Raw genomic sequence first — 108,558 nt, 5'->3', positions numbered from 1 at the left:
CCGAGTGGAAGCAGCGCTACCAGAAGGAAGCGACTGCCGAACAACAAGCCGCATTCGAGAAGAGCCACAAGCCATGACCCTGAAGGATTTCCGCGCCAGCCTGCGCAACCGCAACCACCCGTTCGCCGACACCCTGGCGTTCATCGAGAACCACTACGACTACACGCCCAGCCGCTTCGTCAACGGCAGCGTGGAGAACGCCGCCGGCGAGAACGAAGGCTCCTGCAAGACCCTCGGGCTCGCCCAGCTCGAGCAGTTCACCACCGAGGAAGCCCTGCTGGCCTTCGGCGAGCATTACCAGGCGGTGCTGGCCAATCCCGCCGGCAACGACCACCGCAACATCCGCGCGCTGATGGAGACCGGCCTGCCGGGCGTACGCTTCGATTCCAGCCCGCTCAAGCGCAAGTGAAGCGATATCGCGATCGCGCGGCGCCCGGCCGGAACCGGAAAAAATAAAAAAGGGGCATCCAGCACTAGGGGAAGGCTTGGATCGGATGCCCCCGGGAAAGCAACGCCACCGAGATTAGCGAGGCCACCCGCGCCGTGGAAATTCAAAAGCTGCATGCCGGGCATAGGGCAAATCAATGCCGGCGGCAGCCCGCTCCGGAGTAACTAGCGATGCCCCCACCGGTCCTGTCCGGCCCGCATTACCTGCAGCAGGGCCTGCGCCTGGTCCTCAGCCCTGGCCTGCGACTGTTCGTGATCCTGCCGGTGACGGTCAACGTGCTGCTGTTCGCTGCGATCGTCTACCTGGCCGCGAGCCGCTTCGGCAGCTGGCTCGACGCGCTGATGCCGAGCCTGCCGGACTGGCTGGCGTTTCTCGAGTACCTGATCTGGCCGCTGTTCGTCGCGCTGCTGGTGCTGATGGTGTTCTTCAGCTTCACCCTGCTGGCCAACCTCATCGCGGCGCCGTTCAACGGCTTTCTCGCCGAGAAGGTCGAGGTGGTCGCCCGCGGCCAGGACGCCTCGCCGCCGTTCAGCTGGGCCGAGCTGCTGGCCATGCTGCCGCGCACCCTGGCGCGCGAGGCTCGCAAGCTCCTCTACTTCGCCCCGCGCGCGCTGGCGCTGCTGGTGCTGTCGTTCATCCCGGTGCTCAACCTTGCCGCCGCGCCGCTGTGGCTGCTGTTCGGCGTGTGGATGATGGCGGTGCAGTACATCGACTACCCGGCGGACAACAACAAGCTGGGCTGGAACGAGATGCTCGCCTGGCTGCGCCAGCGCCGCTGGAAGAGCCTGAGCTTCGGCGCGGTGACCTACGCGGCGCTGCTGGTGCCGGGGCTGAACCTGCTGATCATGCCGGCGGCGGTGGCCGGCGCGACGCTGTTCTGGGTCCGCGAAGGCGGGCCGAGCCGCCCGCCCGCGCCGTAGGGTGGAAGACTGCGCAACATTTTTCACGGCGAATCACACGACTCCGCCCGACCCTCGACAACCGCCCAGCGGTGGGCAAGCTTCGCGTTGCCCACCCTACGCCGGCCGGATGCCGAGGCGCGGCAGCTCCCCACGGCCCTCGTTAGGCCAGCGTCTTCAGCGCCTCGCGGCTGAACGGCAGGATCTCCTCCATCCGCCCCTCGCGTACCTTCACCGCCCACTCCGGATCGCAGATCAGCGCGCGCCCGACCGCCACCAGGTCGAACTCGGCCTTGTCCAGCCGCTCCAGCAGGCCTTCGATGCCGGCCGGCTGGGCCACCTTGTCGGTCTTGACCATGAACTGCAGGAACTCGCCATCCAGGCCGACGCTGCCCACGGTGATGGTCGGCTTGCCGGTCAGCTGGCGCGTCCAGCCCGCCAGGTTGAGGTCCGAGCCATCGAATTCCGGCTCCCAGAAACGCCGTGTCGAGCAGTGGAAGATGTCCACGCCGGCCGCGGCCAGCGGCGCGAGGAAGCTGGCCAGTTCCTCGGGCGACTGCACCAGCCGCGCGCTGTAGTCCTGCTGCTTCCACTGCGAGAAACGGAAGATGATCGGGAAATCCGGCCCCACCGCTTCGCGAACCGCCTGCACCAGCTCGACGGCGAAGCGCGAGCGGTTGGCCAGGCTGCCGCCGTACTCGTCGTCGCGCTGGTTGCTGCCGGCCCAGAAGAACTGGTCGATCAGGTAGCCGTGGGCACCATGGATCTCCACGCCGTCCATGCCGATGGCCTGGGCGTCGCGCGCGGCCTGGGCGAAGGCTTCGATGACGTCCTGAATGTCCTGCCTGGTCATGCCATGCACGACAACCTGCCCGTCCTTGCGCTTCTCCATCGGCCCGTAGCCCGGCACGCCGGCATCCGGCTCGGTGCCCAGCCGCCGCACGTTGCCGACGTGCCAGAGCTGCGGCACGATGCGCCCGCCGGCGGCATGCACCGCCTCGACCACCCGCTGCCAGCCGGCCAGCGCATCCTCGCCGTAGAAGCGCGGCACCTGCGCATAGCCGTTGGCGGCGGCATGCCCGACCGTGGTGCCCTCGGTGATGATCAGCCCGACGCCGGCGGCGGCGCGACGACGGTAGTACTCGACGACCGCCTCGGTGGGTACGCCGTTGGGCGAGAACGAACGTGTCATCGGCGCCATCACCACCCGCGTCGGCAGGCGCAGGCTGCCCAGTTCGAAGGGTTGGAAAAGGGCTTGTACGCTAGCGCTCATGCATCGACTCCTTGGTCCGGTCAGGTCGCCGCGCCGCAACCGCGTGAGGCGGGCGGCGGGGTATCGGGGAGCGAGCATAGGGGGCCGGCGGTGCGCCGGCCTACGACCATCAGCCGGATGTATCGCCGCACAACCATGCCGGCGATGGCCGCAGCCGCCTCAGCGCAGGGCGTTCTCGATAGTCTGGATCAGCGCCGGGTCGTCCGGCGCGGTGCGCGGGGAGAAGCGCGCCAGCACGCGGCCATCGGTGTCGACCAGGAACTTCTCGAAGTTCCAGGTGATGTCGCCGGGAAAGTCCGCGCCCTCGCCGACCAGCAGGCGATACAGTGGATGGCGCTGCGGCCCGTTGACCTCCAGCTTGCCGGTGAGCGGGAAGCTGACGCCGTAGTTGAGCGCGCAGAACGAGCGGATCTCCTCGTCGCTGCCTGGCTCCTGGCCGGCGAACTGGTTGCACGGCACGCCGAGCACCACCAGCCCGCGCTCGCGGTACTGCTGGTGCAGCCGCTCGAGCCCGGCGTACTGCGGGGTCAGCCCGCAATGCGAGGCGACGTTGACGACCAGCAGCAGACGATCACCGAACTGCGACAGCGGCAGCTCGCCGCCGCCCAGCGCCGGCAAGGTCAGTTGGTGAAAAGCGCTCATGGTTCTCTCCTTCACAAAAAAGGCGCTCCGATCGCATCGGAACGCCTCCTACGCCTGGACAGCATAGCTGCCCCGGAGGGCAGCGGGACGCCACTCAGTGGTGGTGACCGCCTTCGCCGTGGATGTGGCCGTGGGCGATCTCTTCCTCGCTGGCGTCACGCACGCTGACCACCTTGACCTCGAAGTTCAGGCGCTGGCCGGCCAGCGGGTGGTTGCCGTCGACGATCACGTCGTCGCCGTCCAGGTCGCGGATGGTGACGATCTGCATGCCGCCATCGGGGCCGGAGGCATGGAACTGCATGCCGACTTCCAGCTCGTCGACGCCTTCAAACATGGCGCGGTTGAGGGTGGCGACCAGCTCCGGGCTGTACTCGCCGTAGGCCTGCTCGGGCTCGATGCTGACCTGCAGCTCGTCGCCGCCCTGCTTGCCCTCGAGGGCCTTTTCCAGGCCGGGGATGATGTTGCCTGCACCGTGCAGGTAGACCAGCGGCGCGCCGCCGGCGGAGCTGTCGATCACTTCACCGGCGTCGTTGGTGAGTGTGTAGTCGATGGAGACAGCCTTGTTAGCGGCAATCAGCATGAGCGAAACCTTTATCTTCATGGGTGGATGAACGTCGAAGTCTAACCGCCACCACGGGCAATTGCGAACCGATCGCTGATGAGCGGGCGGTGCCCCGGCTTGACAAAGCCTGCCGATCCCATCCCATCGACAGCCCTGTCTACAACCTTTGGATGGCATCGTTTTTTGTAGGGCTATGCAAGAATCCCGGGCACATGACTCATCGTCCGCCTATTTCAATAACATCCAAGCACTGAGGACCACCGATGTCGGCTCGTAACATCCTGGTGATTAACTGCGGCAGCTCGTCGATCAAGTTCGCCCTGGTCAACGAAGCGCAAGCGACCTTCCCGCTCCAAGGCCTGGCCGAGTGCATCGGCAGCCCCGAAGCGGTCATTCATTTCGAAAACGCCGCCGGCAAGGAGAGCGTGAAGGTTCCCAATGCCGACCACCAGGCTGCCCTGGCCCAGATCCTGCCGCGCGTCGAGGACGCCGCCGGCGGCCATCTGGACGGCATCGGCCACCGCGTGGTGCACGGCGGCGAGAAGTTCTTCGCCTCCTGCCTGCTCAACGACGAGACCCTGGCCAGCATCGAAGCCAACATCCAGCTGGCGCCGCTGCACAACCCGGCGAACCTGAGCGGCATCCACGCCGCCATCAACCTGTTCCCGCAGATGCCGCAGGTCGGCGTGTTCGACACTGCCTTCCACCAGACCATGCCCGAGCATGCCTACCGCTACGCCATCCCGGGCTTCCTCTACAGCGACCACGGCGTGCGCCGCTACGGCTTCCACGGCACCAGCCATCGCTACGTCAGCAAGCGCGCCGCGGAAATGACCAACCTGCCGGTCGAGGACAGCAGCTGGCTGGTCGCCCACCTGGGCAACGGCTGCTCCACCTGCGCCGTGGTCAATGGCGAGAGCCGCGACACCAGCATGGGCCTGACCCCGCTGGAAGGCCTGGTGATGGGCACCCGCAGCGGTGACGTCGACCCCAGCCTGCACAACTTCCTGAACAAGACCCTGGGCTGGGACCTGGCCAAGATCGACAACATGCTCAACAAGGAAAGCGGCCTGAAGGGCCTCTCCGGGCTGTCGAACGACATGCGTACCCTGGCCGAGGCCCGCCAGGCCGGCCACCCGGGCGCCACCCTGGCCTTCGAGGTGTTCTGCTACCGCCTGGCCAAGTCGCTGGCGGCCATGGGCTGCGCCCTGCCGAAGCTGGACGGCCTGATCTTCACCGGCGGCATCGGCGAGAACTCCGCCGCCGTGCGCGAGCGCACCCTGGACCACCTCAAGCTGCTCAACTTCAAGCTCGATGCCGAGGCCAACGCCCGCTGCACCCGCGGGGTCGCCGGCGAGATCCAGGCGGCCGGCAGCCCACGCGTGCTGGTGGTACCGACCAACGAAGAGCGCCAGATCGCCCTGGACACCCTTGCCCTGCTCGATGCCTGATCCGGCCCGGCAGGCTTCGATGCACCGACTCGGCGCCCCTCGCGGGCGCCGGGTTTCGTCATTTCCGGCTGCCCGCTGCCGCGGCGTGCAGCCCAGTGTTTGCGCAGCCTGAGCCCAGCTCCTGAAGGAGATCCCATGCACACCTTGTTTCTTGCCCCAACCGGTTTCGGCGGTGGTCTGAACTCCATCAGCCTCGGCCTGATCCGTTCGCTGCAGGCCGCCGGCCTGAAGGTCGGCTTCTTCAAGCCGATCGCCCAGCCGTTCCCCGTGGACCAGGGGCGCGAGCGTTCCTGCATCCTGGTCGAGCGCACCCTGTCGCTGAAATCGCCCGAGCCGCTGCCGCTGGAGCAGGTCGAGCGCCAGCTGGCCGACGGCGAGCTGGACCTGCTGCTCGAGGACGTGGTCAGCCGCTTCCAGCAGGTCGCGGTCGACAAGGACGTGGTGATCGTCGAGGGCATGGTGCCGACCACCAGCTCCGACTACACCTCGCGGATCAATACCCACCTGGCCAAGAGCCTGGACGCCGAGATCATCCTCATCGCCGCCCAGGGCCAGGACAGCCTCAAGCGCATGGCCGAGCGCATCGAGATCCAGGCGCAGCAGTTCGGCGGCGCCAAGGACCCGAAGGTGCTCGGCGTGATCCTCAACAAGGTCAAGTGCGACGAAGGCATCGACAGCTTCGTCGCGCAGCTGCGCGAACACCTGCCGCTGCTGGGCAGCGCCGACTTCCAGCTGCTCGGTGCGATTCCCTTCGCCGAGGAACTCAACGCGCTGCGTACCCGTGACATCGTCGAACTGCTCGGCGCACAGGTGCTCAACGCCGGCGAAGCCGACCAGCGTCGCGTCGGCAAGATCGTGCTCTGCGCCCGCGCGGTGCCCAATACCGTGCAGCTGCTGCGCTCCGGCGTGCTGGTGGTCACCCCGGGCGACCGTGACGACATCATCCTTGCCGCCAGCCTGGCCTCGCTCAACGGCGAGAAGCTTGCCGGCCTGCTGCTGACCGGCGACTTCACGCCGGACCCGCGCATCCTCGAGCTGTGCAAGGCGGCGCTGGACGGCGGCCTGCCGGTGATGATGGTCAGCACCAACTCCTATGACACGGCCAACAACCTGTTCGGGCTGAACAAGGAAACCCCGGCCGACGACGTCGAGCGCGCCACCCGCGTGACTGACTACATCGCCGGCCACCTGCACCCCGAATACCTGCACACCCGCTGCAGCGTGCCGCGCGGCGAGCTGCGCCTGTCGCCGGCGGCGTTCCGCTACCAGCTGGTCAAGCGCGCCCAGGAAGCCAACAAGCGCATCGTCCTGCCCGAAGGCAACGAGCCGCGCACGGTGCGCGCCGCGGCCATCTGCCAGGAACGCGGCATCGCCCGTTGCGTGCTGCTGGCCAAGCAGGCCGAGGTCGAGGCGGTGGCCCGCGAGCAGGGCATCAACCTGCCGGCCGGCCTGGAGATCCTCGACCCCGAGGTCATCGCCAACCGCTACGTCGAGCCGATGTGCGAGATGCGCAAGGCCAAGGGCCTGACCCCGGACCAGGCGCGCGAGCAGCTGCAGGACACCGTGGTGCTGGGCACCATGATGCTGGCGCTGAACGAGGTCGACGGACTGGTCTCCGGCGCGGTGCACACCACCGCCAACACCATCCGCCCGGCCCTGCAGCTGATCAAGACCGCGCCGGGCTACAGCCTGGTGTCCTCGGTGTTCTTCATGCTGCTGCCCGACCAGGTGCTGGTCTACGGCGACTGCGCGGTGAATCCCAACCCGAACGCCACCGAGCTGGCCGAGATCGCCCTGCAGAGCGCCGAGTCCGCCGTGGCGCTGGGCGTGCCGCCGCGCGTGGCGATGATCAGCTACTCGACCGGCAGCTCCGGCAGCGGCGCCGAGGTGGAGAAGGTCGCCGAAGCCACCCGCATCGCCCAGGAACGCGCGCCGCAGCTGGCCATCGACGGCCCGCTGCAGTACGACGCCGCCAGCGTGCTCAGCGTCGGCAAGCAGAAAGCGCCGAACAGCAAGGTCGCCGGCCAGGCGACGGTGTTCATCTTCCCCGACCTGAACACCGGCAACACCACCTACAAGGCGGTGCAGCGCAACGCCAACTGCCTGAGCGTCGGCCCGATGCTGCAAGGCCTGGCCAAGCCGGTGAACGACCTGTCGCGCGGTGCACTGGTCGAGGACATCGTCTTCACCATCGCCCTCACTGCCCTGCAGGCAGCCAGCCAGAAGGCCTAACCGCCGCAGCCGGGAAAAAGCCCGCCCACGCCCTGCGTCGGCGGGCTTTTTTGCTGCTGTCCCAGATAGTTACAGATGCCCGCATAATCGCTACGCTTGGCCACTCGAATCAGCCGTATCGACGAGACAGCCATGCTCAGCTTCCTCCCCGCGCCGCTGCGCGGCGTGATTTCCGCCCTGTTCCTCGCGCTCAACACCCTGTTCTGGTGCTGGCCGCTGTTCGCCCTGGCGTTGCTCAAGCTGGTGCTGCCCTTCGCGCCGGTGCAGCGCCGCCTGCGCTTCGGCATGCACTGGATCGCCGAATCCTGGATGGCGGTGAACAGCTTCTGGATGGACCTGGCGCGGCGTATCGACTGGGACGTGCAGGGCCGCGAGCTGGTCGATATGCGCCATTCCTACCTGGTGACCAGCAACCACCAGAGCTGGGCCGACATCCTGGTGCTGCAGTACCAGCTCAGCCGGCGCATGCCGATCTTGAAGTTCTTCCTCAAGCAGGAGCTGATCTGGGTGCCGGTGATCGGCCTGTGCTGGTGGGCGCTGGAGTTTCCCTTCATGAAGCGCTTCAGCAAGGAATACCTGGCCAGGCATCCGGAAAAGCGCGGCGAGGACCTGGCCACCACCCGCCGGGCCTGCCAGCGCTACCGGACCAATCCGGTGTCGGTGTTCAACTTCCTCGAAGGCACGCGCTTCACCCCGGCCAAGCATGCCCAGCAGCAGTCGCCCTTCGCGCACCTGCTCAAGCCGCGCGCCGGCGGCATCGCCTTTGTCATCGATGCGATGGGCGAACAGCTCAGCGCGCTGATCAACGTGACCATCCACTACCCCGACGGCCGCCCGACGTTCTGGGACCTGCTGGCCGGACGCATCCGCCAGGTGGTGCTGCGCATCGAAGCGCAGCCCATCCCGGGCGAGTTCATCGGCCGCAGCTATGACCAGGACGAGGCCTACCGGCTGGCCTTCCAGCAGTGGGTCAACGGACTCTGGGAGGCCAAGGACGCCCAGCTGGCCGAGCTGCACCGGCAGTTCCCGCCGGCCTGAAGCCGGCTATTGCCGTTCCCATTCCAGGCGCCGGGGAAACGCACCGGCGCGCGCCGGATGCAGCCCCGGCGCGATCAGGAAGCCCTGCATCACGTCGCAGCCGTTGGCGATCAGCCAGTCGCGTTGCGCCTCGCTCTCGACGCCCTCGGCGATCACCTCCAGGCCGAGGTTGCGGCCCAGGTCGATGATAGTGCTGACCACCGCTGCATCGCGCGGCGAGTCGAGCATGTTGGCGATGAACAGCTGGTCGATCTTCAGGGTGTCCAGCTCGAAGTTGCGCAGATAGGCCAGTGACGAATAGCCGGTGCCAAAATCGTCGATGGCCACCCGCACGCCCAGCTGGCGCAGCTGCCGCAGCTTTTCGCCGCTCTGCTCGAGGTCCTGCATCAGCGTGCCTTCGGTGACTTCGATCTCCAGCTGACCGGGATTGAGCCCGTAGTCGTCGGCCAGCCGGCGCAGCTGGTCGAGCAGCCCGGCCCGGGCGAACTGCACGGGGCTGACGTTCAGGCTGAGGACCAGCTCGTCGTCGAACACCGGCTGCCACTCGCGGCGCTGGTTGAGCCCCTCGCGCAGCACCCATTCGCCGACCCGCTCGATCAGCCGGGTCTCCTCCAGCAGCGGGATGAACACCCCGGGGCTGATGGTCCCGGACTCGCCGCGCGGCCAGCGCAGCAGCGCCTCGAAGCCGCGCAGGCGACCGTCGGCGAGCATGATCTGCGGCTGGTAGACCAGCTCGAAGTCGTTGCGCTCGATGGCATTGCGCAGGTTCTCCTCCATGGTCAGGCGGGCATGGGCACGGCCGTTCATTTCGCTGGAGAAGAAGCGGTACTGGCGACGCCCGGCGCGCTTGGCCTCGTACATCGCCATGTCTGCCGAGCGCAGCAGCTCGTCGACGCTCTGCCCGCAATCGGGGAAATGGGCGATGCCGATGCTGGCCCCCAGGGTGACCTCGGTGCCTTCGACGGTATGCCGCACCGAGATCAGGTCGATGAGTTTTTCCGCGACCCGGGCGGCGTCCTCGGGATGGTCGAGCGAGTCCAGCAGCGCGGTGAACTCGTCGCCGCCCATGCGCGCGATGATGTCGTAGGGGCGCATGCAGGCTTCCAGCATGCCCGCGACCCGGCAGAGGATCTCGTCGCCGGCGTCGTGGCCGAGTGAGTCGTTGATGCGCTTGAAGCCGTCCAGGTCGATGTACAGCACGGCCATACGCTTGCCGTTGCGGTCGACCCGCGCCAGCGCCGACTCCAGCGCCTGGTGGAAGCCGCGGCGGTTGAGCAGGCCGGTCAGCGAGTCGGTGACCGCCTGGGTCTCGAGCTGCAGGTGCAGGTTGCGCACCACCGACATGTCCAGCGCGATGACCACCATCGAGCGCTGCTGGCGCGGCAGCGGCGAACAGGACAGCGCCACCGGCAGCTGGCCGCCGTCGGCCGTGTACAACTGCGCCTCGTGCAGCCGGTAGGTCGAGCCGGCGCGCCAGTGCTGGTAGAAGTCCGACTCGCGCCAGGGCATCTCCATCCGCGGCGCGGCCAGGTGCACGAGAAGCCGGGTGCCCTGCAGCGCCTCGACCCGCGAGCCGAGCATCTGCGCGATCGCCGGGTTGGCAAAGCTGATGATGCCGTCCTCGCCGACCACCAGGATGCCCTCGGCGGCGTTGTCCAGCACCGAGGCGTTGAACGCCCGCGCGCTGTCGAGCTGCTGCGACAGCAGCTGCAGGTCGCGGCGGTTGTGCTCGTGGGCCAGCAGGGTGTTGATCTTGTGCTTGAGCACCTGCGGATCGAACGGCTTGAGGACGAAGTCCACCGCACCGGTGGCGTAGCCACGCAGCACCGACTCGCGGGTATGGGCGATGGCCGAGACGAAGATGATCGGCGTGTAGCGCGTATGCGGATTGGCGCGCATCAGCCGCGCCACCTCGAAGCCGTCCATGCCCGGCATCTGCACGTCCAGCAGCACCAGCTCGACGTCCAGCTCGAGCAGCGCCTTGAGCGCCGCCTCGCCGGAATTGACCCCATGCACCTGCCAGTCGCCGTCGCCCAGCAGGGCCTCCATGGCGACCAGGTTGGCCTCGCGGTCGTCCACCACCAGCAAAGTGCGGCTGCGCGGTTGCGGCTTGAGCTGGTTCAGCGCCATGCCCGGCTCTCCACGAGGCAAGGCCCGCAGGCGTCGCGCCGGCAGCGGGCGCGCAGGGATTCCACGGGTCGCACCGGGCTACTCCTCCTCGTCTAGGCCCGGGCGCCCCAGCCCCAGGCAGCGTTCCAGCATCTGCGCCAGCGCAGCCGGGGCGACTGGCTTGGCCAGCCAGGCATCGGCGCCCAGGGCGCGCACGCGGGCGCGCTCGGCCTCGTCGTCACGCGCCAGCAGGGCGACAATCGGCACCTGGCAACCCAGCTCGTCCTTCAGCCGCCGCGGCAGCCGCGCCGCCTCGCCATCGGCCTGGCTCATGTCGACCATCACCAGGTCGAAGGCGCCGACCTCGAAGCGCTGCTGCGCCTCACCGGCGTCGGTGGCCGCCTCGACCTGCAAGCCCAGGGCGTCCAGTTCGCCGGTCAGCGCGTAAAGCAGGCGCACATCGTCATCCACCAGCAACACCTGCTGCCCGAGCGCGATGCCCCGCTCGGCGGAGCTGGCCAGCAGCTCCTGGTGGCTGAGCGGGCGCAGCACCTCGCCCAGTTGCGCGAAGACTTCATCGTTGGACAGCAAGGTGACGGAAAAGCGCTGCAGGCGTTGCAGCTGCGCCGGGTCCGGATCCTTTTCGCTGAGCATCACTACTTTCACCTCGTTCAGGGGACGTAGGCGCTCCAGCGCCTCGAGCAGGTCGCAGCCCATGGCATCGGGCAGCCGGAAATCGATGATCAGCACGCCGAACGCGCGCTCGGCGAAAGCCAGTCGTGCCGCCTCGCTGGAGCCGGTCGCGCTGACGCTGTAGCCGAGCCGCTCGAGATGGTCGCGCAGGCGCGCACGCTGCTGCGGCTCGCCCTCGACCAGCAGCAGCCGCAGCGGATTGCTCTCGCGCCGACCGAGTTCGATGAACAGCCGCTCCAGCAGCGATTGCGAGATCGGCTTGAGCAGGTAGCGGCCGTTGTCGTCGTGCCAGTCGCCGGGTTGCGGCACGCAGGACATGATCACCACCGGCGTGCGCAGGTGACGCTCGTCGCTGCGCAGCTGGCGATAGACTTCCCAGCCGCTGATGTCGGGCAGCAGGATATCCAGCATCACCGCGGCGAAACGGCCGTGGCGCAGCGCCTCGACGCCTTGTTCGCCATCGTTGCAGACCAGCGCGGTGAAGCCGTGGGTGTGCGCCACCTCGGCGACCACCGAGGCGAATTCGGAATCGTCCTCGATGATCAGCACCCCGGGGGCGACGCCGTCCTGGCGCGAGATCAGCGGCGCGCGCTCCGGCCGGGCGGCGCCACCGGCCTGGCGTGGCAGCGGGAACTCGACGGTGAAGCAGGAGCCCTTGCCCGGCTCGCTGGCCACGCCGACGCGCCCACCGAGCACCTCGGCCAGCTGGCGGGTGATCGCCAGGCCCAGGCCGGCGCCACCGTACTGCCGGCTGATCGAGCCATCGATCTGCTGGAAGGCCTGGAAGATGCGCTCCTGCTCGTCGGCGGCGATGCCGATGCCGGTGTCGCGCACGAGCAACTGCAGCACGGCGCAGTCCTGCCCGGTGGCGCCGTCCTTGCAGCGGATGCTGACCTCGACCCGGCCCTGCTCGGTGAACTTCAGGGCATTGGTCACCAGGTTGCGCAGGATCTGCTGCAGGCGGATCCGGTCGCTGTCCAGGCTGGCCGGGGTGCCCGGCTCCAGCCGCGTGACCAGTGCCAGGCCCTTCTGCTCGGCCATCGGCCCGAGGGTGGCCTGCACCTCGTCGAGCAGCTCGTGCAGGTCGACCGGCTCGAGGCTGAGCTGCATGTGGCCGGACTCGATACGCGCCAGGTCGAGCACGTCATTGATCATCTGCAGCAGGTCGTGGCCGGCGCGATGCATGATGTCGGCGTGGCGCACCTGCTTTTCGCTGAGGTTGCCCTGGGCGTTCTGCCGCAGCTGGTCGCTGAGGATGAGGATGCTGTTGAGCGGCGTGCGCAGCTCATGGGACATGTTGGCGAGGAACTCGGACTTGTAGCGATTGGCCACCGCCAGCTGGTCGGCCTGGTCGCGCAGGCGGCGCTCGGCCGCCTTGCGATGGCTGATGTCGATGATCACCGCCTGCACCAGCACCTCGTCGCCGCTGCGCAGCGGCGACAGGCCGATCTCCACCGGCAGCAGGCTGCCGTCGCGGTGCCGCCCGAACAGCTCGCGGTTGCTGCCCATGCGGCGCGGCTCGGGATGCTCGGTGAAGGCCTGGCGCAGCCCGCGATGCGCCTCGCGGGTGGCCTCGGGCAGGAGGATTTCCAGCGGCTGGCCGAGCAGCTCCTGGCGGTTGTAGCCGAACAGCAGCTCGGTCTGGCGGTTGACCATGACGATGATGCCGTGGCTGTCGACCAGCACGAAGGCGTTCGGCGAGGCCTCGACGACGTTGCGAAAGCGCTCCTCGTCGCGCTTGCGCGCCTGCAGGTCGACCAGGTTGACCACGTAGTACAAGGCTTCGTCGTGCTTGAAACTGGTCTGGCTGAGGGCAACCGGGATCGGCTGGCCGTCCTCGCGCAGCGCCTGGGTTTCCTGCTGGCTGGCAGTGACGCGCAGCGACAGCGAATCGCTGCTCAGCAGCTCGGGCAGGTAGCGACTGACCCGCTCGCCGGCGAGCAGCGCCGTGCTGCTGCCCAGCAGGCTGGCCGCGCTCGGGTTGGCCAGTTCGATGCGCCCGCTGGCGTTGCACAGCAGGGTGGCCACCGGCAGTTGCTCGATCAGCTGGCGGAAGCGTGCCTCACGCTCGCGCGACAGCAGGCTGGCGGCCTGGCTCTGCTGCAGCGCGCGCTCGCGCAGGTAGAGGTAGCCGCCGACCAGCAGCGAGAAGAGGAACGCCGCCGCCAGGGTCGGCAGCAGGTTGAAGCCGGGCGAGCTGCGCCGGGCCGCCGCCTCGTACTGCCAGGTGCTGGCCAACTTCAGCTGCCAGCTGCGGCCATACATGTGGATGTTGCGGGTGCGCTGGAAGCGCGCCTCGGGATTGATGGTGTCGCGGCCGGCGAGCAGCGGCACGCCGGGATTGCCGGCATCGAACAGCTGCAGCTGCAGTGAGTCGCTGCGCGAGCCGAGGATGCCCTGCATCAGGTCGGTCAGCCGGAATGCCGCGTGCATGGTGCCGAAGAAGGCACGGCGGCGCTCCGCCTCGGTGGTCACCGGCGCGCTGGACGCATACAGCGGAAAATATAGCAGCACGCCGTTCTGCACGTCCTGCTCGATCTCCTGCTTGAGCCGCAGCGGGCCGGTCAGCACCGGATTGCCGCTGTCGCGCGCGGCGACGATGGCCTCGCGCCGGGTCGCCTCGCTGAACATGTCGAAGCCGACCACCCGGCGGTTGCGCCAGTCCATCGGGTGCAGGTATTCGGCGATCAGGTACTCGTCGCGCAGCCCCGGCGGATAGAAGCGGAACTGCTCGCGGCCCGCGTCGCGGATCTCCTCGATCAGGGTGCCGATCGATGCCCGGGTGGCATAGCGCGACAGGGAGATGGCCTGGATGCCGGGATAGTAATCCTGCAGCTGCAACTGGTCGGCCGCGCGCACCCACTCCTCGCCATTGAGCTGCTGGCTGCCGGCATGCAGCCCGGCCATGCCCCGCAGGACCATCTCGTAGGCGCGCATGCGCGCACGCAGCGACTGTTCGATGTCATCCACGGCAAGGGTGAAGCGCTGCTCCTGCTCGATCCGGGTGCGGCTTTCCTGGACGTGCCACTGCCAGCCGATCCATCCGCCCAGCCCCGCCATCAGCGCCAGCGTCACGAGGAATGGCAGCCAAGGCCTGCGGGAATGGAAAGCGGGACGATCTTCCATTCGACCTCCTCTGCGCCACCACTGGCGTGCTTCAACCGATTGAGAGTCGCAGCGGGGGAAGAAGGTTCCGTAGGGAATCGATAAAGGAAATTTTTGACGCCTGGTTCACGGCACAGGCGAGGCCGGGCGGCCTCGCCTGGCTATGGGCGATCAGAGCGGACGCAGGTTGATTTCCACGCGGCGGTTCTGTGCGCGGCCGGCGGTGGTGTCGTTGCTGGCGATCGGCTGGTTCGGGCCGACGCCGAATGCGGAGATGCGCGAGGCCTCCACGCCGTTGGCCACCAGGTAGGAGGCGACGCTCTGTGCGCGACGGTTGGACAGGTCCTGGTTCAGCTGCAGCGAGCCGGTGCTGTCGGTGTGGCCGACGATCTCGACGCCGTTCTTGTTGAACTCCTTGAACACCTGCACCAGCGAATTGAGGGTCGGGTAGAAGTTGCTGGAGATGTCCGCCGAGTTGCTGGCGAAGGTGATGTTGCCCGGCATGATCAGGGTCAGGTTGTCGCCGTTGCGCTGTACCTGCACGCCGGTGCCCTGCAGGGTCTGGCGCAGCTTGGCTTCCTGGGTGTCGACGTAGTAGCCGTAGCCGCCGCCGGCGGCGCCACCGACCGCGGCGCCGATCAGCGCGCCCTTGGTGCGGTCCTTGCTGCTCGAGGTCGCAGCACCGATCACCGCCCCGGTGACCGCGCCGATGCCGCCGTAGACGCCGGCCTTGCCGGCTTCGCGCTCACCGGTGTAGGGGTTGGTGGTACAACCGGCCAGCAGCGCGACGCCCACTGCCATGGCGGAAAGCTTGCTCAGGGTTTTCATAACGCGTTCCTTTGTCCAACGAGGGTCAGACCGCCTGCTCTCAGCGCGACGGCCATGCCAGAGCTTAACATCCGCCGCGGCCGCGAGCCGGGCAGCAGCACACGATACATCGCTGTCCGGTCAGCCGGCCGGCCGGCTGCGGCGCAGCGGCAACAGGGCCACGGCGACGCCACCGAGCACCACCGCCGAGGTCAGCACCAGGCGCAGCGACAAGGGCTCGCCCAGCAACATGACGCCGCCCAGCGAGGCGATGATGGGCACGCCCAGCTGCAGCGTGGCCGCCTGCTGGGCGCTGATCCGCTTGACCACCCCGTACCAGACCACGTAGCCCGCACCCGAGGCCAGCATGCCCGAGGCCAGCGCATAGAGCAGCCCGGCGGTGCTCAGCCGCGCTCCGCTGCCGAGCAGGATGAACAGCCCCAGCGGCACGACGAACACCAGGCTCCGGAGGAAATTGCCGCCGGTATCGGCGACCGGGTTGGCCGAGCCCTTGCCGATCAGCGAATAGACGCCCCAGGCCACCCCGGATACCAGCATGACCAGCGCGCTGGCCAGCGAGGGGCTACCGGCGCCAGGCAGCAGCAGCGCGACCAGGCCGGCAAAGGCCACCAGCATGCCGAGCAGGACCCGGGGCTCGAAGCGCTCGCCCCGCAGCCGGGCCAGGGCGAACATGCTGATCTGCACCGCGCCGAACAGGATCAGCGCGCCGACCCCGGCGCCCAGTTCGACGTAGGCGATGGAGAACAGATAGGCGTAGAGGAACAGCGCCAGCCCGCCCTGCCAGCTGCCGCCTGGCGCCTGGCGCGGCCGGCGCCTGGCGAGCAGGAGCAGCAGGAAACCGGCGCCACTGAGCAGCCGCAGCGCGGTGAACGATCCGGCATCGCTATCGCCGCCGATCAGCGCCAGGCGGCAGAAGATCGAGTTAGCGGCGAACGCCAGCAGGCTGAACAGCGCCGGCCAGACCCAGCCCGCGCGCCCCGGTGCCACCCCATCATGTTCGCGTGTCATGCCTCATCCCTTGCAAGCGCGGCCAGGCTGCGCCGCCCCGGCCTGCCGCGCGGGGCGCCGATGCGCAGAATCGCGCCTATCTTGCCTGCGAGTCGCCCCGCCCCTGCAACGTCCTTTCGTCTACAGCACACCGCCCTGCATGACCGCTGAGCCGACGCCGCGCTGCCGCCAGGGTCACAGCGACGAAACCTGCGCCCCGCCCTGCTCCATCCAGCCGGCGATGTCGGCGCGGATGCGCTTCTTGTCCAGCTTGCCGACGCTGGTCTTGGGAATCTCGGCCACCAGCGCGACCTGCTGCGGCACCGCCCACTTGTTGATCAGCCCCTCGGCCACCGCCGGTTCGAGGAACTGCTGCACGCCGCGGGCATCGAGACGCTCGCCGTCGCGCAGCACCAGCAGGGCGAACGGCCGCTCGCCCCAGCACTCGTCGGGCACGCCGACCACCGCGACCTCGCGCACCGCCGGGTGGCGGCTGATCAGCCCTTCCAGGGCCAGGGAGGAAATCCATTCGCCACCGGTCTTGATCACATCCTTGATGCGGTCGCGGATGTCGATGTTGCTCATCTCGTCGAGGGTGGCGACATCGCCGGTGTGCAGCCAGCCGCCAGCCCAGAGCTCCTCGCTCTTCTGCGCTTCGTTGTAGTAGCCCTGGGTGAGCCAGGGCGCGCGCAGCACCAGCTCGCCCTGGGACTGCCCGTCGGCCGGCAGGAAGCTGCCGTCCGGCGCCTGGATCGCCGCCTCGACCAACACCACCGGCACCCCGGCCTTGAGCTGGTAGGCGATGCGCGCCTCCTCGTCGGCGGCGAGCAGCTCGTCGTTGATATGCGCGCCGGAAATCAGCGGACAGGTCTCGGACATGCCGTAGGCAGCGAGCAGGTTCATGCCGCGCGCGCGGGCCAGGTCATAGAGCCCGCGGGTCAGCGCGCTGCCGCCGATGGTGATCTTCCAGCCCTTGAAGTCGGTGCCCTGCGCGCCCTTGGCATTGAGCAGCATCTGCACGATGGTCGGCACGCAGTGCGAGAAGGTGACGCCCTCGCGGCGCCACAGTTCGATCAGCAGTTCCGGGTCGTAGCGCCCCGGGTAGACCTGCTTGAGCCCCAGCAGCGTGGCCACGTACGGCAGCCCCCAGGCATGCACGTGGAACATCGGCGTGATCGGCATGTAGACATCATCCGAGCCCATCAGCCGCGGATTCTCGCGGCAGCCGACGGTCACCGCCGCGGCCAGGGTGTGCAGCACCAGCTGGCGGTGGGTGAAGTAGACGCCCTTGGGGTTGCCGGTGGTGCCGGTGGTGTAGAAGGTGGTGGCGACCGAGTCCTCGTCGAAGTCGGGGAAGTCGTAGCTCGGCGCGGCGGCGGCCAGCAGGCTCTCGTACTCACCCACGCAGTCCGGCAGCTCGGCCGGGCTGGCCCCGTCGTCGCTGAGCAGTAGGGTCTTCTCGACCGTCGCCAGTTGCCCGGCAATCGCCTGGTAGAGCGGCACGAACTCGCTGTTGACCAGCACGAAGCGGTCCTCGGCGTGGTTCATGGTGTAGAGGATCTGCTCCGGCGACAGGCGCACGTTGATGGTGTGCACCACCGCGCCGATCATCGGGATGGCGAACATGCATTCCAGGTAGCGATGGCTGTCCCAGTCCATCACCGCCACCGTGTCGCCGGCCTTGACCCCGGCGGCGCTCAGCACGTTGGCCAGCCGCGCGACGCGCTGGGTGAGGGTGCGGTAGTCGAAGCGCAGCCGGTCGCGGTAGACGATCTCGCGGCTGCGCTCGTAACGCACCCCCGACAGCAGCAGGCGCTTGATCAGCAGGGGGTACGGGTAGGCATTGGCGGCGGGCTTGATCACGCGGGTCTGCAGCATGGGTGGCTTCCTGTTTCTTGTTGGAGTTGTCAGGCCACTCTAGAACGGACGACACGCGGACAGACCGGCGGATTATTTCCGGATGCGTCGGCCGCGCTAGCCGATCTCGCTCATGGCCAGGCGTGCGCCGAGGCCGATCAGCACGGCGCCGGTCATGCGGTCGAACCAGTGCCCCATGCGGGCAAAGCCGGCGCGCACGCGGTCGCGGCTGAACAGCCAGGCCACCAGGCAGAACCAGAGCGTCGTGGCGCAGGCCAGATATAGCCCGTATCCGGCCTGCACCGCCAGCGGCGTATCGTGGCTGATCACCACCGTGAATAACGACAGGAAGAACAGCGTCGCCTTGGGATTCAGGCCGTTGGTGACGAAGCCGACGGTGAACGCCTGGCGTGCACGCCGCGTCGCCACCGGTGCTGCCGTCGCGCTTGCCGCAGGCGCCAGCTGGGGTCGGGCGCGCAATGCCTTCCAGCCGAGATAGACCAGGTAGCCGGCGGCCAGCCATTTGAAGAGGTTGAACAGCACGATCGACTGCGAGACGATCAGGCCGATGCCCAGCAGCGAGTAGGCGACGTGCACGAAGATGCCGCAGCCGATGCCCAGGGCGGTCCAGAGGCCGGCCCGCTGGCCCTGGCTGACGCTCTCGCGCACCACCACCGCGAAATCCGGACCCGGGCTGGCCACCGCCAGCAGATGCACCAGGGCCACGGTCAGAAACTCCATCCAGTACACGATCACCTCCGCTAAACAGAACGTCCGGGGATTGTCTCGCCACCCCGCCTCAGCCGAACAGGTACAGTTGATGACCAAACGCGCCGTCTTTCTCGATCTCGCCCCGCTTGACCAGGGCGACCTGGACTTCACCGCCCTGCACGACGCCTTCGACACGCTCGAATGCCATGTGCAGACCGCCCCAGAGGACATCGTCGAGCGCCTGCGCGGCGCCCAGGTGGCGCTGGTCAACAAGATCGCGCTGGGCGAGGACACCCTCGCCGCCTGCCCCGAACTGAAGCTGATTCTGGTCGCCGCCACCGGCGTCAACAACATCGACCTGGCCGCCGCCCGTCGCCTGGGCATCACCGTCTGCAACTGCCAGGCCTACGGCACACCGACCGTCGCCCAGCACACCCTCGCCCTGCTGCTGGCGCTGGCGACGCGCCTGCCGGACTACCAGGCGGCGGTGGCCCGTGGCCGCTGGCAGCAGAGCGGCCAGTTCTGCCTGCTCGATTTCCCGATCGTCGAACTGGCCGGCAAGAAGCTCGGCCTGCTCGGCCAGGGCGAACTGGGCAGCGCCGTGGCGCGCCTGGCCGAAGCCTTCGGCATGCAGGTGCTGGTCGGCAACCTGCCGGGCCGCCCGCAGCGCCCCGGCCGGCTGGACCTCGACGACCTGCTGGGCGAAGTCGACGCGCTGACGCTGCATTGCCCGCTCACCGAACAGACCCGCAACCTGATCGGCGCCCGCGAACTCGGCCTGATGAAGCCCGGCGCCTTCCTGATCAACGCGGCGCGCGGCGGGCTGGTCGACGAGCAGGCGCTGGCCGATGCGCTGCGCCGCGGCCACCTGGGCGGCGCGGCGACCGACGTGCTGACCAGCGAGCCGCCGCGCGACGACAACCCGCTGCTGGCCGCCGACGTGCCACGCCTGATCGTCACCCCGCACAGCGCCTGGGGCAGCCGCGAGGCGCGCCAGCGCATCGTCGCCCAGCTGGCCGAGAACGCCCAGGCCTTCTTCGCCGGCACACCGCTGCGCCAGGTCGGCTGACTGTCTGGGCGCGCGCCGGGCTGCTAAGCTGCGCGGCTTTTGCGGGAGGCACCATGGACCCTCGAAGCGAAGTTCTGCTGCGCCAGGCCGAGCTGTTCGCCGGCCGGCTGCTGCTGGCCGGCCTGCCGGGTGACGACCTGCCCGCGCACCTGCCCCAGGCCCACGGCTGGTGCTGGCACGCCGGCGACCAGCAGCGCCTCGAGGCACGCTTTCCCGGTCGCAGCCACTTCGGCATCGAGATGCCGGCCGGCGACTTCGAGGCCGCCGTGCTGTTCCTGCCCAAGTCGCGCGAGCTGGCCGACTACCTGCTGCAGGCCCTCGCCGCCCGCCTCGGCGACCGGCTGCTCTACGTGGTCGGCGAGAAGCGCGGCGGCATCGAGCGTGCCGGCAGGCAACTGGCCGCCTTCGGCCGCGCGCGCAAGCTCGACAACGCCCGGCACTGCCAGCTCTGGCAGGTCGAGGTAACGCAGCCGCCGGCCGCGACACAGCCCGGCGACTTCGCCCGGCATTACCGCCTGGAACTGGCCGACGGGCCGCTGGAGGTGGTCAGCCTGCCGGGGGTGTTCAGCCACGGCCGCCTGGATCGCGGCAGCGCCCTGCTGCTCGAGCACCTGGACGACCTGCCGACGGGCCGCGTGCTGGATTTCGGCTGCGGTGCCGGGGTAATCGGCGCGGCGCTCAAGCGGCGCTACCCGGACAGCCAGCTGGTGCTGCTGGACGTCGATGCCTTCGCCGTGCAGAGCAGCCGCCTGACCCTGGCCGCCAACGACCTGCAGGCCGAGGTGATCGCCGGCGACGGGATCGATGCGGCGCCCTTCGAGCTGGACGCCATCGTCAGCAACCCGCCGTTCCACCAGGGCGTGCACACCAGCTACGCAGCCAGCGAGGCTTTGCTCGAGCGCGCCGGGGCGCATCTGCGTGGCGCCGGCGAGCTACGCCTGGTGGCCAATGCCTTCCTGCGCTACCCGCCGCTGATCGAGGCGCACCTGGGGCCGTGCCGGCAGCTGGCCGAGGCCGACGGCTTTCGCATCTACCAGGCACGCAAGGGCTGAAGCCGGCGCCACGCAACGGCCTGGCGGTTGCACCGCGGCGAGCAAACGGGCAAACTCGCCGCCGTCCTCTGGGGGAGTAGTCTCAGGCGCGCCCCGGCCCGCCTGGCATGCGTCAACACACTTGGTCCGCAGACCATGGCGCATGCGACGAACCGCGCACCAGCGCGCCGTCTGACAAGACCCATGGCATGTACTCCTGACCCGGGCGGGCAGGCTGTGCATGCCATGGTGATCATGTCGGCCCGCCCTCAAGGAAGTCCCTTTGGAAGCACTCGCAGTCCCCACGTTCATCGTTGCCCTGGCCGAGATCGGCGACAAGACCCAGCTGCTCGCGCTGCTGCTGGCCGCCCGCTACCGCCGGCCCTGGCCGATCATCTGGGGTATCGTCGTCGCCACCCTGGCCAACCATGCCGCCGCCGGCCTGCTCGGCAACATCGTTTCCGACCTGCTTTCGCCGGTGATGCTGCGCTGGATCCTCGCCCTGAGCTTTGCCCTGGTCGCGCTCTGGACGCTCATCCCGGACAAGCTCGACGACGACGACACCCGCCTCGGTCGCGCCTACGGCCCCTTCCTCGCCACGCTGATCGCCTTCTTCATCGCCGAGATGGGCGACAAGACCCAGGTCGCCACCGTGATGCTCGCCGCGCAGTACCCGCAGTTGGTGCTGGTGGTGATCGGCACGACCCTCGGCATGCTGATCGCCAACGTGCCGGTGGTGCTGGCCAGCCACTTCGCCGCCGACCGCCTGCCACTGACACTGATCCGCCGGATCGCCGCGGCCGCCTTCGCCGCGCTGGCGGTGTACGCCGCCTACGAGGCGATCAGCCTGGGCGCCATCGCTCCAAGCTGATACGCAGCGCAAGTCCGCCGCCGGAACCAACTGGTAGAGTGCTCCCCGCAGTGCCTACCAGCGTTCCGAGGAGATCAGGCTGCATGTCGGCGGATGGACGCAAGAAACGAGTCTGTACCCATATCGATCTGAGCTGGAACAAGGGCCGCCTGGCACTCTCCGAGCAGTTGCAGAGTCGCTATTTCAGCTACAAGAGTTCGGTGGTCGGCCAGCCGCTCAATGCGGCCGGCTTCGCCGAGCTGGTGCGCCAGGTCCGCACGGCGATGCCGGACCTGGAGGTGGTGGTCGACGAGTGCCTGTGCGAAGGCCACCGGGTGGTCAGCACCTGCACCGTGATGGGTACCCTGACCCGCCCGCTGCTCGGCTGCCCCGCCACCGACAAGATCCTGGCCGTGGCCGCCATTTCCCTGTGGACCTTCAACTCGGCCGGCGAGATCGAAGAGGTGAGCACCCTGCTCGACCTTGAGAACGCGCGCCTGCAGCTGGGCCTGCACAGCGCTCTGGGCGACGGCCTGTCGACGCTCTGAGCGCGGCAGGCCGGCACCTTCAGCGGCGCGTCTGTTCGTAGAGCGGCATCACCTTGGGCACCGTGTTGCGCAGCGATTCGATGCGGCTGCCGGACGAGGGGTGCGTGCTCATGAATTCCGGCGGCGCCGAGCCGCCGGCCGCCGACATCTTCTGCCACAGGCTGATCGCGGCGTTGGGGTTGTAGCCGGCCCGTGCGGCCAGTTCCAGCCCGATCAGGTCTGCCTCGTTCTCGTTGGAGCGGCTGTTGGGCAGCGTCATCAGGTATTCCACGCCCATGTTGGCCAGCTGCAGGCTGCCGGCGCCGACCCCGAAGGCCGAGCCCAGCTGCGTCGCCATCTGCACGCCATAGGCCTTGGACATCGCCTCGCGGCCGTGCTCGCGCAGCGCGTGGGCGATCTCGTGGCCCATCACCGCGGCGATCTCGTCATCGGTCAGCTTCAGTTTTTCCACCAGGCCGGTGTAGAACATGATCTTGCCGCCCGGCCCGCAGTTGGCGTTCAGCTCGTCGTTGTCGATCACCGCGACTTCCCAGTCCCACTGCGCCGCGTCCGGGCGGAACACGCCGACCTGGGCGATCAGCCGGCGGGCGATGCCGTCGATTCGCTTGCTGATCGGGCTGCTCTTCTCCAGCACGCCCTTGCTCGAGGCTTCGCTGAGCTTCTGCTGGTAGGACTGCGCGTACATCTGGTTGACCTGCTCGGTCGACAGCATGCTGAACATGTACTGCTTGCGCTCGACACCGACGGCGCCGCCGCTGGTGGTATCGACCGCCTGGCAGCCGGCCAGCGCGACCGCGAGGGACAGGGAGAGGATTCTGAGCTTGGGCATGACGGGCACTCCGGAAGATCCGCCCGTATCCTAGGTCCGTCGCCGGTTCGTCACAAGCGGCGCGGGCGCCAGGCGCCGCTCAGTTGGCCGGCGTCAGGCACTGCGGCGCATCCAGCGCCGGGTCGTTGACGAAGGTGGCCAGCGGCCGCTCCCTGAGGGCCGGCCGGGGCTCGGCGAGCAGCTCGTGCAGGCGCTCGGCCGGCGTGTCCGCCGCGAGCCAGGCCTTGCACGCCTCGCCGCGCAGGATCAGCGGCCGGCGCTGGTCGGCGGCCGGCACGGTGAGCAGCGCGACACTCAGGTATTCGTGACCCTGCACCGGGTAGGCCTCCCAGATCGCCGCGAAGTAGGCCAGCGAATCCTCGGTGGTCATCCAGTAGGGCCGCTTGCGTACACGCCCGCGCCATTCGTAGAAGCCGTTGGCCGGCAGCAGGCCGCGCCGCTGCCCGAAGGCCTCGCGGAACATCGGCTGCTCGGCGACGGTCTCCACCCGCGCCTGCGCCGGCGTGCGGGTGAAGTCGGTGAGCCAGGCCGGCGTCAGCCCCCAGCGGGCGCGGTCGAGCCGTGCCTGGCCGGCGTCGCTGCGCAGCAGCAGCACCTGCGCACCGGGCGCCAGGCTCCAGTGCGGCAGCTGGTCCGGGGGAAAGCCGGGCAGCGCGGAAAACTCCGCGCTCCAGCGAAACAGGGCAAAGCGGCCACACATACGGGACTCGTCAACAGATCAGCTCACCGGGATAGCTGTCCGGTTCGTCGCCGGACAGCGGTACCGCGCCATTGTACGCAGCGATCAGCTGGCGCGCGCGCTCGGCCTGGGCATCTTCCACCAGCAGGCCGAGCAGCCCCAGCGCGGGCAACTCGCCCATGGCACCGAGCAGGTGCCCGCCGGCGATGAACGCCTCGATGCCCTCGGCCTCCAGCATGCCCAGCAGCATCTGCGCCTCGAGCAGGTCGCTGGGCTCGTAGACTCGCTGCATCAGTCCTCCTCGCGTCGCACCGCCAGTTGCCACTGGCTGCCGTCGGTCTCGAGCCAGAACACCACCGGCCGGCAGCAGACCGGGCAGTCTTCCTCGTACTGCTGGTTGCCGCCGCTCAGATCCAGCAGCGCCTCCACCGTTTCCCAACAGTACGGACATTGGTATTTCTGCACTTCCAGCATCGGCGCCTCCGCGTCACTTGTCGTTATAATCGCCGCCTTCGCGGCCGAGCCATCGGCGCGCGAGGGACCCTGGCGCCGCCGCGGGCGGATGCTGCGCTCGCCTGCCCGGTCCTGTTTCGTTATAGCGCGCGGCGTGGCGATGCGTCATGCCGGCGGCCCGTGCCCTCCATTACGAGAACATGATGGACGAATTCGAAGCCATCCGACCCTATGCCGACGCCGAAGTCCCGGGCGTCATGACCCGGCTGTTCGCCGATCGCGAATTCCTCGACGTGCTCGCGCACTTCCGCTTTCCGCGCCTGGCGGGGCCCATGGGCTGGCTGCTCAAGCCGCTGATCGGCAAGCGCCTGCACCGCGAGTTCGCCGGCATCGACTCGGTCGATGCGCTGCAGCACCGCATCGAGAACTATGTCGACCGTACCATCGAGCGGGCCACCGACGGGGTGACCTACTCGGGGCTCGATCGCCTGCAACCCGGCCGCGCCTGCCTGTACCTGGCCAACCACCGCGACATCGTCATGGACCCGGCCTTCGTCAACTACGCGGTCTACCACGCCGGCCTGCGCACACCGCGCATCGCCATCGGCGACAACCTGTTGCAGCGCCCGTTCGTCAGCGACCTGATGCGCCTGAACAAGAGCTTCATCGTGCGCCGCTCGATTACCGGCCGCCGCGAGAAGCTGGCCGCCTACCAGGTGCTCTCGGCCTACATCAACCACTCGATCCGCGAGGATGGCGAGTCGGTCTGGATCGCCCAGGCCGAAGGCCGGGCCAAGGACGGCGACGACCGCACCGACTCGGCGATCCTCAAGATGCTGCACATGAGCCGCAAGGACGAGCCGTTCGCCGAGGTGCTCGCCGCGCTGCGCCCCACCGCGGTCTCGATCAGCTACGAATACGACCCCTGCGACCAGGCCAAGGCCCGCGAGCTGTACATCCGCGCCACCACCGGCAGCTACACCAAGGCACCGGGCGAGGACGACGCCAGCATCGCCCTGGGCATCACCGGCTACAAGGGCCGCGTGCACCTGGCCTTCGGCACGCCGATGGAGCAGCTCCCGGCCGACGCCAAGGAACTGGCCGCCGAGCTCGACCGGCAGATCCTCGGCAGCTATCGCCTGTTCCCGGTGCACTACCTGGCCTACGCCATGTGGGACGAGCGCGACGAGCGCCTCGAGGTGCCCGCCGTCGAGCAGCTGTTCGAAGCCGCGGAAATCGAGCGGGCCAGGGCCGAGTGGGGGCGCCGGCTGGCCGCCTGCCCGAGCGTACAGCAGCCCTACCTGATCCAGCAGTACGCCAACCCGGTGCGCAACCAGTACCGGCTCAAGGCCGGGCTGCCGCTGTGAGCCCCGGCCGGCGCGTCACAGCAGCCGGCTGATCCAGGAGAACAGCAGCGCCGCGCCGAGCCCGGCGAAGCCGACCCGGTAGAAGGCCTGGTTGAGTTGCGCGGCGGGGTCGGCGACCACCGTCGACGCCAGCTCGCCAGCCTGGCGCGCCTTGGCCTGCATGACGCGCCAGCGGGTCGCCAGCAGCAGCCAGCCGCCGGTGAAGGCGCACAGCAGCGCCAGCAGGTTGAGCAGGGTGGCCAGGTCGGGAACCTGGGGGAAATGGGCCTGCAGCGACATCTTTACCTCCGCTTCAGGATAGGAATCGAAGCGCCCGCCACGCGGGCGAGCGGGAGTCTACTGGAGCGCGCCGCCGCCCGCGCGGCGTTTCCGACGGAGCGAAGGGTGAAAGCGCCATTCGCCACGCTGATGACGGACCCTCGCCGCCACGACCTTGACGCAGCGCACACCCGGGCGGCACCCTCGGCACACCTCGAAGCAGCGAGCTAGAGCGGCGCGACCGGACATCGGTTGGCCCTCATGAGCGCCGCCGAGGGCGCAAGGCGGCGCCGATCCCGGGCAGTCGCTCCAGCAGGCAGCGGAACAGCAGAGCCTGTGAATTTCCGCCACTCCAAGGAAACAACAACAATGACGAGCAAGCTATTCAGCATGGGGGCCATTTCACTCGCACTGTTCGCCGGCAGTGCACTGGCCGCGGTGGGCGAAGAACAGGCGGCCCGCCTGGGCAACGGCCTGACACCGGTCGGCGCCGAGCAGGCCGGCAACGCCGCCGGCACCATCCCGGCATGGACCGGCGGCCTGGCGCCAGACGCCGCCGCGGTGGACGCCAACGGCTTCGTCGGCGACCCCTTCCCCGGCGACCAGCCGAAGTTCACCATCACCGCGCAGAACTACGAGCAGTACAAGGCCAACCTGACCCCGGGTCAGATCGCCATGCTCAAGCGCTATCCGGACAGCTACCGCCTGCCGGTGTTCGAGACCCGCCGCAGCGCGGCGATGCCTGCGCACATCTACGAAGCCGCGGCGCGCAACGCGCGCACCACCAAGCTGGTGCGCGGCGGCAACGGTCTGGAGGGCTTCGACAGGGCCGTCGCCTTTCCCATCCCGCAGGATGGCCTGGAGGTGGTCTGGAACCACATCACCCGCTATCGCGGCGACTCGGCCCGCCGCGTGGTCGCCCAGGCCACGCCGCAGGTCAACGGCAGCTTCAGCCTGGTCAAGTTCGTCGACGAAGTGGTCTACACCAACAGCCTGACCGACTACGCACCGGAGAAGCACGGCAACGTGCTGTTCTACTTCAAGCAGCAGGTCACCGAACCCTCGCGCCTGGCCGGCAACGTGCTGTTGGTCCACGAGACCCTGGACCAGGTCAAGGAACCGCGCATGGCCTGGATCTACAACGCCGGCCAGCGCCGCGTGCGCCGCGCCCCGCAGGTCGCCTACGACGGCCCGGGTACCGCCGCAGACGGCCTGCGCACCTCGGACAACCTGGACATGTTCAACGGCGCGCCGGATCGCTACGACTGGAAGCTGGTCGGCAAGAAGGAGCTGTACATTCCGTACAATTCCTATCGCCTGGATTCGCCGCAGCACAAGTACGCCGACATCATCCAGCCCGGCCACATCAACCAGGACCTGACCCGCTACGAACTGCACCGCGTGTGGGAGGTGGAGGCGACGCTCAAGCAGGGTGAGCGCCACATCTACGCCAAGCGCCACTTCTTCATCGACGAGGACACCTGGCAGGCCGCGGTGATCGACCACTACGACGGCCGCGGCACGCTGTGGCGCGTGGCCGAGGCGCACAGCCAGTACATCTACAACGTGCAGGTCCCGCTGTACTCGATGGAGACGCTGTACGACCTGGTTTCCGGCCGCTACCTGGTGATGGGCATGAAGAACGAGGAGCGCAACCCCTACACCTACAACTACAAGGCCAACTCCAACCAGTACACGCCGACCGCACTGCGCAATTCCGGCGTGCGCTGAGCGTCGCCCGGAAACGATAAAGCCCGCCGGATGGCGGGCTTTTTCATGGGCGGCGAGCCGTCACTGCGCCAGCAGCTGGCCGATGCTCTGGTCGCGGAACACGCGGGTCAGCGCATCGCTCAGCACATCGCTCACCAGCTTGGTGTTGGTCTGCTCGTTGGGCGCCATGCCGAAGCGCTGGTTCAGCGAAGCACCGTAGCGGCCGTTGTAGCGGCGCCCGCCGTTCTGCACCTCGACCCGCAGGGTCGCGCCGATGTTGGCCTCGGTGACATACAGGCCTTCCTTGGGCGACTGGTACTTCAGCTCGGCCAGGGTCAGGGTCAGCTGCGGCGCGTTGTAGGCATTGGGCGAGGGGGTGAAGCCGAGCAGCCGCACCGCCGCCTCGGTCTGCGCCTGCAGCTTGGGCAGCACCTTGTTGGCGGGCACGATGATCGAGCTGGTTTCCGGGTACAGCCCACCGCGCGTGCCCAGCGCAGGCGAGGAGCGGCCGTCGACCACCCGCACCACCACCGGCTGGCCCTGGCCGACGGGGTTGATGGTGCCGGTGAGCTTGGGATCCGGATCGAGTTGCTGGGGGCTGAGCGCGCAGCCGGCCAGCGTCAGGGCACACAGGGTGAACAGGCCGAACACCAGGCGTTGCAGCATGCTGTCTTCTCCAGTTGGACGAGGAATGGGCGGCAGTATAACCATCGCCGCTGGCGCCCGACAGAGCGTGCCAGCGTCATACGATCGTCACCGGCGACTGGCATAACGCGCCCATCGAACCTGCGAGGCTGCGCCATGCCCCTGTCCCCTTTCCTGCCCCGCCGCCGGCCGCGTCGGCACTTCGCCCTGCTGGATGCGGCCGGTCGTTGCCGGATGCTGCTCAGCGCGCGCGAACATCCCGGCGAGGGCCAGTGGCACGAAGTGACCCACGCCCACCTCGGCTGGATCGGCCAGCCCTTGCCTGACGCCGCACGGATTCGCTGAAAGGCCGGACGAAAAAAAACCGCCTGGCACGCTGGTGCCAGGCGGTTCGTTCGTGGCGTCGGCGCCGGCTCGGTCAGCTGGCCAGGCCCAGGCGCTTGTCCGACAGGGCGCTGACCTCGCGGTAGGCCACCGCATCCTTCTTCAGGACGTCTTCGCGCGCCGGGAAGATCTCTTCCAGCTTGCGGCTCCAGCCTGCGGAACGGTACTGCTCGGGGAAGCAGCGCTCGAGCAGTTCGAGCATGATCGACACGGTCACCGAGGCACCCGGGGAGGCGCCGAGCAGCGCGGCGATGGAGCCATCCTTCGCTGCCACCAGCTCGGTACCGAACTGCAGGATGCCACCCTTGTTTGGGTCCTTCTTGATGATCTGCACGCGCTGCCCGGCGATCTCCAGGCGCCAGTCCTGGGCCTTGGCCTGGGGATAGAAGCCGCGCAGGGTGTTCAGGCGATCTTCCATGGACTGCATCACTTCCTTGATCAGGTAGCGGGTCAGGTCCATGTTGTCGCGCGCCACGGCGAGCATCGGGCCGATGTTGCCCGGACGCACCGACAGCGGCAGGTCGAGGAAGGAGCCGCGCTTGAGGAACTTGGTGGTGAAGCCGGCGTAGGGGCCGAACAGCAGCGAGGTCTTGCCGTCGACCACGCGGGTGTCGAGGTGCGGCACCGACATCGGCGGCGCGCCGACCGCAGCCAGGCTGTAGACCTTGGCCTGGTGCTGCTTGACGATTTCCGGGTTGTCGCAGCGCAGCCACTGGCCGCTGACCGGGAAGCCACCGAAACCCTTGCCCTCTTCGATGCCGGACATCTGCAGCAGCGGCAGGGCCGCGCCGCCGGCGCCGAGGAACACGAAGCCGGTCTGGACCTCGCGCGAGCTGCCGCTGCGGGTGTTCTTGATGTCGACCTTCCAGCCGCCGGCATTGCGCTCCAGGCCGGTGACCTTCTGGTTGTAGGAGACCGTTACGCCACCGAGCTTGCTCAGGTAGCCGAGCATCTGGTTGGTGACGGCGCCGAAGTTCACGTCGGTACCGTTGGCTGCGTAGGTGGCCGCCACCGGCTCCTGCGGATCGCGGCCGGGCATCATCAGCGGCATCCACTCGGCGAGGGTGGCACGGTCCTCGCTGTAGACCATGTCGGCGAAGGCGTGATGCTGGACGATCGCATCGAAGCGCTTCTTGAGGTAGGCGATGTCCTTGCTGCCGCGCACGAAGCTCAGGTGCGGCACGGCATTGATGAAGTCGCGGGGAGAACCGAAGCCTTCGCGGTCGGCGAGGTAGGCCCAGAACTGCTTGGACACCTCGAACTGGGTGTTGATGTGGACGGCCTTGGCGATGTCGATCGAGCCGTCCTTGCCAGCCGGGGTGTAGTTCAACTCGCAGAGTCCGGCATGACCGGTGCCGGCATTGTTCCACGGGTTGGAGCTTTCCACCGCTCCGGATTCCTGCAGCTCGACGATCTCCAGCCGCATGTTGGGGTCCAGTTCCTTGAGCAGTACCGCGAGGGTCACGCTCATGATGCCGGCCCCCACCAGCACCATGTCCACTGCTTCGCTATCGTGTTGCGTCATTAACGCGCTCTCCAGAATCACAGCATTAAACTGTCGCGACCACGGTGTGCAGCCACGTGAAACCCACCAGCCAGACGGTTGAAAACGGAGGTGCTTTCCATACCGCTGTTCGGGAACCCGTGCCCGAAAACAGGCGCATGCGTGCCTGCCAGCTGTCGGAAGGCCGGCTTTTGGCCACCTTCCATCGCGCGTCGTGCCGGAGCGGGGCCAAGCCCTGCGCTCGACGGCGCGCCTTCGCGCGAAAAACGATTGCGAACCTTTGCTACGCCACTGCCGCCCGGTTCACGGCCCGGCAGGCAACGGTCGCTGTGGTGCGGTGCTGCAGGAAGCGGATCAGCCGCGCGCGGCTTCGATCACCTCGACATAAGGCCGGGCATGACGCTGGTCGGCGATCAGATCGATGAAATCGTTGCCCTTGGCGTCACGCGCCGCGAGGTCATAGCCCGCCGCCACGAAGAACTCGACGAAGCGCTCGAAATCGTCGATTCGCAGGCCGCGGTAGGCCTTGATCAGCTTGTACAGCGAAGGGGGCGTATCGTCGGCCGGTTCCGGCGTCAGAAACAGCTTGATCGACTCGTCGGAAATCTCTTCGCCAATCACCTGCTTCTTGTCTTTACGCATCTCTTCTGCGCTCCACGGGATCTCACGGGGGCGGCAGTTTACTCCTCACGGCCGGTGCGCTCAACGCAAGTGGGCTGCTTGCGACCAAGGTCGTACACGGACGCCCCCAGACGAAGTAGGGTTAAGATCCATGAAAAAGCACTCCCGCACCGGCTGCCCCGCTGCGCACACGACAAGGAGCGTCCGGCATGAGACTTCCCCCCCTGTTCGCGGCTTTTCGCCAGTCGCTGCGCCTGGGTTACGGTGCCGAGGCCTTGCGCGGCGACCTCGCTGCCGGGCTGACGGTCGGCATCATCGCCATCCCGCTGGCCATGGCGCTGGCCATCGCGGTGGGCGTCGCGCCCCAGCACGGGCTCTACACGGTGCTGGTCGCCGCGCCGCTGATCGCCCTCACCGGCGGTTCGCGCTTCAACGTGTCCGGACCGACCGCCGCCTTCGTCGTCATCCTGCTGCCGATCACCCAGCAGTTCGGCCTCGGCGGGCTGTTGCTGTGCACCATGCTCGCCGGCGCGATCCTCATCGCCCTGGGGCTGCTGCGGGCCGGGCGGCTGATCGCCTTCATCCCCTACCCGGTCACCCTGGGCTTCACCGCCGGCATCGGCATCGTCATCGCCACCCTGCAGATCAAGGACCTGTTCGGCCTGGAGCTGGGTGCCCAGCCGCAGCACTACGTCGAACAGCTCTGGCTGCTGCTTCGCTCGCTGCCGCAGGCACGCGCGGGCGATGCGCTGGTTGCCGCGATCTGCCTGGCCGTGCTGATCCTCTGGCCACGCTGGGTGGCGAAGATCCCCGGTCACCTGGTGGCGCTGACCGTCGGTGCACTGGCGGGCCTCGCGCTGGAGGCCTTCGGCCTGCCGGTGGCCACGCTCGGCGAGCGCTTCAGCTACGAGCTCGACGGCCAGGTGCTGGCCGGCATCCCGCCGGTGCTGCCCGAGGCCGTGCTGCCCTGGCACCTGCCCGGTCCCGACGGCGCACCGCTGGCACTGTCCTACGACCTGTTTCGCCAGCTGCTCGGCCCGGCGTTCGCCATCGCCATGCTCGGCGCCATCGAGTCGCTGCTCTGCGCGGTGGTGGCCGACGGCATGACCGGCAGCAGCCACGAGCCCAACGGCGAGCTGATCGGCCAGGGCATCGGCAACCTGGTCGCGCCGCTGTTCGGTGGCATCACCGCCACCGCCGCCATCGCCCGCAGCGCGGCCAACGTGCGCGCCGGCGCCTTCTCGCCGCTGGCCGCGATCATCCATGCCGGGGTGGTGCTGCTGGCCATGCTCTGGCTGGCGCCACTGTTCAGCTACCTGCCGATGGCGGCGCTGGCGGCGCTGCTGGTGATGGTGGCCTGGAACATGAGCGAGGCGCCGCATGTGCTGCACGTGCTGCGCATCGCACCGCGCAGCGACGTGCTGGTGCTGTTGACCTGCCTGGTGCTGACCGTGCTGTTCGACATGGTGCTGGCGGTCGGCGTCGGGCTGCTGCTGGCGGCCGGCCTGTTCATCCGCCGCATGAGCGAGCTGACCGACACCACCGAACTGCCGCGCGCCCAGCGCGCCATCCTGCAGGACATGCCCGCCCACGTGGCGGCCTACGCGATCCGCGGCCCGCTGTTCTTCGGCGCCGCGGAGAAAGCGCTGAACGCGCTGCGCCGTTTCAACCCGGAGGTGCGGGTGGTGATCGTCGACATCAGCGGCGTGCCGATGCTCGACATGACCGCCCTCGCCGCGCTGGAGAACGTGCTGGTCGACTACCGCCGGCTCGGCGTGGTGCTGATCCTGAGCGGCAGCAGTGCGCCGGTGCGCCTGAAGCTGCGCCGCGCCGGCATCCATCAGCTGCCCGGCCACCTGCACCACGTGCGCGACCTGCGCCAGGCACGGGCCCTGGCCCTGCGCCTGCTGGCACCGGCGCAGGCCTGACCTGCCCCGGCGCAGCGCGGCTCAGGCGTAGTTCTGCAGGTTGGCCATCATTTCTCGCAGCGCCTCGAGGTTGTCGGCCGGATGCGCGGCGTTCTCGAAGTCACAGATGCGCTGCCAGTTGGCCGCCACGTCGTCGGCATCGAAGCCTGCGCGCGGATCGAAACCCACGCCCAGGCTGCGCTCCCAGCGCACCTTGCCCATCCAGCCGCCGCCGACCTCGAACAGACCGGCGCTGTCCTGGCACTGCTCGCTGGCCAGGTAGACCACCAGCGGGCTGACCAGCTCGGGCTTGAGCTGTTCGAAGACCTGCGGCGGGATCAGCCCCTCGGTCATCCGCGTGCCGCCGGTGGGGGCGATGGCGTTGACCAGGATGTTGCTCTTGCGTCCCTCCAGCGCCAGGGTCCGCGTCAGCCCGTACAGGCCGAGCTTGGCCATGGCGTAGTTCGACTGGCCGAAATTGCCGTAGATGCCCGAGGTCGAGGCGGTGAAGATGACCCGCCCGTAGCCCTGCTCGCGCATCAGCGGCCAGGCGGCGCGGGTGACCCGGTAGGCGCCCTCGACGTGGACGCGGTAGACCAGGTCCCAGTCGGCATCCTCCATCTTGTGGAAGGTCTTGTCGCGCAGGATGCCGGCGTTGTTCACCACCACGTCGACCCGGCCGAAGCTGTCGAGCGCCTGCTCGACGATCCGCGCGCCCTCGGTCACCGAGTCGTGGCTGGCCACCGCCGTGCCGCCGGCCTGGCGGATCTCCTCGACCACGCGGTCGGCGGCGCTGCTGCTGGCGCCTTCGCCCTGGGCAGTGCCGCCCAGGTCGTTGACCACCACCCGGGCACCGTGTCGGGCGAAGGCCAGGGCATGCGCCCGACCCAAGCCGCCGCCGGCCCCGGTCACGATGACCACCCTGTCCTCGAAGCGAATGGCTTGCGACATTGATGACTCCTCAACCTGCGATGAAAGTGCCAGGGAGTGTCGGCCCACCCCGCGCCGCCGGACAACAAGGCTGCCGGTGCTGAATGCCCCGGCATAACGGCGCGGGATGCCGCTCAGAAAATGAGCACCACACCGCAGGCCGCGCCGGCTGTGGCCGGGCGCGATTGTTCACGAGCTTATCCACAGATTCATCGACAGCTTCTGAGGATAACCGAATCCGGCAGGAGCGTCCGGCGTCGCCGACAGCCCCTAACGTCCCTCTCTAGCACGGGCCTCGGCGCATCGATCAGAAAACGCTCAGCGCGCTGCAAGCCACGGCCTGCCGGCGCTCGCAGCAACTGCCCAAACGTTATCCACAGAGCGATCCACGGTTTCACTGGATAAATGCGTCGACCCTATCGGCACCATGCAAGAAAGCAACGGGCACGTCTCGCTGCCCTGCTCTAGGCTTGCTTTCGTAGCCAACCGGAAAGGAGCAGCACCATGTTCAGCTACGCAATGTTCGAGCAGCTGCTGGCCGACTACGCGCTCGCCTTCGGCAGCTGACCGCCACGCCCTGGCCCCGGCACGCCAGGCAGGCTACCCTGCCCGGCCCCTTCACTTGCCGGAGCCTGCCATGGCCTTGAAGTCGATCTGCGTGTTCTGCGGCGCCAGCACGGGCGCCAATCCCCTCTACCGCGAGGCTGCCGCCGCCATGGGCCGGAGCCTCGCCGAACGCGGCATGACGCTGGTCTACGGCGGCGGAGCGGTCGGCCTGATGGGCGTGGTCGCCGACGCCGCCCTGGCCGCCGGCGGCCAGGTCATCGGCATCATCCCGCAGTCGCTCAAGGATGCCGAGATCGGCCATCCGGGCCTCACCCGGCTGGAGGTAGTCGACGGCATGCACGCACGCAAGGCCCGCATGGCCGAGCTGGCCGACGCCTTCGTCGCCCTGCCGGGCGGCCTGGGCACCCTGGAAGAGCTGTTCGAGGTCTGGACCTGGGGCCAGCTGGGCTACCACGCCAAACCGCTCGGGCTGCTGGATGTCGGCGGTTTCTATGCCGGGCTCGGGCAGTTCCTCGACCACCTGGTCGAGGAAGGTTTCGTCCGCGCGCAGTACCGCGAGATGCTCCAGCGCGAGGCCACGCCTGAGGCCCTGCTCGAGCGCCTCGAGGCGTGGCAGCCGAGCGTCGCGGCGAAGTGGAGCGCGCGCGCGCCGCGCTGACGCCGTTGTACGAAAAACGAGCGACGCGCTGCAGGCCGGGGCCGGCGCGGGCCCGGCCAGTCGATCCCGCGGTTATCCACAGCTCGGCCCACAAGAATGCTGGATAACTGCGCCGCGGCTGGACAAAAAACGTACGAAGCTCGAGAAGCCGCGCGGCGCGGGGCCCACAGCGGGTCTTCCCCGGGTTATGCACAGACTGAATAACAGCCACTGGGGATAACGAACTCCTCGCTCGCCATGCGCTCCATTGAGGTGAGCCCTGCCTATTGGAGACCTGCCATGAGCTGGCTGGCCCTGACCCTGGTGACCTTCGCCTGCTTCGCCCTGGTGTTCTGGGTCAAGCAGCGGCAGTCGCGCCATCCGGCCCTGCAGTTTCCCTATCGCCTGCGCACGCCGCTGCTGGATGCGCCCGATCGCGAGCTGTTCGCGACCCTGCAGGCGCTGCTGGCCGAGCGCTACCTTGTGCTGCCGGGCGTGCCGCTGTCGGAACTGGTCGAGATCACCGCCCTGCCCGGCCGGACGCCCTGGTACCAGGCGCGCAACCGCCTGCTCGGGCAGCATGTCGACTTCCTGCTGGTGCGCCGGCCGGAGTTCACACCGGTCGCCGCGATCCTGCTCGACGCCGAGCAGGACGCCTTTGTCGAAGCGCTGTTCGTAGCGCTCGGCCTCCCCCTGATCCGCCTCGAGCGCGAGCGGGCGCAGGCCTTCGGCCAGGTGCAGCAGGCGCTTGCCGACGCCGGCCTCCATTGATCGCAGCGACAGGACGATGCTGCCCCCGCGCGGTCGAACGGACGCTCGCCTGGCGAGCGCCCCCATCAACCTGCCGGAGAAAAACAATGTTCAAGCATTCATTGCTCGCCTGCGCCCTCGGCCTGGCGCTACCGGGCCTCGCCCAGGCACAAGCACAACCGCAGGCCTGCCAGCAGGTCACCGAGAAGGACATCGAGGCGCTCTTCGTGCGCTGGAACGATGACCTGCAGAGCGGTGACCCGCAGAAGGTCGTGGAGAACTATGCCGAGCAGTCGCTGCTGCTGCCGACCCTGTCCAACACCCCCAGGGAAACGGCGCAGGCCAAGGCCGACTACTTCCAGCATTTCCTCGCCGGCAAGCCGGACGGGGCGGTGGATTCGCGGATGATCCAGATCGACTGCAACACCGCCGTGGATGCCGGCCTCTACACCTTCAGCTTCGCCGATGGGCGCCGGGTGCAGGCACGCTACACCTTCACCTACAAGTGGTTTCCCAAGCAGGAGCAATGGCTGATCACCAGCCACCATTCCTCGGCCATGCCCGAGCCGCAGCAGGCGCAGCGCTAAAGGCCGCGCGGCCGATAGCACTGTCGCCGCCGGGCGTGGTAGGGGATACTGCGCCCGTTCCGTGCCGCTGCCGCCCTCTGCCGATGTCGTTCAAGTCCCGCCTGCTGCCCCTGATCGAGCTGGGTACCCGCCTGGTCAAGCGCTACCCCGGGCTGGTCGCGCTGTTCGGCTTCGGCTCGGGCGTCGCCAGCTTCCTGCTGGTCGAGCGCCAGGCCGGGCTGGCCAAATTCATCGCCCTGGTGATGCTGGTCAGCTGGACCTGGCTGGTGCTGGAGAACACCCTGCGGCGCCGGCTGCGCCGCTGGTTCGGCTGGTCGATCCCGCGCCCGCTGCTGCGCTATGCGACGCAGATGGTCCACCAGGAAAGCCTGTTCTTCATCATCCCCTTCTTCGTCGTGACCACCACCTGGAACAGCGGCCAGGCGCTGTTCACCGGCCTGCTCGGCCTGGCGGCGCTGGTCTCGCTGATCGACCCGCTGTACTACCGCTGGCTGGCGCCCCGGCGCTGGCTGTACCTGGGCTTTCACGCGCTGACGCTGTTCGCCGTGCTGCTCACCGCGCTGCCGATCATCCTGCACCTGAGCACCCCGCAGAGCTACCGCCTGGCACTCGCCGTGGCCGTGCTGCTGGCGCTGCCGAGCCTGCTCGAACTCTTCGCGCGCCGCGGCTGGCGCAATCTGCTGATGCTCGTCGTACTGGCGGTGGCGATCGCCGCACTCGGCTGGTTCGGCCGGACCTGGGTACCGCCGGCGACCCTCTGGCTCACCGAGGTCGCGGTGACCACCAGCCTGGACAACAGTCGCCGCGAGCCCGGCCAGCGCGTGCGTCGCCTGAGCGGCGCCGAACTGCGCAACAGCGGCCTGTATGCCTACACCGCGATCAATGCGCCGCGCGGCCTGAAGGAGCGCATCTACCACGAGTGGCTGCACGAGGGGCGCCAGGTGGACCGCATCGCCCTGGAGATCAGTGGCGGCCGCCAGGCCGGTTATCGCGCCTGGAGCCACAAGCGCAATTTCCCCGCCGAGGTCGGCGGCAAATGGCGGGTGCGGGTGGTCACCGAAGCCGGGCAGATGATCGGCATGCTGCGCTTCGAGGTCGACGACTAAGCCGCGCAGCGAACCCCCGGGCCCGGGTGCCACTCCATAGCAGAAACCACCCGAGGGTTACCGGATGGATGCCTGGCAGATCATCCTCGCCACCGTTGCCGCCGAGTTCTCCGACCTGCCCGACCTGCGCGAGGCCACCCGCGTCAGCACGCGCCTGCTGGTCGCCGCCCTGCTCGGCGGCCTGCTCGGCTACGAGCGCGAACTCAAGCGCAAGGCCGCCGGCCTGCGCACGCACATGCTGGTGGCCCTGGGCGCCGCGCTGTTCGTGCTGGTGCCGCTGCAGGCCGGGGTGGCGAAGGCGGACATCACCCGGGTCATGCAGGGCATCATCACCGGGATCGGCTTCCTCGGCGCCGGCACCATCCTCAAGGGCAGCTCGTTCGACGACGTCAAGGGCCTGACCACCGCGGCCGGCATCTGGCTGACCTCCGCCATCGGTGTCGCCGCAGGCCTCGGCCACGAGGCGACGGCAGCGCTCAGCACCCTGCTGGCGCTGGCGGTGTTGCGCAGCATGCCGCTGCTCGAGCGGCGTATCGCTGCGCGTGCGGCACGCCGCCGGCGGGCCATGCACGGCCCGGCCGGCGAACCATGCCGATCGAGCGACAGTCGTAACAAGGACGAGCCTCCGGACGCCGGTGTCTGACGGAGGCGCAGACCAGGCGAGGAGGTGGACGATGCCACGCGGCGACAAATCCAAGTACACCGACAAGCAGAAGCGCAAGGCCGAGCATATCGAGCAGAGCTACGAGGCCCGCGGTGTCCCCGAGCAGGAGGCCGAGGCGCGCGCCTGGGCCACGGTCAACAAGCAGTCCGGCGGCGGCGAGCGGCCGGGCGGCTCCGGGCGCGGCAAGAGCGCCACGGCCAAGCGCGCCGACCGCAAGGATTCGGCCGACCGGGCCGCGCAGGCGCGCCAGGGGCATTCGCCCAACCGCGGCTCGGCACGCGGCCGCGCGGGCGCCAGGAGCACTTCGCTGAGCGACATGACCCGCGACGAGCTGATCGCCAAGGCCCGCGAGAAGGACATTCGTGGCCGCTCGAAGATGCGCAAGGCCGAATTGATCGAGGCGCTGGGCCGATGAACGATCCCGAGCAGCCGGCCCCCGCGCCCGAGCGCAAGGAGCCCGGCCAGCCGATTCCGGTCGACGAGCCGGAAACCGGCGAAGAGCCGGAGCAGAAGGTCGGCAAAACTTTCCGCCGGCCGTCCGATCACAACTAGCGGGCAACCGCACGAGCCCGGAATACCAAGGAGAGCCTGATGAGCTATGTACAACTGAGCGACAAGCAAACCCTGCGCGAACGTGCGCGCCAGCATGTGGAAAACGGTGCGGTCACCGAGAGCTACTCGGCCGACCGCGAGGTGGTGATCGGCCTGCTCAACGAAGCGCTGGCCACCGAACTGGTCTGCTACCTGCGCTACAAGCGCCACTACTACATGGCCACCGGCCTCCGGGCCAGCGTGGCGGCCGACGAGTTCCTCGAGCATGCCAATCAGGAGCAGGAGCACGCCGACCGCCTGGCCGAGCGCATCGTGCAGCTGGGCGGTGAACCGGACTTCAACCCGGACAGCCTGACCGAACGCGCCCACGCGCAATATGCCGAGGGCAACGGCCTGCGCGACATGGTCTTCGAGAACCTGGTCGCCGAGCGCATCGCCATCGACAGCTACCGCGAGATCGTGCAGTACCTGGGCGACAAGGACCCGACCACCCGGCGCATCTTCGAAGACATCCTCGCCCAGGAGGAAGAGCACGCCGACGACCTGGCCGGCCTGCTCGATGGCATGAACTGATCCAGGTCCCCGCCCGGCCCGGCCTGCTTGCGCCTGTCCGGGCTACTGGCCGCGGCGATAAAAAAAGCCACCCGAGGGTGGCTTGAAAAAACTAGGAAGAGAGGTATTGCTCAGCCGGCTGCCGCCGGGCGCATGTAGGAGATCGGTGCGGTCTGTGCATCCTCGAACGTGACCAGCTCCCACGCATCCTTCTGGGCCATCAGGGTGCGTAGCAGGCGGTTGTTCAGCGCATGGCCGGATTTGTAGCCGCGGAATTCGCCGATCAGGCTGGTGCCCAGCAAGTAGAGGTCACCGATGGCATCGAGAATCTTGTGCTTGACGAACTCGTCCTCGTAACGCAGGCCGTCTTCGTTCAGTACACGGTTCTCATCGACCACGATGGCGTTCTCGACACTGCCGCCCAAGGCCAGGTTGTGCGAACGCAGGAACTCGATGTCGCGCATGAACCCGAAGGTCCGCGCACGGCTCACTTCCTTGACGAAGGACGTGCTGGAGAAATCCACGCTGGCAGTCTGGGTGCGGCCCTTGAACACCGGATGGTCGAAGTCGATCTCGAAGCTCACCTTGAAGCCGTCGAACGGCAGGAAGGTCGCACGCTTGTCGCCCTCCTCGACGGTGACTTCGCGCTTGATGCGAATGAACTTCTTGGGGGCGTCCTGCTCCTGCAGGCCGGCGGATTGAATCAGGAAAACGAAGGGACCCGCGCTCCCGTCCATGATCGGCACTTCCGAGGCGGAAAGCTCGACGCAGGCGTTGTCGATGCCCAGCCCGGCCATGGCCGACAGCAGATGCTCCACGGTGTCGACCTTGACGTCGCCATTGACCAGCGTCGTGGACATGGTGGTTTCACCGACATTCTCGGCCCGCGCGGGAATCTCGACGGGCGGGTTGAGGTCGGTACGGCAGAACACGATGCCGGTATCCACGGGAGCCGGCTTCAGGGTGAGATAGACCTTCTCGCCCGAATGCAGGCCGACGCCCGTGGCGCGGATGATGTTCTTGAGGGTGCGTTGTCTGATCATGGCCTTCGCTTCGCTAGCACTAGTTGCGAATAGTTTTCAACAAGTGGCGCCGATAATAGCAGATGCCACCTTTGATGAATACTAATCACACTCATAGCGCCAATAACCTAAATCAATCAGCCTGGCGACGCAGGAAAGCCGGGATGTCGAGATAGTCCAGATCCTCCTGGGGGTTGAGCTTGGCTGCGGTGGCGGCCGCATGCGCCTGATTGCGCATCACGGTCGGACGCTCCAGATCGCGATAGTTGACGGTGGCCTGCTCCTGTCGCGGCGCCGGCGTGGATACCGGGGCGGAGACGCTCTGCATGGTGTTGTCGACGACCTTGACCGGCTTGTCGTTGCGCGAGCCGAGGCCGGTGGCGACCACAGTGACGTGCAGTTCGTCGCGCATGTCGGGATCGATCACCGCGCCAACCTTGACGGTGGCTTCGTCGGAGGCGAAGGCCTCGATGATCTCGCCGACTGCGGCGTACTCGCCCAGCGAGAGGTCCAGACCAGCGGTGATATTGACCAGAATGCCACGCGCGCCCTGCAGGTTGACGTCCTCGAGCAGCGGGTTGCGGATCGCCGCCTCGGTCGCCTCGCGTGCGCGGTTCGGGCCGGTGGCGCTGCCGGTGCCCATCATCGCCATGCCCATCTCGCCCATGACGGTCTTCACGTCGGCGAAGTCGACGTTCATCAGGCCCGGACGCTGCATGATGTCGGAGATGCCGCGTACCGCGCCGGACAGCACGTCGTCAGCCTTGGCGAAGGCGGACAGCAGGCTGGCGTCCTTGCCGAGGATGGTCAGCAGCTTCTCGTTGGGGATGGTGATCAGCGAGTCGACGCACTCGGACAGCGCGCGAATGCCCTCGTCGGCCACCTGCATGCGGCGACGGCCCTCGAAGGGGAACGGACGGGTGACCACGGCGACGGTCAGGATGCCCATTTCCTTGGCGACCGAAGCGATGATCGGGGCCGCACCGGTACCGGTACCACCGCCCATGCCGGTGGTGATGAACACCATGTCGGCGCCCTGCAGCACTTCGGCGATGCGCTCGCGATCCTCCATCGCGGCCTGGCGGCCGATTTCCGGGTTGGTGCCGGCGCCCAGGCCTTTGGTGATGGCCGAGCCGAGCTGCAGAACGGTGCGCGCTTCGATCTTCTTGAGTGCCTGAGCATCGGTGTTGGCACAGATGAATTCGACGCCTTCGACGTTGTTGCGCACCATGTGGTTGACGGCATTGCCGCCGCCACCACCAACGCCGATGACCTTGATGACTGCACTTTGTGGGGTATGGTCTACCAGTTCGAACATTTCCCTCTCTCCTTCCAGCTTTCTAGTTTTGGTTTACTGCGCGTTGCTCAGAAATTGCCCTGGACCCAGCTCTTGAAGCGGTCCAGGACAGACGTCTTGTTTTCCTCGGCATAGCTGCTGCCACTGCCGGGAACGACCACGCCGTCGGCCTGTTTCTGCAGCCCGTAGAGCAGCAGCCCGACGCCGGTCGAATAGATAGGGTTGCGCACCACGTCGCTCAGGCCCTTGACCGTATGCGGCACGCCCAGGCGCACCGGCATGTGGAAGATTTCTTCGGCCAGGTCGACGGCGCCTTCCATCTTCGCGGTGCCACCGGTCAGCACGATGCCGGCCGGTATCAGGTCCTCGTAGCCGCTGCGGCGCAGCTCGGCCTGGATCAGGGTGAACAGCTCGTCGTAGCGCGGCTCGACCACCTCGGCCAGGGCCTGGCGGGACAGTTCGCGCGGCGGGCGGTCGCCGACGCTCGGCACCTTGATGGTCTCGCCGGCACCGGCCAGCTTGGCCAGTGCGCAGGCGTAGCGGATCTTGATTTCCTCGGCGTACTGGGTCGGCGTGCGCAGTGCCATGGCGATGTCGTTGGTGACCTGGTCGCCGGCGATCGGGATCACCGCGGTATGCCGGATCGAGCCTTCGGTGAAGATGCAGATGTCGGTGGTGCCGCCACCGATGTCCACCAGGCAGACGCCCAGTTCCTTCTCGTCCTCGGTCAGCACCGCATGGGCCGAGGCCAGTTGCTCGAGGATGATGTCGTCCACCTCCAGGCCGCAGCGGCGCACGCATTTCTCGACGTTCTGCGCGGCGTTCACTGCGCAGGTCACCACGTGCACCTTGGCCTCCAGGCGCACGCCGGACATGCCCAGCGGCTCGCGCACGCCTTCCTGGTTGTCGATGACGTAGTCCTGCGGCAGGGTGTGCAGCACGCGCTGGTCCGCCGGGATCGCCACCGCCTGCGCGGCATCGAGCACGCGCTCGAGGTCCGCGGTGCTGACCTCGCGGTCGCGGATGGCGACGATGCCGTGGGAGTTCAGGCTGCGGATGTGGTTGCCCGCCAGGCCGACGAACGCCGAATGGATGCGGCAGCCAGCCATCAGCTGGGCCTCCTCGATTGCGCGCTGGATCGACTGCACGGTGGACTCGATGTTCACCACCACGCCCTTCTTCAGGCCGCGCGAGGGGTGCGTACCGATGCCGACGATTTCCAGTTCCCCGTCGGCGGTCACCTCGCCCACCAGCGCCACCACCTTGGAAGTGCCGATGTCCAGGCCGACGATCATCTTGCCGCTTTGCACGCTAGACATGTGTCTCGTTCCTCAATTCTTCACGGCGACGGCAGTGTCCGTCGCGGTCGGGATCGGCTCGCGCCAGGCCACGGCCAGGCCGTTGGCGTAGCGCAGGTCGATCCTTGCAATGTTGTCGCTCTGCACCTGCAGTGCCTTCTGGTAGATCGCACTGAAGCGGCGCATCTTTTCCACCACGTGATCGCGCCCCAGCAGCAGCTCGATGCCCTGACTGGTGGTCAGGAACCAGCTGCCGCGCTCGCGCAGTTCCAGGCTGGCAATCGAGAAGCCGAGCGGCCGCAGCATCTGGCTGAGCATCTGGTACTGCTGCATCACCCGCTGCTGAGCCCGCTTCGGACCATGCAACTGCGGCAAGTGTTCATAATTGCTGAGATTGTTCGGCGCGAACGCCTGGCCGTTGTTGTTCAGCAGCGCCTCCCCGCCCCAGCGGGCGACAGGCAGCTGCTCCTCCAGGCGGATCTGCACCTGGTCGGGCCAGACACGCCGGACTTCCACGTGGGCGATCCAGGGCATCTGCTCGAGATCGTGGCGCATGCCGTTCAGATCAACCTTGAAGAAGCTCGACTCGACGAACGGAGCGATGCGCTGCTGCACCGCCGCCCGGCTGACGTAGCTCAGCTCGCCCTGCACGCTGACCTTGGCGATCGGCCGGTCCGCATAGGGCAGCAGGCGCTGCCCCAGCTCGTAGAGCCCGACCGCCAGGCCGACCAGCAGCAGCGGCCAGAGCACGCGCTTGACGCCGCCCAGGCTCGGCCGCGGCAACCGTGCCGACAGCGGCTTGGGCTCGACCAGCCGGCTCGCACCACGCGGCAGCGGCTTGCGCGAGCTGCGGCCGGTCCCCGGTTGCGTGTGGCGGAGCGTGGTAATCATGCTCAGCTCCCTGCCTCTTGGCTGGCTTCGAGAATCGCCAGGACCAGCTGCTGGAAGTCCAGGCCGGCGGCGCGCGCGGCCATGGGCACCAGGCTGTGGTCGGTCATTCCCGGCACGGTGTTCACCTCCAGCAACCAGAAGTTGCCGTCGGCATCCTGCATCACGTCGACCCGCGCCCAGCCGCTGACCCCCACCGCCTCGCAGGCGCGTGCGGTGAGTTCCTTGAGCTCGGCTTCCTTGGCCGCGTCCAGGCCGCAGGGAATGCGGTACTGGGTATCGGAGGCCAGGTACTTGGCGTCGTAGTCGTAGAAGCTGTGCGGCGTGCCCAGGCCGATCGGCGGCAGCACTTCCCCGCGCAGCATGGCGATGGTGTATTCCGGGCCCTGGATCCACTGCTCGACCAGCACCTGCGCGTCGTAGACGCTGGCGCTGCGCCAGGCCGCGATCAGCTCGGCAACACCGTCAACCTTGGCCATGCCGATGCTCGAGCCTTCGTGCGCCGGCTTGACGATCAGCGGAAAGCCCAGCGTCTCGGCGGCCTGGCGGCAGTCCGCCTCGCTGGCCAGCACGGCGTGACGCGGGGTGGGCAGGCCGAGGCTCTGCCAGACCTGCTTGGTGCGCAGCTTGTCCATGGCCAGCGCCGAGGCGAGGATGCCGCTGCCGGTGTAGGGAATGCCCGCGCACTCGAGCAGCCCTTGCATGCTGCCGTCCTCGCCGCCGCGACCGTGCAGCACGATGAAGGCACGGTCGATGCGCTCGCTGGCCAGGCGTGCCAGGAAGTCCTCGCCGACATCGATGCCGAACGCATCGACACCGGCGTCCTGCAGGGCCGCGAGCACCGCGGCGCCGGACTTCAGCGACACCTCGCGCTCGGCACTGCGGCCGCCGAAGAGTACGGCCACGCGCCCGAAGGCCTGCGGGTTGCGGGTCGATTGCAGGGCACTCATGGATGCTTCCTCGCGGCCGGCGTGGCACCGGCGAACAGGGGGCTTTTCAGCAGTTGCGGTGCGACGCCGCCGATGTCGCCGGCACCCTGGCAGAGCAGGATGTCGCCAGGACGCAGCAGCGGCTTGATGATCGGCGCCAGGTCGACGCCACGCTCGACGTAGATCGGGTCGAGCTGGCCGCGCTGGCGCAGGCTGTGGCACAGCTGACGGCTGTCGGCCCCGGGGATCGGTTCCTCGCCGGCCGGGTAGACCTCCATCAGCAGCAGCACGTTGGCATCGCCCAGCACCTGCACGAAGTCGTCGTACAGGTCGCGGGTGCGGCTGTAGCGATGCGGCTGGTAGACCATCACCAGGCGCCGTTCCGGCCAGCCGCCGCGCACAGCCTTGATCACCGCCGCGACCTCGCGCGGGTGGTGGCCGTAGTCATCCACCAGCATCACCTCGCCGCCTTCGACCGGCAGTTGGCCGTAGACCTGGAAGCGCCGGCCGACCCCCTCGAACTGCGACAGGCCCTGGACGATCGCCGCATCCTCGATGCCCTCGTCGGTGGCGATGGCGATGGTCGCCAGGGCGTTTAGCACGTTGTGCGTGCCCGGCATGTTGACCGAGACCTGCAGCGGTTCATGGCCGGCGCGCAGGGCAGTGAAAAAGGTGCGCATGCCTTCCTGGCGCACATCGATGGCCCGTACGTCGGCGTCTTCGCTGAGGCCATAGGTGGTGGTCGGCCGACCGATCTGCGGGATGATCTCGCGCACCACCGGATCGTCGACGCAGAGCACCGCCAGCCCGTAGAACGGCAGGTTGTGCAGGAACTCGACGAAGGTCTTCTTCAGCCTGCCGAAGTCACCGCCGTAGGTGCTCATGTGATCGGCATCGATATTGGTGACCACTGCCACCATCGGCTGCAGGTGCAGGAAGCTGGCGTCGCTCTCGTCGGCCTCGGCGATCAGGTAGCGGCTGCTGCCCAGCTGCGCGTTGGTACCGGCGGCGGTCAGGCGGCCGCCGATGACGAAGGTCGGGTCGAGCCCGCCGGCGGCGAATACCGAGGCCAGCAGGCTGGTGGTGGTGGTCTTGCCGTGGGTGCCCGCCACCGCGATGCCGTGGCGATAGCGCATCAGCTCGGCGAGCATCTCGGCACGCGGCACCACCGGGATGCGCTGCTCCAGGGCCAGCGCCACTTCGGGGTTGGACGCGTTGATCGCGCTGGACACCACCAGCACGTCGGCACCGGCGACGTTGCCGGCCTGGTGGCCGATGAAGATCTGCGCGCCGAAGCTCTGCAGACGCTCGGTGCTGGCCGATTCCTTCAGATCCGAGCCGGACACCTCGTAGCCGAGGTTGAGCAGCACCTCGGCGATGCCGCACATGCCGACCCCGCCGATGCCGACGAAATGGATGCGACGGATGCGACGCATGCGCCGGACCTCGGCCTTCACTGCAGCGGGCGACTTAGCCATGCGCCACCTCCAGGCAGATATCGACGACGCGGCGCGTCGCATCGGGCCGCGCCAGCTTGCGTGCGGTGGCGCCCATGGCCTTGAGTTTTTCCGGGTGCATCAGTACCTCTTCAAGCTGCGCGGCAAGGGCGGCAGCATCGGTCTTGGCTTGCGGCAGGAGCACGGCGGCGCCGTCCCTGGCCAGGTATTGGGCATTGCGCGTCTGGTGGTCGTCGATCGCATGCGGCAGCGGCACCAGGAACGACGGCAGGCCGGCGGCCGCCAGCTCGCACACCGTCAGCGCGCCGGCGCGGCAGATCACCAGGTCGGCCCAGGCATAGGCCTGCGCCATGTCCTTGATGAACGGCGCGACCCGTGCCTCGACACCGGCTTCGGCGTAGCGCTGACTGGTGAGGTCCGCGTGCTGCTTGCCGGCCTGGTGGAAGAGTTCCGGTCGCAGGTTGGCCGGAAGCAGCGCCAGGGCTTGCGGCACCAGCTTGTTCAGCGGCTCGGCGCCGAGGCTGCCGCCGAGCACCAGCAGGCGTGGCCGGCGGTTGGCCAGCGAGTCGCGCGGGGTCTCGAGGAACAGTTCCTCGCGCACCGGGTTGCCGGTGGTGCGCCGCTTGGCGCTGGCCCTGAAGGTATCCGGGAAGGCCTCGCAGACCCGGCTGGCCAGCGGCACCAGGCTGCGGTTGGCGGTGCCGGCCACGGCGTTCTGCTCGTGGATGATCAGCGGCACGCCGGCCAACCGCGCGGCCAGCCCGCCGGGACCGGTGACGTAGCCACCCAGGCCGAGCACGCAGACCGGCTTGAGCTCGCGCACGATGCGCCGCGCCTGCAGCAGCGAACGGACCAGCTGCAACGGCGCCTTGAGCAGCGCCGTCAGGCTCTTGCCGCGCAGGCCGCTGACCTGGATCAGGTGCAGCGGCAGCCCGGCCGCCGGCACCAGCTCGTTCTCGATGCCGCGCGGCGTGCCCAGCCAGTGCACGCTGTAGCCGCGCGCCTGGAACTCGCGGGCACAGGCCAGCGCAGGGAACACGTGGCCGCCGGTGCCGCCGGCCATGATCAGCACGTTAGCGGCCATGGACCACCTCCTTGCCGTCGCCCGGCTCGTGGAAGTCCGCCTCGCTGAACTCGACCTCCTCGCTGCCCAGCACCGTGCGGCTTTCCCACTCGATGCGCAGCAGCAGCGCCATGCTGGCGCAGGTGACGATCAGCGAGCTGCCGCCATAGCTGAGGAACGGCAGCGTGAGGCCCTTGGTCGGCAGCAGGCCGACGTTCACGCCGATGTTGATGAGGAACTGCCCCAGCCAGAGGAAGGCGATGCCCCAGGCCACGTAGGCGGCGAAGAACTGCTTGGCCTTCTCGGCCCACAGGCCGATGTAGAGCGCGCGCACGCCGACGAAGGCGAACAGCGCGATGGTCGCCAGCGCGCCGATCATGCCCAGTTCCTCGGCCAGCACCGAGAAGACGAAGTCGGTGTGCGCCTCGGGCAGGTAGAACTGCTTCTGCACACTGTTGCCCAGGCCGACGCCGAACCACTCGCCACGGCCGAAGGCGATCAGCGCCTGGGTCAGCTGGTAGCCGGCGCCGTACTGGTCGGCCCAGGGGTCGGTAAAGGTGATCAGGCGCTGCAGGCGGTACTCCTGGGTCTGCACCAGGATGAACACCGCGCCCACGGCGAACACCACCAGCAGGCTGAAGCGGATCAGGCCGACGCCACCGAGGAACAGCATGGCCACCGCCGCGCCCATCATCACCACCGTGGCGCCGAAGTCCGGCTCGAGCAGCAGCAGCATGGCCATCGGCAGCAGCACGAGGAACGGCTTGGCGAAGCCCCACATGCTCTCGCGCACCTCGGCCTGGCGCCGTACCAGGTAGCCGGCGAGATAGATCACCACGAACACCTTGGCCAGTTCGGAAGGCTGCACGTTGAACGCACCGAAGCCGATCCAGCGCATCGAACCGTTCACCTCGCGGCCGATGCCCGGGATCAGCACCAGGATCAACAGGCCGAACGCGGCCAGCAGCAGCATCCAGTCCAGGCGCTGCCAGGTGGTCACCGGCACCAGCAACACCAGCAGCGCGGCGCCCAGGCCGAGCGCCACGTACACCAGGTGGCGAATCATGTGATAGAGCGCATTGCCCGAATTGACCGCCGCGACTTCCGAGGATGCCGAGGTGATCATCACCAGCCCGAGGCCGAGCAGTGCCAGGCAGCCGGCCAGCATGGGGAAGTCCAGATCGACCAGGCGGCGACCGAACAGCGGCGACGAGGCATTGCGCAGGAAGGCGAGCATCAGGCGAGCGCCTCCACCGCAGCGGCGAACAGACGGCCGCGCTCTTCGAAGTTGCGGAACATGTCGAGGCTGGCGCAGGCCGGCGACAGCAGCACGGCGTCACCCGGCTGCGCCACGCTCGCGGCAGCCTGGACCGCTTCATCCAGCGATGCCACCGGCAGCAGCGCCACGGCACCTTGCAGGGCCTCGGCCAGGCGTGGCGCATCGCGCCCCAGCAATACCACCGCCCGGCAGTGCTGGCTGATCGGTGCACGCAAGGGTGCGAAGTCGGCGCCCTTGCCGTCGCCGCCGGCGATCAGCACCAGCTGGCCCGGGATATCCGCACCCAGCCCTTCGATGGCGGCCAGCGCAGCACCGACGTTGGTGGCCTTGGAATCGTCGTAGTAGGCGACGCCGCCGTGCTCGCCGACCCATTGACAGCGATGCGGCAGGCCGGCGAAGCGACGCAGGGTCTCGAGCATCGTCGCGAACGGCAGTCCGACCGCGTGGCCAAGGGCCAGCGCGGCGAGCGCGTTCGATTGATTGTGCGCACCGCGGATCTTCAGTTCGCGCACCGGCATCAGCGCTTCGAACTGGAACGCCAGGCAGCGTTCGCCGGCTTCCTCACGCAGGCCGAAGCCGCGGAAGTCCGGCTGCCCCAGGCCAAAGGTCCAGACGGCGACACCTTCGACCGGCAACGGCCGGCTCAGCAGGTCGTCACGGTTGACCACCACCTGGCGCGCACCGCGGAAGATGCGGTGCTTGGCCTGGTGGTAGGCCGGCAGGCCGCTGTAGCGGTCCATGTGGTCTTCGCTGATGTTCAGGCAGGTCGCCACTTCGGCGTTCAGGCACTCGGTGGTTTCCAGCTGGAAGCTCGACAGCTCCAGTACGTAGAGTTCGACATCGGCGGCGAGCAGGTCCAGCGCCGGCGTGCCCAGGTTGCCACCGACCGCGACCCTGCGCCCGGCCGCCGCGGCCATCTCGCCGACCAGCGTGGTGACGGTGCTCTTGGCGTTGGAGCCGGTGATGGCGACGATCGGCGCCGTGGCTTCGCGGGCGAACAGGTCGATGTCACCGGACAGCTTCACCCCGCGCGCGGCGGCTGCCTGCAGCGCGGGCGTGCTGACCGGCAATCCGGGGCTGACGATCAGCTCGCTGGCGCGGCAGAGAAAGTCCACGTCCAGCTCGCCGCAGCGCACTTCCACCTGCGGGTACTGCGCCGCCAGGGTGGCCAGCTCCGGCGGGTTGGCGCGCGTGTCGACCACGGCGAACGGCAGCCCGCGGCTCGCCAGGTGGCGAACCACGGAGAGGCCGCTCTTGCCGAGGCCGACGACGATGCGGAACTGGTCGGAAGCGATGAGCACGTCTGTCACCTCAGCTTCAGGGTGGCCAGGCCAACGAGCACCAGGATCACCGTGATGATCCAGAAGCGCACGATGACCCGCGGTTCGGGCCAGCCCTTGAGTTCGAAATGGTGGTGGATCGGCGCCATGCGGAACACGCGCTTGCCGGTCAGCTTGAAGCTGGCGACCTGGATCATCACCGAGAGGGTTTCCATGACGAACACCCCGCCCATGATGAACAGCACCACTTCCTGGCGGACGATCACCGCGATGGTGCCCAGCGCGGCGCCCAGCGCCAGGGCGCCGACATCGCCCATGAAGACCTGTGCCGGGTAGGTGTTGAACCAGAGGAAGCCCAGCCCCGCGCCGGTCAGCGCGCCGCAGAAGACGATCAGCTCGCCCGCGCCGGGAACGTAGGGAATCAGCAGGTAGTCGGCGAAGTTCATGTTGCCCGACAGGTAGCAGAAGATGCCCAGGCCGCCGCCGACCATCACCGTCGGCATGATCGCCAGGCCGTCCAGCCCGTCGGTCAGGTTGACCGCGTTGCTGGCGCCGACGATGACGAAGTAGCTGAGGACGACGAAACCGATGCCCAGGGGAATCTCGATGTTCTTCAGCAGCGGCAGGATCAGCGTCGTCTCCACCGGCGTCTGCGCGGTCATATAAAGGAACACCGCGGCGCCCAGGCCGAACACCGACTGCCAGAAGTACTTCCAGCGGCTCGGCAGGCCGCGCGAATTCTTCTCGATCACCTTGCGGTAGTCGTCGACCCAGCCGATGGCACCGAACAGCAGGGTCACGCCCAGCACCACCCAGACATAGCGGTTGCCCAGATCGGCCCACAGCAGGGTGCTGATGGCGATGGCGCTGAGGATCAGCGCGCCGCCCATGGTCGGCGTACCCGACTTGGACAAGTGCGACTGCGGGCCGTCGGTCCGCACCGCCTGGCCGATCTGGCGGATCTGCAGGGTGCGGATCAGCCAGGGGCCCATCCACAGGGACAGGACCAGGGCAGTGAGCACGCCAAGGATTCCGCGCAGGGTCAGGTATTGGAACACCCCGAACCCGGTGTGGAACCTTTGCAGGTACTCGGCGAGTAGCAGCAGCATCAATGAGTCTCCGTTTCCGGTCCGCCCAGCGCGACGACGACCTTGTCCATCGCCGCGCTGCGCGAACCCTTGATCAATAGGGTGGTGCCGCTTCCCTGCTCGCTGCGCAGTGCCTCGATCAGGCTGGCCTGGTCGGCGAAGTGCCGGCCGCCACTGCCGAATGCCGCAACGGCATGGGCCATCAGCGGGCCGACCGCATAGAGCGCATCGACCTTGCCGGCGGCATAGGCGCCCACCTCGCGGTGCCCCTGCTCGGCCCACTCGCCGAGCTCGCCCATGTCGCCGAGGGCCAGCACGCGGCGACCGGCGAAACCGGCCAGCACGTCGACCGCCGCGCACATCGAGGCCGGGTTGGCGTTGTAGCTGTCGTCGATCAGGCGTACGCCGTTGGCCAGCAGCCGCGCCACGGCGCGGCCCTTGACCGGCTGCAGGGCCTGCAGGCCGGCGACGATGGCGTCCGCCGGCACGCCCAGCGCGTGGGCGGCGGCGGCGGCGGCCAGGGCGTTGGCGACGTTGTGCCGGCCGAGCAGGTTGAGCTGCACACGCCAGGCGCCAGCGGGGCCGGCCAGGGTGAAGTTCGGGCAGCCGCGCTCGTCATGGGCGATCGACGCGGCGGTGAAGTCGGCCAGCGGGCTCTGCAGGCCGAAGCCGATGATGCGTCGCCCAGCCGCACGCGCGGCCCAGACCGGGAAGGCCGGGTCATCGCGATTGAGCACGGCGACGCCATCGGCGGCCAGCCCGTCGAGGATCTCGCCCTTGGCCTCGACGATCTTGTCGACGCCGCCGAACTCGCCGACATGGGCGTTGCCGGCGTTGGTGATGATGCTGACCTGCGGGCGCACCAGCTCGACGGTGTAGGCGATCTCGCCGAGCCGCGAGGCGCCCAGTTCGATCACTGCACTGCGGTGCTGCGGACCGATCTCCAGCAGGGTCAGCGGCGCGCCCAGGTCATTGTTGAGATTGCCGCGGGTGGCCAGGACCGCGTCGTCGCCATGGGCCACGCGCAGGATGCTGGCGAGCATTTCCTTGACGCTGGTCTTGCCGCTCGAGCCGGTCACCGCGGCGACCGGGCCGCCGAAGCGGCTGCGGTTCAGCGCGCCCAGGCGCCCCAGCGCCAGGCGGGTGTCGGCCACCACCAGCTGTGGCAGGCCGGCGCCCTCGATTTCCCGTTGCACCAGCGCGGCCACGGCGCCCTTGGCGGCGACGTCGGCGAGATAGGCGTGCCCGTCGAAGCGCTCGCCGGTCAGCGCGACGAACAGCTGGCCCGGCTGGATGTGGCGGCTGTCGGTGCTGACCGAGTCGAATGCGACATCGGCGCCGACCAGGCGGCCCGCCAGGGGCGCGAGCAGTTCTGCAAGGCGCATCGCTTCAAGCATGGGAAGCCCTCCAGGCGGCAAGCGCCTTCTGCGCCTCGTCGAGATCGGAGAACGGCAGTCGTTCGCCGCGGATTTCCTGATAATCCTCGTGCCCCTTGCCGGCGAGCAGCAGGACATCGTCGGCCTGGCTGGCGGCGACCGCGGCAGCGATGGCAGCGGCCCGGCCGTGCATGAAGGTCACCGCCCCGGCATCGGCGAAGCCCTGGCGGATATCGGCGAAGATCTGCTCTGGCGCCTCGTTGCGCGGGTTGTCATCGGTGACCAGGACGACGTCGGCCAGGCGCTCGGCCGCCGCGGCCATCAGCGGGCGCTTGCCGCGGTCGCGATCGCCGCCGCAGCCGAACAGGCAGAGCAGGCGGCCGCGCACATGCGGCCGCAGCGCCTCGAGAACTTTTTCCAGCGCGTCCGGGGTGTGGGCGTAGTCGACCACCACCAGCGGCTGCCCGGCATCGCCCAGGCGCTGCATGCGGCCGGCCGGGCCCTGCAGCTGCGGCAGCACCGCGAGAATCTCGTCCAGCGGGTAGTCCATGCCCAGCAGGGCACCGACCGCCGCCAGCACGTTGCTCAGGTTGAAGCGGCCAAGCAGCGGGCTGCGCAGGCTGCGCTCGCCCTGCGCCGTGACCAGGCGGGCCTGCATGCCCTGCTCGTCGAACCGCGCTTCAGGGCAGTAGAGCGTCGCTGCCGGATCCTCGAGGCTGTAGCTGATCAGGCGCGCCTCGCTTGGCTGTGCGGCCAGCTGGCGGCCGAAGGCATCGTCCAGGTTGATCACGCAGCAACCCAACCCGGGCATCTCGAACAGTCGCGCCTTGGCCGCCGCGTAGGCGTCCATGCTGCCGTGGTAGTCGAGGTGATCGCGCGACAGGTTGGTGAACACGGCGATGTCGAACTCGAGCGCGGCGACGCGCCCCTGGTCCAGGCCATGGGACGAGACCTCCATGGCCACCGCGCGAGCCTCGCGCTGCTTGAGCCCGGCGAGCGCCGCCTGTACGCCGATGGCGTCGGGCGTGGTGTGGCGGCCCAGTTCGAGCTCGCCATGAAAGCCAGTGCCCAGGGTGCCGATGATGCCGCAGCGCTCACCCAGGCGATCGAGGGCCTGGGCGATCAGCTGGCTCACGCTGGTCTTGCCGTTGGTGCCGGTCACGCCGACCAGCCGCAGGTTGCGGCTCGGCTCGCCATAGAAGCGCCCGGCGATGGCCGACAGCTGCCCGGCGAGGTCGCGCACCGGCACCAGGGCGGCCGCTTCGCTGGCCTGCACCTGGGCACCCTCGGCCTCGTAGACGATCGCTGCCGCACCACGGGCGATGGCGTCGTCGATGTGCGCGCGGCCGTCGCTGTGCAGCCCCGGCAGGGCGAAGAACAGATCGCCCGGGCGAACCTTGCGGCTGTCGAGGGTCAGCTCGCGGACCATGATGTGCGCCGCAGCCTGCGGCAGCAGATGATTCAGAGGCATGGACATCAGCCGCGCCCTCCCTTGCTCTGTGCTGCGTCAGCGGTCTGTACCGGCGCCGGCGGCGGCAGGTTGTCCGGCGCGATGTTCATCAGCCGCAACGCCCGCGCCATGACCTTGCCGAACACCGGCGCCGCCACCAGGCCGCCGTAATAGCCACCGGTGCTCGGCTCGTCGACCACCACCACGGCGGCGATCCGCGGCGCGCCGACCGGGGCGACGCCGGCGAAGAACGAGCGATAGGCGTCCTTGGTGTAGCCACCGGTACCGGAAATCTTCTTCGCCGTGCCGCTCTTGCCGCCGACGTGGTAGCCCGGCACCTGGGCGCGGGCACCGCCGCCGCCCTGCTCCTCGACCACCGACTGCAGCATGCCCAGCACCGTCGTGGCGATGGCCGGGTCGATCACCTGGGCGCCTTCGGCGGGCCGGTCCAGGCGCAGCAGCGACAGCGGCACGTTGACGCCCTTGTTGCCCAGCACGGCGTAGGCATGGGCCAGTTGCACGGCGGTCACCGACAGCCCGTAGCCATAGGCCAGCGAGGCGATCTCGGCATCGCGCCACTTGCGATGGTTGGGCAGGTTGCCGACTCGCTCGCCGGGGAAGCCCAGCCCGGTATCCTGGCCGAAGCCGGCCTGCTGCATGACCGCGTAGACCGGCTCATGGCCGATATCCAGGGCGATCTTGCTGATGCCGACGTTGCTCGACTTCATCAGGATGCCGGTGAGGTTCAGCAGGCCGCCGCGGGACACGTCGCGAATGGTGTAGCGACCGATGCGCATCCAGCCGGGCATGGTGTCGACCACCGACTCGGGGCGGTACTTGCCGGTGCCGAGCGCCGCGGCGATGGAGAACGGCTTGACCGTCGAGCCGGGCTCGAACACGTCGATCATCGCGCGGTTGCGCATCGCCGCCGGCTGCATGTTGCGCCGGTTGTTGGGGTTGTAGGTGGGCTGGTTGGCCATGGCGAGGATCTCGCCGGTCTTCACGTCGATCATCACCAGGCTGGCGGCCTTGGCACCGTGCTCGAGCATCACGTTGCGCAGCTCGCTGTGGGCGAGGTACTGCAGGCGCAGGTCGATCGACAGCGCCATCGGCTTGCCCGGCTTGGCGTTCTTCACCACCTGCACGTCCTTGATCAGGCGGCCGCGGCGATCCTTGAGCACCTGACGCTTGCCCGGCACGCCGGCCAGCCACTCGTCGTAGGCCAGTTCCATGCCTTCGCGGCCGCGGTCGTCGATATCGGTGAAGCCGACCACATGCGCCGCCACGTCGCCGGCCGGGTAGAAGCGCCGGAACTCTTCCTGGGCATAGACGCCGGGGATTTTCAGGTCGAGCACGGCCTGGCCCTGCTCCGGGGTCAGCCCGCGGACCAGGTAGGTGAACTCGCGCGCGGCCTGCTCCTGCAAGCGGGCCGACAGCACGCCGGCGTCCTGGCCGATGGCCTTGGCCAGCTCGGGCCAGCGCACGCGTGCAGCCTGCAGCTCCTTGGGGTTGCCCCACAGGGTGGTCACCGGCGTACTGACCGCCAGCGGTTCACCGTTGCGGTCGGTGATCAGCCCGCGGTGCGCCGGGATCGGGATGTGGCGCACGCTGCGCGCGTCGCCCTGGCCCTGCAGGAAGGCCTGGTCCATGACCTGCAGGTCGACGATCCGCCAGGCGAGCGCACCGACCAGCAATGCCAGCAGGGCAAGCACCAGACGGAAGCGCCAGGGATAGCGCGCGCCTTCGAGTTTCATGGCGACACCAGCCTGACGTCCGCCGCCGCCGGAATGTGCATCTTCAGTTGCCCGGTCGCCAGGGCCTCGATGCGGCTGTGCGCCGTCCAGGTGCTCTGCTCCAGAATCAGCCGGCCCCACTCGGCCTGCGCCTTGTCGCGCACGCTGAGCTCGGCGTAGAGGTCATTGAGCAACTGGCGATTCCAGTGCGCGGTGTAGGCCACGGCGATGGCCGACAGCAGCACGCTGACGAACAGCATCAGCATCAGCAGGCCGCCGCGCGGCATGGAGGCCAGGGCGCGGCTCATCGGACTTTCTCCGCGACCCGCATGATCGCGCTGCGCGCGCGTGGATTGGCCTTCACTTCCTCGTCCGAGGCGTACTGCGGCTTGCCCAGCAGCTTGAGACGCGGCTCGAAGGCCTTCGGGATGATCGGCAGGTCGCGCGGCAGCTTGTCCGCCTCGCCCTTGGCATGACGCCGCATGAACTGCTTGACGATCCGGTCCTCCAGCGAGTGGAAGCTGATCACCACCAGATGACCGCCGACGTCCAACGCCTCGAGCGCGGCATCGAGCCCGCGCTCCAGATCGCCCAGTTCGTTGTTGATGAAGATGCGCAGCCCCTGGAACGCGCGGGTCGCCGGGTTCTTGCCCTTCTCCCAGGCCGGATTGGCTTCGGCGAGTACCTTGGCCAGGTCGGCCGTGCGGGTAAAGGGCGCCTCGGCCCGGCGCTGCACCACGGCACGCGCCATGCGCTTGGCAAAGCGCTCCTCGCCGTAGTCCTTGAACACGCGGGCGATGTCGTCCTCGGCCGCCTCGGCCAGCCACTGTGCGGCACTGACGCCTCGCGCCGGATCCATGCGCATGTCCAGCGGCCCGTCATGCAGGAAACTGAAGCCGCGATCCGGATCGTCGAGTTGCGGCGAAGACACGCCGAGATCGAGCAGGACGCCCGAGACCTTGCCAAGCCAGTCGCGTTCGCGCAGCTCGTCGGAAAGCTCGGCAAAGCTTCTCTGCACAATGACAAAGCGGCCGTCTTCGGCCGCTAGCGTTTGTCCCGTGGCGATTGCCATCGGATCCTTGTCGAACCCGAGCAAGCGGCCATCAGGCCCGAGCAGCCTCAATAACAGCCGGCTATGCCCGCCACGCCCGAAGGTTCCGTCCACGTAGCGCCCGTCCGGGCGCACGGCCAGCGCCGCGACGGCTTCGTCGAGCAACACGGTGACATGCTGCAGGTCGCTGATCTGGCTCACAATATTAGGTCACGTAGTTCGTCCGGCAGCGCGCCGGGTTGTTTGATGGCCGCCAGGTCCGCGTCGGAAATCGCGTTCCAGTCGTCTTCGTTCCACAGCTGAAACTTGTTGAGCTGGCCGACCAGCATGGCGCGCTTGTCGAGGCGGGCGTACTCGCGCAGGCGCGGCGGCACCAGCACACGCCCGCTGCCGTCCATCTCCACATCGACGGCATTGCCGATCAGCAGGCGCTGCAGGCGACGGGCCTCTTCGCGCAGCGACGGCAGCTCGCGCAGCTTGGCTTCGATCAGCTCCCATTCGGGCAAGGGATAGATGCAGAGGCAGCGATCGACGGCATCGATGGTCACGATCAATTGCCCCTCGCCTCGCGAAAGCAGCTCGTCACGGTACCGGCTGGGCATCACTAGCCGCCCTTTGGCATCGAGACTGATGGCGTTTGCTCCGCGAAACACGGCTGCTTCCCCTGAAATTAGCTATCCATGCCCATATTTACCCACTTCATCCCACTTTCTACCACTTGTGCGCACTATAGAAATGCGGCCGCCCCACCGTCAAGGCGCGTCCGGCGGGAAAAAGCCTTGTGGGGCGGCAATTTAGCGACGATCACGAGGAAACAACGGAAAACTGACGAAGAAGGGATGGGGGAAACCGAAAGCGACAAGAAACTTGCACCGCAAACTTAAAGTGCTTTGTTAAGAGCAAGATCTTTTGGGCATTAGCGCGGGCTGCGCTGAAAGAAAAGAAGCGGAGAGTCGATCTGTAAGCCGGGTTCTGTCGAGGACAGCCATTCCTCTACGACAGCCATCGCTGACTGCCTCTAGCAACCTACCCGGACCCAGCGCGGGCCACGCCAATGGGTCCCTATTTGGTCTTGCTCCAAGTGGGGTTTACCTAGCCACGGACTGTTGCCAGCCGTGCGGTGCGCTCTTACCGCACCTTTTCACCCTTACCGGCGCCGAAGCGCTTAGGCGGTTGTTTTCTGTGGCACTTTCCGTAGGCTCGCGCCTCCCAGGCGTTACCTGGCACTTCGCCCTATGGAGCCCGGACTTTCCTCCCTCCCGCCTGCCGAAACAAACGGAACAGCGACTGTCTGATCGACTCTCCGCCGCGCAGAGTACCCGTCGCGCCAGGGTGTCGCAAGCACGCCGTTGCGCTTGCTCACTTGCGCTCCAGCGCGAGCTGGTAGAGCAGGTTCTTGCGCATCCCGGTGATCTGCGCCGCGAGGGCGGCGGCGCGCTTGACCGGCAATTCGCCGAGCAGCAGGTCGAGGATGCGCAGCACCTCGCCATCCACTGCGTCGTCGCCTGCCGGAGCCTCCCATCCACCCACCACCAGCACGCATTCGCCGCGCTGCTGGTTGGTGTCGGCCGCCACCCAGGCATGCAGCTCACCAAGGGGCAAGCCCTTCAGCGTCTCGAACGTCTTGGTCAGCTCACGCGCCAGCAGCGCCGGGCGCTGCGCGCCGAAAATATCGCCCAGGTCAGCCAGGCACTCGAGCACGCGATGCGGGGCCTCATAGAAGATCAGCGTGCGCGATTCCTCGCGCAGCGCCTCCAGCCGCGCCCGGCGGGCGGCATTCTTGGCCGGCAGGAAGCCTTCGAAGATGAAGCGATCCGACGGCAGCCCGGCCGCCGACAGCGCCGCCACCAGCGCGCAGGCGCCAGGCACCGGCACCACGCGAATGCCGGCCGCCCGCGCGGCGCGCACCAGATGGAAGCCAGGATCGGAGATCAGCGGCGTACCGGCATCGGAGATCAGCGCGACATCCTTGCCGTCACGCAACAGGTCGAGGAAGCGCCCACCCTGGTCGCGCTCATTGTGCTCATGGCAGGCAGCCAGCGGCGTACCGATGCCGAAGTGCGCCATCAGCCGCGCCGAATGCCGGGTATCCTCGGCCGCGATCAGGGCGACCTCGCGAAGGACGCGCAGCGCACGGGCACTGATGTCCTCCAGGTTGCCGATCGGCGTGGCCACCACGTAGAGCGTTCCGGCGGAGGAATTTGCCACCTCGCTGACAGTCACAGCCTTACCTCGATCACAAAAAACGGCATTGTAGCCCGATCGCCTCCTGCTTCGTCGCCGCTGCCGCGGAGCTTGGGTACAATCGGTCGCTGCCCGCGTCATGGACGCCGTTTATGCCAGGTTCGGCGCGCTCGCCGCCCAGCCTGCCCACCTCGGCTGAAACCGCCACCGTCTCAGGAACGACCACATGCTGGCCCGCTTTCGCTCGATTCTTCCCATAAGCCTGGCAATCCTTCTCGCCGCTTGCGCCGGCTCGCAGTCGCCATCGCTCGGCGAACTGCCGCGCACGCCCCAGACCTCCACCCAGCAACTGCTGGAGCAAGCTCGCCGGAGCGAAGCCGAAGAAGCCGCTGCGCTGCGCCTGGCGGCCGCCGACCAGAGCCTGCAACAAGGCAATCCGGCGCAAGCCAGGAGCATTCTCGAGCAGGTCCCGCTGCAATCGCTGACGCCGGCCCAGCAGGTCTTCGCCAGCACGCTGCTTGCCGAATTGGCACTGGCGGCGGGCGACTCGGGCAAGGCGCTGCAGGCACTCAACCACCCTTCGTTTGCCCGCCTCGGCGAGCTGCCGGTCGAACAGCAGATCCGTAGCCAGAGCGCCCGGGCCCAGGCTCTGGAAGGCGAAGGCCAGTCGTTGGCCGCCGCTCGCGAGCGCGTATTTATCGCCCCGCTGCTCAGCGGGGCCGCCCAGGAAGAGAACCATGAGAAAATCTGGGCGCTGGTCTCCAACATGCCCCAGGAGCAGCTGCAGAACGCCCGCGAGACCGATCAGGACCTGGCCGGCTGGCTGTCGCTGGCTGCGGCAGTGAAAGCAGCCGGCACCGTCAGCGGCCAACAGCAGGCGATCGACGACTGGACCGCCAGACACGCCCAGCATCCGGCCGCGCGCAGCCTGCCCAGCCCGCTCGCCAGGCTGCGCGAACTGGCCGACCAGCCGCTCAGCCGCATCGCTCTGCTGCTGCCGATGCAGGGCTCGCTGGCGAATGTCGCCCAGGCCCTGCGCGACGGCTTCCTTGCCGCGCACCTGCAGGCTCGCCAAGCCGGGCAGCCCGAGCTGAACATCGACCTCTACGACAGCACTTCACTGCAGTCGCTCGACAACTTCTACCAGCAGGCCGAGGCCAAGGGCACGCAGCTGGTCGTCGGGCCGCTGGAAAAGGAACTGGTCCGCCAGTTGTCCGGCCGCAGCAGCCTGCCGATCACCACCCTGGCGCTCAACTATGGCGACGCCGGCCAGCAGCCGCCGGCACAGCTGTTCCAGTTCGGCCTGGCTGCCGAAGACGAGGCGCGGGACGCAGCACAGCGCGCCTGGGCCGACGGCCATCGGCGCGCCATCGCCCTGGCGCCGCGCGGCGAATGGGGCAACCGCGTGCTCGACGCGTTCAACAAGCAGTGGCAGCAGCTCGGCGGCACGGTGGTCGCCGCCGAAGCCCTTGCCGAGCCGGTGCAGCTGGCCAACCAGATCGCCGACCTGCTGCAGCTGCGGGCAAGCGAATCGCGCGCGCAGCGCCTGCAGGGCACGACGAACGAGGCGGTCGCAGCCGAGCCGTCGCGGCGCCAGGATGTCGACTTCATCTTCCTTGCCGCCACCCCGCAGCAGGCACAACAGGTGCGTCCGACCTTGATCTTCCAGTACGCCGGCGACCTGCCCGTCTACGCCACCTCCCACGTCCATTCGGCCACGCAGAATCGCACCCAGTACCTGGACCTCGATGGCGTACAGTTCGCCGAGACCCCCTGGCTGCTCGACCCCGAGCTGCCGCTACGCCGCCAGCTCGAACAGCAATGGCCGCAGGCCGCAGGCAGCCTGGGTCGCCTGTATGCCATGGGCGCCGATGCCTACCTGCTGGCGCCGCGCCTGGGGCAGCTGGTGGCGATCCCGGACACGCGTCTGGAAGGCGTATCCGGCTACCTGTCGCTCGGCGCCGAACAGCGCATCCAGCGCGCCCTGCCCTGGGCGCGCTTCCGCGACGGCCAGATCGAACGCCTGCCTGACCAGCCCCACCCATGACCGACACCCGGAGCAGCGGACGCTCCGCCGAGCTACAGGCCCTCGAACACCTGCAGCAGGCCGGCCTGCGCCTGCTCGCCCGGAACTGGCTGTGCCGCAGCGGCGAGCTCGATCTGGTCATGCTCGACGGCGATACAGTAGTATTCGTCGAGGTCCGCTACAGGCGACATGCCGCCTGGGGTGGCGCGGTGGAGAGTGTCGACGCGAGAAAGCAGCAGAAACTGGTTCGCGCAGCCGAGCACTTCCTGCAGAAGGAAAGCCGCTGGGCCCGCCACCCTTGCCGCTTCGACGTGATCGCCATCGGCTCCACGGCCCAGCGTGCACCCCTGACCTGGATCCGCAACGCTTTCGACAGCTGAGGCGGACGAATCCCTCTCGCGGCGCCCACTTCTCAGTGGGCGCGCCTCGATTGCCAGCACCCAAGGTACCCCGATGGATATGCAAACCCGAATCCTCCAGCTCTTCCAAGCCAGCATCGAGACCAAGCAACAGGCCATGGCGGTCCTGGCGCCGACCATCGAGCAGGCCGGCCAGGTGATGGTCAATGCCCTGCTCAGCGAGGGCAAGATTCTCACCTGCGGCAATGGCGGTTCCGCCGGCGATGCGCAGCACTTCTCCTCCGAGCTGCTGAATCGCTTCGAGCGCGAGCGCCCCAGCCTGCCGGCGATCGCACTGACCACCGACAGCTCGACCCTGACCTCGATTGCCAACGACTACAGCTACAACGAAGTCTTCTCCAAGCAGATCCGCGCCCTGGGCCAACCGGGCGACGTGCTGCTGGCGATCTCCACCAGCGGTAACTCGGCCAACGTGATCCAGGCGATCCAGGCCGCGCATGACCGCGAGATGACCGTGGTGGCGCTGACCGGCCGCGACGGCGGTGGCATGGCTTCGCTGCTGCTGCCCGAGGATGTCGAGATCCGCGTGCCGGCAAAGGTCACCGCACGCATCCAGGAAGTACACCTGCTGGCGATCCACTGCCTTTGCGACCTGATCGACAACCAACTGTTCGGGAGTGAGGAATGACCCCTCTTGCGCTTCGCACCCTGGCCTCGGCCCTGTGCCTGGCTCTCGCTGGCTGCAGCTCGGTACTGACCGCCACGCGCGATGACCCAATTGCCGACAATCGCGGCACCCGCACCATCGGCAGCACCATCGACGACTCGCTGATCGAGACCAAGGCGGCGGTCAATATCGCCAAGGCCCACCCGGATCTCGACCAGAACTCGCATGTCGTGGTGGCGAGCTACAACGGCGTGGTACTGCTGGCCGGCCAGACGCCGCGCAACGAGCTCAAGCAGAAGGCCGAGCAAGCCGCCAGCTCCGTGCAGCGCGTCAAGCGCGTGCACAACGAGCTCCAGGTCCTGCAGCCCTCCTCGGCACTGGCACGCAGCCACGACACCTGGCTGACCACCAAGATCAAGACCCAGATGCTGGCCGACAACAGCGTGCCGGGCTCGCGAATCAAGGTCATCACCGAGAACGGTATCGTCTACCTGCTGGGCCTGGTGACGCGCCAGGAAGGCAACCGCGCCACGGCCCTGGTCCAGAGCGTCGCCGGGGTACAGCGGATCGTGAAGCTGTTCGAATACATCGACTGACAGCTCGATGCGGCTGGCGACGCCGTCGGGCATCGCCAGCGACCCGCTACTTGACCACCTTGAGGCTCGGCCGCCCGGCCGGCTTGGCACCGTCCGGCGCCTCGGGCCGACTTGGCGTACCGCCTTCGTCATCATCCGGCGACGTCGGCTCGATCTCGAAGACCATGCCCTGCCCGTTCTCCCGGGCATAGATGGCCATGACAGCCGCGAAAGGCACGACCAGCGCGTGCGGAACACCACCGAAGCGCCCTTCGAAACGCAAGGCGTCGTTATCCATCTGCAACTGGCGGACCGCGCTTGGCGACACGTTCAATACGATCTGGCCATCCTTGGCGAAGCCGGCGGGTACCTGTACGCCCGGCATGTCGGCATCGACCAGCAGGTGGGGGGTGCAATCGTTGTCGACGATCCACTGATGTAGCGCTCGCACCAAGTAGGGGCGACTTGAATTCATCTGGCTGCCTCGCTTAGCGCATCTCGCGCTCGACATCGGAAAGACTCGTCCGGAACGCCGGACGGGCGAAGCCCTGCTCCATGTAGTCCTGCAGCGGCCTGGCCTGCCTCGGCAATTCGATCTGCAGTTTGGGCAAACGCCAGAGCAAGGGCAACAGACAGCAGTCGAGCAGGGTCAGCTCATCACTCATGAAGAACGCCTTCTCGGCGAACACCGGCGACACCCCGGTCAGGCTCTCGCGCAGCTCCTTGCGTGCATCACCGCGCGCGCCCTGCGACACACGTGCATCCAGGATACGGTCGGCGAGCGCCACCCAGTCGCGCTGGATGCGATGCATCAGCAGGCGTGCGTTGGCTCGCGCCACTGGATAGGCCGGAAGCAACGGAGGATGCGGATAGCGTTCTTCCAAGTACTCGAGGATGACCGTCGGCTCGTAGAGCACCAGGTCGCGATCGACGAAGGTCGGAACGCTCGAGTAGGGATTGATTTCCGCCAGCTGAACCGGGCAGCTGGCCGGCTGCACGTCGACGACATCGACCGCAATGCCTTTTTCCGCCAGCACGTAGCGAACGCGATGGGAATAGTGATCGGCCGGGTCGGAATAGCAGATCAACCGATTGGCAGCAGCCATCACCTGTCTCTCCCGTTATGGATGGACAAAAAAACACGCGCGCCCGAGAGGGCGCGCGCTGGGTACCGCTGGAATCAAGCCGGCGATCAGTGAACGTCTTTCCAGTACTCTCGCTTGAGCAGGTAGGCGAACACGAAGAACACCGCCAGGAACAGCAGGACGTAGGTCCCGATACGCTGGCTTTCGAGTTTCACCGGATTGGCGGAATACGCGAGGAAGGTCACCAGGTTCTTGATCTTCTCGTCATACTCGGCCTGGCTCAGCGTGCCGGTACCCGCAACGACCGTCAGCTGGCTGCAGTCCTCGTGAGTGATCGGCGTCCCGGTGAGCGGATCGAACTGCTTGCGGCCGCCTTCGGCGACCTGAACCTGCTTGCACGCGACGCTCTCGCCTTCCGGCAGATTGGCCGGCAGCACCTGGCGCCCTTGCAGCGGAGCCAGGACGTGCGGCATGCCCACGTTGGGGAACACCACGTTGTTCACGCCGTAGGGACGTGCCGGATCCTCGTAGAAGCTGCGCATGTAGGTATACAGCCAGTCGTTGCCACGTACGCGCGCCACTAGGGTCAGGTCGGGCGGTGCAGCACCGAACCAGCCCTTGGCGTCCTCGGGCTTCATGCCGATCTTCATGTGGTCGCCGATCTTGGCATCGGAGAAGACGACGTTTTCCATCATCACTTCTTCGGGAATGCCAAGATCCTTGGCAACGCGCTCGTAACGCTGGTACTGCGCGCTATGGCAACCCATGCAGTAGTTGCTGAACGTACGCAGACCATCCTGCATGGCGGCCTTGTCGGTCAGGTCGATATCGACCTTGTCCAGGTGAGCCTCGGTGCCTGCAGCAAAGGCGAAGGCCGGCACCAGCGCAAGAATCAATGCAGCAAATTGCTTTTTCATCAGCCAGCCACCCTTTGCGGAACTACTTTGGTCTTCTCGAGCTTGGTATAGAACGGCATCAGGATGAAGTACGCGAAGTAGATGAACGTACAGATCCGAGCCAGCAGAGTGCGCTCAGGGGTCGGAGACAATACGCCAAGCACGCCGAGAATGATGAAGGAGATGCAGAACGCCAGCAGCGCGATCTTGCTCATCCAGCCCTTGTATTTCATCGACTTGACCGGACTGCGGTCGAGCCAGGGCAGCACGAACAGCACCGCGATCGCCGCACCCATGGCGATGACGCCCAGGAGCTTGTCCGGAACGGCACGCAAGATCGCGTAGAACGGCGTGAAGTACCAGACCGGCGCGATGTGGGCAGGTGTCTTGAATGCATTCGCCACTTCGAAGTTCGGCTTCTCGAGGAAGTAACCACCCATCTCAGGGAAGAAGAACACGATGGCGCAGAAGACGAAGAGGAACACCACCACACCGACAATGTCCTTTACGGTGTAGTACGGATGGAATGGAATGCCGTCGAGCGGAATGCCGTTCTCGTCCTTGGTCTTCTTGATGTCCACGCCGAGCGGGTTGTTGGAACCCACCTCGTGCAGCGCTAGGATGTGCAGCACCACCAGGCCCAGAATGACGATCGGCAGGGCGATCACGTGCAGGGCGAAGAAGCGGTTCAGGGTGATCCCGGAAATCAGGTAGTCACCGCGGATCCACTGGGTCAGGTCGTCGCCGATGACCGGAATGGCACCGAACAGCGAGATGATCACCTGTGCGCCCCAGTAGGACATCTGGCCCCACGGCAGCAGGTAGCCCATGAAGGCCTCGGCCATCAGCGCGAGGTAGATCATCATGCCGAAGATCCAGACCAGCTCGCGCGGCTTCTGGTAGGAGCCGTACAGCAGGCCGCGGAACATGTGCAGGTAGACGACAACGAAGAACGCCGATGCACCGGTGGAGTGGAGATAGCGGATAATCCAGCCATATTCCACGTCACGCATGATGTATTCGACGGAGGCGAACGCACCCTCGGCGCTCGGCTCGAAGCTCATGGTCAGCCAGATACCGGTCAGGATCTGGTTGACCAGCACCAGCAGGGCCAGGGAGCCGAAGAAATACAGGACGTTGAAATTTTTCGGCGCGTAGTACTTGGCCAGATGGTCTTCCCACATCTTCGTCGCGGGGAAGCGGGCATCGACCCATTCCATGAACTTGCTCATCAGGCTTTCTCCTGGTCCACGCCGATGATGATCACATTATCGGTCTCGTACGAGTGCGGGGGCACGGGCAGGTTCAGGGGAGCAGGCTGCGCCTTGTAGACGCGGCCCGCCATGTCGTATTTCGAGCCATGGCACGGGCAGAAATAGCCGCCCAGCCAGTCCGCGCCCAGGTCAGGAGCCGCAACCTCGGGACGGAAGGAAGGCGCACAGCCCAGGTGGGTGCAAAGGCCGATCACCACCAGCAGCTCCGGCTTGATGGAGCGCACCTTGGGGTCGACGTACTCCGGCTGCACCGACGCGGCGGACTCGGGGTCTGCAACCTGGGAAGCCACCTTTTCAAGGTTCTGGAGGACCTCGTCCGTGCGGCGCACGATAAACACCGGCTGACCACGCCACTCGGCCACCATCTGCTGGCCAGGCTCGATCTTGCCGACATTCACCTTCACCGGTGCACCGGCTGCCTTGGCCTTAGCACTCGGGAACCACGATCCCACGAACGGGACCGCGGCACCCACCGCTCCTGCAGCACCAACCACCGAAGTGGCGGCCACAAGGAAGCGACGCCGGCCAGCATTCACGCCGTCATTGCTCATTCAGTCGTCTCCCATCAGCTTCTTATCACCTGCTGGACGCAGGCATGTACTACGTAAATTTGAGCCGCGAAAAATTCGCCAAATGGTAAAGAAAACCCCTCGGGATGACAAGGTAATGGCCTGTGACAAAACAGACCAGAAGCCAGCAATCTCGGGGCTTCCAGCACGCGACACGCTGTCGCAGGAACTTCCTTGGCGACCAAAAAAAAACGCCCAGTTCCTTTCGGAGCTGGGCGTTCTTCTGCAAGCAGCCGTTAGCGCTTGGAGTACTGCGGACGCTTGCGCGCCTTGCGCAGACCGACCTTCTTACGCTCGACTTCGCGCGCATCGCGAGTCACGTAGCCAGCCTTGCGCAGCGGACTACGCAGTGCCTCGTCATATTCGATCAGGGCACGGGTGATGCCATGGCGAATGGCGCCGGCCTGGCCGCTGACGCCACCACCCAGAACGGTGACGTAGACGTCGAACTTGGCTGCGGTATCGGTCAGCTCGAGCGGCTGACGAACCACCATGCGAGCGGTTTCGCGACCGAAGAAATTATCCAGGTCGCGATTGTTGATGGAAATCTTGCCAGTACCCGGACGCAGGAAGACGCGCGCGGTTGCAGTCTTGCGACGGCCAGTGCCGTAGTTTTGAGTCGCCGACATAATGAACTATTCCGTTAAATCTTCAGTTCTTGGGGCTGCTGAGCGGTGTGCGGATGGGCTGCACCCTTGTACACCTTCAGCTTACGGTACATGTCGCGACCCAGCGGGTTCTTCGGCAGCATACCCTTGACTGCGGTCTCGATCACGCGCTCGGGCGCCTTGGCGATCAGCTTCTCGAAGTTGATCGACTTGATGCCACCCGGGAAACCGGAATGGGAGTAGTACATCTTGTCGGAGGTCTTGGCGCCGGTGACACGCACCTGCTCGGCGTTGATGACGATGATGTAGTCACCAGTATCGACGTGCGGGGTGTACTCGGGCTTGTGCTTGCCACGCAGGCGGCTGGCGATTTCGGTTGCCAGACGACCCAGGGTCTGGCCGGCAGCGTCGACGACAAACCAGTCGCGCTTGACGGTTTCCGGTTTAGCAGTGAAAGTCTTCATTCGTTATAGCCTCAGGGGCCGCCCTGAAAATAAGACGGCGGATATTACTGAATGGTGCTCGCCCTGGCAAGTCCAGGGGCAGCCGGAACCAGACGCTATCGGGGGCTCGGGTCAGCGCGTCCGCCACGGCAGTGGTATCGGTAGGCTAGGCATCCCCTACCTTGTCGCCGGCAGGCTAGGCATCCCCCACCGACAGGCCGGCGAATTATCCGGATTGCAGGCAAAATAGCAACCTGCTTTTGCACCTTGAGCACAGCCCGTCGACCATGCCGACACGGCTTGCGACCCGGAACAATCCTCGCCTCGCAAGGGACGAATGGGCACCGCCATCGCCCGCCCGCCTCGGAGACTCGCCAGTTGATCGCCGCCCACCTGCTCGCCCCCGCCACCCTCATGCTCGGCTGGATGCTTTATCTGGCCGCCCTGCTCTGGGCTGCCCTGCGCGCACCCTGGATCGAACTGTTCAGCGATACCCGCCGGCAGCATCTGGTCTTCGGCACCATGCTCGCGATCTTCCTGCTTTGGCTGGTACGCCGCGATTTCGACTCGGGCTTGTCGTTCCACTTCATCGGCTTGACGGCAGCGACGCTGCTGCTCGACTGGCCGCTGGCAATCCTGGCTGCATTCACTGCCCAGCTTGGACTGGTGCTTACCGGCCACCAACAGTTCCTGGCGCTGGGCACCAACGGCGTATTGCTCGTGCTCATCCCGGTGCTGGTTACCGAGTCTTGCGCGATGCTGGTCGAGCGCACGCAGCCGCGCAATCTCTTCGTCTACATCTTCTGCTCGGGCTTCTTCCCCGCCGCCCTGGCTGCACTGGCCTGTATCCTGGCCTCGCTCGGGGTATTGCTCTTCGATGGTCGCTACCCGATGCCGCCATGGCTCGACGATTTTGCCGGCTACATATGGCTGGTCATGTTTCCCGAAGCATTCATCAACGGCACGGCCATCACCGCGCTGGTGGTGTTTTGTCCCGAGTGGCTGGAAACATTCAACCGCACCCGCTACCTGCAGGCACCTTGGCGCAACGACGAGCACGATGCCGGCCCCAGGCCACCTGACGACTGACAGCTGGCCAGCCTAGTGCAACCTCGGCGGCAGATCATCCGAGAACAGCTCATCGTCGACCGGATCGCCGGGAATCACATGGTCCTCGGCCGCCCAGGCGCCTAGATCGATGAGCTTGCAGCGCTCGGAACAGAAGGGGCGATGGCGACTTTGCGCCTCCCACTTCACCGGACGACCACAGGTGGGACAGGCGACGGTCTTTGCACTCATGCCTTGCCCCCTCGCAGACCCAGATAGAATTCATGCAGCCGCTCCACCTGCCCATTCAGCCAGGCGAGATCGCGATCGTTGGCCAGCACGTCATCGGCATGACGCAGGCGCTCGTCGCGCTGCATCTGGGCGGCCAGGATTGCTTGCACCTGCGCCGCGGGCACACCGTCGCGAGCGATAGCCCGCTGCAACTGCAGCGCCTGGGGCACATCGACCACCAGCACCCGATCAACCTGCCGGTACTGACCCGACTCGACCAGCAGCGGCGAGACCAGAATCGCATAGGGCGAATTGGCGCTCTCGAGAAAGCCCCAGATTTCCCGGCGGATCAGCGGATGCAGCAGGGCTTCGAGCCATTTGCGCTCCTCGGGGGACTCGAAGATCCGCGCGCGCAGCGCAGCCCGATCGAGTTCGCCTCCAGGCTGCAGGATGTCGGCCCCGTAGCGCTCGACGATGCGCAAAAGCGCCGGCCGGCCCGGCTCGACAACCCAACGTGCTGCCTGGTCGGCATCGACAAGTTGTATGCCCAACTCGGCGAATCGCTGCGCAGCGGCACTCTTGCCGCTGCCGATCCCACCGGTCAGACCGAGAATCCAGGGTTTCACCGCACGCATGCTCCAGCAGTCAGTCGGCGCGCAGTAGTACCCCTTATGCAGCACACAAGCAAGCACAGCTGCCGCCGGAGGAGCGCGCCGGACTTCAGAAGCGAACCAGTTGCAGGTACCCCGCGGTGATCTGCTCGCCCCAGATCAGCGCAATCCAGCCGGCAATCGCCAGGTAGGGGCCGAACGGAATCGGCGTACCGGAGTCCGCATCACGCAGACGCAACAGAATACTGCCCAGGATCGCGCCAACCAGCGACGACAGCAGGATGGTCAGCGGCAGCACCTGCCAGCCCCCCCAGGCACCGATCATGGCGAGCAGCTTGAAATCGCCGTACCCCATGCCTTCCTTGCCGGTGACGATCTTGAACAGCCAATACACTGCCCAAAGGCTGAGATAGCCGAAAATCGCGCCCCACAGCGCGCTTTCAAGCGGAACGAAGAGCGTGAACGAGTTGCAGATCAGCCCAAGCCACAACAGCGGCAGCACCAGCGAGTCCGGCAGGAGCTGATGATCGGCATCGATCAAGCTCATGGCCAGCAACCCCCACACCAGCAGCAGCATCGCACCGGCCTGCAAGCCAAAGCCGAACTGCCAGGCCGTGAAGGCGGACAGCAGCGCGCAGCCGAGCTCGACGAGCGGGTAGCGAACGCTGATGGCACTGCCACAGCCCGAGCACCTGCCGCGCAGCAGCAACCAGCTGAGCAACGGGATATTTTCCCAGGCCCGAATGCGATGCCCGCAATGCGGGCACGCCGAGGCCGGCAGCAGCAGATTGAAGCGCGCGCCCTCCGCCTCCGGGGTGAGCGCCAGGTATTCGCGAGCCTGCTGCCGCCATTCGCGCTGCATCATCAACGGCAGGCGGTAGATGAGCACGTTCAGGAAACTGCCCACCAGCAAACCCAGCAGGGCCGCGGACAAAACAAAGGCCAGCGCATGGCTGGCCAGGTAATCGGAAATCGGCATCAGACTACGGAACCCAGCTGGAAGATCGGCAGGTACATGGCAATGATCAGGCCACCCACCAGCACCCCGAGCACAGCCATGATCATCGGCTCCATGAGGCTGGTCAGGCCGTCGACCATGTTGTCGACCTCGTCCTCATAGAAGGTTGCGACCTTCGCCAGCATCTCGTCGAGCGAGCCGGACTCCTCGCCAATGGCGGTCATCTGCACCGCCATGGTCGGAAAGGCACCGGTGGTACGCATGGAGAAGTTGAGCTGCATGCCGCTCGAAACGTCGCTCTTGACTTTTATCGTCGCAGTGCGAAACACCACGTTGCCCGTGGCACCAGCGACTGAATCGAGCGCATCGACCAGCGGGACGCCTGCCGCGAAGGTTGTCGAGAGCGTGCGCGCAAAGCGCGCCACGGAGGACTTGTAAATGATGTCGCCAACGATCGGTAGCTTCAGCACGGAGCGGTCGACCCAGTTACGGAATTTCTCCGAACGCTTGTGCATCGCGCCCAGAACATAGGCAGCCGCAGCAAAAGCTAACAGCACGAGCAGCCACCACTCCTGCAAAAGCTCCGAAAGACCGATCACCATGAGCGTGAACCCCGGCAACTCGGCGCCGAAGTTAGCGAATACTTCCTGAAATTGCGGCACAACCTTGATCAGTAGAATGGCCGAGACGATCACTGCGACCAATATGACCGCAATGGGATAGTTCATCGCCTTCTTGATCTTAGCCTTCAACGCCTCGGTCTTTTCCTTGTAGGTCGCGACGCGATCCAGCAGGGTCTCCAGAGCACCCGACTGCTCGCCGGAGTCGACAAGGTTGCAATAAAGATCATCGAAGTATTGCGGCTTCTTGCGCAACGCCGCCGCAAAGCTGTTACCGGCAGCCACCTCCTGCTTCAGGTCATCCACCAGCTTGCGCATGTTCGGATTGTCGAAGCCCTCGCCGATGATGTCGAACGCCTGCAGCAAGGGCACGCCGGCCTTCATCATGGTCGCCATCTGCCGAGTGAACAGCGCGATGTCCATGGGTTTGATCTTCTTGCCGCTACCGAACAGCGATACCGACTTCTTGCGCACCTTCAGCGGATTGATGCCCTGCTTGCGCAGTTGGGCCTTGACCAGCGCAGGGCTCGCACCACTGAGCTCACCCTTGACCTTGGAGCCCTTTCTATCGGTTCCTTCCCAGGTAAAGACACTGGTACGGATCGCTTTCTGCTGCGCCATCGTTAATCCTTGGTGACCCGGTTGACTTCTTCGAGGCTGGTCACGCCTTGCATGGCCTTGAACAGGGCCGAGGTGCGCAGGTCGTTGAAGCCGTCCTTGCGCATCTGCTTGGAGATATCCAGGGAGTTGCCGTCTTCCATGATAATGCGCTGCAATGCCGGCGTGTTTTTAACCACTTCATAAATACCGACGCGGCCCTTGTAGCCGCCCTTGCAGTTATCGCAACCCACCGGCCCGTAGATCTTGAACGTCCCGATCGCCTGCTCCGGGAAGCCTTCGCGCAGCAGGGCCTCGCGCGGGATATCGACGGCCTTCTTGCAGCTCGGGCAAAGCTTCCGCGCCAGTCGCTGGGCGATGATCAGGTTGACCGACGTCGCGATATTGAACGCCGGGACGCCCATGTTGCGCAGGCGTGTCAGGGTTTCCGCAGCGCTGTTGGTGTGCAGGGTCGACATCACCATATGGCCGGTCTGTGCGGCCTTGATGGCGATCTCAGCCGTTTCAAGATCGCGGATCTCGCCGACCATGATCACGTCCGGATCCTGGCGCAGGAAGGCGCGCAGGGCCTGCGCGAAGTCCATGCCCTGGCGCGGGTTGACGTTGACCTGGTTGATACCCTCGAGATTGATCTCGACCGGATCCTCGGCCGTGGAGATGTTCACATCCACGGTATTGAGGATGTTGAGGCCGGTGTAGAGCGATACGGTCTTGCCCGAGCCGGTCGGCCCGGTTACCAGGATCATGCCCTGCGGCTGGCTCAACGCAGCAAGATACAGCTCCTTCTGCTCGGGCTCGTAACCCAGCGCATCAATGCCCATCTGCGCACTGGTCGGATCGAGGATCCGCATCACGATCTTCTCGCCCCAGAGCGTCGGCAGTGTATTGACGCGAAAATCGATGGCCTTGGTCTTGGACAGCTTCATCTTGATGCGGCCGTCCTGCGGCTTGCGCCGCTCGGAAATATCCAGTCCAGCCATGACCTTGAGGCGCGCCGACAGGCGTGGCGCCAACTGGATCGGCGGCCGCGCCACCTCATGCAAAATGCCATCGGTACGAAAGCGAACCCGGTAGGCCTTTTCATAGGGTTCGAAGTGCAGGTCCGAAGAGCCCCCCTTGATGGCATCGAGCAGCATCTTGTTGACGAAACGCACCACCGGCGCATCGTCGGCGGCCTCGCCCGATTCCCCGGCAGCGCCCTGGTCGTCGCCGCCAGCCTCCACATCGACCCCGTCAAGATCGATATCGCCAAGATCACCCAACCCCGAGGCGGTGGATTCGTAGACCTGCTCGATCCACTTGCCGAGCTTGTCATCCTCGACCAGTACCGACTCGACACTGAGCCCCGTGCTGAACTGGATGTCGGTGATCGCCTGATGGTTGCCCGGATCGGAAAGCGCGACGAACAGCTTGTTGCCACGCTTGGCCAAGGCCAGGGCGCGGTGTTGCCGCGCCAGTTTTTCGGCCAGCAGGTCGGCGGGCAGCGAGGCCCTGTCCAGCGCCGAGAGATCGAGCAATGCGACGCCGAACTGATCGGATGCCAGCTCGGCCACGACCCGCCCGCCTGCCAGGCGGTTCTCCACCACATAAGTGACCAGGGGTGTCTTGTTGCGCAGCGCCTGCGTCTGCGCTTGCTGCGCTGTCTTCTCATCCAGCAGGCCGGCCATCACCATCTGCCTGGCCAGTCCGGAAAGGGGAACATGCTCGCTCATGGCGACCTCGCATCAATCGATGGGCGCCTTATAGCGCAGTTGCCCTGCGGAGCAAACATGGACGACACCAAGTGACGAAACAGGTCACTTATTGCCGCATGCACGTGTGTGGAAGTTACCCTCCTCTCGATCAGCCACCCCTCGTCTACACCGCAGCCACCTTCGAACTTCAGCACTGAGCACTTTATGCAGAGCGGACCGCACCGGAACTTTGCACCACATCACACCCCACACGCGCGATCTCACCCAAACACAAACCTGGCATGGCCTCTGCTATGTCATCCGCAGGCAAACGCCTAACCACTCAAGGAGATATAAATGAAAGCTCAGATGCAGAAGGGTTTTACTCTGATCGAACTGATGATCGTCGTGGCGATCATTGGCATTCTGGCCGCAGTAGCGCTGCCGGCTTACCAGGATTACACCGTTCGCGCCCGCGTTACCGAAGGTCTGAGCCTGGCTTCCGGCCTGAAAACGCTGGTAGCGGAAAACTACGCCAACGACACGACTTCCACTACGCTGTGCTCGGGCGCCAACCTCACTGCCCAGGGCCATGTCGCCACCATCACCTGCGATGACGCTTCCGGCGAAATTGAAGTAACCATGGACCCCACCGCTCGCAGCGTAGTCCTGACCCTGACTCCGACTCTCGTTGCTGACGCCCCGGTAGGCTGGGCCTGCGTAGGCTCCGACGCCACCCTGGTTCCGGCTGAGTGCCGCTAATCATAAGCGGCAAGGAATAACGTAGCTAAAGCTACGCCTTAGCAGTCAAACAAAACCCCGCCCTCGCTGCGGGGTTTTGTCTTTTGATTCCAAAGCAGGCGAAAGTCACCAGATCACTCACGGCGCCTGTTAGCGCGAGCTTGCGCTGCCGAGCATCCCCTTCCTCGCTGTAAACCAAACGCCCTTCAGTGACAGGGCGTTCTGGCCACCAACTCAACAGGACTCAGATCACTCCGCGCCCCCGCAGCAATTCCATGATCTGCTTGGCGCCCTCCTCGACCGAGCCCAGCTCCGTATCGACCACCAGATCCGCATCCAGCGGCACATCGTAGGGGAAGGACTCGCCCGGAATATTGTCGCCGCCCGCCGCGTACAACCCCTGCGGGTCACGCTGCCGGCAGGCCTGCGGGGAGGCCTGGACGTAGACGGTGATGAAGCGCTCGCTGCCGATCAGCGCCCTGGCCTGCTCGCGACCTTCGGCATCCGGGGCAACAAAAGCCGCCAGGGTGAGCAGGCCAGCCTCGTTGAACTGCTTGGCCACGTGCGCGGCGCGGCGCCAGTTCTCGGTGCGCCCGGCGCGGTCCTGCGGCAGGCCCTTGTTCAGGTCGTGGCGCAGGTTCTGGCCGTCGAGCACATAGACCGCGCGGCCCATGTCGAACAGCTTGCGCTCCACCGCGTAGGCCAGGGTGCTCTTGCCGGCGCCGGACAGGCCGGTGAACAGCACGGTCGCCGGCTGCTGGCCGAAGCGCGCCGCGCGCTCCTCGGTCGACACGTGCGCCAGCGCACCATGATGGCCGCCGGTGCCGTGGGCCACCGGCTCGGCGATGATCATGCCCGCGCCGACGGTGCCGTTGGTGAGCCGGTCGATGACGATGAACGCGCCGGTGGTGCGGTTCTGCGCGTAGCCGTCCAAGGCGATCGGCGCGTCCAGGCTCAGCTTGACCTTGCCGATCTCGTTGAGCTGCAGGCTGCTCGCCGCCCCCTTCTCCAGGGTGTTCACATCCACCTTGTGGGTGATGCTGGCGATCGAGCCCGGCACGTAGCTGGTGGCGCGCTTGATGTCGTACTTCTTGCCCGGCAGCATCGGCTCCTCGCCCATCCACACCAGCATCGCCTCGAAGCTGTCGGCGACCCGCGGACGGCTGTCGGCATGTACCAGCATGTCGCCGCGCGAGACGTCGATCTCGTCTTCCAGGGTCAGGGTGATGGCCTCGCCCGGGGTCGCCTGCTCCAGCTCGCCGTCGAAGGTGACGATGGATTTCACCCGGCTGGTCTTGCCCGAGGGCAGCACGGCGACTTCGTCGCCCTTGCGCACGATGCCGCTGGCCAGGGTGCCGGCGAAGCCGCGGAAATTCAGATTGGGGCGGTTGACGTACTGCACCGGGAAGCGCAGGTCGTCGAAATTGCGGTCGCCGGCGATTTCCACGCTCTCGAGGATTTCCATCAGCGACTGCCCCTCGTACCAGGGCGCGCGCTCGCTGCGATTGACCACGTTGTCGCCCTTGAGCGCCGACATCGGCACGAAGTGCAGCGACGACGGCTTGAGCTCGATGCGCTCGGCGAACGCCAGGTAGTCGGCCTTGATGCGCTCGAACACGGCCTGGTCGAACTCCATCAGGTCCATCTTGTTGACGGCCACGACGATGTGCTTGATGCCCAGCAGCGCGGCGATGTAGCTGTGCCGGCGGGTCTGGGTCTGCACGCCGTAGCGGGCATCGACCAGGATGATCGCCAGGTCGCAGGTGGACGCACCGGTCGCCATGTTGCGGGTGTACTGCTCGTGGCCCGGGGTGTCGGCGATGATGAACTTGCGCTTGGCGGTGGAGAAGTAGCGATAGGCCACATCGATGGTGATGCCCTGCTCGCGTTCGGCCTGCAGGCCGTCGACCAGCAGTGCCAGGTCGACCTCGTCGCCGGTGGTGCCGACCTTCTTCGAGTCGCGGGTGATGGCTTCCAGGTGATCCTCGTAGATCATCTTGGAGTCGTGCAGCAGGCGCCCGATCAGGGTGCTCTTGCCGTCGTCGACGTTGCCGCAGGTGAGGAAGCGCAACAGTTCCTTGCGTTCATGCTGGGCCAGGTAGGCGAGGATGTCCTGGCTGATCAGATCGGATTGATGACTCATGATGCGCAGTCCTTAGAAGTAGCCCTGACGTTTCTTTTCTTCCATCGAACCGGCCTGATCGTGGTCGATCACGCGGCCCTGGCGTTCGGAAGTGCGGGTCAGGAGCATCTCCTGGATGATTTCCGGCAGGGTGGTGGCGGTGGACTCCACGGCGCCGGTCAGCGGGTAGCAGCCGAGGGTGCGAAAGCGCACCATCTTCTTCTGGATGCCCGCCTTCTGCTCGGGCGTCAGGTGCTCGAGGATGCGCTCGTCGTCGATCATCACCAGGGCACCGTTGAGCTCGACCACCTCGCGCTCGGCGGCGAAGTACAGCGGCACGATCGGGATCTGCTCCAGGTAGATGTATTGCCAGATATCCAGCTCGGTCCAGTTGGACAGCGGGAACACGCGGATCGACTCGCCCTTCTTGACCTTGCCGTTGTAGACGTTCCACAGCTCGGGGCGCTGGTTCTTCGGGTCCCAGCGGTGCTTGCTGTCACGGAACGAGTAGACGCGCTCCTTGGCACGGGATTTTTCCTCGTCACGGCGCGCGCCACCGAAGGCGGCGTCGAAGCCGTACTTGTCCAGCGCCTGCTTGAGGCCCTCGGTCTTCATCACGTCGGTGTGCTTGGCACTGCCGTAGGTGAAGGGGTTCATGTCCTGGGCCACACCCTCGGGGTTGATGTGGGTGAGCAGATCCAGGCCGTATTCGCTGACCATCTTCTCGCGGAAGCGGTACATCTCCTGGAACTTCCAGCGCGTGTCGACGTGCAGCACCGGGAACGGCAGCTTGCCGGGGAAAAAGGCCTTGCGCGCCAGGTGCAGCATCACGGCCGAGTCCTTGCCGATCGAATAGAGCATGACCGGATTGTCGAACTCGGCGGCGACCTCGCGAATGATGTGGATGCTCTCGGCCTCGAGCTGTTTCAGATGCGTCAGTTTGTCGACCATGGCTACTCACGAAGGGCAATTGGACGGCCGGGCGGCCGTTTGGACGCGGCCACTCTATCACGAGGTAAAGCTCTATCAGAGCCCGCACTTAGACCTTAACGTTATAGTTTTATGCCTGTCCCGGCAGCGCTCAGACGGGGTTGTCGCAATCGACGAACAGGTGTTCGACGCCGAAGCGACGGGCCAGGTAATCGCCCAGCGCCTGCACGCCATAACGCTCGGTGGCGTGGTGCCCGGCGGCGAAGAAACTCAGGCCGTTCTCGCGGGCGACATGCACCGTCTGCTCCGAGACCTCGCCGGTGAGGTAGGCGTCGACCCCGGCGGCGACCGCCTGCTCGATATAGCCCTGGGCACCGCCGGTGCACCAGGCGACGCGCCGGATCGGCCGCTCGGCGTCGACCATCAACGGCTCGCGGCCAAGCGCCTTGTGGATGCGCTGCTTGAACACGGCGGGCGACAGCGGCTCGGCCAACCGCCCGTGGAGCACGATCGAGCGCGGGTCGTCCGGGTCCAGCGGCCCCTCGATCGGTAGGCCGAGCACCTGGCCGAGGCGCACGTTGTTGCCGACCTCGGGGTGCAGGTCCAGCGGCAGGTGATAGGCCAACAGGCTGATGTCGTTGGCCAGCAGGGTACGCAGGCGCCGCTGCTTCATGCCGACCACCCGCGCATCCTCGTTCTTCCAGAAATAACCATGGTGCACCAGCACCGCGTCGGCCTGCGCCTGCACGGCCGCATCCAGCAGGGCCTGGCTGGCCGTGACCCCGCTGACGATGCGCCGGACCTGCGCCCGTCCCTCGACCTGCAAGCCGTTGGGGCAGTAATCGGCGATACGCGCCGCATTCAGGTAGCGGTCGCATTCGGCGACCAGCGCTTGCAGGGAAACGGTCATGGGTACCTCGACAGGAGCGGCGCTATGCGCACGGCGCGTGCTGGCGGCGTGCGCATAGCTGCATTTCACGGAGAGCTTCGTATAATGCGGCCACCTTAAGGGGCGCCCTCTGCGCCCGCAACCTGTCCGGACCCTCCTGATGCTCAATGCCCTGCGTTTCTACGGCTGGCCACTGCTGGCCGGCGTACTGGTCGCCCTGTTGATCATCGAACGCTACCCGGCCCTGGTCGGGCGCAGCACGGAGAGCTTCACCCTGCAACGCCCGGTCCTCCCCGCTCCCGCCCCGGGGCCCAACTCCTACGCGGCAGCGGTGAGCGGTGCCGCGCCGGCGGTGGCCAACCTCTATACCACCAAGCTGGTCGACAAGGCCAAGCAGCAGCCGCTGGCCAAGGATCCGGTCTACCAGCGCTTCTTCGGCGACAGCCTGCCACGCCAGCGGCGCATGGAGTCGAGCCTGGGCTCGGCGGTAATCATGAGCCCGGAGGGCTACCTGCTGACCAACAACCATGTCACCGCCAACGCCGACCAGATCGTCGTGGCCCTGCGCGACGGCCGCGAGACGCTGGCCCGGCTGATCGGCAGCGACCCGGAAACCGACCTCGCGGTCCTCAAGATCGACCTGCCTGAACTGCCGGTGATCAGCGTCGGCCATTCGGACAGCATCCGCATCGGCGACGTCACCCTCGCCATCGGCAACCCCTTCGGCGTCGGCCAGACCGTGACCATGGGCATCATCAGCGCCACCGGCCGCAACCAGCTGGGCCTGAACACCTACGAGGACTTCATCCAGACCGATGCGGCGATCAACCGCGGCAACTCCGGCGGCGCGCTGATCGACGCCCAGGGCAACCTGATCGGCATCAACACGGCGATCATTTCCGAGTCCGGCGGTTCGCAGGGCATCGGTTTCGCCATCCCGGTGAAGCTGGCGCTGGAGGTGATGAAGTCGATCATCGACCACGGCCAGGTGATCCGCGGCTGGCTGGGCGTCGAGGTGCAGTCGCTGACCCAGGAGCTGGCCGAATCCTTTGGCCAGAGCGGGCGCCCGGGCATCGTCGTCGCCGGTGTCTATCGCGACGGCCCGGCCGAACGCGCCGGGTTGCAGCCGGGCGACCTGATCCTCAGCATCGCCGGCGAGCAGGCCAGCGACGGGCGCTCGTCGATGAACCAGGTGGCACGCACGCGCCCCGGTGACAAGATCGATATCGACATCCTGCGCAACGGCAAGCCGCTGACGCTGACCGCCGAGGTCGGCATGCGCCCGCCGCCCGCACCGACCGCCGAGTGACGCCACAGGCCCGCCGCGATGGCGGGCCGCTGGCACCTCAGGCCAGCGCCGCACCCAAAGCGTCAAGCAACGCCTGGTTCTGCTCGGGCGCGCCGATGGTGATGCGCAGGAACTGCTCGATGCGCGGCTGGCGGAAGTGCCGCACGATCACGCCCTGTTCGCGCAGGCGCGCGGCCAGCTGCGCGGCGTCGTGCGCGGCATGCCGGGCGAAGACGAAGTTGGCGGCCGACGGCAGCACCTCGAAGCCCAGCGCAGCCAGGCTGGCGACCAGCGCCTCGCGGCTGTCGATGACGCGCCGGCAGGTCTGCTCGAAATAGGCGCGATCCTCGAATGCCGCCGCCGCGCCGGCCAGGGCGATGCGGTCCAGCGGGTAGGAGTTGAAGCTGTTCTTGATCCGCTCCAGCGCCTCGATCAGCTCCGGATGCCCCACTGCCAGGCCGACCCGCAGCCCCGCCAGCGAGCGCGACTTGGACAGCGTCTGGGTGACCAGCAGATTCGGATAGCGATCGACCAGCGCAATGGCGCTCTGGCCGCCGAAGTCGACGTAGGCCTCATCCACCAGCACCACCGAGTCCGGATTGGCGGCAAGCAGGCGCTCGATGGCCTCGAGCGGCAGCAGACGGCCGGTCGGCGCGTTCGGATTGGGGAAGATGATCCCGCCGTTCGGCCGGCGGTAGTCGTCCACCTCGATCTGGAACTGCTCGTCCAGCGCAACGGTTTGGTAGTCAATGCCGTACAGGCCGCAGTAAACGGGGTAGAAGCTGTAGGTCACGTCGGGGAACAGCAGCGGGCGGCCGTGCTGGAACAGCCCGTGGAAGGCATGCGCCAGCACCTCGTCAGAGCCGTTGCCGACGAATACCTGGGCCGCACTGACGCCGTAATAGTCGGCCACCGCCTGCTTCAAGCGCTCGCCGTTGGGATCGGGATACAGGCGCAGCTCGTCGCCGATGGCCGCCTGCATCGCCTCGATGGCCCGCGGCGACGGACCATAGGGGTTCTCGTTGGTATTGAGCTTGACCAGCCGGCTCAGCTTCGGCTGCTCGCCCGGCACGTAGGGCACCAGGTCCTTGACGAAGGGGCTCCAGAACTTGCTCATGCCCTTCTCTCCTCGAATTTGGTTTGCGCAGGGGTGGAAACCGCGCAGCGTTCTCCACCAGGTGACGCCCGGGTGGAAAAGGCCTGCGGCCGTTTTCCACCCTACGGCTTACTTGATCCGGTACTCGGCGCTGCGTGCGTGGGCGGTCAGCGATTCGCCCCGCGCCAGCACCGAGGCGATCCGGCCCAGCTGCGACGCGCCGTTGGCCGAGCAGTGGATGATCGACGAGCGCTTCTGGAAGTCGTACACGCCCAGCGGCGAGGAAAAGCGCGCGGTCCCGGAGGTCGGCAGCACGTGGTTGGGGCCTGCGCAGTAGTCGCCCAGCGCCTCGGCGGTATAGCGGCCCATGAAGATGGCCCCGGCGTGACGGATCTGCGGCAGGTACTGCTGTGGATCTTCCACCGACAGCTCGAGGTGCTCGGGCGCGATGCGGTTGGCGACCTCGATGGCCTGGTCCATGTCGGCCACCTGGATCAGCGCCCCGCGCCCGGCCAGCGAGGTGCGCGCGATTTCCGCGCGCTCCAGGGTCGGCAGCAGGCGCGCGATGCTCTCGGCGACACGCTCGAGGAAGTCCGCATCCGGGCTGACCAGGATCGACTGCGCATCCTCGTCGTGCTCGGCCTGGGAAAACAGGTCCATGGCGATCCAGTCCGGATCGGTCTTGCCATCGCAGACCACGAGGATCTCCGACGGGCCGGCGATCATGTCGATGCCGACCTTGCCGAACACATGGCGCTTGGCGGTGGCCACGTAGATGTTGCCGGGACCGACGATCTTGTCCACCGGCGGCACGCTCTCGGTGCCGTAGGCCAGCGCCGCCACCGCCTGGGCGCCGCCGATGCAGAACACCCGGTCGACACCGGCGATGGCCGCGGCCGCGAGCACCAGCTCGTTGACCTCGCCGCGCGGCGTCGGCACGACCATGACCACCTCGGGCACGCCGGCGACCTTGGCCGGAATCGCGTTCATCAGCACCGACGAAGGATAGGCGGCCTTGCCGCCCGGCACGTAGAGGCCGGCGCGATCCAGCGGGGTGACCTTCTGCCCGAGCACGGTGCCATCAGCCTCGGTATAGGTCCAGGAGTCCTGTTTCTGCCGCTCGTGGTAGCTGCGCACGCGCTCGGCCGCGGCCTCCAGCGCGCTGCGCTGCTCGGCGGAAATGCGCTCGAGGGCCAGCTCGAGGCGCTCGCGCGGCAGGATGAGGTCGGCCATGGCGGCCACCTCGAGGTTGTCGAAGCGACGGGTGAACTCGACCAGCGCCGCATCGCCGCGCTCGCGCACGGCCTGGATGATCTCCAGTACACGCCCGTTCACCGCGTCGTCGGATACGCTTTCCCAGCTCAGCAGATGGTCCATCTGCCGGGCAAAGTCGGGATCGGCAGCGTTGAGTCGACGCACAGCGGGGGAAGCGGTCATGACGGGCCTCGCGGTTGGCTAGCAATGAAACGGCTTGGAGTCTTCGGTCGGAATGAGCCGCCAGGGACAGCGACCTGGCGGCCGGACGCCGCAGCTTGCGGGCCGACCCTGCAGGACGCCTAGAGTACCAAGGAGGCCCGGACGGCGCCCGCGCTTTTCGGCTATGGGTCGGATAGCCGAATGCGGCGTAAGACGTTAGGCGTGGTGTCGCCCGACGGCGGCCTGCAGGGCCTCGATCAGTGCCTGGATGCGCGCATGCTGCATCTTCATCGAGGCCTTGTTGACCACCAGGCGCGAACTGATGGTGGCGATGAGCTCCTGCGGTTCCAGGCCGTTGGCGCGCAGCGTGTTGCCGGTGTCCACCACATCGATGATCTTGTCGGCCAGGCCGACCAGCGGCGCCAGCTCCATCGAGCCGTAGAGCTTGATGATCTCGACCTGGCGCCCCTGCTGGGCGTAGTAGCGCTTGGCGACGTTGACGAACTTGGTGGCGACGCGCAGCCGCCCCTTGGGCTCGGGCGCGCCGATCCGCCCGGCGGTCATCAGCTTGCAGTTGGCGATCTTCAGGTCCAGCGGCTCGTACAAGCCCTGGCCGCCGTACTCCATGAGCACGTCCTTGCCGGCCACGCCGAGGTCCGCGGCGCCGTGCTCGACGTAGGTCGGTACGTCGGTGGCACGCACGATCAGCAGGCGCACGTCATCCTGGGTGGTCGGGATGATCAGCTTGCGGCTCTTGTCCGGATTCTCGGTCGGTACGATGCCTGCCTCGGCCAGCAGCGGCAGGGTATCGTCGAGGATGCGGCCTTTGGACAGGGCGATGGTGAGCATGGAGCGTTTTCCTTGAATGGCAACGGCCAGCCTCGAAGGGCGACCACATGACCAAGTGCGATCTCGCGAGCTAGCGTCATGCAAGGCGCAACGACCAACGAGAGTAACAGCCAAAGGCTGGCCCGAAGAGCGAGCGTCAGCGAGTCAAACAGGCGAGGACGCGGAGTTTACTAGCTGTAAATGAGCATTCCGAGCCTGTTTTTAACGCAGCAGATCGCTATCAACCGGGAACGCGGCGAATCTTCGCCCCCAGCAGCTGCAGCTTCTCTTCGATGCACTCGTAGCCACGGTCGATGTGGTAGATGCGGTCGATCAGCGTGTCGCCTTCGGCCACCAGGCCGGCGATCACCAGGCTGGCCGAGGCACGCAGGTCGGTCGCCATGACCGGAGCGCCCTTGAGCCGCTCGACCCCGGTAACGATGGCGGTGTTGCCTTCGACCAGGATCTGCGCGCCCATGCGGTTCATCTCGTAGACGTGCATGAAGCGGTTCTCGAACACCGTCTCGATCACCGTGCCGGTACCCTCGGCAATGGCATTGAGGGCGATGAACTGCGCCTGCATGTCGGTGGGGAAGGCCGGGTACGGCGCGGTGCGCACGTTGACCGCCTTCGGCCGCTTGCCCTTCATGTCCAGCTCGATCCAGTTGCTACCGGTGTCGATGTGGGCACCGGCCTCGACCAGCTTGTGCAGCACGGCCTCGAGCAGCGTCGCGTCGGTATCCTTCAGGCGCACGCGCCCGCCGGTGGCGGCGGCGGCGACCAGGTAGGTGCCGGTCTCGATGCGGTCGGGCATCACGCTGTAGCGCCCGCCGCCCAGGCGCTTGACGCCATCGATGACGATGGTGTCGGTGCCAGCGCCGGACACCTTGGCGCCCATGGCGTTGAGGAAGTTGGCCAGGTCGACCACCTCCGGCTCGCGTGCGGCGTTTTCCAGCACGCTGCGGCCGTTGGCCAGCGCGGCGGCCATCATGATGTTCTCGGTGCCGGTCACGCTGACCGTATCGAACAGGAAGCGCGCGCCCTGCAGCCCGCCGGCCGGCGCCTTGGCCTTGATATAGCCGCCCTCGACCTCGATCTTCGCGCCCATCGCCTCGAGGCCGCGGATGTGCAGATCCACCGGGCGGGAGCCGATGGCGCAGCCGCCGGGCAGCGCCACCTCAGCCTCGCCGAAGCGCGCGACCATCGGACCGAGCACGAGGATCGAGGCGCGCATGGTCTTGACCAGCTCGTAGGGCGCGACCAGGGTCTTGATGCTGCTGGCATCGACCTCGACGGAGAGCTTCTCGTCGATGACCGGCTGCACGCCCATGCGGCCGAACAGCTCGATCATGGTAGTGATGTCGTGCAGGTGCGGCAGGTTGCACACGGTCACCGGCGTATCGGCCAGCAGGGTCGCGGCAAGGATCGGCAAGGCGGAGTTCTTCGCCCCGGAAATGCGGATTTCGCCGTCGAGACGCACGCCGCCGGTAATGATCAGTTTATCCATCGATATTCCGTAGCCCGCAGGCTTGAGACCCCGTCGAAAGGCGCCACCGCTGCTCGCGGAGCGCCGAAGCTAGCTGTTCGGTTGCCGCCGCACTCAGGCGCGGGCAGCCCAGTCGGTGCGACTGAAGAACTTCATGGTGACGGCATGGATGCTGCCGTCGGCGATCCAGGGATTGAGATGCGCGTAGATCTGTTGCTGACGCTTGACCGGACCGAGCGCGGCCAGCTCATCGCTGATGACGTTCAGCTGGAAGTTGCAGCCTTCGCCTTCGACTTCCACCTGGGCTCCCGGAAGCTTCGCTTCCAGGAAATTCTTCACTTCTAGGGCCTGCATGTTCAACCTCGATCGGCGCGAAGGCGCACGGGCCGGCCATCATACAAAAAACCCCCGGAGCTGCGAACCCCGCCCGGCGGCCGGGCAGCCGATCAGTCGACCGCGTCGCCCTGCCCCGCCTGCAGCGACGGTCGCTGCGCCTGCCGGGCGCCATCGGGCTGCGGCGCCGGGAAGCGCGACGAGGCGTAGCGCACCACCAGCACCGCCAGGGCGAGCAGCAGGATCGCGCCGGACACATAGACCACGCCCATATCCGGCCGGTGATGATGGGAGACATCGGAGATCAGCAGGCGGGTCAGCGCCGTGATCGCCACGTAGATGAGGAAGCGAACCGGCATGTGGTTGGTCTTGAAGTAGATCCCCACCATCGCGCCGAGCTCGAGATAGATGAACAGCAGCAGGATGTCGTCGACCGACGCGCTGCCCTTGGCGACCATCTCGAGGAAGGCCATCAGCGCCGCCCAGGCGGTGGCCGCGCCGATGGCGAACAGCGCCAGGTAGTGGAACGCCTCGACCAGCAGGTTGCCCAGCGCCTCGGCAAGCAGGTGCAGACGTTCGCGCATCCGTTCGGCCCAGTTCAGCTTCATCGCCCGTCCCTTCGCTCAGTCCCGCTCGGCGAGCGGCAGAATGTCTTCCAGCCCGGAGACCCTGGCGATCTTCGCCATGTCTTCCGGCAACCCGGCCACGCGCAGCGTGCGACCGCGCGCCCGGGCATCGCGCATGAACGACAGCAGCAGCGACAAGCCCACGCTGGTGGATTTCTCCACGCCCGAGCAGTCGACCAGCAGCTCGCCGGCACCTGCACCGATCAGCGCCCGGCCGCTCTCGCGCAAGCCAGGGCCGCTGCGATGGTCGAGCACGCCGACCAGACGCAGCTCGCCGGCCGCGCCCTGCTCGATCCGCGCTTCACTCATCACCGGCCGCCTGCTGCCCGGCGGGCGTGTCCTTGGCGCGCGCGACCACCTCGGCCCAGCCGTCGATGGTCCTGTCCAGGTCGCCGCCGTTCTTCTGCATCGAGTCGGCGAACTGGTCACGGAACAGCTTGCCGATGTTGATGCCGTTGATGATCACGTTGCGCACCCGCCACTCGCCCTGGTTCACCATGGTGTAGGACACCGGGTAGATCTCGCCCTGGCGACCGACGACCTCCATGCCGACGCTGGCACGCTTGTCGTCCTGCTTGCCGGAGGGCGGCAGTACGCGGATTTGCTGGTTGTTGTACTCCAGCAGGGCGTTGCCATAGAACTGCATGAGGCTGCGCTTGAAGTTCTCCTGGAAGCGGCTCATCTGCTCCGGAGTGGCGCTGCGGGCATACTTGACGGTCATGATGCTGCGCGAGATGCCCTCGGCATCGACCACCGGGCCGAGGATGTCGTTCAGCGCATCGTAGAAGGCCGAGGGATCGCTGCGATAGCGCTCCTTGTTGGCCTGCAGGTCGGCCAGCAGCTTGTCGGTGGTCTGCTGGATGACCTGGTGGGGGCTGGCGGCCGCCTGACCGACCAGCGGCAGGACGGCCAGCAGCACCAGCAACCCGCGACACAGAAGTCTCAACATGGCGCGCACTCCTTTATTCCTTGTTTACCGAATTGAGCAGGAACTTGCCGATCAGGTCCTCGAGCACCAGCGACGACTGGGTATCGCGGATGGTATCGCCGTTGCCGAGCACCTCCTCCTCGCCCCCCACGCTGATCCCGATGTACTTCTCGCCAAGCAGGCCTGCCGTGAGGATCGATGCAGTGGAGTCGACCGGCAGGATGTTCACATCGTTCTGGATCTCCAGCGTCACCCGACCAGTGTAGGTGTCGCGGTCCAGGTCGATCGCCGTGACCTTGCCGATCGTCACGCCGGCCATGGTCACCTTAGAACGCACCGTCAGCCCGGCGATATTGTCGAAGTAGGCGTACAGCTTGTAGGTATCGGCGTTGCTCACGCTCAGCCCGCTGACCCGCAGCGACAGCAGCAACAGCGCCAGCAGACCGCCGAGCAGGAACAGCCCGACACCCATTTCCAGTGTGCGGATACGCATCAGAAATCTCCAAACATCAATGCGGTCAGAATGAAATCCAGCCCGAGGACGGCCAGCGAGGCGTAGACGACGGTGCGCGTGGTAGCGCGGCTGATGCCCTCGGAGGTCGGCTCGCAGTCGTAGCCCTGGAACACCGCGATCCAGGTCACCACCAGGGCGAACACCAGGCTCTTGACGATCCCGTTGAACACATCGGAATGGAAATCGACGCTGTTCTGCATGTTCGCCCAGAACGAGCCTTCATAGACGCCCAGCCAGTCGACGGCGACCATCGCACCGCCCCAGATCCCGACGACGTTGAAGATCAGCGTCAGCAGCGGCAACGAAATGAAGCCGGCCCACAGTCGCGGCGCGATGATGTACTTGAGCGGGTCGACGCCGATCATCTCCAGGCTGGAGAGCTGCTCGGTGGACTTCATGTTGCCGATCTCGGCGGTCAGCGCCGAGCCGGCGCGACCGGCGAACAGCAGCGCGGTGACCACCGGCCCGAGCTCACGCAGCAGAGTCAGGGCGATCATCTGCCCCACCGCCTGCTCCGAACCGTAGTTGGTGAGGATGTTGTAGCCCTGCAGCGCCAGCACCATGCCGATGAAGATGCCGGACACCACGACGATCGCCAGCGACAGCACGCCGACGAAGTACAGCTGGCGGACCAGCAGGTTGAAGCCGTTGCGCAACTCACTGCGCCCGAACAGGGCATGCACGAGGAACAGGGTCGAGCGACCCAGCGCGGCCACCACATCGAGGCCGGCGCGGCCGAGCAGGCGGATCCGCTCGGTGATCGAACGCTTACGCATCGGCACCTCCCAGCAGATCGTCGACATAGGCCGGGGCGGGGAAATGGAACGGCACCGGACCGTCAGCCGCGCCCTGCATGAACTGGCGGATGCGCGGGTTGTCCGATTCCATCAGCTCGCCCGGCACGCCGTGGCCGAGCACCTGCCCGTCGCCGATGACATAGATGTAGTCGGCGATGCTCGCGGTCTCGGCCAGGTCGTGGGAGACGACGATGCTGGTGATGCCCAGCGCATCGTTGAGCAGGCGGATCAGGCGCACCAGCACGCCCATGGCGATCGGGTCCTGGCCGGCGAACGGCTCGTCGTACATGAGGATCTGCGGGTCCAGGGCGATGGCGCGGGCCAGCGCGACCCGGCGCTTCATGCCGCCGGACAGCTCGTCGGGCATCAGCTCGACGGCGCCGCGCAGGCCGACGGCCTGCAGCTTCATCAGCACGATGTCGCGAATCATCTCCTCCGGCAGGCGGGTGTGCACGCGCAGCGGGAAGGCGACGTTCTCGAACACGTCCAGATCGGTGAACAGGGCGCCGCTCTGGAACAGCACGCCCATCTGCTTGCGCATGTCGAACAGCTCGGAGCGCGACAGCGAAGGCAGGTTCTGCCCGGCGACCCAGACCTCGCCGGCCGTGGGCATCAGTTGCGCGGCCACCAGCCGCAGCAGGGTGGTCTTGCCGCAGCCGGACGGCCCCATGATGGCCGTGACCTTGCCGCGCGGGATGGCGATGTCGACGTTATCGAAAATGGCCCTTTCGCCGCGCGTGAAGGTCACCCCCTTCAATTCCACGGCGTAGGCGTTGCTGGCGCTCATCTGGTCTCCTTGCGAACCATCCGACATGCATCAGACGGCCCCCGATCGATCGGGGTTACGTTGGGCGCTGACCCTTTTGGCGGCGCGCACTATAGCACCGCCCCCAGCCCACCCCAACACGCCAGCCAGAGCCGAGCGCTGCAAGGGCCAGCTTGGCGCCGGCCAGGCATGGCTTCTGCACCCATGACTTTTCCGATGAGCCCAGGCGCAATTCCCGGTATAATCCGCGGCTTTTCATTCGCCCTCGCCTACGACCATGCCCAAGCCAGCCCGCCTGATCGAAACCGCCCTGCGGACCATCTCCATGGAAATCGAAGCGGTCGAGCAGCTCAAAGAGCGCATCGACGAGCGCTTCGAGCGCGCCTGCCAGCTGATCCTCGCCTGCAAGGGGCGCGTGGTGGTGGTCGGCATGGGCAAGTCGGGCCACATCGGCAACAAGATCGCCGCCACGCTGGCAAGCACCGGCACCGCGGCCTTCTTCGTCCACCCCGCCGAAGCCAGCCATGGCGACATGGGCATGATCACCCGCGACGACCTGGTGCTGGCGCTGTCCAACTCCGGCACCACCAGCGAGATCGTCACCCTGCTGCCGCTGATCAAGCGCCTGGGCATCACCCTCATCAGCATGACCGGCAACCCGGACTCGGTGCTGGCCAAGGCCGCGGCGGTGAACCTCGACGCCAGCGTCGCGGTGGAAGCCTGCCCGCTGAACCTGGCGCCGACCTCCTCCACCACCGCCAGCCTGGTGCTCGGCGATGCCCTGGCCATCGCCCTGCTCGAGGCGCGCGGCTTCACCGCCGAGGACTTCGCCTTCTCCCACCCCGGTGGCGCCCTGGGCCGGCGCCTGCTGCTCAAGGTCGAGCATGTCATGCACAGCGGCGAGCGCCTGCCAGGCGTATCGCGCGGCACGCCGCTGCGCGATGCCCTGCTGGAGATGACGCAGAAGGGCCTGGGCATGACCGTGGTGCTGGAGCCCGACGGCCGCCTGGCCGGCATCTTCACCGACGGCGACCTGCGCCGCACCCTGGACAAGGGCATCGACTTCCAGCAGGCGCGGATCGAGCAGGTGATGACCGTGCACGGCAAGACCGCGACACCCGACATGCTCGCCGCCGAGGCGCTGAAGATCATGGAGGATCACAAGATCAACGCCCTGGTGGTGGTCGACGAGCAGGACCGCCCGGTCGGCGCACTGAACATGCACGACCTGCTGCGCGCGGGGGTGCTGTGATGCACACCGAACTGCTCGAACGCGCGCGCAACGTGCGCCTGGCCATCTTCGACGTCGACGGCGTGCTGACCGACGGCCGCCTGTACTTCCTCACCGATGGCAGCGAATTCAAGACCTTCAACACCCTGGATGGCCACGGCATCAAGATGCTGATCAACTCCGGCGTGCGCACCGCAATCATCAGCGGGCGCAAGACCCCGGTGGTCGAGCGCCGCGCGCAGAACCTTGGCATCCAGCACCTCTACCAGGGCCGCGAGGACAAGCTGGTAGTGCTCGACGAACTGCTCGCCGAACTCGAGCTGAACTATGCTCAGGTCGCCTATCTGGGCGACGATCTGCCGGATCTGCCGGTGATTCGCCGCGTCGGCCTCGGCATGGCGGTAGCCAGCGCCGATGCCTTCGTCCGCCAGCATGCCCACGGAGTTACCCGCGCTCGCGGCGGCGAGGGCGCCGCTCGCGAGTTCTGCGAGCTGATCCTCGAAGCCCAGGGCAACCTCGAAGCGGCCCAGGCCGCCTACCTCTGAGGACACCACGATGCTGCGCAAGCTTCGCTTCCCCTTGCTGCTGGGGTTGATCGCCGCCCTGCTGGTGGCGGTGGGCTACTGGAACATCCGCCCCGAGAGCTTCATGCAGGAGCCGCCGCAGGCGGCCACCGCCGAGCCCGACGTGGACTTCTACGTGGTCAATGCCCGCACCGTGCAGTTCCAGCCCGACGGCAAGCGCCACTACGAGTTGCGCAGCGAGCGGATGGAGCATCTCAAGGCCAGCGACACCAGCCTGCTCACCCGCCCGGACTTGCTGGCCTACCGCGGCAGCGAACTGCCCTGGCATGTCAGCAGCGAGCGCGGCGAGGTCTCGCCCGGCGGCGAGCAGGTCGAGCTGATCGACAAGGTGGTGGTCGAGCGCACCGATGCCAAGGGCCGCCCCACCGTGGTGACCAGCAGCCGCATGACGGTCTGGCCGGAGAAGGATTACGCCGAGACCCGCCAAGCCGTTAGAATCGTCGCCGCCAACGGCGTCACCACCGCGACCGGAATGAAAGCGTACCTGGATGACGGCAGGATGCTCCTGCTGTCCAACGTAAGAGGCCAGCATGAGCTGCGTTAAGACTCTCCCCCTCCTGCTCGGTTTGAGCGCCTTCCTGCTCGGCAGCAGCGCCTGGGCACTTCCCGAGGATCGCGACCAGCCGATTCGCGTGCAGGCCGACTCCGCCGAGCTGGACGACCGCCAGGGCGTCGCGGTCTATCGCGGCGACGTGGTCATCACCCAGGGCAGCATGAAGATCACCGGCGACACCGTGACCATCACCCAGAACGACAGCGGCGATGTCGAGGTCTTCACCTCCATCGGCAAGCCGGCCTACTACGAGCAGAAGCCGGCGGTGGACAAGGAAATCGTCAAGGCCTACGGCCTGACCATCCAGTACTTCGCGGCCAACGAGCGCATCGTGCTCATCGACCAGGCGAAGGTCGTCCAGGAAGGCAACACCTTCGAAGGCGAGAAGATCGTCTACGACACCCGCCGCCAGATCGTCAACGCCGGCCGCGCCACCAATGCCGACGTGACCACGCCGCGCCCGCGCGTGGACATGGTCATCCAGCCGCGCAAGAAGGACCAGCCCGCGGAGCAGGCCCAATAATGGCGGCTCTCAAGGCACAGCACCTGGCCAAGAGCTACAAGAGCCGCCAGGTGGTCCGCGATGTCAGCCTGTCCATCGAGAGCGGGCAGATCGTCGGCCTGCTCGGCCCCAACGGCGCCGGCAAGACCACCTGCTTCTACATGATCGTCGGCCTGGTCGGTGCCGACCAGGGCCGCGTGCTGATCGACCAGCAGGACGTCACCCACCTGCCGATGCATGGCCGTGCGCGTGCCGGCATCGGCTACCTGCCGCAGGAGGCCTCGATCTTCCGCAAGCTGACGGTGGCCGACAACATCATGGCCATCCTCGAGACCCGCAAGGACCTCGACCGCGCCGGCCGCCAGCAGGCACTCGAGGCGCTGCTGCAGGAATTCCACATCAGCCACATTCGCGACAGCCTGGGCATGAGCCTGTCCGGCGGTGAACGCCGCCGGGTGGAAATCGCCCGTGCGCTGGCCACCGCGCCGAAGTTCATCCTGCTGGACGAGCCCTTCGCCGGCGTCGACCCGATCTCGGTCGGCGATATCAAGCAGATCATCCATCACCTGAAGAACAAGGGCATCGGCGTACTGATCACCGATCACAACGTGCGCGAGACCCTCGACATCTGCGAAACCGCCTACATCGTGAACGATGGCCAGCTGATCGCCGAAGGTGACGCGCAAACCATCCTCGCCAACCAGCTGGTCAAGGAAGTCTACCTGGGCCACGAATTCAGGCTTTGAGCGTTTCTTTCAGCCAAATCGACAATCAGGCCTAGGCAAGGGCTTCGAAGGCAGGCATATAATTTGCTTTCCCCGAGGCGCCCGCGGCGCCCGCGATCAGGAACGGGCGCGCAGGCGCCGGCATCAAAGGTTAGAAGTCCTCTGCCATGAAACCATCGCTAGTCCTGAAGATGGGCCAGCAGCTGACCATGACCCCTCAGCTGCAACAGGCCATTCGATTGCTCCAGCTCTCCACGCTGGATCTGCAGCAGGAAATTCAGGAAGCCCTGGATTCCAATCCGATGCTCGAACGCGAGGAGGACGGCGACGACTACGACGGCGCCGACCCCATGGCCGAGGCCAGCGAATCCACCAGCGCCAGCGCCGAAGGCGAACAGCGCCAGCTCGACAACCACTACGAGGAAAGCAGCCACTCGAGCGACAGCCTCGACGAGAACGAGTGGAGCGAGCGCATCCCCAGCGAGCTGCCGGTGGACACCGCCTGGGAAGACGTCTACCAGACCAGCGCCAGCAGCCTGCCGGCCAGCGACGATGACGAGTGGGACTTCACCACCCGCACGCCCACCGGCCTCAGTCTGCAGGCGCACCTGCTCTGGCAGCTGAACCTGACGCCCATGAGCGACACCGATCGCCTGATCGCCACCTCGATCATCGACGGCATCAACGACCAGGGCTATCTCGAGGAGAGCCTGGACGACATCCTCGCCTCGATCGACCCGGAACTGGGCATCGAACTGGACGAGGTGCAGGTCGTGCTGCACCGCATCCAGCAGTTCGAGCCGGCCGGCATCGGCGCGCGCGATTTGCGCGAATGCCTGCTGCTGCAGCTGCGCCAGCTACCGGCTAATACTCCCTGGCTCACCGAGGCCCAGCGCCTGGTGGGCGACTATCTCGACGTGCTCGGCAATCGCGACTACAGCGCGCTGATGCGCCGCATGAAGCTCAAGGAAGACGAACTGCGCCAGGTCATCGAGCTGGTGCAGTCGCTCAATCCGCGCCCCGGCTCGCAGATCGAGGCCAGCGAGCCGGAATATGTCGTCCCGGACGTGATCGTGCGCAAGCACAACGGACGCTGGCTGGTCGAACTCAACCAGGAAGCGATGCCGCGCCTGCGGGTCAATCCGCAGTACGCCGGCTTCGTCAAGCGTGCCGACACCAGCGCCGACAACACCTTCATGCGCAACCAGCTGCAGGAAGCGCGCTGGTTCATCAAGAGCCTGCAGAGCCGCAACGAGACGCTGATGAAGGTGGCGACCCAGATCGTCGAGCACCAGCGCGGCTTCCTCGAGCACGGCGAGGAGGCGATGAAGCCCCTGGTGCTGCACGACATCGCCGAAGCGGTAGGCATGCACGAATCGACCATCTCGCGGGTCACCACGCAGAAATACATGCACACCCCGCGCGGGATTTACGAACTGAAATATTTCTTCTCCAGCCACGTGAGCACCGCCGAAGGAGGCGAATGCTCGTCCACGGCAATCCGCGCGATCATCAAGAAACTGGTGGCCGCGGAAAACCCGAAAAAGCCGTTGAGCGACAGCAAGATCGCTGGTTTACTGGAAGCACAAGGCATCCAGGTAGCACGCCGTACCGTGGCGAAGTATCGGGAATCGCTGGGCATCGCGCCGTCGAGCGAACGCAAGGGTCTGTAGGCGAACACGGCGAGCTCGGAAGGTTTCGATGGCAGACCGGTGTGTCTGCCTCTTCTGCAGAAGGCAACAAGGAGAAGCAGTATGCAAATCAATATCAGCGGTCTTCATCTGGAAGTGACCGATGCCCTGCGCAACTATGTCGAGGAGAAGTTCGAGCGGCTGTCCCGCCATTTCGACCGCATCATCAGCGTCCAGGTGTTCCTGCAGGTAGAGAAGCTCAAGCAGAAAGCCGAAGGCACGCTGCACATCGCCGGCCGCGAAGTGGTAGCCAACTCCGAACACGAAGACATGTACGCCGCCATCGACCTCTTGGTCGACAAGCTTGATCGCCAGCTGATCAAGCACAAGGAAAAACAGCTCGACCATTCCCAAGGTGTCGTTGCCCGCTGACCGACATGATCCGACTCGAAAACATCCTGACCCCCGGACGTTCCCTGGTGAACGTCCCGGGCGGCAGCAAGAAGCGCGTACTGGAGCAGATCGCCCGGGTCATCGCCCAGGACCTGCCCGACCTCGAATCCCAAGCCATCTTCGAAAGCCTGGTCGCCCGCGAGAAGCTCGGCTCCACGGGCTTCGGCAACGGCATCGCCATCCCCCACTGCCGCATGGTCGGCTGCAGCGCGCCGGTCAGTGCGGTGCTGCGCCTGGAGTCGCCGGTGGACTTCGATGCCATCGACGGCGAGCCGGTCGACCTGCTGTTCGTGCTGCTGGTACCCCAGGCCGCCACCGACGAGCACCTCGAACTGCTCCGCCAGATCGCCAGCATGCTCGACCGCGAGGACGTGCGGGCACGGCTGCGCCAGGCCTCTACCAGCGAGAACCTCTACCAGGTAGTGGTCGACGTTCAGAACGGGCACTGAATGCGCCTGATCATCGTCAGCGGTCGATCCGGTTCGGGCAAGAGCACGGCGCTGGACGTGCTCGAGGACAACGGTTTCTACTGCATCGACAACCTGCCGGCGGGCCTGCTGCCCGAGCTCGCCGAGCGCGCCCTGTTGCACACCGAGCTGCTGCAGCCGCAGGCTGCCGTATCGATCGATGCACGCAACCTGCCGAGCCAGCTCAAGCGCTTCCCCGAGCTGCTGCAGGAAGTCCGCGCGCGGCATATCCAGTGCGACGTGCTCTACCTCGACGCCGACGACGACACCCTGCTCAAGCGCTTCTCCGAGACCCGTCGCCGGCATCCGCTGACCAACGAGACCCGCTCGCTGGCCGAGGCGATCCGTGACGAGGAACAGCTGCTCGCAGCCATCGCCGACCACGCCGACCTGAAGATCGACACCACGCACCTGAATCTCTACCAGCTGCGCGACACCCTGAAGCTGCGCCTGCTGAACAAGCCGGAGCCGGGCACGGCGTTCCTCATCGAGTCGTTCGGCTTCAAGCGCGGCATGCCGGTGGACGCCGACCTGGTGTTCGACGTGCGCTGCCTGCCCAACCCCTACTGGAAAGCCGAGTTGCGCGACTTCTCCGGCCTCGACCAGCCGGTTATCGACTACCTGGCGGCGCAGCCCGACGTCGAGGAGCTGTTCCAGGACATCCACGCCTACCTGAGCAAATGGCTGCCGCGCTTCGCTGCCAGCAACCGCGCCTACGTCACGGTGGCGATCGGCTGCACCGGCGGTCATCATCGCTCGGTCTACCTGGCCGAGCGCCTCGGGCAGGCCCTGCGCGAACCGCTCAAGAATCTGCAGGTTCGCCACCGCGACCTCTAGGAACCTCCAGACCGATGCCCTCGCGCGAAATCACCATCATCAACAAGCTCGGCCTGCACGCCCGCGCGGCCGCCAAGTTCGTCGGCGTGGCGACCCGCTATCCGTGCGCCATTCGCATCGGCCGCGACGCTGCGAGCCTGGTCGACGGCAAGAACATCATGGCGGTGATGATGCTCGCCGCCGGCAAGGGCACCAGCATCTGGCTGAGCACCGAAGGTGAGCAGGAAGACCAGGCGCTGGACGCGCTGGTCGCGCTCATCGAGGACTACTTCGAAGAAGGCGAGTAGCTGCCGCTGCCCCGCCGAACCTTGCCGGCCGGGACAGCGCCAGGCGGCCGTCAGCTGCCGGCCACGGTCATCCGCTCGAGCAGTACCGAGCCACTGCGGATGTTGCTGCGCGTCTCCACATCGCTGCCGACCGCGACGATCTGTCGGAACATGTCGCGCAGGTTGCCGGCGATGGTCACCTCCTGCACCGGGAACTGGATCTCGCCGTTCTCCACCCAGTAGCCGCCGGCACCGCGCGAGTAGTCGCCGGTCACCAGGTTGAGGCCCTGCCCCATCAGTTCGGTGACCAGCAGGCCACGGCCCATGCGGCGGATCAGCGCGGCCTGGTCCTCGTCGCCGTGGCTGACGAACAGGTTGTGCACGCCGCCGGCATTGGCAGTGCTGGCCATGCCCAGCTTGCGACCCGAATAGGTGCCCAGCACATAGGACAGCAACCGCCCGTTCTCCACGAACGGCTTGGCGTAGGTCGCCAGGCCGTCGCCGTCGTAGGCGGCACTGCCCAGCGCCCGTTGAATATGCGGCCGCTCGTCGAGGGTCAGCCACTCGGGGAACAGGACCTGCCCCAGCGAATCCTCCAGGTAGGATGCCTTGCGGTACAGGTTCGCCCCGGAGATCGCCGCGAGGAAGTGGCCGAACAGCCCGGTGGCCAGCTCCGCGGAGAACAGCACCGGCACTTCGCAGGTTGGCACCGGCCGCGCGCCCAGGCGCCGCACGGCACGCTCGGCAGCGCGCCGGCCGATGCTCGTCGGATCGAGCAGCGCCTGGCCGATGCGGTTGACGTCGTAGAAATAGTCACGCTGCATCTGCCCGTCCGCCTCGGCGATCATCACGCAGCTCAGGCTGTGGCGGGTGCTGCAATAGCTGCCGATGAAGCCGTTGCTGTTGCCATAGGCCCGGCAGCCCTGGTGGGTGTTGAGGCTGGTGCCATCGGCATTGCGGATGCGCGGGTCGCTGGCGAATGCCGCCGCCTCGCAGGTCAGCGCCTGCTCGATGGCCTGCTCGGGGCTGATCTGCCACGGGTGGTAGAGATCGAGCTCCGGCAGCTCGCGCGCCATCAGCGCGGCATCCGCCAGGCCGGCATAGGTGTCCTCCGAGGCATGGCGAGCGATGGCCAGTGCGGCCGCGACTGTCTCGCGGATGGCCTGCGGGCCGCTGCCGGTGGTGCTGGCCGAGCCCTTGCACTGGCCCACGTAGAGCGTGATGCCGAAGCCCTGGTCGCGGTTGAATTCGACCGTCTCGACCTCGCCACGGCGCACCGTGGTCGACAGCCCCTGCTCCAGCGAGACGGACACCTCGCAGGCGCTGGCGCCCTGCCGCCGCGCCTCGTCGATGATCTGCGCGACCCGCTCCTGCAACCCGGGCAGCGCCTGCGGCCCGATTCCCTCAACTTCGCTCATAAGCACTCCCAAACCATTCAACGCCCAGGCCCGGCAACCGGCGGTCGCATACCCGAGCTGCTGCTATCATGGCCCGCACTTCCCGATTGGACCCTAGTTTTCATGTCTGACTACCCCGATACCGACCCGCTCGGCGAAAAAAGCAAGTCGCAGGTCAAGCGCGAACTGCAGGCGCTGCAGGATCTCGGCGAGCGGCTGACCACGCTCAAGCCCGAGCTGCTTGCGCGCCTGCCGCTGTCCGATACCCTGCAGAAGGCGCTGGCCGATGCGCCGAAACACAAGGCGCACATCGCCCGCAAGCGCCACATCCAGTACATCGGCCGGTTGATGCGCGACCAGGATGTCGAGGCGATCCTGGCGCTGGTCGACCAGGTCGACGCCTCCACCCGCCAGTACAACGAGCGCTTCCACGCCCTGGAGCGCTGGCGCGATCGCCTGATTGCCGGCAACGACGAGGCGCTGGAGGCGTTCGTCGCCGAGTTTCCCGATGCCGACCGCCAGCACCTGCGCAGCCTGGTGCGCCATGCCCAGCACGAGGCGGCCCACAACAAGCCGCCGGCGGCCGCGCGCAAGGTGTTCAAGTACATCCGCGAGCTCGACGAGATCAAGCGCGGCCTGAAATAGACCGCGCCGAGCGGCCGGCGCGGCTCACGCGCCGGTCCCGCCGACCGTGATGCCATCGATCTTCAGGGTCGGCTGGCCGACGCCGACCGGCACCGACTGGCCATCCTTGCCGCAGGTGCCGACACCGCTGTCCAGCGCCAGGTCGTTGCCGACCATGGACACGCGGCTCATGGCTTCCGGGCCATTGCCGATCAGGGTCGCGCCCTTGACCGGCGCGGTGATGCGGCCGTCCTCGATCAGATAGGCCTCGCTGGTGGAGAAGACGAACTTGCCGCTGGTGATGTCCACCTGGCCGCCGCCGAGGTTGGCGCAGTAGATGCCCTTCTTCACCGAGCGGATGATTTCCTCCGGCTCGCTCTCGCCGGCCAGCATGTAGGTATTGGTCATGCGCGGCATCGGCAGGTGCGCGTAGGACTCGCGACGGCCGTTGCCAGTCGCCGCCACGCCCATCAGCCGGGCGTTGAGCTTGTCCTGCATGTAGCCCTTGAGCACGCCGTTCTCGATCAGCGTGGTGCACTGGGTGGGCGTGCCTTCGTCGTCCACGCTCAGCGAGCCACGGCGGTTGGCCAGGGTGCCGTCGTCGACGATCGTGCACAGGGGCGAGGCGACCCGCTCGCCGATGCGCCCGCTGTAGGCCGAGCTGCCCTTGCGGTTGAAATCGCCTTCCAGGCCGTGGCCCACCGCCTCGTGCAGCAGCACGCCGGACCAGCCCGGGCCGAGCACCACCGGCAGCGTGCCGGCCGGCGCTGGCAGCGCCTCGAGGTTGACCAGCGCCTGGCGCAGCGCCTCGCGGGCATAGCCCATGGCGCGGTCCTGGTCGAGGAAGTAGTCGTAGCCGGTGCGCCCGCCGCCGCCGTGGCCGCCGCGCTCGCGCCGGCCGTTCTGCTCGACGATCACGCTGACGTTGAAGCGCACCAGCGGGCGGATGTCGCTGGCCAGCGAGCCGTCCAGCGCCGCCACCAGGATATGCTCCCAGACCCCGGCGAGGCTCACCGTGACCTGCTTGATGCGCGGGTCCAGCGCGCGGGTGGCGACGTCGACACGCTTGAGCAGCTCGACCTTGTCGGCACGGCTCATGGCGTCGAGCGGGTTGCCCTCGGCATAGAGCGGCGCGAAGGACGCCCGGGCCAGCACTTCGACAGGCGTGCGCCCGCCGCTGCGGGCGATCGAGCGTGCCGCCTGGGCGGCCTGGCGCAGCGCCTCGGCGGTGATCGCGTTGCTATAGGCGAAACCGGTCTTCTCGCCAGCCAGTGCGCGCACCCCGACGCCCTGCTCGAGATGGAAACCGCCCTCCTTGACGATGCCGTCCTCCAGCACCCAGGACTCGCTGACCTGGTCCTGGAAATAGAGGTCGGCGGCGTCGATGCCGGGGCCGGCCAGCTCGCCGAGCAGCCCGGGAAGATCGTCGATGCCGAGCCCGCCGGGTGTCAGCAGGCGTTCGCTAACGGGTAACAGCCAGTCGCTCATAGTCACTCCACATTCGCCGTGCCCAGGCACGGTACAGAAAACCTCCGGTGCTGCGCCAGCGGCATGCGCCGGCGCAAGGCCGCCTGCTCGGCGGCGTCACGGGCGCAGACGATGCTGGCAGGCCCGCTCGCCTGCCCGCCCAGCAGCCGCCCCCAGGGATCGACGATCGCCGAATGCCCGTGGGTGCGCCGGCCTGCGGCATGCTCGCCGCCCTGGGCGGCGGCCAGCAGGTAGCACTGGGTGTCGATGGCACGGGCGCGGATCAGCACGTCCCAGTGGGCCTCGCCGGTGACCTGGGTGAACGCGGACGGCGCGGCGATCAGCTCGGCGCCGGCCGCGCGCAGCGCGCCGTAGAGCTCCGCAAAACGCAGGTCGTAGCAGACCGTCAGGCCCAGCCGGCCGACCGGGGTGTCGGCCAGCACCAGGCGCTGGCCGGCGACGTAGTCGTCCGATTCACGGTACTGGCCGCGGCTGTCGGCCACCTCGGCGTCGAACAGGTGCAGCTTGTCGTAGCGCGCCACGCGGCGCCCCTGGTCGTCATACAGCAGCGAACAGGCGGCCGGGCGGGCATCGGCCGGCGCCCCGTCGGGCGGCAGCGGGATGGTGCCAGCCACCAGCCAGAGGCCGAGCTCGCGGGTCACCGTCGCCAGCCAGGGCAGGATCGGCCCGCAACCCTCGGCTTCGGCGCGCGCCACCGCCGGCACTCGCGGGTGGCCCATCGCCGCGAAGTTCTCCGGCAGCACGGCCAGGCGCGCGCCGGCCTCGGCCGCACGCGCGAGCAGTTCGCGGGCGTCGCGCAGGTTGCGCTGGATATCGGCCTGGCTGGCCATCTGTATCACGGCGATCGACATGGACGTGGCGCACGCTGCTGGGAAAGGTTTGGAATGTCCCTGGCGGCCGGCGTTCACTCCGGCTTCTCGAAGGGCTTGTCGAAGGTGATCCGCGGCGATTGCCAGGGGCCCTGGACATCGTACTGGACGCTGGCGAAGCGGGCGACCTTGTCGCCGAGCAGCTTGTCGAAGACGAACAGCGCCCCGCCGACCGCCGGCGCGCCGACGATCAGCGCCGCCAGCGGCAGGTTGTTGCTCACCGGCAGCGTCACCAGCAGCTTGGCATCGATGCGATCGGCGACCATGTCCAGCGTGCCCTCGAGCTCCAGGTTGCTCGACGGCCCGGTCACGCTGATCGCCTTCTGCGTACGGTAGAGGCCCTGCTCGGCGAGCAGCGAACCACTCAGCCGGTCGTAGCTGAAGCCCTTGCCGAACAGGTCGGAGAAGTCCAGGCGCAGGCGCCGGCCGATCGAATTGAAGTTGAGCAGGCCGAACACCCGCAGTGCCTGGGCGCTGCCCTCCACCTCGACGAACTGCCCACGGAGCAGCCGTGGCTCCAGGCTGCCGGAAAAGCGCGACAGGGCGAACCAGGCCGGCGAGCCGCGCCAGTTGCCGTCGACATCCAGGCGGAAGCTCTCGCTGGTGGTCGAGGGGGCGAAGCCCCAGGCCAGCAGCACGTCGGCAAGGTTGCCGCCCGACAGGCGCCCGCGATAGCGGGTCACCCCGTCCTGCCAGCCCCCGCTGCCCTCGACGCGCAGGCCCTTGAGTTGGAGATCGACCTGGGAGAAGGCCACGCCACCGTCCTGCGGGCGCATCTTCAGCGCCCAACGGCCCAGCGGCGCCTCGCCCAGCCAGACCTGGCCGATGGCGAGATCCATCGGCGGCAGCCCGGCCGGGTCGACGGCCGCCAGCGGATCGGGACGCTCGCCGGCCGCGACGCCGGACGTGCCGGCCGGCAGCCGCAGGTGCTCGAGGTTTGCCGTGATCGCCTGGCCTGCGGCATCCGGCAGGCGCAGCCGCCCGGCGATGGTCTCGCTGCGCAGGCCGAGCGACCAGGCGTCGGCCTGGCGCTGGAGGTCGATGTCGAGAGCCTCGATGCGACTGCCCAGCCCGTCGAAACGACCAATGTGCAGCTGCGCCTCGCGCAACGGCTCGGCTCCGGCAGCACCGGCAACGCTGTCGCCGGACAGGTAACGCTGGCGCACCGCCTGCCAGGCAGCCAGGTCGAGCTGGGCCAGGGTCCCGCGCACCCGCAGGCCATCCCGCGCCGGCAGCACCGCGGCGCCCGGCCCGACCCGAAGTTCGCCGCGGCCGTGGCGCCAGTCGCCTTCCGGGGCGATGTAGTCGAGTGCCGCCAATTGGTCGTGCAGCAGCGTGTAGCGACGCTGCGGCCCGCGCAGGGTCATGCGCAGCGAGGTGTCGCGGCGCACCTCGGCGGGCTTGCCGAAGGGTTCCGGCAGCTCGATGGCCAGGCCGAGCAGCGAGGAGTCGACCTGCAGCAGGCTGTCGTCACCGTCCAGGCTCAGCCGCAGCTGGTAAGGCAGCTCGCCGGCGGCCGGCAGCGGCTGGGCGACGCCGAGCCAGCCGGCCAGTTCGGGCAGTGCGATGCTGCCCTGCGCCTCGATGCGCGTCGAAGGCGCGCCGGCGCGCCCGGTCGCCACTGCACGCCCGCGCACGCTGCGGCCGAAGGTGCGCGCACTGATGTCCTCGGCGCTGAAGCCTTTCTCGCTGTCGTAGCGAAAGTGTCCCTTGAGGCGCTCGAAGGCCAGCGTCGGCTGGGCGATGCGCAGTTGCGCATCGGCACTGGCGAAGTCCACCACCACCTTCGGCGCCGGCCCCTGGCCCAGCGGGAGATCCAGTTCGACGCTCCCGTCCAGCGCGCCCTGCCCGCGCCAGTCGCCGAACAACGCCGCGGTACCCATCGGTGCCTCGCGCAGCAGCTGCAGGGCATCCTCCACGCTGCTGGAGACCTCGCCACGCAGCGCCAGCCGCGGCGTACCCGGCTGGCCGCGCAGGATCTGCGCGCTGGCATCGCGCACCTGGCTGTCGAGCAGGCGGCCCTCGGCCAGGCGCACGCGCACCGCGTCGTCGTCGATCAGCACCTCGCCGCGGCCGTCGCGCAGTGCCGGCCAGCCCGGCCGATAGGCCAGCTCGGCATCGTGCACCTTGAAATACAGGCTCATGCTGCGCGCCTCGGCCGCGGCACCGCGGTTGAGCGCGCCCTGGTAGAGGAAATAGCCTTGGTCGATGGCACCGCCGCGGATGGCCGTGCTCAGCCACTCGGCCAGCGCGCCGCTGAGGGCCGGCGAGCGGGTGGGCAGGTAGCGGCTGGCGAAGCGCGCATCGCCCTCGCTGAGCCCGACGCGCAGGTCCATGTAGTCCTCGGCGGCCGGGTCGCGCCGCAGGCGGATCAGGAAGTCCCCAGCCAGGCGGCCCTCCTCGCCGTCGAGGCTCAGATAGGGCGCGGCGAGGGTGAAGGCCTCCTCGTCGAGACGCCAGCTCAGGCGTCCCTGGGCCCGCCGATAGGTCCAGGGCTCGGCGAACAGCGGCGCCAGGTGCAGGCCGAAATCGCGACTGTCGATATCCAGCACGCCCGCGGCGAGGTCGCCGCGGATGCTGCCGGAGCCATGTTCCACCGCGGGAATCCAGTGATGGGCGGCAAGGCGGATATCGTCGAGCTGCGCGGCGTAGCGAAGCCGATCTGGCGAATCCAGCCGCGGACGGTAGGCGAGGCGGATATCGCGCAGCGTGCCCTGGGGCGCCAGCGCGGTCAGCGTCTCCACGCCGGCTTCGGGCAAGGGGGCCAGCGCCAGCGCCAGCGTGGCGAGCGGCGCGATACGCAGGCGATCGGCCTGCAGCTGCCAGTCGCCGGAGGCCGCGTCACGCTGCAGCGCCAGGCGGACATCGTCCAGCCGCTGCGCGCCGAAGTCGAAGGCCAGGCGCTCGGCGAGGACGCGGTAGGCGCCATCACCCAGGCGGTCGAGATAGAGATCGACCGCCAGGTCCTCCAGGCGCACTGGCTCACGAGCCTGGTAGGCACCCGCCAGGCTCGGCGCGTTCAGCCGGGCAACCGCGCGGCCCAGCGCCCGTTTCTCCCAGCGCAGCCAGATTTCCCCGCCGGCCTTCAGCTCATCCAGCCGCCAGTCGCCGGTCAGCCGCCGCGGCAGCCAGGCGGCCCAGTCGCTCTGCGGCAGACTCAGGTAGAGGTCGGCCCGGGCATCACGCCACTCGCCGACGCGGCCCTGGGCCGCCAGCGAAAGGCTCAGGTTCTGGCCATCGGGGAGCACCGTGCGGCCATCCAGGCGCCAGTCACTGCCGGCGTTGTGCAGGGCCAGCGAGGTGTAGGTCAGCGTCACCGGCGCCGCGCCGGCCGGCTCGAAGGTGATCTGGCTGTCTTGCAGGGCCAGGCTGCGCACCGCCTGCAGGCCACGCAGGATGGCCTCGACATCCGGCGGCGAAGCGTCCCCGCCCCTGGGCAGCCCCTCGATCCGCCAGCGGCCGTCACCGTCCTGGGCCACGGTCAGGTGTACACCGGCGAAGCTCAGCGAGCGCAGGCGCAACGTCCGCGCGAGCAGCGAGTCGGCCAGGTCCGGCACCAGCACCAGGCGATCCAGGCGCAGCGCGGAGGCGCCGTCGCCGAGCACCACGTCATGCGCCAGCAACCGCGGGGTGAAGCCCTCCCAGGCGCCCTCCAGCCGGCCGATCGCCAGCGGCAGCGCCAGGGCCTGCTCCAGGCGCGCCTCGACATCGGCGCGGTACTCGGCCACCAGTGGCACCAGTTGGCGACCGAGACTGACATACAGCGCCGCCAGCACCAGCAACCCGGCGAGCACGCCGAACAGGCGCTGCAGCAAACGCGCCAGCAAGGCAGCGCCGCCCGTCACCGCGCGGCACTCCGCAGCCCCGGCCACCGCTCGCTCCCGCGCGGACTCAGAGCAGCACCACGTCGTACTGTTCCTGCGAGTACATGCTCTCGACCTGGAACTTGATCGACCGTCCGATGAACGCCTCGAGGTCGGCGACGTTGCCGGACTCTTCATCGAGCAACCGGTCGATCACCTTCTGGTTGGCCAGCACGCGGTAGCCCTCGGCCTGGTAGGCCCGCGCCTCGCGCAGGATCTCGCGGAAGATTTCGTAGCAGATGGTCTCGGGAGTCTTCAGCTTGCCGCGGCCCTGGCACGCCAGGCAGGGTTCGCAGAGCACCTGCTCGAGACTCTCGCGGGTGCGCTTGCGGGTCATCTGCACCAGTCCCAGCTCGGTGATGCCGATGATGTTGGTCTTCGCGTGGTCGCGCTCGAGCTGCTTCTCCAGGGTGCGCAGCACCTGGCGGCGGTGTTCCTCGTCCTCCATGTCGATGAAGTCGATGATGATGATTCCGCCGATGTTGCGCAGGCGCAGTTGGCGGGCAATCGCCGTGGCCGCCTCGAGGTTGGTCTTGAAGATGGTTTCCTCGAGCGTGCGATGGCCGACGAAGGCGCCGGTGTTGACGTCGATGGTGGTCATCGCCTCGGCCGGGTCGACGATCAGGTAGCCGCCGGACTTGAGCATCACCTTGCGCTCGAGGGCCTTCTGGATCTCGTCCTCGACGCCGTAGAGGTCGAAGATCGGCCGCTCGCCCGGGTAGTGCTCCAGGCGGTCGCCGAGCTCGGGCATCAGCTCGCTGACGAACTGGCGGACCTTCTGGAAGTTCTCCCGCGAGTCGATGCGGATCTTCTCGATGCGCGGGTTGACCAGGTCGCGCAGGGTACGCATCGCCAGGGCCAGGTCCTCGTAGATCAGCGACGGCGCCGAGGCGGTCTTCATCTGGCCGGCAATCTGCTCCCACAACCGGCGCAGGTAGCGGATGTCCATGAGGATCTCGTCCTTGCCGGCGCCCTCGGCGGCCGTACGCAGGATGAAGCCACCGGCCTCCTGGATGCCCTCGGCCTCGACGCATTCGGCGACGACCTGCTTGAGCCGCTCGCGCTCGGCCTCTTCCTCGATGCGCAGTGAGATGCCGACGTGGCTGGTGCGCGGCATGTAGACCAGGTAGCGCGACGGGATCGACAGCTGGGTGGTCAGCCGCGCGCCCTTGGTGCCGATCGGGTCCTTGGTCACCTGCACCACCAGGCTCTGGCCCTCGTGGACCAGCGCGTTGATCGGCTCGACGGCATTGCCCTCGCGGCTGGAGATTTCCGAGGCATGGATGAAGGCCGCGCGGTCCAGGCCGATGTCGACGAAAGCCGCCTGCATGCCCGGCAGCACGCGCACTACCTTGCCCTTGTAGATGTTGCCGACGATGCCGCGGCGCTGGGTGCGCTCGACATGCACCTCCTGCAGCACGCCGTTCTCCACCACCGCCACGCGCGATTCCATCGGCGTGATGTTCATCAGAATTTCTTCGCTCATTGTTCTTCCCGGCGGTACTGAGGGGGAGTTGCCCGATGGTTGGATTCTAGCCTCCGGCAGAATTGCCGGCCGGCTCTATGTCGCGGCTTTGCACCAACGGGGCAGGCCGAAGAGATCGAGCAGCTGGGCGGTCTCGCAGAGCGGCAGGCCGACCACCGCCGAGTAGCTGCCCGCGATCCGGCTGACGAACGCCGCGCCCCAGCCCTGGATACCGTAGCCCCCGGCCTTGTCGCAAGGCTCGCCGCTGTCCCAGTAGGCCTCGGCCTCGGCCGCGGCGATCGGGCGGAACTCGACTTCGCTGGCCACCAGGCGGGTCTCGCAGGCGCTGGGCGAGACCAGCGCCACGGCCGTCAGCACGCGATGGCTGCGCCCGGCCAGCGCCTGCAGCATCGCCAGGCCGTCGGCGCGGTCGACCGGCTTGCCGAGGATGCGCCCGTCGAGCACCACGCTGGTGTCGGCGCCCAGCACGCAGGCATCCACCGTGTCCAGCGCAGCCAGCCCGGCGCGTGCCTTGTCCAGCGCGACCCGTTGCACATAGGCCTCGGCCGGCTCGCCCGGCATCGGGTCTTCATCGACAGCCACCGCGAGAAGCGAAAACGGAACTCCGATCTGCTGGAGCAATTCGCGGCGTCGGGGAGACGCCGAGGCGAGGTACAACGCGCCCATGCCTGATCCTTGCGCAAAATAAGGCGCAGAGTCGCATATCGACGGGACGACGAAAAGCGCGACGAAGCCGCGCGCGGGCGGGCAGCGGGCGGTGCCGGCACGCCGGCCTCAGGACACCTCGAAGCGCCGGCGCAGCCACTGCAGCGCGACGAACAGCCACGGCCAGAGCAGCGCGCTGATCGGCACCGGGACCAGGAACAGCAGCGTCGGCGGCCGGTTGCCGGTGAGGGTGTTGAGCCACAGCTGCACCAGCTGGGCGATGCCGAGCACCACCAACAGGACCATGCTCTGCTGCCAGAGCGGGAACATGCGCAGGCGCTGCTGCAGGCTGAGCACGAGGAAGGCCACCAGGATCAGCGGCAGGCCGTTCTGCCCGAGCAGCGTGCCGGCCAGCACGTCGAGCGCCAGGCCGGCGCAGAAGGCCGCGCCCATCCCACCGCGATGCGGCAGCACCAGCGCCCAGAAGGCGATCACCATGCCCAGCCACAGCGGCCGGCCGAGCTCGGCACTGGCCGGCATCGGCACGATGCTGAGCACCAGGCCGATGATCAGCGTCAGCCAGATCACCCATCCGTTGCGCGGGCGCACGATCATTGCGGCTCTCCGGCAGGTGCTTCTGTCGCGGCAGGCGATGCGGGCGCCGGCGCCGCCGCCTCGGACGTGCCCGTCGGCGCCTCGCCCTGCGGCCGCCGGGCGTCGGCCTCGGCCTGTGCCTGGGCGGCTGCGGCGGCGCGCTCCTCGGGGCTGCGCGAATCGCTGAAGACCAACAGCAGGTAGCGGCTGCGGTTGAGCATCGCGGTCGGCGTGGCGCGGACGATGGCGAACGGCTGGCCGGAATCGCGCACCACTTCGCGCACCTGGGCCACCGGATAGCCACTCGGGAAGCGCTGCCCCAGGCCGGAGCTGACCAGCAGGTCGCCCTCCTTGATATCCGCCGTCTCGGCCACGTGGCGCAGCTCCAGGTACTCGGGGTCGCCGGTGCCGACCGCGATCGCCCGCAGCCCGTTGCGATTGACCTGCACCGGAATGCTGTGGGTGACGTCGGTGATCAGCAGCACCCGCGCGGCATAGGGCATCACCTCCACCACCTGGCCCATCAGGCCGCTGGCGTCGAGCACCGGCTGGCCGAGAAACACGCCGTCCTTCTCGCCCTTGTCGACCAGCACGCGGTGGGTGAAGGGGTTCGGGTCCAGGCCGATCAGCTCGGCCACCAGCACGCGGTCGTCGACCAGCGCCGCGGAATTGAGCAGCTCGCGCAGGCGCACGTTCTGTTCGGTGAGCATGGCCAGCTTCTGCAGGCGGCGCTGCATCAGCAGGGCCTCGGCCTTGAGCCGCTCGTTCTCGGCCATCAGCGTACTGCTGCTGGTCAGCTGCTGGGTCGCGGTGTTCCAGGCGCGCACCGGCAGGTCGGCCAGCCAGTAGAACGGCGTCAGGGCCAGGCCGAGCTGGCTGCGCACCGGCTTGAGCGTATCGAAACGCGCATCCACCACCATCAGCGCGACGCAGACGACAGCCAGCACCAGCAGGCGCACGCCGAGCGAGGGTCCTTTGGCGAATAGCGGTTTGATCGTCGATACCTCGCGACTGGGCTAGAAACCAGACGCGGCAAGCCGAAGGGAAGCATCGTGCCACCCTCCGCGCTTGCCGCCTGGTGCGCGTTGCGCCGGACTCACTCGGTGGAGAGCAGGTCCATGGCGTGGCGGTCCATCATTTCCAGGGCACGGCCGCCGCCGCGGGCGACGCAGGTCAGCGGCTCCTCGGCGACGATCACCGGCAGGCCGGTTTCCTGGGCCAGCAGCTTGTCCAGGTCGCGCAGCAGCGCGCCACCACCGGTCAGCACCAGGCCGCGCTCGGCGATGTCCGAGGCGAGCTCCGGCGGGGACTGCTCCAGCGCGCTCTTGACCGCCTGGACGATGGTCGCCAGCGATTCCTGCAGCGCCTCGAGCACTTCGTTGGAGTTGAGCGTGAAGCTGCGCGGCACGCCCTCGGCCAGGTTGCGCCCGCGCACGTCGACCTCGCGCAGCTCGCCACCGGGAAAGGCGGTACCGATTTCCTGCTTGATGCGCTCGGCGGTGGATTCGCCGATCAGGCTGCCATAGTTGCGCCGCACATAGGTGACGATGGCTTCGTCGAAGCGATCACCGCCGACGCGCACCGATTCGGCATAGACCACGCCGTTGAGCGAGATCAGCGCGATCTCGGTGGTGCCGCCACCGATGTCGACGACCATCGAGCCACGCGCCTCGTCCACCGGCAGGCCGGCGCCGATCGCCGCGGCCATCGGCTCCTCGATGAGGAACACTTCGCGGGCGCCGGCGCCCAGGGCCGACTCGCGGATCGCCCGGCGCTCGACCTGGGTCGACTTGCAGGGCACGCAGATCAGCACGCGCGGCGACGGCTGCAGGAAGCTGTTCTCGTGAACCTTGTTGATGAAGTACTGCAGCATCTTCTCGCAGACGCTGAAATCGGCGATCACGCCGTCCTTCATCGGGCGGATGGCATTGATGTTGCCCGGCGTGCGGCCCAGCATGCGCTTGGCTTCGGTACCCACGGCCACGACGCTCTTCTGGTTGCCATGGCTACGGATGGCGACGACCGAGGGCTCGTCGAGAACGATGCCGCGCTCGCGCACATAAATGAGGGTATTGGCAGTGCCCAGGTCGATCGACAGATCGCTGGAAAACATGCCACGCAGTTTCTTGAACATTGGAGAGGGGCCCTTGGGGCAAACGCGTGGGGAAAAAATTGCCGCAAACTCTAACAATGGCATCAGGTCAGGGCAAGGCGCGATTCGGCGCGGCGCCGAGCGGGTGTGCACCAATCGGCGAAAAGTGCCGGCGCCCGGCGCGCTACCGGGAACCGGCACGGGCATGTACCATTGCCGCCTTTGCCGGACGCCGAGACGCCGGTTGCAGCGGAGCCGCCTGCGACCGGGGCGGCACCGATTCGCTTTGCGCTGGAGAAACCCGATGGCGATTGAACGCTCCGAGGTGGAAAAGATCGCTCACCTGGCCCGCCTGGGCCTGGCCGAGGGCGACCTGCCCCGCACCACCGAAACGCTGAACAACATCCTGGGCCTGATCGACCGCATGCAGGCGGTCGACACCACCGGCATCGAGCCGCTGGCCCACCCGCTGGAGACGACCCAGCGCCTGCGCGCCGACGAGGTCACCGAAGCGAACCAGCGCGACGCCTACCAGGCCATCGCCCCGGCGGTGGAAAACGGCCTGTACCTGGTCCCGCGGGTCATCGAGTGATTGAGGAAGCCGACATGCATCAACTGACCCTAGCCCAGATCGCCCGCGGCCTGAGCGACCGCCAGTTCTCCGCCGAGGAGCTGGCGGGCAGCCTGCTGGCGCGCATCGCCAGCCTCGACCCGCAGCTCAACAGCTTCATCACCGTTACCGAGGAACTGGCCCTGGCCCAGGCGCGCGCCGCCGATGCGCGCCGCGCCGCCGGCGAGAGC

112 protein-coding genes, 1 other RNA gene and 1 riboswitch (2 of these 114 only partly in view) are annotated in these 108,558 nt (G+C 67.3%); of the genes, 42 read left to right on the top strand and 71 right to left on the bottom strand.

Annotated elements, in window-relative coordinates:
- From L3N39_RS17315 to cysZ, 3 genes are all read left to right on the top strand, one after another.
- Window positions 1-77, top strand: partial view of a DUF1244 domain-containing protein gene (locus tag L3N39_RS17315; RefSeq protein WP_237258666.1) — the end only. 256 nt of this gene lie to the left of the window's left edge; 77 of the gene's 333 nt are visible here — the last part of the coding sequence; the start codon falls outside the window, past its left edge; its stop codon occupies window positions 75-77.
- Window positions 74-409: a HopJ type III effector protein gene (locus L3N39_RS17310; protein ID WP_237258665.1), complete on the top strand. Its 336-nt coding sequence runs from the start codon at window positions 74-76 to the stop codon at window positions 407-409. The genes L3N39_RS17315 and L3N39_RS17310 overlap by 4 nt, the downstream gene beginning before the upstream one ends.
- A gap of 209 nt (window positions 410-618) precedes the next feature.
- A complete protein-coding gene (gene cysZ / locus L3N39_RS17305) occupies window positions 619-1,368 on the top strand; it encodes a sulfate transporter CysZ (protein ID WP_237258664.1) in 750 nt (249 codons plus the stop codon).
- 142 nt (window positions 1,369-1,510) lie between these two features.
- Here cysZ and L3N39_RS17300 read toward each other — a convergent pair whose 3' ends face one another.
- The 3 genes from L3N39_RS17300 to L3N39_RS17290 form a co-directional block, all read right to left on the bottom strand.
- Window positions 1,511-2,620: an NADH:flavin oxidoreductase gene (locus L3N39_RS17300; RefSeq protein ID WP_237258663.1), complete on the bottom strand. Its 1,110-nt coding sequence runs from the start codon at window positions 2,618-2,620 to the stop codon at window positions 1,511-1,513.
- A gap of 159 nt (window positions 2,621-2,779) precedes the next feature.
- Window positions 2,780-3,262 carry a glutathione peroxidase gene (locus tag L3N39_RS17295; protein WP_237258662.1) on the bottom strand — a complete coding sequence of 161 codons (483 nt, stop codon included), beginning with the start codon at window positions 3,260-3,262 and terminating at the stop codon, window positions 2,780-2,782.
- Window positions 3,263-3,356: 94 nt separating this feature from the next.
- A complete protein-coding gene (locus tag L3N39_RS17290) occupies window positions 3,357-3,842 on the bottom strand; it encodes an FKBP-type peptidyl-prolyl cis-trans isomerase (RefSeq protein WP_237258661.1) in 486 nt (161 codons plus the stop codon).
- A gap of 245 nt (window positions 3,843-4,087) precedes the next feature.
- On the opposite strand from L3N39_RS17290, the gene L3N39_RS17285 reads away from it, so the two are divergent.
- The 3 genes from L3N39_RS17285 to L3N39_RS17275 all read left to right on the top strand — a co-directional run bounded on the left by L3N39_RS17285 (window position 4,088) and on the right by L3N39_RS17275 (window position 8,545).
- Window positions 4,088-5,275 carry an acetate kinase gene (locus L3N39_RS17285; protein WP_237258660.1) on the top strand — a complete coding sequence of 396 codons (1,188 nt, stop codon included), beginning with the start codon at window positions 4,088-4,090 and terminating at the stop codon, window positions 5,273-5,275.
- A gap of 135 nt (window positions 5,276-5,410) precedes the next feature.
- Window positions 5,411-7,507 (top strand): phosphate acetyltransferase, encoded by a 2,097-nt coding sequence (gene pta / locus L3N39_RS17280; RefSeq protein WP_237258659.1) that lies wholly within the window; start codon window positions 5,411-5,413, stop codon window positions 7,505-7,507.
- A gap of 132 nt (window positions 7,508-7,639) precedes the next feature.
- Window positions 7,640-8,545 (top strand): 1-acylglycerol-3-phosphate O-acyltransferase, YihG family, encoded by a 906-nt coding sequence (locus L3N39_RS17275; protein ID WP_237258658.1) that lies wholly within the window; start codon window positions 7,640-7,642, stop codon window positions 8,543-8,545.
- A gap of 6 nt (window positions 8,546-8,551) precedes the next feature.
- On the opposite strand, the gene L3N39_RS17270 is transcribed toward L3N39_RS17275, so the two are convergent.
- The 6 genes from L3N39_RS17270 to L3N39_RS17245 form a co-directional block, all read right to left on the bottom strand.
- Window positions 8,552-10,675, bottom strand: a complete 2,124-nt coding sequence (locus L3N39_RS17270; protein ID WP_237258657.1) for a two-component system response regulator — start codon at window positions 10,673-10,675, stop codon at window positions 8,552-8,554.
- Between the two features lie 78 nt (window positions 10,676-10,753).
- Complete coding sequence (locus L3N39_RS17265) at window positions 10,754-14,473, bottom strand: CHASE domain-containing protein (protein ID WP_237258656.1); 3,720 nt, start codon at window positions 14,471-14,473, stop codon at window positions 10,754-10,756.
- 150 nt (window positions 14,474-14,623) lie between these two features.
- Window positions 14,624-15,280 carry a YiaD family glycine zipper/OmpA-like lipoprotein gene (locus L3N39_RS17260; protein ID WP_237258655.1) on the bottom strand — a complete coding sequence of 219 codons (657 nt, stop codon included), beginning with the start codon at window positions 15,278-15,280 and terminating at the stop codon, window positions 14,624-14,626.
- A 120-nt stretch (window positions 15,281-15,400) separates the two neighbouring features.
- Complete coding sequence (locus L3N39_RS17255) at window positions 15,401-16,288, bottom strand: DMT family transporter (protein ID WP_237258654.1); 888 nt, start codon at window positions 16,286-16,288, stop codon at window positions 15,401-15,403.
- A gap of 174 nt (window positions 16,289-16,462) precedes the next feature.
- A complete protein-coding gene (locus L3N39_RS17250; RefSeq protein WP_237258653.1) occupies window positions 16,463-18,145 on the bottom strand; it encodes a fatty acid--CoA ligase in 1,683 nt (560 codons plus the stop codon).
- A 96-nt stretch (window positions 18,146-18,241) separates the two neighbouring features.
- On the bottom strand, window positions 18,242-18,874 hold the full coding sequence (locus tag L3N39_RS17245; RefSeq protein ID WP_237258652.1) for a LysE family translocator: 633 nt from the start codon (window positions 18,872-18,874) through the stop codon (window positions 18,242-18,244).
- Window positions 18,875-18,944: 70 nt separating this feature from the next.
- Between L3N39_RS17245 and L3N39_RS17240 the strand changes: the two genes are divergently transcribed.
- The 4 genes from L3N39_RS17240 to L3N39_RS17225 all read left to right on the top strand — a co-directional run bounded on the left by L3N39_RS17240 (window position 18,945) and on the right by L3N39_RS17225 (window position 22,333).
- On the top strand, window positions 18,945-19,904 hold the full coding sequence (locus L3N39_RS17240; protein WP_237258651.1) for a 2-hydroxyacid dehydrogenase: 960 nt from the start codon (window positions 18,945-18,947) through the stop codon (window positions 19,902-19,904).
- Between the two features lie 53 nt (window positions 19,905-19,957).
- Window positions 19,958-20,956 carry a methyltransferase gene (locus L3N39_RS17235; RefSeq protein WP_237258650.1) on the top strand — a complete coding sequence of 333 codons (999 nt, stop codon included), beginning with the start codon at window positions 19,958-19,960 and terminating at the stop codon, window positions 20,954-20,956.
- Window positions 20,957-21,021: 65 nt separating this feature from the next.
- Window positions 21,022-21,195, top strand: a riboswitch (yybP-ykoY riboswitch).
- Between the two features lie 23 nt (window positions 21,196-21,218).
- Window positions 21,219-21,806: a TMEM165/GDT1 family protein gene (locus L3N39_RS17230; RefSeq protein ID WP_237258649.1), complete on the top strand. Its 588-nt coding sequence runs from the start codon at window positions 21,219-21,221 to the stop codon at window positions 21,804-21,806.
- Between the two features lie 83 nt (window positions 21,807-21,889).
- Window positions 21,890-22,333 carry an ester cyclase gene (locus L3N39_RS17225; protein WP_237258648.1) on the top strand — a complete coding sequence of 148 codons (444 nt, stop codon included), beginning with the start codon at window positions 21,890-21,892 and terminating at the stop codon, window positions 22,331-22,333.
- Window positions 22,334-22,352: 19 nt separating this feature from the next.
- Here the strand turns inward: L3N39_RS17225 and L3N39_RS17220 are convergent, their stop codons facing one another.
- From L3N39_RS17220 to L3N39_RS17205, 4 genes are all read right to left on the bottom strand, one after another.
- Complete coding sequence (locus L3N39_RS17220) at window positions 22,353-23,162, bottom strand: M48 family metallopeptidase (protein WP_237258647.1); 810 nt, start codon at window positions 23,160-23,162, stop codon at window positions 22,353-22,355.
- 79 nt (window positions 23,163-23,241) lie between these two features.
- Window positions 23,242-23,862 carry an SOS response-associated peptidase gene (locus L3N39_RS17215; RefSeq protein ID WP_237258646.1) on the bottom strand — a complete coding sequence of 207 codons (621 nt, stop codon included), beginning with the start codon at window positions 23,860-23,862 and terminating at the stop codon, window positions 23,242-23,244.
- Between the two features lie 10 nt (window positions 23,863-23,872).
- Window positions 23,873-24,133 carry a putative signal transducing protein gene (locus tag L3N39_RS17210; RefSeq protein WP_237258645.1) on the bottom strand — a complete coding sequence of 87 codons (261 nt, stop codon included), beginning with the start codon at window positions 24,131-24,133 and terminating at the stop codon, window positions 23,873-23,875.
- Window positions 24,133-24,315, bottom strand: a complete 183-nt coding sequence (locus L3N39_RS17205) for a CPXCG motif-containing cysteine-rich protein (protein WP_237258644.1) — start codon at window positions 24,313-24,315, stop codon at window positions 24,133-24,135. The genes L3N39_RS17210 and L3N39_RS17205 overlap by 1 nt, the downstream gene beginning before the upstream one ends.
- A 179-nt stretch (window positions 24,316-24,494) precedes the next feature.
- Between L3N39_RS17205 and L3N39_RS17200 the strand changes: the two genes are divergently transcribed.
- Window positions 24,495-25,661: a 1-acyl-sn-glycerol-3-phosphate acyltransferase gene (locus L3N39_RS17200; protein ID WP_237258688.1), complete on the top strand. Its 1,167-nt coding sequence runs from the start codon at window positions 24,495-24,497 to the stop codon at window positions 25,659-25,661.
- Between the two features lie 15 nt (window positions 25,662-25,676).
- Here L3N39_RS17200 and L3N39_RS17195 read toward each other — a convergent pair whose 3' ends face one another.
- Complete coding sequence (locus L3N39_RS17195; RefSeq protein WP_237258643.1) at window positions 25,677-25,940, bottom strand: hypothetical protein; 264 nt, start codon at window positions 25,938-25,940, stop codon at window positions 25,677-25,679.
- A 348-nt stretch (window positions 25,941-26,288) separates the two neighbouring features.
- On the opposite strand from L3N39_RS17195, the gene L3N39_RS17190 reads away from it, so the two are divergent.
- Complete coding sequence (locus tag L3N39_RS17190) at window positions 26,289-27,650, top strand: DUF1329 domain-containing protein (protein ID WP_237258642.1); 1,362 nt, start codon at window positions 26,289-26,291, stop codon at window positions 27,648-27,650.
- A gap of 60 nt (window positions 27,651-27,710) precedes the next feature.
- Here the strand turns inward: L3N39_RS17190 and L3N39_RS17185 are convergent, their stop codons facing one another.
- Window positions 27,711-28,295 (bottom strand): YajG family lipoprotein, encoded by a 585-nt coding sequence (locus tag L3N39_RS17185; RefSeq protein WP_237258641.1) that lies wholly within the window; start codon window positions 28,293-28,295, stop codon window positions 27,711-27,713.
- Window positions 28,296-28,430: 135 nt separating this feature from the next.
- Between L3N39_RS17185 and L3N39_RS17180 the strand changes: the two genes are divergently transcribed.
- Window positions 28,431-28,619 carry a hypothetical protein gene (locus L3N39_RS17180; RefSeq protein WP_237258640.1) on the top strand — a complete coding sequence of 63 codons (189 nt, stop codon included), beginning with the start codon at window positions 28,431-28,433 and terminating at the stop codon, window positions 28,617-28,619.
- 73 nt (window positions 28,620-28,692) lie between these two features.
- Here the strand turns inward: L3N39_RS17180 and mqo are convergent, their stop codons facing one another.
- Together mqo and L3N39_RS17170 are read right to left on the bottom strand one after the other, a co-directional pair.
- Complete coding sequence (gene mqo, locus L3N39_RS17175; RefSeq protein WP_284691954.1) at window positions 28,693-30,198, bottom strand: malate dehydrogenase (quinone); 1,506 nt, start codon at window positions 30,196-30,198, stop codon at window positions 28,693-28,695.
- Window positions 30,199-30,516: 318 nt separating this feature from the next.
- The gene (locus tag L3N39_RS17170; protein WP_237258638.1) at window positions 30,517-30,804 is read right to left on the bottom strand and encodes a PA4642 family protein; all 288 of its coding nucleotides are present in this window, start codon (window positions 30,802-30,804) and stop codon (window positions 30,517-30,519) included.
- Window positions 30,805-30,992: 188 nt separating this feature from the next.
- On the opposite strand from L3N39_RS17170, the gene dauA reads away from it, so the two are divergent.
- Complete coding sequence (gene dauA / locus L3N39_RS17165; RefSeq protein WP_237258637.1) at window positions 30,993-32,711, top strand: C4-dicarboxylic acid transporter DauA; 1,719 nt, start codon at window positions 30,993-30,995, stop codon at window positions 32,709-32,711.
- Window positions 32,712-32,732: 21 nt separating this feature from the next.
- Here the strand turns inward: dauA and L3N39_RS17160 are convergent, their stop codons facing one another.
- Window positions 32,733-33,641, bottom strand: coding sequence for an SDR family oxidoreductase (locus L3N39_RS17160; RefSeq protein ID WP_237258636.1), 909 nt, complete (start codon window positions 33,639-33,641; stop codon window positions 32,733-32,735).
- Window positions 33,642-34,257: 616 nt separating this feature from the next.
- Here L3N39_RS17160 and L3N39_RS17155 point away from each other — a divergent pair.
- The 8 genes from L3N39_RS17155 to L3N39_RS17120 all read left to right on the top strand — a co-directional run bounded on the left by L3N39_RS17155 (window position 34,258) and on the right by L3N39_RS17120 (window position 39,056).
- Entirely contained in the window at window positions 34,258-34,845 is a 588-nt protein-coding gene (locus L3N39_RS17155; RefSeq protein ID WP_237258635.1) for a cytokinin riboside 5'-monophosphate phosphoribohydrolase, read from the top strand.
- Between the two features lie 279 nt (window positions 34,846-35,124).
- Window positions 35,125-35,595 (top strand): DUF2726 domain-containing protein, encoded by a 471-nt coding sequence (locus L3N39_RS17150; RefSeq protein WP_237258634.1) that lies wholly within the window; start codon window positions 35,125-35,127, stop codon window positions 35,593-35,595.
- Between the two features lie 86 nt (window positions 35,596-35,681).
- A complete protein-coding gene (locus L3N39_RS17145; RefSeq protein ID WP_237258633.1) occupies window positions 35,682-36,161 on the top strand; it encodes an SgcJ/EcaC family oxidoreductase in 480 nt (159 codons plus the stop codon).
- Between the two features lie 83 nt (window positions 36,162-36,244).
- Entirely contained in the window at window positions 36,245-37,267 is a 1,023-nt protein-coding gene (locus tag L3N39_RS17140; RefSeq protein WP_237258632.1) for a DUF5924 family protein, read from the top strand.
- A 64-nt stretch (window positions 37,268-37,331) separates the two neighbouring features.
- Window positions 37,332-37,910 carry an MgtC/SapB family protein gene (locus tag L3N39_RS17135; protein WP_237258631.1) on the top strand — a complete coding sequence of 193 codons (579 nt, stop codon included), beginning with the start codon at window positions 37,332-37,334 and terminating at the stop codon, window positions 37,908-37,910.
- Between the two features lie 31 nt (window positions 37,911-37,941).
- Window positions 37,942-38,346 carry a Rho termination factor N-terminal domain-containing protein gene (locus L3N39_RS17130; RefSeq protein WP_237258630.1) on the top strand — a complete coding sequence of 135 codons (405 nt, stop codon included), beginning with the start codon at window positions 37,942-37,944 and terminating at the stop codon, window positions 38,344-38,346.
- Complete coding sequence (locus L3N39_RS17125; protein ID WP_237258629.1) at window positions 38,343-38,483, top strand: hypothetical protein; 141 nt, start codon at window positions 38,343-38,345, stop codon at window positions 38,481-38,483. Before L3N39_RS17130 ends, L3N39_RS17125 begins: the two co-directional genes overlap by 4 nt.
- Before the next feature lie 39 nt (window positions 38,484-38,522).
- Window positions 38,523-39,056 carry a ferritin-like domain-containing protein gene (locus L3N39_RS17120; RefSeq protein ID WP_237258628.1) on the top strand — a complete coding sequence of 178 codons (534 nt, stop codon included), beginning with the start codon at window positions 38,523-38,525 and terminating at the stop codon, window positions 39,054-39,056.
- Between the two features lie 110 nt (window positions 39,057-39,166).
- On the opposite strand, the gene lpxC is transcribed toward L3N39_RS17120, so the two are convergent.
- The 18 genes from lpxC to rsmI form a co-directional block, all read right to left on the bottom strand.
- Window positions 39,167-40,078 (bottom strand): UDP-3-O-acyl-N-acetylglucosamine deacetylase, encoded by a 912-nt coding sequence (lpxC, locus tag L3N39_RS17115; protein ID WP_237258627.1) that lies wholly within the window; start codon window positions 40,076-40,078, stop codon window positions 39,167-39,169.
- A 112-nt stretch (window positions 40,079-40,190) separates the two neighbouring features.
- The gene (gene ftsZ, locus L3N39_RS17110; RefSeq protein WP_237258626.1) at window positions 40,191-41,375 is read right to left on the bottom strand and encodes a cell division protein FtsZ; all 1,185 of its coding nucleotides are present in this window, start codon (window positions 41,373-41,375) and stop codon (window positions 40,191-40,193) included.
- Between the two features lie 47 nt (window positions 41,376-41,422).
- The gene (ftsA, locus tag L3N39_RS17105) at window positions 41,423-42,673 is read right to left on the bottom strand and encodes a cell division protein FtsA (RefSeq protein ID WP_237258625.1); all 1,251 of its coding nucleotides are present in this window, start codon (window positions 42,671-42,673) and stop codon (window positions 41,423-41,425) included.
- Between the two features lie 12 nt (window positions 42,674-42,685).
- Window positions 42,686-43,543 (bottom strand): cell division protein FtsQ/DivIB, encoded by an 858-nt coding sequence (locus L3N39_RS17100; protein ID WP_237258624.1) that lies wholly within the window; start codon window positions 43,541-43,543, stop codon window positions 42,686-42,688.
- A gap of 2 nt (window positions 43,544-43,545) precedes the next feature.
- Entirely contained in the window at window positions 43,546-44,490 is a 945-nt protein-coding gene (locus L3N39_RS17095) for a D-alanine--D-alanine ligase (protein WP_237258623.1), read from the bottom strand.
- Window positions 44,487-45,947 carry a UDP-N-acetylmuramate--L-alanine ligase gene (gene murC, locus L3N39_RS17090; protein ID WP_237258622.1) on the bottom strand — a complete coding sequence of 487 codons (1,461 nt, stop codon included), beginning with the start codon at window positions 45,945-45,947 and terminating at the stop codon, window positions 44,487-44,489. The genes L3N39_RS17095 and murC overlap by 4 nt, the downstream gene beginning before the upstream one ends.
- On the bottom strand, window positions 45,940-47,010 hold the full coding sequence (murG, locus tag L3N39_RS17085; protein WP_237258621.1) for an undecaprenyldiphospho-muramoylpentapeptide beta-N-acetylglucosaminyltransferase: 1,071 nt from the start codon (window positions 47,008-47,010) through the stop codon (window positions 45,940-45,942). The genes murC and murG overlap by 8 nt, the downstream gene beginning before the upstream one ends.
- Complete coding sequence (gene ftsW, locus L3N39_RS17080; RefSeq protein WP_237258620.1) at window positions 47,000-48,226, bottom strand: putative lipid II flippase FtsW; 1,227 nt, start codon at window positions 48,224-48,226, stop codon at window positions 47,000-47,002. Before ftsW ends, murG begins: the two co-directional genes overlap by 11 nt.
- Complete coding sequence (gene murD, locus L3N39_RS17075) at window positions 48,226-49,569, bottom strand: UDP-N-acetylmuramoyl-L-alanine--D-glutamate ligase (protein WP_237258619.1); 1,344 nt, start codon at window positions 49,567-49,569, stop codon at window positions 48,226-48,228. Before murD ends, ftsW begins: the two co-directional genes overlap by 1 nt.
- A gap of 5 nt (window positions 49,570-49,574) precedes the next feature.
- Window positions 49,575-50,657 (bottom strand): phospho-N-acetylmuramoyl-pentapeptide-transferase, encoded by a 1,083-nt coding sequence (gene mraY / locus L3N39_RS17070; RefSeq protein ID WP_041104036.1) that lies wholly within the window; start codon window positions 50,655-50,657, stop codon window positions 49,575-49,577.
- Entirely contained in the window at window positions 50,657-52,033 is a 1,377-nt protein-coding gene (locus L3N39_RS17065; RefSeq protein ID WP_237258618.1) for a UDP-N-acetylmuramoyl-tripeptide--D-alanyl-D-alanine ligase, read from the bottom strand. The genes mraY and L3N39_RS17065 overlap by 1 nt, the downstream gene beginning before the upstream one ends.
- Window positions 52,026-53,489, bottom strand: coding sequence for a UDP-N-acetylmuramoyl-L-alanyl-D-glutamate--2,6-diaminopimelate ligase (murE, locus tag L3N39_RS17060; protein WP_237258617.1), 1,464 nt, complete (start codon window positions 53,487-53,489; stop codon window positions 52,026-52,028). Before murE ends, L3N39_RS17065 begins: the two co-directional genes overlap by 8 nt.
- Window positions 53,489-55,216, bottom strand: a complete 1,728-nt coding sequence (locus tag L3N39_RS17055; protein ID WP_237258616.1) for a peptidoglycan D,D-transpeptidase FtsI family protein — start codon at window positions 55,214-55,216, stop codon at window positions 53,489-53,491. Before L3N39_RS17055 ends, murE begins: the two co-directional genes overlap by 1 nt.
- A complete protein-coding gene (ftsL, locus tag L3N39_RS17050) occupies window positions 55,213-55,503 on the bottom strand; it encodes a cell division protein FtsL (RefSeq protein ID WP_237258615.1) in 291 nt (96 codons plus the stop codon). Before ftsL ends, L3N39_RS17055 begins: the two co-directional genes overlap by 4 nt.
- Window positions 55,500-56,447, bottom strand: coding sequence for a 16S rRNA (cytosine(1402)-N(4))-methyltransferase RsmH (gene rsmH / locus L3N39_RS17045; RefSeq protein WP_237258614.1), 948 nt, complete (start codon window positions 56,445-56,447; stop codon window positions 55,500-55,502). Before rsmH ends, ftsL begins: the two co-directional genes overlap by 4 nt.
- Window positions 56,444-56,899: a division/cell wall cluster transcriptional repressor MraZ gene (mraZ, locus tag L3N39_RS17040; RefSeq protein WP_237258613.1), complete on the bottom strand. Its 456-nt coding sequence runs from the start codon at window positions 56,897-56,899 to the stop codon at window positions 56,444-56,446. Before mraZ ends, rsmH begins: the two co-directional genes overlap by 4 nt.
- 292 nt (window positions 56,900-57,191) lie before the next feature.
- Window positions 57,192-57,549: RNase P RNA component class A (gene rnpB, locus L3N39_RS17035), an RNA gene on the bottom strand.
- 56 nt (window positions 57,550-57,605) lie between these two features.
- Complete coding sequence (rsmI, locus tag L3N39_RS17030; protein WP_237258612.1) at window positions 57,606-58,469, bottom strand: 16S rRNA (cytidine(1402)-2'-O)-methyltransferase; 864 nt, start codon at window positions 58,467-58,469, stop codon at window positions 57,606-57,608.
- Window positions 58,470-58,656: 187 nt separating this feature from the next.
- On the opposite strand from rsmI, the gene L3N39_RS17025 reads away from it, so the two are divergent.
- The 4 genes from L3N39_RS17025 (at window position 58,657) to L3N39_RS17010 (ending at window position 62,078) form a co-directional block, all read left to right on the top strand.
- Window positions 58,657-60,477: a penicillin-binding protein activator gene (locus L3N39_RS17025; RefSeq protein WP_237258611.1), complete on the top strand. Its 1,821-nt coding sequence runs from the start codon at window positions 58,657-58,659 to the stop codon at window positions 60,475-60,477.
- A complete protein-coding gene (locus L3N39_RS17020; RefSeq protein WP_237258610.1) occupies window positions 60,474-60,836 on the top strand; it encodes a YraN family protein in 363 nt (120 codons plus the stop codon). The genes L3N39_RS17025 and L3N39_RS17020 overlap by 4 nt, the downstream gene beginning before the upstream one ends.
- 73 nt (window positions 60,837-60,909) lie before the next feature.
- Window positions 60,910-61,503, top strand: a complete 594-nt coding sequence (locus L3N39_RS17015; protein WP_237258609.1) for a phosphoheptose isomerase — start codon at window positions 60,910-60,912, stop codon at window positions 61,501-61,503.
- The gene (locus L3N39_RS17010; protein ID WP_237258608.1) at window positions 61,500-62,078 is read left to right on the top strand and encodes a BON domain-containing protein; all 579 of its coding nucleotides are present in this window, start codon (window positions 61,500-61,502) and stop codon (window positions 62,076-62,078) included. Before L3N39_RS17015 ends, L3N39_RS17010 begins: the two co-directional genes overlap by 4 nt.
- Window positions 62,079-62,124: 46 nt before the next feature.
- On the opposite strand, the gene L3N39_RS17005 is transcribed toward L3N39_RS17010, so the two are convergent.
- The 7 genes from L3N39_RS17005 to rplM form a co-directional block, all read right to left on the bottom strand.
- The gene (locus L3N39_RS17005; RefSeq protein ID WP_237258607.1) at window positions 62,125-62,532 is read right to left on the bottom strand and encodes a ClpXP protease specificity-enhancing factor; all 408 of its coding nucleotides are present in this window, start codon (window positions 62,530-62,532) and stop codon (window positions 62,125-62,127) included.
- 13 nt (window positions 62,533-62,545) lie between these two features.
- Window positions 62,546-63,163 (bottom strand): glutathione S-transferase N-terminal domain-containing protein, encoded by a 618-nt coding sequence (locus tag L3N39_RS17000; protein WP_237258606.1) that lies wholly within the window; start codon window positions 63,161-63,163, stop codon window positions 62,546-62,548.
- 86 nt (window positions 63,164-63,249) lie between these two features.
- On the bottom strand, window positions 63,250-64,059 hold the full coding sequence (locus L3N39_RS16995) for a cytochrome c1 (RefSeq protein ID WP_237258605.1): 810 nt from the start codon (window positions 64,057-64,059) through the stop codon (window positions 63,250-63,252).
- Entirely contained in the window at window positions 64,059-65,270 is a 1,212-nt protein-coding gene (locus L3N39_RS16990) for a cytochrome b (RefSeq protein WP_237258604.1), read from the bottom strand. The genes L3N39_RS16995 and L3N39_RS16990 overlap by 1 nt, the downstream gene beginning before the upstream one ends.
- Window positions 65,270-65,863, bottom strand: a complete 594-nt coding sequence (gene petA / locus L3N39_RS16985; protein WP_237258603.1) for a ubiquinol-cytochrome c reductase iron-sulfur subunit — start codon at window positions 65,861-65,863, stop codon at window positions 65,270-65,272. The genes L3N39_RS16990 and petA overlap by 1 nt, the downstream gene beginning before the upstream one ends.
- Window positions 65,864-66,117: 254 nt before the next feature.
- Window positions 66,118-66,510, bottom strand: coding sequence for a 30S ribosomal protein S9 (gene rpsI, locus L3N39_RS16980; protein WP_237258602.1), 393 nt, complete (start codon window positions 66,508-66,510; stop codon window positions 66,118-66,120).
- A gap of 14 nt (window positions 66,511-66,524) precedes the next feature.
- Complete coding sequence (gene rplM, locus L3N39_RS16975) at window positions 66,525-66,953, bottom strand: 50S ribosomal protein L13 (protein ID WP_237258601.1); 429 nt, start codon at window positions 66,951-66,953, stop codon at window positions 66,525-66,527.
- A 357-nt stretch (window positions 66,954-67,310) separates the two neighbouring features.
- Here rplM and L3N39_RS16970 point away from each other — a divergent pair, with 357 nt between their 5' ends.
- A complete protein-coding gene (locus L3N39_RS16970; protein ID WP_237258599.1) occupies window positions 67,311-68,021 on the top strand; it encodes an energy-coupling factor ABC transporter permease in 711 nt (236 codons plus the stop codon).
- 12 nt (window positions 68,022-68,033) lie between these two features.
- Here L3N39_RS16970 and yacG read toward each other — a convergent pair whose 3' ends face one another.
- The 5 genes from yacG to pilB form a co-directional block, all read right to left on the bottom strand.
- Window positions 68,034-68,231, bottom strand: a complete 198-nt coding sequence (yacG, locus tag L3N39_RS16965) for a DNA gyrase inhibitor YacG (protein ID WP_237258598.1) — start codon at window positions 68,229-68,231, stop codon at window positions 68,034-68,036.
- The gene (gene coaE / locus L3N39_RS16960) at window positions 68,228-68,845 is read right to left on the bottom strand and encodes a dephospho-CoA kinase (RefSeq protein WP_431978041.1); all 618 of its coding nucleotides are present in this window, start codon (window positions 68,843-68,845) and stop codon (window positions 68,228-68,230) included. Before coaE ends, yacG begins: the two co-directional genes overlap by 4 nt.
- A gap of 85 nt (window positions 68,846-68,930) precedes the next feature.
- On the bottom strand, window positions 68,931-69,800 hold the full coding sequence (locus tag L3N39_RS16955; RefSeq protein WP_237258596.1) for a prepilin peptidase: 870 nt from the start codon (window positions 69,798-69,800) through the stop codon (window positions 68,931-68,933).
- The gene (locus tag L3N39_RS16950) at window positions 69,800-71,020 is read right to left on the bottom strand and encodes a type II secretion system F family protein (protein ID WP_237258595.1); all 1,221 of its coding nucleotides are present in this window, start codon (window positions 71,018-71,020) and stop codon (window positions 69,800-69,802) included. Before L3N39_RS16950 ends, L3N39_RS16955 begins: the two co-directional genes overlap by 1 nt.
- A gap of 2 nt (window positions 71,021-71,022) precedes the next feature.
- A complete protein-coding gene (gene pilB / locus L3N39_RS16945) occupies window positions 71,023-72,729 on the bottom strand; it encodes a type IV-A pilus assembly ATPase PilB (RefSeq protein WP_237258594.1) in 1,707 nt (568 codons plus the stop codon).
- A gap of 318 nt (window positions 72,730-73,047) precedes the next feature.
- Between pilB and L3N39_RS16935 the strand changes: the two genes are divergently transcribed.
- A complete protein-coding gene (locus L3N39_RS16935; RefSeq protein WP_284691952.1) occupies window positions 73,048-73,452 on the top strand; it encodes a pilin in 405 nt (134 codons plus the stop codon).
- A 223-nt stretch (window positions 73,453-73,675) separates the two neighbouring features.
- On the opposite strand, the gene cysN is transcribed toward L3N39_RS16935, so the two are convergent.
- The 3 genes from cysN to L3N39_RS16920 all read right to left on the bottom strand — a co-directional run bounded on the left by cysN (window position 73,676) and on the right by L3N39_RS16920 (window position 77,393).
- Window positions 73,676-75,574, bottom strand: a complete 1,899-nt coding sequence (cysN, locus tag L3N39_RS16930) for a sulfate adenylyltransferase subunit CysN (protein ID WP_237258593.1) — start codon at window positions 75,572-75,574, stop codon at window positions 73,676-73,678.
- A gap of 12 nt (window positions 75,575-75,586) precedes the next feature.
- On the bottom strand, window positions 75,587-76,504 hold the full coding sequence (gene cysD, locus L3N39_RS16925) for a sulfate adenylyltransferase subunit CysD (RefSeq protein ID WP_237258592.1): 918 nt from the start codon (window positions 76,502-76,504) through the stop codon (window positions 75,587-75,589).
- A 130-nt stretch (window positions 76,505-76,634) separates the two neighbouring features.
- Window positions 76,635-77,393 (bottom strand): Nif3-like dinuclear metal center hexameric protein, encoded by a 759-nt coding sequence (locus L3N39_RS16920; protein ID WP_237258591.1) that lies wholly within the window; start codon window positions 77,391-77,393, stop codon window positions 76,635-76,637.
- Window positions 77,394-77,532: 139 nt separating this feature from the next.
- On the opposite strand from L3N39_RS16920, the gene algW reads away from it, so the two are divergent.
- On the top strand, window positions 77,533-78,681 hold the full coding sequence (gene algW / locus L3N39_RS16915) for a Do family serine endopeptidase AlgW (RefSeq protein ID WP_237258590.1): 1,149 nt from the start codon (window positions 77,533-77,535) through the stop codon (window positions 78,679-78,681).
- A 37-nt stretch (window positions 78,682-78,718) separates the two neighbouring features.
- Here the strand turns inward: algW and hisC are convergent, their stop codons facing one another.
- From hisC to L3N39_RS16860, 11 genes are all read right to left on the bottom strand, one after another.
- Window positions 78,719-79,777: a histidinol-phosphate transaminase gene (hisC, locus tag L3N39_RS16910; RefSeq protein WP_237258589.1), complete on the bottom strand. Its 1,059-nt coding sequence runs from the start codon at window positions 79,775-79,777 to the stop codon at window positions 78,719-78,721.
- A gap of 108 nt (window positions 79,778-79,885) precedes the next feature.
- Window positions 79,886-81,193 (bottom strand): histidinol dehydrogenase, encoded by a 1,308-nt coding sequence (hisD, locus tag L3N39_RS16905; RefSeq protein WP_237258588.1) that lies wholly within the window; start codon window positions 81,191-81,193, stop codon window positions 79,886-79,888.
- Window positions 81,194-81,388: 195 nt separating this feature from the next.
- Window positions 81,389-82,021, bottom strand: a complete 633-nt coding sequence (gene hisG, locus L3N39_RS16900; RefSeq protein ID WP_237258587.1) for an ATP phosphoribosyltransferase — start codon at window positions 82,019-82,021, stop codon at window positions 81,389-81,391.
- A gap of 220 nt (window positions 82,022-82,241) precedes the next feature.
- Window positions 82,242-83,507, bottom strand: coding sequence for a UDP-N-acetylglucosamine 1-carboxyvinyltransferase (gene murA, locus L3N39_RS16895; protein ID WP_237258586.1), 1,266 nt, complete (start codon window positions 83,505-83,507; stop codon window positions 82,242-82,244).
- A gap of 93 nt (window positions 83,508-83,600) precedes the next feature.
- Window positions 83,601-83,840, bottom strand: coding sequence for a BolA family protein (locus L3N39_RS16890; protein ID WP_237258585.1), 240 nt, complete (start codon window positions 83,838-83,840; stop codon window positions 83,601-83,603).
- A 92-nt stretch (window positions 83,841-83,932) separates the two neighbouring features.
- Entirely contained in the window at window positions 83,933-84,427 is a 495-nt protein-coding gene (locus L3N39_RS16885; protein WP_237258584.1) for a phosphate-starvation-inducible protein PsiE, read from the bottom strand.
- Window positions 84,428-84,442: 15 nt separating this feature from the next.
- A complete protein-coding gene (locus L3N39_RS16880; RefSeq protein ID WP_237258583.1) occupies window positions 84,443-84,754 on the bottom strand; it encodes an STAS domain-containing protein in 312 nt (103 codons plus the stop codon).
- Window positions 84,747-85,394, bottom strand: coding sequence for an MlaC/ttg2D family ABC transporter substrate-binding protein (locus L3N39_RS16875; protein ID WP_237258582.1), 648 nt, complete (start codon window positions 85,392-85,394; stop codon window positions 84,747-84,749). Before L3N39_RS16875 ends, L3N39_RS16880 begins: the two co-directional genes overlap by 8 nt.
- Before the next feature lie 13 nt (window positions 85,395-85,407).
- Window positions 85,408-85,866: an outer membrane lipid asymmetry maintenance protein MlaD gene (mlaD, locus tag L3N39_RS16870; RefSeq protein WP_237258581.1), complete on the bottom strand. Its 459-nt coding sequence runs from the start codon at window positions 85,864-85,866 to the stop codon at window positions 85,408-85,410.
- Complete coding sequence (gene mlaE / locus L3N39_RS16865; RefSeq protein WP_237258580.1) at window positions 85,866-86,663, bottom strand: lipid asymmetry maintenance ABC transporter permease subunit MlaE; 798 nt, start codon at window positions 86,661-86,663, stop codon at window positions 85,866-85,868. Before mlaE ends, mlaD begins: the two co-directional genes overlap by 1 nt.
- Window positions 86,656-87,471 (bottom strand): ATP-binding cassette domain-containing protein, encoded by an 816-nt coding sequence (locus L3N39_RS16860; RefSeq protein ID WP_237258579.1) that lies wholly within the window; start codon window positions 87,469-87,471, stop codon window positions 86,656-86,658. The genes mlaE and L3N39_RS16860 overlap by 8 nt, the downstream gene beginning before the upstream one ends.
- 256 nt (window positions 87,472-87,727) lie before the next feature.
- Here L3N39_RS16860 and L3N39_RS16855 point away from each other — a divergent pair, with 256 nt between their 5' ends.
- The 10 genes from L3N39_RS16855 (at window position 87,728) to L3N39_RS16810 (ending at window position 94,720) form a co-directional block, all read left to right on the top strand.
- Window positions 87,728-88,702, top strand: coding sequence for a KpsF/GutQ family sugar-phosphate isomerase (locus tag L3N39_RS16855; RefSeq protein ID WP_237258578.1), 975 nt, complete (start codon window positions 87,728-87,730; stop codon window positions 88,700-88,702).
- Window positions 88,702-89,226 carry a 3-deoxy-manno-octulosonate-8-phosphatase KdsC gene (gene kdsC, locus L3N39_RS16850; RefSeq protein ID WP_237258577.1) on the top strand — a complete coding sequence of 175 codons (525 nt, stop codon included), beginning with the start codon at window positions 88,702-88,704 and terminating at the stop codon, window positions 89,224-89,226. Before L3N39_RS16855 ends, kdsC begins: the two co-directional genes overlap by 1 nt.
- A gap of 10 nt (window positions 89,227-89,236) precedes the next feature.
- On the top strand, window positions 89,237-89,809 hold the full coding sequence (gene lptC / locus L3N39_RS16845; RefSeq protein WP_237258576.1) for an LPS export ABC transporter periplasmic protein LptC: 573 nt from the start codon (window positions 89,237-89,239) through the stop codon (window positions 89,807-89,809).
- Window positions 89,796-90,341, top strand: a complete 546-nt coding sequence (lptA, locus tag L3N39_RS16840) for a lipopolysaccharide transport periplasmic protein LptA (RefSeq protein WP_237258575.1) — start codon at window positions 89,796-89,798, stop codon at window positions 90,339-90,341. The genes lptC and lptA overlap by 14 nt, the downstream gene beginning before the upstream one ends.
- On the top strand, window positions 90,341-91,066 hold the full coding sequence (gene lptB / locus L3N39_RS16835) for an LPS export ABC transporter ATP-binding protein (RefSeq protein ID WP_237258574.1): 726 nt from the start codon (window positions 90,341-90,343) through the stop codon (window positions 91,064-91,066). The genes lptA and lptB overlap by 1 nt, the downstream gene beginning before the upstream one ends.
- A gap of 146 nt (window positions 91,067-91,212) precedes the next feature.
- Window positions 91,213-92,718 (top strand): RNA polymerase factor sigma-54, encoded by a 1,506-nt coding sequence (locus tag L3N39_RS16830; protein WP_237258573.1) that lies wholly within the window; start codon window positions 91,213-91,215, stop codon window positions 92,716-92,718.
- A gap of 81 nt (window positions 92,719-92,799) precedes the next feature.
- Window positions 92,800-93,108 (top strand): ribosome hibernation-promoting factor, HPF/YfiA family, encoded by a 309-nt coding sequence (gene hpf / locus L3N39_RS16825; RefSeq protein WP_237258572.1) that lies wholly within the window; start codon window positions 92,800-92,802, stop codon window positions 93,106-93,108.
- Window positions 93,109-93,113: 5 nt separating this feature from the next.
- Entirely contained in the window at window positions 93,114-93,578 is a 465-nt protein-coding gene (ptsN, locus tag L3N39_RS16820) for a PTS IIA-like nitrogen regulatory protein PtsN (protein WP_237258571.1), read from the top strand.
- On the top strand, window positions 93,579-94,433 hold the full coding sequence (rapZ, locus tag L3N39_RS16815) for an RNase adapter RapZ (RefSeq protein ID WP_237258570.1): 855 nt from the start codon (window positions 93,579-93,581) through the stop codon (window positions 94,431-94,433). It begins immediately after the preceding gene.
- Between the two features lie 14 nt (window positions 94,434-94,447).
- On the top strand, window positions 94,448-94,720 hold the full coding sequence (locus tag L3N39_RS16810) for an HPr family phosphocarrier protein (RefSeq protein ID WP_237258569.1): 273 nt from the start codon (window positions 94,448-94,450) through the stop codon (window positions 94,718-94,720).
- A 50-nt stretch (window positions 94,721-94,770) separates the two neighbouring features.
- Here L3N39_RS16810 and pmbA read toward each other — a convergent pair whose 3' ends face one another.
- Window positions 94,771-96,117, bottom strand: coding sequence for a metalloprotease PmbA (gene pmbA, locus L3N39_RS16805; RefSeq protein WP_237258568.1), 1,347 nt, complete (start codon window positions 96,115-96,117; stop codon window positions 94,771-94,773).
- Window positions 96,118-96,219: 102 nt separating this feature from the next.
- Here pmbA and yjgA point away from each other — a divergent pair, with 102 nt between their 5' ends.
- Window positions 96,220-96,741: a ribosome biogenesis factor YjgA gene (gene yjgA, locus L3N39_RS16800; RefSeq protein ID WP_237258567.1), complete on the top strand. Its 522-nt coding sequence runs from the start codon at window positions 96,220-96,222 to the stop codon at window positions 96,739-96,741.
- A gap of 24 nt (window positions 96,742-96,765) precedes the next feature.
- On the opposite strand, the gene tldD is transcribed toward yjgA, so the two are convergent.
- The 8 genes from tldD to mreB form a co-directional block, all read right to left on the bottom strand.
- The gene (tldD, locus tag L3N39_RS16795) at window positions 96,766-98,208 is read right to left on the bottom strand and encodes a metalloprotease TldD (RefSeq protein WP_237258566.1); all 1,443 of its coding nucleotides are present in this window, start codon (window positions 98,206-98,208) and stop codon (window positions 96,766-96,768) included.
- Window positions 98,209-98,210: 2 nt separating this feature from the next.
- The gene (locus L3N39_RS16790) at window positions 98,211-99,059 is read right to left on the bottom strand and encodes a carbon-nitrogen hydrolase family protein (protein ID WP_237258565.1); all 849 of its coding nucleotides are present in this window, start codon (window positions 99,057-99,059) and stop codon (window positions 98,211-98,213) included.
- A 53-nt stretch (window positions 99,060-99,112) separates the two neighbouring features.
- Complete coding sequence (locus tag L3N39_RS16785; RefSeq protein ID WP_250646600.1) at window positions 99,113-102,904, bottom strand: YhdP family protein; 3,792 nt, start codon at window positions 102,902-102,904, stop codon at window positions 99,113-99,115.
- Between the two features lie 64 nt (window positions 102,905-102,968).
- Window positions 102,969-104,426 (bottom strand): ribonuclease G, encoded by a 1,458-nt coding sequence (gene rng / locus L3N39_RS16780; protein ID WP_237258563.1) that lies wholly within the window; start codon window positions 104,424-104,426, stop codon window positions 102,969-102,971.
- Between the two features lie 75 nt (window positions 104,427-104,501).
- Window positions 104,502-105,092, bottom strand: a complete 591-nt coding sequence (locus L3N39_RS16775) for a Maf family protein (protein ID WP_237258562.1) — start codon at window positions 105,090-105,092, stop codon at window positions 104,502-104,504.
- A 108-nt stretch (window positions 105,093-105,200) separates the two neighbouring features.
- Complete coding sequence (gene mreD / locus L3N39_RS16770) at window positions 105,201-105,686, bottom strand: rod shape-determining protein MreD (protein WP_237258561.1); 486 nt, start codon at window positions 105,684-105,686, stop codon at window positions 105,201-105,203.
- Complete coding sequence (mreC, locus tag L3N39_RS16765; protein ID WP_431978043.1) at window positions 105,683-106,612, bottom strand: rod shape-determining protein MreC; 930 nt, start codon at window positions 106,610-106,612, stop codon at window positions 105,683-105,685. The genes mreD and mreC overlap by 4 nt, the downstream gene beginning before the upstream one ends.
- A gap of 149 nt (window positions 106,613-106,761) precedes the next feature.
- Window positions 106,762-107,799, bottom strand: a complete 1,038-nt coding sequence (gene mreB, locus L3N39_RS16760) for a rod shape-determining protein MreB (RefSeq protein ID WP_237258559.1) — start codon at window positions 107,797-107,799, stop codon at window positions 106,762-106,764.
- A gap of 262 nt (window positions 107,800-108,061) precedes the next feature.
- Between mreB and gatC the strand changes: the two genes are divergently transcribed.
- Entirely contained in the window at window positions 108,062-108,349 is a 288-nt protein-coding gene (gene gatC / locus L3N39_RS16755) for an Asp-tRNA(Asn)/Glu-tRNA(Gln) amidotransferase subunit GatC (protein ID WP_237258558.1), read from the top strand.
- A gap of 14 nt (window positions 108,350-108,363) precedes the next feature.
- Window positions 108,364-108,558 carry the 5' portion of an Asp-tRNA(Asn)/Glu-tRNA(Gln) amidotransferase subunit GatA gene (gatA, locus tag L3N39_RS16750; protein WP_237258557.1) on the top strand. It continues 1,257 nt past the right edge of the window, so the window shows 195 of its 1,452 coding nt (coding positions 1-195); its start codon is at window positions 108,364-108,366; its stop codon lies off the right edge, out of view.

The sequence above is a fragment of the Pseudomonas oligotrophica genome (assembly GCF_021726475.1).
Lineage (GTDB): Bacteria > Pseudomonadota > Gammaproteobacteria > Pseudomonadales > Pseudomonadaceae > Stutzerimonas > Stutzerimonas oligotrophica.
The sequence above is the reverse complement of the archived record's forward strand: the minus strand, read 5'-3'. Positions and strand labels throughout refer to the sequence as shown.

What these genes read in the sequence shown, in the direction of transcription:
- murG (WP_237258621.1), bottom strand. Translation starts at nt 47,010, where the DNA reads ATGGCCGCTAACGTGCTGATCATGGCCGGCGGCACCGGCGGCCACGTG.
- L3N39_RS17225 (WP_237258648.1), top strand. Translation starts at nt 21,890, where the DNA reads ATGTCGGCGGATGGACGCAAGAAACGAGTCTGTACCCATATCGATCTG.
- L3N39_RS17310 (WP_237258665.1), top strand. Translation starts at nt 74, where the DNA reads ATGACCCTGAAGGATTTCCGCGCCAGCCTGCGCAACCGCAACCACCCG.
- rpsI (WP_237258602.1), bottom strand. Translation starts at nt 66,510, where the DNA reads ATGTCGGCGACTCAAAACTACGGCACTGGCCGTCGCAAGACTGCAACC.
- L3N39_RS17215 (WP_237258646.1), bottom strand. Translation starts at nt 23,862, where the DNA reads ATGTGTGGCCGCTTTGCCCTGTTTCGCTGGAGCGCGGAGTTTTCCGCG.
- L3N39_RS17205 (WP_237258644.1), bottom strand. Translation starts at nt 24,315, where the DNA reads ATGCTGGAAGTGCAGAAATACCAATGTCCGTACTGTTGGGAAACGGTG.
- murE (WP_237258617.1), bottom strand. Translation starts at nt 53,489, where the DNA reads ATGTCCATGCCTCTGAATCATCTGCTGCCGCAGGCTGCGGCGCACATC.
- L3N39_RS17285 (WP_237258660.1), top strand. Translation starts at nt 4,088, where the DNA reads ATGTCGGCTCGTAACATCCTGGTGATTAACTGCGGCAGCTCGTCGATC.
- coaE (WP_431978041.1), bottom strand. Translation starts at nt 68,845, where the DNA reads ATGCGTGCGGTGAAACCCTGGATTCTCGGTCTGACCGGTGGGATCGGC.
- pmbA (WP_237258568.1), bottom strand. Translation starts at nt 96,117, where the DNA reads ATGAGCGAAGTTGAGGGAATCGGGCCGCAGGCGCTGCCCGGGTTGCAG.
- L3N39_RS16920 (WP_237258591.1), bottom strand. Translation starts at nt 77,393, where the DNA reads ATGACCGTTTCCCTGCAAGCGCTGGTCGCCGAATGCGACCGCTACCTG.
- L3N39_RS16955 (WP_237258596.1), bottom strand. Translation starts at nt 69,800, where the DNA reads ATGCCGATTTCCGATTACCTGGCCAGCCATGCGCTGGCCTTTGTTTTG.
- L3N39_RS17290 (WP_237258661.1), bottom strand. Translation starts at nt 3,842, where the DNA reads ATGCTGATTGCCGCTAACAAGGCTGTCTCCATCGACTACACACTCACC.
- L3N39_RS16860 (WP_237258579.1), bottom strand. Translation starts at nt 87,471, where the DNA reads ATGAGCGCCAGCAACGCCTACGCCGTGGAATTGAAGGGGGTGACCTTC.
- ftsW (WP_237258620.1), bottom strand. Translation starts at nt 48,226, where the DNA reads ATGCTCGCCTTCCTGCGCAATGCCTCGTCGCCGCTGTTCGGTCGCCGC.
- L3N39_RS17185 (WP_237258641.1), bottom strand. Translation starts at nt 28,295, where the DNA reads ATGCTGCAACGCCTGGTGTTCGGCCTGTTCACCCTGTGTGCCCTGACG.
- L3N39_RS16830 (WP_237258573.1), top strand. Translation starts at nt 91,213, where the DNA reads ATGAAACCATCGCTAGTCCTGAAGATGGGCCAGCAGCTGACCATGACC.
- L3N39_RS17260 (WP_237258655.1), bottom strand. Translation starts at nt 15,280, where the DNA reads ATGAAAACCCTGAGCAAGCTTTCCGCCATGGCAGTGGGCGTCGCGCTG.
- L3N39_RS17095 (WP_237258623.1), bottom strand. Translation starts at nt 44,490, where the DNA reads ATGAGTGCCCTGCAATCGACCCGCAACCCGCAGGCCTTCGGGCGCGTG.
- ftsL (WP_237258615.1), bottom strand. Translation starts at nt 55,503, where the DNA reads ATGAGCCGCGCCCTGGCCTCCATGCCGCGCGGCGGCCTGCTGATGCTG.
- yacG (WP_237258598.1), bottom strand. Translation starts at nt 68,231, where the DNA reads ATGAGTGCAAAGACCGTCGCCTGTCCCACCTGTGGTCGTCCGGTGAAG.
- L3N39_RS17210 (WP_237258645.1), bottom strand. Translation starts at nt 24,133, where the DNA reads ATGCAGCGAGTCTACGAGCCCAGCGACCTGCTCGAGGCGCAGATGCTG.
- hpf (WP_237258572.1), top strand. Translation starts at nt 92,800, where the DNA reads ATGCAAATCAATATCAGCGGTCTTCATCTGGAAGTGACCGATGCCCTG.
- hisD (WP_237258588.1), bottom strand. Translation starts at nt 81,193, where the DNA reads ATGACCGCTTCCCCCGCTGTGCGTCGACTCAACGCTGCCGATCCCGAC.
- tldD (WP_237258566.1), bottom strand. Translation starts at nt 98,208, where the DNA reads ATGAGCGACTGGCTGTTACCCGTTAGCGAACGCCTGCTGACACCCGGC.
- cysN (WP_237258593.1), bottom strand. Translation starts at nt 75,574, where the DNA reads ATGAGTCATCAATCCGATCTGATCAGCCAGGACATCCTCGCCTACCTG.
- L3N39_RS16810 (WP_237258569.1), top strand. Translation starts at nt 94,448, where the DNA reads ATGCCCTCGCGCGAAATCACCATCATCAACAAGCTCGGCCTGCACGCC.
- hisG (WP_237258587.1), bottom strand. Translation starts at nt 82,021, where the DNA reads ATGCTCACCATCGCCCTGTCCAAAGGCCGCATCCTCGACGATACCCTG.
- L3N39_RS17265 (WP_237258656.1), bottom strand. Translation starts at nt 14,473, where the DNA reads ATGGAAGATCGTCCCGCTTTCCATTCCCGCAGGCCTTGGCTGCCATTC.
- L3N39_RS16995 (WP_237258605.1), bottom strand. Translation starts at nt 64,059, where the DNA reads ATGAAAAAGCAATTTGCTGCATTGATTCTTGCGCTGGTGCCGGCCTTC.
- L3N39_RS17190 (WP_237258642.1), top strand. Translation starts at nt 26,289, where the DNA reads ATGACGAGCAAGCTATTCAGCATGGGGGCCATTTCACTCGCACTGTTC.
- L3N39_RS17170 (WP_237258638.1), bottom strand. Translation starts at nt 30,804, where the DNA reads ATGCGTAAAGACAAGAAGCAGGTGATTGGCGAAGAGATTTCCGACGAG.
- L3N39_RS17270 (WP_237258657.1), bottom strand. Translation starts at nt 10,675, where the DNA reads ATGGCGCTGAACCAGCTCAAGCCGCAACCGCGCAGCCGCACTTTGCTG.
- L3N39_RS17020 (WP_237258610.1), top strand. Translation starts at nt 60,474, where the DNA reads ATGACCGACACCCGGAGCAGCGGACGCTCCGCCGAGCTACAGGCCCTC.
- L3N39_RS16885 (WP_237258584.1), bottom strand. Translation starts at nt 84,427, where the DNA reads ATGAAGCTGAACTGGGCCGAACGGATGCGCGAACGTCTGCACCTGCTT.
- L3N39_RS16790 (WP_237258565.1), bottom strand. Translation starts at nt 99,059, where the DNA reads ATGTCGATCGCCGTGATACAGATGGCCAGCCAGGCCGATATCCAGCGC.
- dauA (WP_237258637.1), top strand. Translation starts at nt 30,993, where the DNA reads ATGAGACTTCCCCCCCTGTTCGCGGCTTTTCGCCAGTCGCTGCGCCTG.
- L3N39_RS17140 (WP_237258632.1), top strand. Translation starts at nt 36,245, where the DNA reads ATGTCGTTCAAGTCCCGCCTGCTGCCCCTGATCGAGCTGGGTACCCGC.
- L3N39_RS17025 (WP_237258611.1), top strand. Translation starts at nt 58,657, where the DNA reads ATGCTGGCCCGCTTTCGCTCGATTCTTCCCATAAGCCTGGCAATCCTT.
- L3N39_RS17255 (WP_237258654.1), bottom strand. Translation starts at nt 16,288, where the DNA reads ATGACACGCGAACATGATGGGGTGGCACCGGGGCGCGCGGGCTGGGTC.
- pta (WP_237258659.1), top strand. Translation starts at nt 5,411, where the DNA reads ATGCACACCTTGTTTCTTGCCCCAACCGGTTTCGGCGGTGGTCTGAAC.
- L3N39_RS16950 (WP_237258595.1), bottom strand. Translation starts at nt 71,020, where the DNA reads ATGGCGCAGCAGAAAGCGATCCGTACCAGTGTCTTTACCTGGGAAGGA.
- ftsA (WP_237258625.1), bottom strand. Translation starts at nt 42,673, where the DNA reads ATGTCTAGCGTGCAAAGCGGCAAGATGATCGTCGGCCTGGACATCGGC.
- L3N39_RS17240 (WP_237258651.1), top strand. Translation starts at nt 18,945, where the DNA reads ATGACCAAACGCGCCGTCTTTCTCGATCTCGCCCCGCTTGACCAGGGC.
- L3N39_RS17055 (WP_237258616.1), bottom strand. Translation starts at nt 55,216, where the DNA reads ATGAAACTCGAAGGCGCGCGCTATCCCTGGCGCTTCCGTCTGGTGCTT.
- L3N39_RS17295 (WP_237258662.1), bottom strand. Translation starts at nt 3,262, where the DNA reads ATGAGCGCTTTTCACCAACTGACCTTGCCGGCGCTGGGCGGCGGCGAG.
- murC (WP_237258622.1), bottom strand. Translation starts at nt 45,947, where the DNA reads ATGGCTAAGTCGCCCGCTGCAGTGAAGGCCGAGGTCCGGCGCATGCGT.
- ftsZ (WP_237258626.1), bottom strand. Translation starts at nt 41,375, where the DNA reads ATGTTCGAACTGGTAGACCATACCCCACAAAGTGCAGTCATCAAGGTC.
- mlaE (WP_237258580.1), bottom strand. Translation starts at nt 86,663, where the DNA reads ATGCGTAAGCGTTCGATCACCGAGCGGATCCGCCTGCTCGGCCGCGCC.
- gatC (WP_237258558.1), top strand. Translation starts at nt 108,062, where the DNA reads ATGGCGATTGAACGCTCCGAGGTGGAAAAGATCGCTCACCTGGCCCGC.
- lptC (WP_237258576.1), top strand. Translation starts at nt 89,237, where the DNA reads ATGCTGCGCAAGCTTCGCTTCCCCTTGCTGCTGGGGTTGATCGCCGCC.
- L3N39_RS17275 (WP_237258658.1), top strand. Translation starts at nt 7,640, where the DNA reads ATGCTCAGCTTCCTCCCCGCGCCGCTGCGCGGCGTGATTTCCGCCCTG.
- L3N39_RS17065 (WP_237258618.1), bottom strand. Translation starts at nt 52,033, where the DNA reads ATGCTTGAAGCGATGCGCCTTGCAGAACTGCTCGCGCCCCTGGCGGGC.
- petA (WP_237258603.1), bottom strand. Translation starts at nt 65,863, where the DNA reads ATGAGCAATGACGGCGTGAATGCTGGCCGGCGTCGCTTCCTTGTGGCC.
- yjgA (WP_237258567.1), top strand. Translation starts at nt 96,220, where the DNA reads ATGTCTGACTACCCCGATACCGACCCGCTCGGCGAAAAAAGCAAGTCG.
- L3N39_RS16855 (WP_237258578.1), top strand. Translation starts at nt 87,728, where the DNA reads ATGCCCAAGCCAGCCCGCCTGATCGAAACCGCCCTGCGGACCATCTCC.
- L3N39_RS17220 (WP_237258647.1), bottom strand. Translation starts at nt 23,162, where the DNA reads ATGCCCAAGCTCAGAATCCTCTCCCTGTCCCTCGCGGTCGCGCTGGCC.
- L3N39_RS16775 (WP_237258562.1), bottom strand. Translation starts at nt 105,092, where the DNA reads ATGGGCGCGTTGTACCTCGCCTCGGCGTCTCCCCGACGCCGCGAATTG.
- L3N39_RS16890 (WP_237258585.1), bottom strand. Translation starts at nt 83,840, where the DNA reads ATGCAGGCCCTAGAAGTGAAGAATTTCCTGGAAGCGAAGCTTCCGGGA.
- rapZ (WP_237258570.1), top strand. Translation starts at nt 93,579, where the DNA reads ATGCGCCTGATCATCGTCAGCGGTCGATCCGGTTCGGGCAAGAGCACG.
- L3N39_RS16880 (WP_237258583.1), bottom strand. Translation starts at nt 84,754, where the DNA reads ATGAGTGAAGCGCGGATCGAGCAGGGCGCGGCCGGCGAGCTGCGTCTG.
- L3N39_RS17300 (WP_237258663.1), bottom strand. Translation starts at nt 2,620, where the DNA reads ATGAGCGCTAGCGTACAAGCCCTTTTCCAACCCTTCGAACTGGGCAGC.
- ptsN (WP_237258571.1), top strand. Translation starts at nt 93,114, where the DNA reads ATGATCCGACTCGAAAACATCCTGACCCCCGGACGTTCCCTGGTGAAC.
- L3N39_RS16990 (WP_237258604.1), bottom strand. Translation starts at nt 65,270, where the DNA reads ATGAGCAAGTTCATGGAATGGGTCGATGCCCGCTTCCCCGCGACGAAG.
- mreB (WP_237258559.1), bottom strand. Translation starts at nt 107,799, where the DNA reads ATGTTCAAGAAACTGCGTGGCATGTTTTCCAGCGATCTGTCGATCGAC.
- hisC (WP_237258589.1), bottom strand. Translation starts at nt 79,777, where the DNA reads ATGAGCAAGTTCTGGAGCCCCTTCGTCAAGGACCTGGTGCCCTACGTG.
- L3N39_RS17200 (WP_237258688.1), top strand. Translation starts at nt 24,495, where the DNA reads ATGATGGACGAATTCGAAGCCATCCGACCCTATGCCGACGCCGAAGTC.
- kdsC (WP_237258577.1), top strand. Translation starts at nt 88,702, where the DNA reads ATGCACACCGAACTGCTCGAACGCGCGCGCAACGTGCGCCTGGCCATC.
- algW (WP_237258590.1), top strand. Translation starts at nt 77,533, where the DNA reads ATGCTCAATGCCCTGCGTTTCTACGGCTGGCCACTGCTGGCCGGCGTA.
- L3N39_RS17150 (WP_237258634.1), top strand. Translation starts at nt 35,125, where the DNA reads ATGAGCTGGCTGGCCCTGACCCTGGTGACCTTCGCCTGCTTCGCCCTG.
- L3N39_RS17100 (WP_237258624.1), bottom strand. Translation starts at nt 43,543, where the DNA reads ATGATTACCACGCTCCGCCACACGCAACCGGGGACCGGCCGCAGCTCG.
- cysZ (WP_237258664.1), top strand. Translation starts at nt 619, where the DNA reads ATGCCCCCACCGGTCCTGTCCGGCCCGCATTACCTGCAGCAGGGCCTG.
- L3N39_RS17155 (WP_237258635.1), top strand. Translation starts at nt 34,258, where the DNA reads ATGGCCTTGAAGTCGATCTGCGTGTTCTGCGGCGCCAGCACGGGCGCC.
- pilB (WP_237258594.1), bottom strand. Translation starts at nt 72,729, where the DNA reads ATGAGCGAGCATGTTCCCCTTTCCGGACTGGCCAGGCAGATGGTGATG.
- L3N39_RS17120 (WP_237258628.1), top strand. Translation starts at nt 38,523, where the DNA reads ATGAGCTATGTACAACTGAGCGACAAGCAAACCCTGCGCGAACGTGCG.
- lpxC (WP_237258627.1), bottom strand. Translation starts at nt 40,078, where the DNA reads ATGATCAGACAACGCACCCTCAAGAACATCATCCGCGCCACGGGCGTC.
- L3N39_RS17010 (WP_237258608.1), top strand. Translation starts at nt 61,500, where the DNA reads ATGACCCCTCTTGCGCTTCGCACCCTGGCCTCGGCCCTGTGCCTGGCT.
- rng (WP_237258563.1), bottom strand. Translation starts at nt 104,426, where the DNA reads ATGAGCGAAGAAATTCTGATGAACATCACGCCGATGGAATCGCGCGTG.
- L3N39_RS17125 (WP_237258629.1), top strand. Translation starts at nt 38,343, where the DNA reads ATGAACGATCCCGAGCAGCCGGCCCCCGCGCCCGAGCGCAAGGAGCCC.
- lptA (WP_237258575.1), top strand. Translation starts at nt 89,796, where the DNA reads ATGAGCTGCGTTAAGACTCTCCCCCTCCTGCTCGGTTTGAGCGCCTTC.
- mraY (WP_041104036.1), bottom strand. Translation starts at nt 50,657, where the DNA reads ATGCTGCTGCTACTCGCCGAGTACCTGCAAAGGTTCCACACCGGGTTC.
- L3N39_RS16935 (WP_284691952.1), top strand. Translation starts at nt 73,048, where the DNA reads ATGAAAGCTCAGATGCAGAAGGGTTTTACTCTGATCGAACTGATGATC.
- L3N39_RS17130 (WP_237258630.1), top strand. Translation starts at nt 37,942, where the DNA reads ATGCCACGCGGCGACAAATCCAAGTACACCGACAAGCAGAAGCGCAAG.
- rplM (WP_237258601.1), bottom strand. Translation starts at nt 66,953, where the DNA reads ATGAAGACTTTCACTGCTAAACCGGAAACCGTCAAGCGCGACTGGTTT.
- L3N39_RS17195 (WP_237258643.1), bottom strand. Translation starts at nt 25,940, where the DNA reads ATGTCGCTGCAGGCCCATTTCCCCCAGGTTCCCGACCTGGCCACCCTG.
- L3N39_RS17180 (WP_237258640.1), top strand. Translation starts at nt 28,431, where the DNA reads ATGCCCCTGTCCCCTTTCCTGCCCCGCCGCCGGCCGCGTCGGCACTTC.
- lptB (WP_237258574.1), top strand. Translation starts at nt 90,341, where the DNA reads ATGGCGGCTCTCAAGGCACAGCACCTGGCCAAGAGCTACAAGAGCCGC.
- cysD (WP_237258592.1), bottom strand. Translation starts at nt 76,504, where the DNA reads ATGGTCGACAAACTGACGCATCTGAAACAGCTCGAGGCCGAGAGCATC.
- L3N39_RS17235 (WP_237258650.1), top strand. Translation starts at nt 19,958, where the DNA reads ATGGACCCTCGAAGCGAAGTTCTGCTGCGCCAGGCCGAGCTGTTCGCC.
- L3N39_RS16875 (WP_237258582.1), bottom strand. Translation starts at nt 85,394, where the DNA reads ATGTTGAGACTTCTGTGTCGCGGGTTGCTGGTGCTGCTGGCCGTCCTG.
- L3N39_RS17160 (WP_237258636.1), bottom strand. Translation starts at nt 33,641, where the DNA reads ATGTCGCAAGCCATTCGCTTCGAGGACAGGGTGGTCATCGTGACCGGG.
- L3N39_RS17005 (WP_237258607.1), bottom strand. Translation starts at nt 62,532, where the DNA reads ATGAATTCAAGTCGCCCCTACTTGGTGCGAGCGCTACATCAGTGGATC.
- mreD (WP_237258561.1), bottom strand. Translation starts at nt 105,686, where the DNA reads ATGATCGTGCGCCCGCGCAACGGATGGGTGATCTGGCTGACGCTGATC.
- mlaD (WP_237258581.1), bottom strand. Translation starts at nt 85,866, where the DNA reads ATGCGTATCCGCACACTGGAAATGGGTGTCGGGCTGTTCCTGCTCGGC.
- L3N39_RS17015 (WP_237258609.1), top strand. Translation starts at nt 60,910, where the DNA reads ATGGATATGCAAACCCGAATCCTCCAGCTCTTCCAAGCCAGCATCGAG.
- L3N39_RS17000 (WP_237258606.1), bottom strand. Translation starts at nt 63,163, where the DNA reads ATGGCTGCTGCCAATCGGTTGATCTGCTATTCCGACCCGGCCGATCAC.
- L3N39_RS17135 (WP_237258631.1), top strand. Translation starts at nt 37,332, where the DNA reads ATGGATGCCTGGCAGATCATCCTCGCCACCGTTGCCGCCGAGTTCTCC.
- murA (WP_237258586.1), bottom strand. Translation starts at nt 83,507, where the DNA reads ATGGATAAACTGATCATTACCGGCGGCGTGCGTCTCGACGGCGAAATC.
- L3N39_RS17250 (WP_237258653.1), bottom strand. Translation starts at nt 18,145, where the DNA reads ATGCTGCAGACCCGCGTGATCAAGCCCGCCGCCAATGCCTACCCGTAC.
- L3N39_RS17145 (WP_237258633.1), top strand. Translation starts at nt 35,682, where the DNA reads ATGTTCAAGCATTCATTGCTCGCCTGCGCCCTCGGCCTGGCGCTACCG.